Source organism: Planctomonas deserti (assembly GCF_003067705.1).
Classification (GTDB): domain Bacteria; phylum Actinomycetota; class Actinomycetes; order Actinomycetales; family Microbacteriaceae; genus Planctomonas; species Planctomonas deserti.
Map to the genome: position 1 here is coordinate 57,308 of NZ_QANL01000002.1, position 113,149 is coordinate 170,456.

Annotated in this window: 100 protein-coding genes and 1 tRNA gene (1 of these 101 only partly in view); 49 read left to right on the forward strand and 52 right to left on the reverse strand. The window is 71.8% G+C overall.

Features of this window, described 5'->3' with window-relative positions:
• Both DAI20_RS06660 and DAI20_RS06665 read right to left on the reverse strand, forming a co-directional pair.
• Nucleotides 1-284, reverse strand: the beginning of a protein-coding gene (locus DAI20_RS06660; RefSeq protein ID WP_108249831.1) for an IclR family transcriptional regulator. Its footprint begins 535 nt before the window's first position; 284 of the gene's 819 nt are visible here — the first part of the coding sequence; it begins with the start codon at nt 282-284; its stop codon lies beyond the left edge, outside the window.
• 11 nt (nt 285-295) lie between these two features.
• The gene (locus DAI20_RS06665; protein ID WP_108249832.1) at nt 296-1,813 is read right to left on the reverse strand and encodes an APC family permease; all 1,518 of its coding nucleotides are present in this window, start codon (nt 1,811-1,813) and stop codon (nt 296-298) included.
• 236 nt (nt 1,814-2,049) lie between these two features.
• On the opposite strand from DAI20_RS06665, the gene DAI20_RS06670 reads away from it, so the two are divergent.
• From DAI20_RS06670 to DAI20_RS06680, 3 genes are all read left to right on the forward strand, one after another.
• Nucleotides 2,050-3,531, forward strand: coding sequence for an APC family permease (locus DAI20_RS06670; RefSeq protein WP_108249833.1), 1,482 nt, complete (start codon nt 2,050-2,052; stop codon nt 3,529-3,531).
• Nucleotides 3,532-3,622: 91 nt separating this feature from the next.
• On the forward strand, nt 3,623-5,686 hold the full coding sequence (locus tag DAI20_RS06675; RefSeq protein WP_108249834.1) for a primary-amine oxidase: 2,064 nt from the start codon (nt 3,623-3,625) through the stop codon (nt 5,684-5,686).
• A 14-nt stretch (nt 5,687-5,700) separates the two neighbouring features.
• The gene (locus DAI20_RS06680) at nt 5,701-6,330 is read left to right on the forward strand and encodes a hypothetical protein (RefSeq protein ID WP_108249835.1); all 630 of its coding nucleotides are present in this window, start codon (nt 5,701-5,703) and stop codon (nt 6,328-6,330) included.
• A gap of 442 nt (nt 6,331-6,772) precedes the next feature.
• Here DAI20_RS06680 and DAI20_RS06685 read toward each other — a convergent pair whose 3' ends face one another.
• Together DAI20_RS06685 and DAI20_RS06690 are read right to left on the reverse strand one after the other, a co-directional pair.
• Entirely contained in the window at nt 6,773-7,030 is a 258-nt protein-coding gene (locus DAI20_RS06685) for an acyl-CoA carboxylase epsilon subunit (protein ID WP_240605948.1), read from the reverse strand.
• On the reverse strand, nt 7,027-8,598 hold the full coding sequence (locus tag DAI20_RS06690) for an acyl-CoA carboxylase subunit beta (RefSeq protein ID WP_108249836.1): 1,572 nt from the start codon (nt 8,596-8,598) through the stop codon (nt 7,027-7,029). The genes DAI20_RS06685 and DAI20_RS06690 overlap by 4 nt, the downstream gene beginning before the upstream one ends.
• 115 nt (nt 8,599-8,713) lie before the next feature.
• Here DAI20_RS06690 and DAI20_RS06695 point away from each other — a divergent pair, with 115 nt between their 5' ends.
• The 3 genes from DAI20_RS06695 to DAI20_RS06705 are packed head-to-tail and all read left to right on the forward strand — an operon-like array spanning nt 8,714 to nt 11,474.
• The gene (locus DAI20_RS06695) at nt 8,714-9,505 is read left to right on the forward strand and encodes a biotin--[acetyl-CoA-carboxylase] ligase (protein WP_108249837.1); all 792 of its coding nucleotides are present in this window, start codon (nt 8,714-8,716) and stop codon (nt 9,503-9,505) included.
• Nucleotides 9,506-9,515: 10 nt separating this feature from the next.
• Nucleotides 9,516-10,118, forward strand: a complete 603-nt coding sequence (locus DAI20_RS06700; protein WP_240605949.1) for a PH domain-containing protein — start codon at nt 9,516-9,518, stop codon at nt 10,116-10,118.
• A gap of 33 nt (nt 10,119-10,151) precedes the next feature.
• On the forward strand, nt 10,152-11,474 hold the full coding sequence (locus DAI20_RS06705; protein WP_108250537.1) for a UDP-glucose dehydrogenase family protein: 1,323 nt from the start codon (nt 10,152-10,154) through the stop codon (nt 11,472-11,474).
• A 126-nt stretch (nt 11,475-11,600) separates the two neighbouring features.
• Here the strand turns inward: DAI20_RS06705 and DAI20_RS06710 are convergent, their stop codons facing one another.
• On the reverse strand, nt 11,601-12,146 hold the full coding sequence (locus DAI20_RS06710) for a GtrA family protein (protein WP_240605950.1): 546 nt from the start codon (nt 12,144-12,146) through the stop codon (nt 11,601-11,603).
• A 100-nt stretch (nt 12,147-12,246) separates the two neighbouring features.
• On the opposite strand from DAI20_RS06710, the gene DAI20_RS06715 reads away from it, so the two are divergent.
• From DAI20_RS06715 to DAI20_RS06730, 4 genes are read left to right on the forward strand one after another with little or no spacing between them, the layout of a single operon-like run.
• Nucleotides 12,247-13,377, forward strand: coding sequence for a 5-(carboxyamino)imidazole ribonucleotide synthase (locus DAI20_RS06715; RefSeq protein ID WP_108250539.1), 1,131 nt, complete (start codon nt 12,247-12,249; stop codon nt 13,375-13,377).
• A gap of 17 nt (nt 13,378-13,394) precedes the next feature.
• The gene (gene purE, locus DAI20_RS06720) at nt 13,395-13,946 is read left to right on the forward strand and encodes a 5-(carboxyamino)imidazole ribonucleotide mutase (RefSeq protein ID WP_108250540.1); all 552 of its coding nucleotides are present in this window, start codon (nt 13,395-13,397) and stop codon (nt 13,944-13,946) included.
• A 10-nt stretch (nt 13,947-13,956) separates the two neighbouring features.
• Nucleotides 13,957-15,324: an LCP family protein gene (locus DAI20_RS06725; protein ID WP_108249838.1), complete on the forward strand. Its 1,368-nt coding sequence runs from the start codon at nt 13,957-13,959 to the stop codon at nt 15,322-15,324.
• Between the two features lie 42 nt (nt 15,325-15,366).
• Nucleotides 15,367-15,867, forward strand: a complete 501-nt coding sequence (locus tag DAI20_RS06730) for a tetratricopeptide repeat protein (RefSeq protein ID WP_240605951.1) — start codon at nt 15,367-15,369, stop codon at nt 15,865-15,867.
• Nucleotides 15,868-15,942: 75 nt separating this feature from the next.
• Here the strand turns inward: DAI20_RS06730 and DAI20_RS06735 are convergent, their stop codons facing one another.
• From DAI20_RS06735 to rfbB, 3 genes are all read right to left on the reverse strand, one after another.
• A complete protein-coding gene (locus DAI20_RS06735; protein ID WP_240605952.1) occupies nt 15,943-17,076 on the reverse strand; it encodes a glycosyltransferase family 4 protein in 1,134 nt (377 codons plus the stop codon).
• 223 nt (nt 17,077-17,299) lie between these two features.
• Complete coding sequence (rfbD, locus tag DAI20_RS06740) at nt 17,300-18,145, reverse strand: dTDP-4-dehydrorhamnose reductase (protein WP_108250543.1); 846 nt, start codon at nt 18,143-18,145, stop codon at nt 17,300-17,302.
• Between the two features lie 14 nt (nt 18,146-18,159).
• Nucleotides 18,160-19,149, reverse strand: coding sequence for a dTDP-glucose 4,6-dehydratase (gene rfbB, locus DAI20_RS06745; protein WP_108249839.1), 990 nt, complete (start codon nt 19,147-19,149; stop codon nt 18,160-18,162).
• A gap of 128 nt (nt 19,150-19,277) precedes the next feature.
• Between rfbB and DAI20_RS06750 the strand changes: the two genes are divergently transcribed.
• Together DAI20_RS06750 and rfbA are read left to right on the forward strand one after the other, a co-directional pair.
• Nucleotides 19,278-19,892, forward strand: a complete 615-nt coding sequence (locus DAI20_RS06750; RefSeq protein ID WP_108249840.1) for a dTDP-4-dehydrorhamnose 3,5-epimerase family protein — start codon at nt 19,278-19,280, stop codon at nt 19,890-19,892.
• Nucleotides 19,892-20,752: a glucose-1-phosphate thymidylyltransferase RfbA gene (gene rfbA, locus DAI20_RS06755; RefSeq protein WP_108249841.1), complete on the forward strand. Its 861-nt coding sequence runs from the start codon at nt 19,892-19,894 to the stop codon at nt 20,750-20,752. The genes DAI20_RS06750 and rfbA overlap by 1 nt, the downstream gene beginning before the upstream one ends.
• Before the next feature lie 385 nt (nt 20,753-21,137).
• Here rfbA and DAI20_RS06760 read toward each other — a convergent pair whose 3' ends face one another.
• From DAI20_RS06760 to DAI20_RS06785, 6 genes are all read right to left on the reverse strand, one after another.
• Nucleotides 21,138-22,094, reverse strand: coding sequence for an NAD-dependent epimerase/dehydratase family protein (locus DAI20_RS06760; RefSeq protein ID WP_108249842.1), 957 nt, complete (start codon nt 22,092-22,094; stop codon nt 21,138-21,140).
• Nucleotides 22,091-23,134: a glycosyltransferase gene (locus tag DAI20_RS06765; protein WP_108249843.1), complete on the reverse strand. Its 1,044-nt coding sequence runs from the start codon at nt 23,132-23,134 to the stop codon at nt 22,091-22,093. Before DAI20_RS06765 ends, DAI20_RS06760 begins: the two co-directional genes overlap by 4 nt.
• Nucleotides 23,131-23,988, reverse strand: coding sequence for a glycosyltransferase family 2 protein (locus DAI20_RS06770; RefSeq protein ID WP_108249844.1), 858 nt, complete (start codon nt 23,986-23,988; stop codon nt 23,131-23,133). Before DAI20_RS06770 ends, DAI20_RS06765 begins: the two co-directional genes overlap by 4 nt.
• Nucleotides 23,985-24,497, reverse strand: coding sequence for a GtrA family protein (locus DAI20_RS06775; RefSeq protein ID WP_240605953.1), 513 nt, complete (start codon nt 24,495-24,497; stop codon nt 23,985-23,987). Before DAI20_RS06775 ends, DAI20_RS06770 begins: the two co-directional genes overlap by 4 nt.
• A gap of 71 nt (nt 24,498-24,568) precedes the next feature.
• Entirely contained in the window at nt 24,569-25,324 is a 756-nt protein-coding gene (locus tag DAI20_RS06780) for an ABC transporter ATP-binding protein (RefSeq protein ID WP_108249845.1), read from the reverse strand.
• Nucleotides 25,308-26,180 carry an ABC transporter permease gene (locus DAI20_RS06785; protein WP_108249846.1) on the reverse strand — a complete coding sequence of 291 codons (873 nt, stop codon included), beginning with the start codon at nt 26,178-26,180 and terminating at the stop codon, nt 25,308-25,310. The genes DAI20_RS06780 and DAI20_RS06785 overlap by 17 nt, the downstream gene beginning before the upstream one ends.
• Before the next feature lie 165 nt (nt 26,181-26,345).
• Between DAI20_RS06785 and DAI20_RS06790 the strand changes: the two genes are divergently transcribed.
• The 3 genes from DAI20_RS06790 (at nt 26,346) to glf (ending at nt 29,447) form a co-directional block, all read left to right on the forward strand.
• Entirely contained in the window at nt 26,346-27,311 is a 966-nt protein-coding gene (locus DAI20_RS06790) for a glycosyltransferase (protein ID WP_108249847.1), read from the forward strand.
• Nucleotides 27,304-28,143, forward strand: a complete 840-nt coding sequence (locus DAI20_RS06795) for a glycosyltransferase (RefSeq protein WP_108249848.1) — start codon at nt 27,304-27,306, stop codon at nt 28,141-28,143. Before DAI20_RS06790 ends, DAI20_RS06795 begins: the two co-directional genes overlap by 8 nt.
• Before the next feature lie 146 nt (nt 28,144-28,289).
• Complete coding sequence (gene glf / locus DAI20_RS06800) at nt 28,290-29,447, forward strand: UDP-galactopyranose mutase (RefSeq protein ID WP_108249849.1); 1,158 nt, start codon at nt 28,290-28,292, stop codon at nt 29,445-29,447.
• A 113-nt stretch (nt 29,448-29,560) separates the two neighbouring features.
• Here the strand turns inward: glf and DAI20_RS06805 are convergent, their stop codons facing one another.
• The 6 genes from DAI20_RS06805 to DAI20_RS06830 all read right to left on the reverse strand — a co-directional run bounded on the left by DAI20_RS06805 (nt 29,561) and on the right by DAI20_RS06830 (nt 39,606).
• Nucleotides 29,561-31,942: a glycosyltransferase family protein gene (locus tag DAI20_RS06805; RefSeq protein ID WP_108249850.1), complete on the reverse strand. Its 2,382-nt coding sequence runs from the start codon at nt 31,940-31,942 to the stop codon at nt 29,561-29,563.
• On the reverse strand, nt 31,942-33,717 hold the full coding sequence (locus DAI20_RS06810; RefSeq protein ID WP_108249851.1) for a glycosyltransferase: 1,776 nt from the start codon (nt 33,715-33,717) through the stop codon (nt 31,942-31,944). Before DAI20_RS06810 ends, DAI20_RS06805 begins: the two co-directional genes overlap by 1 nt.
• A 4-nt stretch (nt 33,718-33,721) precedes the next feature.
• Complete coding sequence (locus DAI20_RS06815; protein ID WP_108249852.1) at nt 33,722-35,584, reverse strand: glycosyltransferase; 1,863 nt, start codon at nt 35,582-35,584, stop codon at nt 33,722-33,724.
• Nucleotides 35,585-35,685: 101 nt separating this feature from the next.
• The gene (locus DAI20_RS06820) at nt 35,686-36,996 is read right to left on the reverse strand and encodes an O-antigen ligase family protein (RefSeq protein WP_240605954.1); all 1,311 of its coding nucleotides are present in this window, start codon (nt 36,994-36,996) and stop codon (nt 35,686-35,688) included.
• 10 nt (nt 36,997-37,006) lie between these two features.
• A complete protein-coding gene (locus DAI20_RS06825) occupies nt 37,007-38,347 on the reverse strand; it encodes an O-antigen ligase family protein (protein ID WP_108249853.1) in 1,341 nt (446 codons plus the stop codon).
• 80 nt (nt 38,348-38,427) lie between these two features.
• Nucleotides 38,428-39,606 carry an acyl-CoA dehydrogenase family protein gene (locus DAI20_RS06830; RefSeq protein ID WP_108249854.1) on the reverse strand — a complete coding sequence of 393 codons (1,179 nt, stop codon included), beginning with the start codon at nt 39,604-39,606 and terminating at the stop codon, nt 38,428-38,430.
• 226 nt (nt 39,607-39,832) lie between these two features.
• Here DAI20_RS06830 and manA point away from each other — a divergent pair, with 226 nt between their 5' ends.
• From manA to DAI20_RS06845, 3 genes are all read left to right on the forward strand, one after another.
• Nucleotides 39,833-41,101 (forward strand): mannose-6-phosphate isomerase, class I, encoded by a 1,269-nt coding sequence (gene manA / locus DAI20_RS06835; protein WP_108249855.1) that lies wholly within the window; start codon nt 39,833-39,835, stop codon nt 41,099-41,101.
• 23 nt (nt 41,102-41,124) lie between these two features.
• On the forward strand, nt 41,125-43,107 hold the full coding sequence (locus DAI20_RS06840; protein WP_108249856.1) for a hypothetical protein: 1,983 nt from the start codon (nt 41,125-41,127) through the stop codon (nt 43,105-43,107).
• A gap of 163 nt (nt 43,108-43,270) precedes the next feature.
• A complete protein-coding gene (locus DAI20_RS06845) occupies nt 43,271-45,559 on the forward strand; it encodes a LasA N-terminal domain-containing protein (protein ID WP_108249857.1) in 2,289 nt (762 codons plus the stop codon).
• Between the two features lie 135 nt (nt 45,560-45,694).
• On the opposite strand, the gene DAI20_RS06850 is transcribed toward DAI20_RS06845, so the two are convergent.
• The gene (locus DAI20_RS06850) at nt 45,695-46,648 is read right to left on the reverse strand and encodes a GlxA family transcriptional regulator (RefSeq protein WP_108249858.1); all 954 of its coding nucleotides are present in this window, start codon (nt 46,646-46,648) and stop codon (nt 45,695-45,697) included.
• A 114-nt stretch (nt 46,649-46,762) separates the two neighbouring features.
• Between DAI20_RS06850 and DAI20_RS18445 the strand changes: the two genes are divergently transcribed.
• The 5 genes from DAI20_RS18445 (at nt 46,763) to DAI20_RS06870 (ending at nt 53,094) form a co-directional block, all read left to right on the forward strand.
• Complete coding sequence (locus tag DAI20_RS18445) at nt 46,763-46,915, forward strand: hypothetical protein (RefSeq protein ID WP_159084951.1); 153 nt, start codon at nt 46,763-46,765, stop codon at nt 46,913-46,915.
• Nucleotides 46,916-46,924: 9 nt separating this feature from the next.
• Complete coding sequence (gene galE, locus DAI20_RS06855) at nt 46,925-47,887, forward strand: UDP-glucose 4-epimerase GalE (protein ID WP_108249859.1); 963 nt, start codon at nt 46,925-46,927, stop codon at nt 47,885-47,887.
• Nucleotides 47,888-48,109: 222 nt separating this feature from the next.
• Nucleotides 48,110-48,433: a WhiB family transcriptional regulator gene (locus DAI20_RS06860; protein ID WP_108249860.1), complete on the forward strand. Its 324-nt coding sequence runs from the start codon at nt 48,110-48,112 to the stop codon at nt 48,431-48,433.
• A gap of 103 nt (nt 48,434-48,536) precedes the next feature.
• Nucleotides 48,537-51,572, forward strand: coding sequence for a glycosyltransferase family 2 protein (locus tag DAI20_RS06865; RefSeq protein WP_108249861.1), 3,036 nt, complete (start codon nt 48,537-48,539; stop codon nt 51,570-51,572).
• On the forward strand, nt 51,565-53,094 hold the full coding sequence (locus DAI20_RS06870; RefSeq protein ID WP_108249862.1) for a DUF5719 family protein: 1,530 nt from the start codon (nt 51,565-51,567) through the stop codon (nt 53,092-53,094). The genes DAI20_RS06865 and DAI20_RS06870 overlap by 8 nt, the downstream gene beginning before the upstream one ends.
• A gap of 122 nt (nt 53,095-53,216) precedes the next feature.
• On the opposite strand, the gene DAI20_RS06875 is transcribed toward DAI20_RS06870, so the two are convergent.
• Complete coding sequence (locus DAI20_RS06875; protein WP_108249863.1) at nt 53,217-53,666, reverse strand: metallopeptidase family protein; 450 nt, start codon at nt 53,664-53,666, stop codon at nt 53,217-53,219.
• A gap of 144 nt (nt 53,667-53,810) precedes the next feature.
• Here DAI20_RS06875 and DAI20_RS06880 point away from each other — a divergent pair, with 144 nt between their 5' ends.
• The 4 genes from DAI20_RS06880 to ahcY all read left to right on the forward strand — a co-directional run bounded on the left by DAI20_RS06880 (nt 53,811) and on the right by ahcY (nt 59,102).
• Complete coding sequence (locus tag DAI20_RS06880) at nt 53,811-54,032, forward strand: DUF3499 family protein (protein WP_108249864.1); 222 nt, start codon at nt 53,811-53,813, stop codon at nt 54,030-54,032.
• Nucleotides 54,029-55,453, forward strand: a complete 1,425-nt coding sequence (locus DAI20_RS06885; protein ID WP_108249865.1) for a phosphomannomutase/phosphoglucomutase — start codon at nt 54,029-54,031, stop codon at nt 55,451-55,453. Before DAI20_RS06880 ends, DAI20_RS06885 begins: the two co-directional genes overlap by 4 nt.
• 188 nt (nt 55,454-55,641) lie before the next feature.
• Nucleotides 55,642-57,102 (forward strand): HNH endonuclease signature motif containing protein, encoded by a 1,461-nt coding sequence (locus tag DAI20_RS06890; protein ID WP_159084952.1) that lies wholly within the window; start codon nt 55,642-55,644, stop codon nt 57,100-57,102.
• Between the two features lie 515 nt (nt 57,103-57,617).
• Nucleotides 57,618-59,102, forward strand: a complete 1,485-nt coding sequence (ahcY, locus tag DAI20_RS06895) for an adenosylhomocysteinase (RefSeq protein WP_108249867.1) — start codon at nt 57,618-57,620, stop codon at nt 59,100-59,102.
• Nucleotides 59,103-59,182: 80 nt separating this feature from the next.
• Here the strand turns inward: ahcY and DAI20_RS06900 are convergent, their stop codons facing one another.
• Complete coding sequence (locus tag DAI20_RS06900; protein WP_108249868.1) at nt 59,183-60,037, reverse strand: RDD family protein; 855 nt, start codon at nt 60,035-60,037, stop codon at nt 59,183-59,185.
• Between the two features lie 17 nt (nt 60,038-60,054).
• Between DAI20_RS06900 and DAI20_RS06905 the strand changes: the two genes are divergently transcribed.
• A complete protein-coding gene (locus DAI20_RS06905; protein ID WP_108249869.1) occupies nt 60,055-61,050 on the forward strand; it encodes a stage II sporulation protein M in 996 nt (331 codons plus the stop codon).
• 82 nt (nt 61,051-61,132) lie between these two features.
• On the opposite strand, the gene DAI20_RS06910 is transcribed toward DAI20_RS06905, so the two are convergent.
• From DAI20_RS06910 to DAI20_RS06930, 5 genes are all read right to left on the reverse strand, one after another.
• On the reverse strand, nt 61,133-62,440 hold the full coding sequence (locus DAI20_RS06910) for a DUF58 domain-containing protein (protein ID WP_108249870.1): 1,308 nt from the start codon (nt 62,438-62,440) through the stop codon (nt 61,133-61,135).
• Between the two features lie 74 nt (nt 62,441-62,514).
• Nucleotides 62,515-63,468 carry an AAA family ATPase gene (locus DAI20_RS06915; protein WP_108249871.1) on the reverse strand — a complete coding sequence of 318 codons (954 nt, stop codon included), beginning with the start codon at nt 63,466-63,468 and terminating at the stop codon, nt 62,515-62,517.
• On the reverse strand, nt 63,465-64,769 hold the full coding sequence (locus tag DAI20_RS06920; RefSeq protein WP_108249872.1) for a DUF4350 domain-containing protein: 1,305 nt from the start codon (nt 64,767-64,769) through the stop codon (nt 63,465-63,467). Before DAI20_RS06920 ends, DAI20_RS06915 begins: the two co-directional genes overlap by 4 nt.
• Nucleotides 64,766-65,431 (reverse strand): DUF4129 domain-containing protein, encoded by a 666-nt coding sequence (locus DAI20_RS06925; protein WP_108249873.1) that lies wholly within the window; start codon nt 65,429-65,431, stop codon nt 64,766-64,768. Before DAI20_RS06925 ends, DAI20_RS06920 begins: the two co-directional genes overlap by 4 nt.
• A complete protein-coding gene (locus tag DAI20_RS06930) occupies nt 65,428-66,720 on the reverse strand; it encodes a proline-rich domain-containing protein (protein WP_108249874.1) in 1,293 nt (430 codons plus the stop codon). The genes DAI20_RS06925 and DAI20_RS06930 overlap by 4 nt, the downstream gene beginning before the upstream one ends.
• 142 nt (nt 66,721-66,862) lie before the next feature.
• Here DAI20_RS06930 and mtrA point away from each other — a divergent pair, with 142 nt between their 5' ends.
• From mtrA to secA, 6 genes are all read left to right on the forward strand, one after another.
• On the forward strand, nt 66,863-67,543 hold the full coding sequence (gene mtrA / locus DAI20_RS06935) for an MtrAB system response regulator MtrA (RefSeq protein WP_108249875.1): 681 nt from the start codon (nt 66,863-66,865) through the stop codon (nt 67,541-67,543).
• Nucleotides 67,544-67,568: 25 nt separating this feature from the next.
• The gene (gene mtrB, locus DAI20_RS06940; protein ID WP_240605955.1) at nt 67,569-69,197 is read left to right on the forward strand and encodes an MtrAB system histidine kinase MtrB; all 1,629 of its coding nucleotides are present in this window, start codon (nt 67,569-67,571) and stop codon (nt 69,195-69,197) included.
• Nucleotides 69,187-70,902, forward strand: a complete 1,716-nt coding sequence (locus tag DAI20_RS06945; RefSeq protein WP_108249876.1) for an LpqB family beta-propeller domain-containing protein — start codon at nt 69,187-69,189, stop codon at nt 70,900-70,902. Before mtrB ends, DAI20_RS06945 begins: the two co-directional genes overlap by 11 nt.
• A gap of 135 nt (nt 70,903-71,037) precedes the next feature.
• Nucleotides 71,038-71,778, forward strand: a complete 741-nt coding sequence (locus DAI20_RS06950; RefSeq protein WP_240605956.1) for a ComF family protein — start codon at nt 71,038-71,040, stop codon at nt 71,776-71,778.
• Between the two features lie 153 nt (nt 71,779-71,931).
• A complete protein-coding gene (gene hpf / locus DAI20_RS06955) occupies nt 71,932-72,597 on the forward strand; it encodes a ribosome hibernation-promoting factor, HPF/YfiA family (protein ID WP_108249878.1) in 666 nt (221 codons plus the stop codon).
• Between the two features lie 251 nt (nt 72,598-72,848).
• Complete coding sequence (secA, locus tag DAI20_RS06960) at nt 72,849-75,689, forward strand: preprotein translocase subunit SecA (protein WP_108249879.1); 2,841 nt, start codon at nt 72,849-72,851, stop codon at nt 75,687-75,689.
• A 153-nt stretch (nt 75,690-75,842) separates the two neighbouring features.
• On the opposite strand, the gene DAI20_RS06965 is transcribed toward secA, so the two are convergent.
• Nucleotides 75,843-76,298 carry an Rv3235 family protein gene (locus DAI20_RS06965; RefSeq protein ID WP_240605957.1) on the reverse strand — a complete coding sequence of 152 codons (456 nt, stop codon included), beginning with the start codon at nt 76,296-76,298 and terminating at the stop codon, nt 75,843-75,845.
• A gap of 149 nt (nt 76,299-76,447) precedes the next feature.
• Here DAI20_RS06965 and DAI20_RS06970 point away from each other — a divergent pair, with 149 nt between their 5' ends.
• Nucleotides 76,448-77,053 carry a hypothetical protein gene (locus DAI20_RS06970; protein WP_108249880.1) on the forward strand — a complete coding sequence of 202 codons (606 nt, stop codon included), beginning with the start codon at nt 76,448-76,450 and terminating at the stop codon, nt 77,051-77,053.
• 10 nt (nt 77,054-77,063) lie between these two features.
• Here the strand turns inward: DAI20_RS06970 and DAI20_RS06975 are convergent, their stop codons facing one another.
• A complete protein-coding gene (locus DAI20_RS06975) occupies nt 77,064-77,342 on the reverse strand; it encodes a helix-turn-helix domain-containing protein (RefSeq protein WP_108249881.1) in 279 nt (92 codons plus the stop codon).
• Nucleotides 77,343-77,428: 86 nt separating this feature from the next.
• Between DAI20_RS06975 and DAI20_RS06980 the strand changes: the two genes are divergently transcribed.
• The 3 genes from DAI20_RS06980 to DAI20_RS06990 all read left to right on the forward strand — a co-directional run bounded on the left by DAI20_RS06980 (nt 77,429) and on the right by DAI20_RS06990 (nt 80,998).
• A complete protein-coding gene (locus DAI20_RS06980) occupies nt 77,429-78,163 on the forward strand; it encodes an SAF domain-containing protein (RefSeq protein ID WP_108249882.1) in 735 nt (244 codons plus the stop codon).
• A 1-nt stretch (nt 78,164) separates the two neighbouring features.
• A complete protein-coding gene (locus DAI20_RS06985; protein ID WP_108249883.1) occupies nt 78,165-79,430 on the forward strand; it encodes a CpaE/TadZ family protein in 1,266 nt (421 codons plus the stop codon).
• 74 nt (nt 79,431-79,504) lie between these two features.
• Entirely contained in the window at nt 79,505-80,998 is a 1,494-nt protein-coding gene (locus DAI20_RS06990; RefSeq protein WP_108249884.1) for a sensor histidine kinase, read from the forward strand.
• A gap of 138 nt (nt 80,999-81,136) precedes the next feature.
• Here DAI20_RS06990 and DAI20_RS06995 read toward each other — a convergent pair whose 3' ends face one another.
• A complete protein-coding gene (locus DAI20_RS06995; protein ID WP_108249885.1) occupies nt 81,137-81,385 on the reverse strand; it encodes a WhiB family transcriptional regulator in 249 nt (82 codons plus the stop codon).
• Nucleotides 81,386-81,565: 180 nt separating this feature from the next.
• Here DAI20_RS06995 and DAI20_RS07000 point away from each other — a divergent pair, with 180 nt between their 5' ends.
• On the forward strand, nt 81,566-82,003 hold the full coding sequence (locus tag DAI20_RS07000) for a hypothetical protein (protein WP_240605958.1): 438 nt from the start codon (nt 81,566-81,568) through the stop codon (nt 82,001-82,003).
• Between the two features lie 32 nt (nt 82,004-82,035).
• Here the strand turns inward: DAI20_RS07000 and bcp are convergent, their stop codons facing one another.
• Nucleotides 82,036-82,515: a thioredoxin-dependent thiol peroxidase gene (bcp, locus tag DAI20_RS07005; protein WP_108249886.1), complete on the reverse strand. Its 480-nt coding sequence runs from the start codon at nt 82,513-82,515 to the stop codon at nt 82,036-82,038.
• A gap of 216 nt (nt 82,516-82,731) precedes the next feature.
• Here bcp and DAI20_RS07010 point away from each other — a divergent pair.
• Nucleotides 82,732-82,804, forward strand: a tRNA-Lys gene (locus DAI20_RS07010).
• A gap of 57 nt (nt 82,805-82,861) precedes the next feature.
• Here the strand turns inward: DAI20_RS07010 and bla are convergent.
• The 5 genes from bla to DAI20_RS07035 form a co-directional block, all read right to left on the reverse strand.
• Nucleotides 82,862-83,845: a class A beta-lactamase gene (gene bla, locus DAI20_RS07015; protein ID WP_205781381.1), complete on the reverse strand. Its 984-nt coding sequence runs from the start codon at nt 83,843-83,845 to the stop codon at nt 82,862-82,864.
• The gene (locus DAI20_RS07020) at nt 83,842-84,825 is read right to left on the reverse strand and encodes a DUF1648 domain-containing protein (RefSeq protein WP_108249887.1); all 984 of its coding nucleotides are present in this window, start codon (nt 84,823-84,825) and stop codon (nt 83,842-83,844) included. The genes bla and DAI20_RS07020 overlap by 4 nt, the downstream gene beginning before the upstream one ends.
• Complete coding sequence (locus DAI20_RS07025) at nt 84,822-85,175, reverse strand: GntR family transcriptional regulator (RefSeq protein WP_108249888.1); 354 nt, start codon at nt 85,173-85,175, stop codon at nt 84,822-84,824. Before DAI20_RS07025 ends, DAI20_RS07020 begins: the two co-directional genes overlap by 4 nt.
• Nucleotides 85,176-85,221: 46 nt before the next feature.
• Nucleotides 85,222-85,944, reverse strand: a complete 723-nt coding sequence (locus DAI20_RS07030) for a hypothetical protein (protein WP_108249889.1) — start codon at nt 85,942-85,944, stop codon at nt 85,222-85,224.
• 72 nt (nt 85,945-86,016) lie between these two features.
• The gene (locus DAI20_RS07035) at nt 86,017-86,415 is read right to left on the reverse strand and encodes an ester cyclase (protein ID WP_159084953.1); all 399 of its coding nucleotides are present in this window, start codon (nt 86,413-86,415) and stop codon (nt 86,017-86,019) included.
• Between the two features lie 164 nt (nt 86,416-86,579).
• On the opposite strand from DAI20_RS07035, the gene DAI20_RS07040 reads away from it, so the two are divergent.
• Nucleotides 86,580-87,500 (forward strand): helix-turn-helix transcriptional regulator, encoded by a 921-nt coding sequence (locus tag DAI20_RS07040; RefSeq protein ID WP_108249891.1) that lies wholly within the window; start codon nt 86,580-86,582, stop codon nt 87,498-87,500.
• Between the two features lie 14 nt (nt 87,501-87,514).
• On the opposite strand, the gene DAI20_RS07045 is transcribed toward DAI20_RS07040, so the two are convergent.
• The gene (locus DAI20_RS07045; protein ID WP_108249892.1) at nt 87,515-88,372 is read right to left on the reverse strand and encodes an SMP-30/gluconolactonase/LRE family protein; all 858 of its coding nucleotides are present in this window, start codon (nt 88,370-88,372) and stop codon (nt 87,515-87,517) included.
• A 190-nt stretch (nt 88,373-88,562) separates the two neighbouring features.
• Between DAI20_RS07045 and DAI20_RS07050 the strand changes: the two genes are divergently transcribed.
• Nucleotides 88,563-90,200: a fucose isomerase gene (locus tag DAI20_RS07050; RefSeq protein ID WP_108249893.1), complete on the forward strand. Its 1,638-nt coding sequence runs from the start codon at nt 88,563-88,565 to the stop codon at nt 90,198-90,200.
• 91 nt (nt 90,201-90,291) lie between these two features.
• Here DAI20_RS07050 and DAI20_RS07055 read toward each other — a convergent pair whose 3' ends face one another.
• From DAI20_RS07055 to DAI20_RS07070, 4 genes are read right to left on the reverse strand one after another with little or no spacing between them, the layout of a single operon-like run.
• A complete protein-coding gene (locus tag DAI20_RS07055) occupies nt 90,292-91,398 on the reverse strand; it encodes a YihY/virulence factor BrkB family protein (protein ID WP_108249894.1) in 1,107 nt (368 codons plus the stop codon).
• On the reverse strand, nt 91,391-91,657 hold the full coding sequence (locus tag DAI20_RS07060; RefSeq protein WP_108249895.1) for a DUF3618 domain-containing protein: 267 nt from the start codon (nt 91,655-91,657) through the stop codon (nt 91,391-91,393). The genes DAI20_RS07055 and DAI20_RS07060 overlap by 8 nt, the downstream gene beginning before the upstream one ends.
• On the reverse strand, nt 91,654-92,223 hold the full coding sequence (locus DAI20_RS18905) for a phage holin family protein (protein ID WP_240605959.1): 570 nt from the start codon (nt 92,221-92,223) through the stop codon (nt 91,654-91,656). The genes DAI20_RS07060 and DAI20_RS18905 overlap by 4 nt, the downstream gene beginning before the upstream one ends.
• A 43-nt stretch (nt 92,224-92,266) precedes the next feature.
• Entirely contained in the window at nt 92,267-92,584 is a 318-nt protein-coding gene (locus DAI20_RS07070) for a hypothetical protein (protein WP_108249896.1), read from the reverse strand.
• Between the two features lie 237 nt (nt 92,585-92,821).
• Here DAI20_RS07070 and DAI20_RS07075 point away from each other — a divergent pair, with 237 nt between their 5' ends.
• The gene (locus DAI20_RS07075; protein ID WP_108249897.1) at nt 92,822-93,688 is read left to right on the forward strand and encodes a DUF2382 domain-containing protein; all 867 of its coding nucleotides are present in this window, start codon (nt 92,822-92,824) and stop codon (nt 93,686-93,688) included.
• A 14-nt stretch (nt 93,689-93,702) separates the two neighbouring features.
• Nucleotides 93,703-94,065, forward strand: a complete 363-nt coding sequence (locus DAI20_RS07080; protein WP_108249898.1) for a hypothetical protein — start codon at nt 93,703-93,705, stop codon at nt 94,063-94,065.
• A 97-nt stretch (nt 94,066-94,162) separates the two neighbouring features.
• On the opposite strand, the gene DAI20_RS07085 is transcribed toward DAI20_RS07080, so the two are convergent.
• The 3 genes from DAI20_RS07085 to DAI20_RS07095 form a co-directional block, all read right to left on the reverse strand.
• Complete coding sequence (locus tag DAI20_RS07085; RefSeq protein WP_108249899.1) at nt 94,163-94,921, reverse strand: SDR family NAD(P)-dependent oxidoreductase; 759 nt, start codon at nt 94,919-94,921, stop codon at nt 94,163-94,165.
• Complete coding sequence (locus tag DAI20_RS07090; RefSeq protein WP_108249900.1) at nt 94,918-96,207, reverse strand: MFS transporter; 1,290 nt, start codon at nt 96,205-96,207, stop codon at nt 94,918-94,920. Before DAI20_RS07090 ends, DAI20_RS07085 begins: the two co-directional genes overlap by 4 nt.
• Before the next feature lie 79 nt (nt 96,208-96,286).
• Nucleotides 96,287-98,065 (reverse strand): glycoside hydrolase family 15 protein, encoded by a 1,779-nt coding sequence (locus DAI20_RS07095; RefSeq protein WP_108249901.1) that lies wholly within the window; start codon nt 98,063-98,065, stop codon nt 96,287-96,289.
• Between the two features lie 35 nt (nt 98,066-98,100).
• On the opposite strand from DAI20_RS07095, the gene DAI20_RS07100 reads away from it, so the two are divergent.
• Entirely contained in the window at nt 98,101-99,483 is a 1,383-nt protein-coding gene (locus DAI20_RS07100) for a glucose-6-phosphate dehydrogenase (protein ID WP_108249902.1), read from the forward strand.
• An 81-nt stretch (nt 99,484-99,564) separates the two neighbouring features.
• Here DAI20_RS07100 and DAI20_RS07105 read toward each other — a convergent pair whose 3' ends face one another.
• Complete coding sequence (locus DAI20_RS07105) at nt 99,565-99,744, reverse strand: hypothetical protein (RefSeq protein ID WP_108249903.1); 180 nt, start codon at nt 99,742-99,744, stop codon at nt 99,565-99,567.
• A gap of 159 nt (nt 99,745-99,903) precedes the next feature.
• Between DAI20_RS07105 and DAI20_RS07110 the strand changes: the two genes are divergently transcribed.
• From DAI20_RS07110 to DAI20_RS07120, 3 genes are all read left to right on the forward strand, one after another.
• The gene (locus DAI20_RS07110) at nt 99,904-100,506 is read left to right on the forward strand and encodes a TetR/AcrR family transcriptional regulator (protein ID WP_108249904.1); all 603 of its coding nucleotides are present in this window, start codon (nt 99,904-99,906) and stop codon (nt 100,504-100,506) included.
• Nucleotides 100,507-100,570: 64 nt separating this feature from the next.
• Complete coding sequence (locus DAI20_RS07115) at nt 100,571-103,489, forward strand: MMPL family transporter (protein ID WP_108249905.1); 2,919 nt, start codon at nt 100,571-100,573, stop codon at nt 103,487-103,489.
• Nucleotides 103,490-103,539: 50 nt separating this feature from the next.
• Nucleotides 103,540-105,513: a YhgE/Pip family protein gene (locus tag DAI20_RS07120; RefSeq protein WP_108249906.1), complete on the forward strand. Its 1,974-nt coding sequence runs from the start codon at nt 103,540-103,542 to the stop codon at nt 105,511-105,513.
• Between the two features lie 177 nt (nt 105,514-105,690).
• Here the strand turns inward: DAI20_RS07120 and DAI20_RS07125 are convergent, their stop codons facing one another.
• From DAI20_RS07125 to DAI20_RS07145, 5 genes are all read right to left on the reverse strand, one after another.
• On the reverse strand, nt 105,691-106,851 hold the full coding sequence (locus tag DAI20_RS07125; protein ID WP_108249907.1) for a Gfo/Idh/MocA family protein: 1,161 nt from the start codon (nt 106,849-106,851) through the stop codon (nt 105,691-105,693).
• Nucleotides 106,848-107,639: a ThuA domain-containing protein gene (locus DAI20_RS07130; protein ID WP_205781382.1), complete on the reverse strand. Its 792-nt coding sequence runs from the start codon at nt 107,637-107,639 to the stop codon at nt 106,848-106,850. The genes DAI20_RS07125 and DAI20_RS07130 overlap by 4 nt, the downstream gene beginning before the upstream one ends.
• 41 nt (nt 107,640-107,680) lie before the next feature.
• On the reverse strand, nt 107,681-108,553 hold the full coding sequence (locus DAI20_RS07135; RefSeq protein WP_108249908.1) for a carbohydrate ABC transporter permease: 873 nt from the start codon (nt 108,551-108,553) through the stop codon (nt 107,681-107,683).
• Nucleotides 108,554-108,569: 16 nt separating this feature from the next.
• On the reverse strand, nt 108,570-109,535 hold the full coding sequence (locus DAI20_RS07140) for a carbohydrate ABC transporter permease (RefSeq protein ID WP_108249909.1): 966 nt from the start codon (nt 109,533-109,535) through the stop codon (nt 108,570-108,572).
• A gap of 106 nt (nt 109,536-109,641) precedes the next feature.
• Nucleotides 109,642-110,889: a sugar ABC transporter substrate-binding protein gene (locus DAI20_RS07145; protein WP_108250552.1), complete on the reverse strand. Its 1,248-nt coding sequence runs from the start codon at nt 110,887-110,889 to the stop codon at nt 109,642-109,644.
• Between the two features lie 353 nt (nt 110,890-111,242).
• Here DAI20_RS07145 and DAI20_RS07150 point away from each other — a divergent pair, with 353 nt between their 5' ends.
• Complete coding sequence (locus DAI20_RS07150; RefSeq protein WP_240605960.1) at nt 111,243-112,256, forward strand: LacI family DNA-binding transcriptional regulator; 1,014 nt, start codon at nt 111,243-111,245, stop codon at nt 112,254-112,256.
• A 21-nt stretch (nt 112,257-112,277) separates the two neighbouring features.
• Here the strand turns inward: DAI20_RS07150 and DAI20_RS07155 are convergent, their stop codons facing one another.
• Nucleotides 112,278-113,141 carry a sugar phosphate isomerase/epimerase family protein gene (locus DAI20_RS07155; RefSeq protein WP_108249910.1) on the reverse strand — a complete coding sequence of 288 codons (864 nt, stop codon included), beginning with the start codon at nt 113,139-113,141 and terminating at the stop codon, nt 112,278-112,280.
• Nucleotides 113,142-113,149: the final 8 nt, after the last annotated feature.

Sequence of the window (113,149 nt, forward strand, 5' to 3'; positions counted from 1 at the left end):
ATGCGCACCAGGTACTCGTCCTCGACCAGGAGCGCGATGAGCCGGTACGCGGTTGCCCGTGGCATGCCGAGGGCGACGGAGATCTCCTGGGCCGTCACGCCGGGCCCGCTGCGGGCGACCTCCTCGATGACGGACAGGGCGCTGTGGATCGCCTTGGGCTGTCGGCCGCGCAGCTCGATCGCCGCGGGCGGCGCGGTCGGTCCGGATGCGGGCGCCAGCTCGGCACGCCCGCCCGTGACTGGGCCCGGCAGACCCTGCCCCTCCCGCGGTCCCGGCCACGTCATGGCGACGCCGCTCATTCCCCACCCGGCGCGGCCGGAGCCGAACCGGCCCCGAGCACGTCCGCGGCGACCGGCTCGTCGTACACGCCGATGGTCGCGCGCAACCACGGACGCCTGCTGAGCGCGATCGCGTAGGAGATCCCGCCCGCGGCCATCCCGACGGCGAAGACGAGGACGCCGGCCCATCTCTCGCTCGTGACCTCGAGCGCGAGGTACGCGACCAGGGCCCCGCCGAGGAGGACCGCCGCGGAGACCGCGCGCAGCCCCACGGCGGCCGTGAGCTCCCCGATGCGGCGCAGGAGCACGGGCACCGCGACGCAGGCGAGCAGATACGCGGTGATGTAACCGGCAGCTGAGGCGACGAGCAGCACCCGCATGGCGTCCCAAAGGGCGACGCCGGCGAGCGCGGTGACGATGGGGACCGCGGCGACGACCGGGACGGATGCGGCGACCGCGACCAGCGGCGTGCGGAACCGGGGGTGGGTGCGCCCGAACGCGGCGGGCAGGACGCCCTCGCGTCCCATGGAGAACAACACGCGTGCGAGCGCCATCATCGAGGCGATGGCGCAGGCCAGGCAGGAGGCCGCGATGCCCACGTCGAGCATCAGACCGACTCCCTCGACCCCGTTCGCGGAGGCGAGGTCGTCGACCGGTGAGTCGCTCGACGTGATGTCGAGGCCGAGCGCCCGGAAGCCGACGAGCTGGCTGTAGCAGGCGAGGAGGTAGAAGCCGCCGGCCCCGAGCACGGTCCAGCGCACCGCGCGAGGGATCGCGGAGTACGGCCGGCGCGCCTCCACCCCGAGCGAGGTCGGCGTCTCGAAGCCGACGAACGCGGTGACGGCCAGCACGGCGCCGACCGCGAAGGCGGCGGGCGACGTGCCCTCGAGGCTCAGGACCCCGACGTCCACCGGGCCGACCGTGACCAGCAGGGCGACGACGAGGGCGAGGATGATGACGACCGACACGCTCTCGACGACGAGGGTCACGCGCGTGGACAGGCGCACCCCTCCGGCCACGACAAGGAACACGACGGCGGCGAGCACGGCGATCACGGCGGCGGGCAGCAGCGGCGAGGCGGGCGCGGCTGCGCTGGCGGGGGTGGCGCGACCGAGCAGCAGGGCGGCGGTGTGACCGGCCCCGGTCAGGGCGAACATCGAGATGAAGCCGTAGCCGAGCAGCAGCGCGGTTCCCGTCGCCATCCCGGCGCCCGCACCGAGGCTGCGCGCGACGTAGGTGTACAGGGAGCCCGCGGCGGCGATCCGGCGCGCGAACTCGTTGACCGAGCCGGCCACGAGCAGCGACAGCAGCAGGGCGGTCCCGAGCGCCAGCAACGTGCCACCCGGGCTGCCCACGACGCCGGCGACGAGCGCCGGCAGGAGCGTCGCGGCGGCCGACGGAGCCATCGCGGAGACCGACTGCGCGAGCACGTCGACGAAGCCGACGCTCCGGCGATCCAGCCCCTCGACGGGGGAGCGCCTGCCCAGCCCGGGGACGGGCGGCGGCGACGCGATCGCGCGTTCGAGAGCCGTCACGCTGGTCCTCCTCGGATGCCGCCCGGCGCGGGCGCCTGGACTGCACGGTAACCGTGCCGCGTTGCGGCGGCGCGACACCCGTGTTTCCAACTCGTGACCCCTGAATGAGACGGCCGGCCCGGCGCGTCCCATTCGCCGATCAGCACTCGTTACGCCTGCGGAATCGGGCGGCAACGTCGGCGCGGGACGCTACCCGAGCGTGCATCGGCGCAATCCCTCACCCCTACAGGAGCACCATGTCAGCTGTTACGAAAGATCCGGCGGCCTTCCCAGCCCTGGCGCAGCCCCGCACGCTGCGCGGCTCCCTCGGCGTCACCGCCATCGTCTTCATGGTGGTCGCGGCCGCGGCCCCGCTCACCGTTGTGGGTGGTGCCGCCCCGCTCGGCATCCTGCTCGGCAACGGCGTCGGCTTCCCCAGCCTCTACGCCATCTCCGCCGTCATCCTCCTCTTCTTCGCGGTCGGCCTCGCCGCGATGACCCGGCACGTGCCGAAGCCCGGCGCGTTCTTCACCTTCGTCGGCTACGGTCTCGGCCGCCCGGCGGGACTCGCCGCGGCGTTCCTCGCGCTGCTCACCTACACCGCCATCCAGGTCAGCGTGCACGGCTACATCGGCTACCTGCTCGGCGTGACCGTCGCAGGCCTCGGCGGCCCGGAGCTGCCCTGGTACCTCTACTCGCTCGCCGTCGTCGCGCTCGTGGGTGTGCTCGGCTACCGGCACATCGACCTCTCCTCGAAGGTGCTCGGCGTGCTGCTCGTCGGCGAGGTGGGCATCGTGCTCGCGCTGGTCGCCGCCGTCGTGCTGACCGGCGGCGGCGAGGGCCTCTCCCTCGCGCCGTTCGAGCCGGCCAACGTGGTCAGCGGGTCCCCGGGCGTCGGCCTCATGTTCGCGATCGCGGCGTTCATCGGCTTCGAGGCCACGGCCATCTTCCGCGACGAGGCCCGGGACCCCGTGCGCACCATCCCGCGGGCCACCTACGTCGCCGTCATCGGCATCGGCGTCTTCTACACGCTCGCCTCGTGGGGCCTCGTCATGGCGTGGGGCCCGAGCCAGGCGCTCGCCGTGGCGGCGGACGATCCGGGCGCGATGATCCTCGTCACGACGGCGAAGTACCTCGGCCCGGCCGGGGAGCTGATCATGAACGTGCTGCTCATCACGAGCATGTTCGCCTGCGTGCTCTCCTTCCACAACGTGATCACCCGCTACCAGCACTCCATGTCAAACGCGGGTCTGCTGCCCGGCCTGCTCGGCGGCGTGCACACCCGGCACTCGTCGCCGCACTCGTCCTCGCTCGTGCAGAGCGGAACCGCGGCCGTGCTCGTCGTGCTGTTCGCGGTGCTCGGCCTCGACCCCGTGCTGCAGGTGTTCACCTGGTTCGCCGGCGTGTCCACCCTCGCGATCGCGATCCTCATGGCCGTCACGAGCCTCGCCGTCATTGTCTACTTCGCCCGCACCAGAAAGGACCGGCGGGTCTGGAACACGGTGATCGCCCCCGCGCTCGGTCTCGTCGGGCTCGTCGGGTCGGCCGCCGTGATCACGGCCTACTTCCCGCTGCTCGTCGGCGACGTCGACGCCGAGGGCGCGCCCGCCTTCGGTGCGGTGAGCGCGGTGCTGCTGACGGTCATCGTCGCCTTCCCGGTGTTCGGCGTCGTGCAGGCGCTCGTCCTCCGGCGCGCCCGGCCGGCCGCCTACGCCACCATCACCGAGGCCATCGCCTGACGCCGACGGCGTCCGTCCCCGCCTCCCCCTTCCGCTTCTTCCCTCCGCGCCGCTCCCGGCGCACACGCACCACGACCCAAGGAGAACGACCATGACCATCGCCGACATCGAGATCCCCGCGACCGCCCAGCAGGGCGCGGGCGCCCCGCACCCGCTCGCGAGCCTCACGGCCACCGAGTTCGAGCGGATCCGGGACATCGTGACCGCCGCCCCGGACTTCACGGCGACGACGCGTTTCGCCTACGTCGGCCTCGAGGAGCCGCACAAGCGCGAGGTGCTCGCCTGGCAGGCGGGGGAGGGCGAGCTGCCCGACCGCCGCGCCCGGGTGATGCTGCTGGACGTCACGACCGGGCGCTCGACCGACAACGTCGTGTCCCTCGGCGCGGGCGACTTCGTGTCCACCGTCGTGCTCGACGGCTCGACCGGGCAGCTGCCCATCCTCATCGAGGAGTTCGACGCCATCGCCGGCATCGTCGCGGAGGACGCCGGCTGGGTGGCCGCGCTGGCCGCCCGCGGCCTCACCGTCGACACCGTCATCGTCGTGCCGCTGTCCGCCGGGTACTACGGCTACGAGGAGGAGGAGGGCCGCCGCATCGTGCGGGTGCTCGCGTTCCGCCAGGACTACCCCGAGGACCACCCCTGGGCGCACCCCGTGGACGGCCTCAGCGCATACGTCGACACGGCGGCGCGCAGCGTCACCCGGCTGATCGACGCCGGCCAGCTGCCGGTGCCCGCGGAGTCCGGGAACTTCGACGACCCCGCCGTGCAGGGCGCGCCGCTCACCACGCTGAAGCCCATCGTCATCACCCAGCCCGAGGGGCCGAGCTTCACCGTGGACGGGGAGTGGGTCTCCTGGGCGAACTGGCGATTCCAGGTGGGCTTCGACACCCGGGAGGGCCTCGTGCTGCGCCAGCTGTCGTTCGACGACCAGGGCGAGCAGCGGCCGGTCATCTACCGCGCCTCCATCAACGAGATGCTCGTGCCCTACGCCGACCCGTCTCCCGTGCGCTTCTGGCAGAACTACTTCGACACCGGCGAGTACCTGTTCGGCCGGTTCACGAACTCCCTCGCGCTCGGCTGCGACTGCGTCGGCGAGATCCACTACTTCGACGCCACCCTGGCCGACGAGCTCGGCAACCCGTTCACCATCGAGAACGGCATCTGCATGCACGAGGAGGACTTCGGCACGCTGTGGAAGCACAGCGACATGTTCACCGGGTCGAGCGAGGTGCGCCGGTCCCGCCGCCTCGTCATCTCGTTCTTCACCACCGTGGGCAACTACGACTACGGCTTCTACTGGTACCTCTATCTCGACGGCACCATCGAGTGCGAGGCGAAGCTCACCGGCATCCTGTTCACCTCGTCCTACCCGGGCACGGATGCGGACGGCGCGGACTACCCGTACGCGTCCGAGGTGGCGCCCGGCCTCGGCGGCCCGTTCCACCAGCACCTGTTCTCCGCCCGGCTGGACATGATGGTCGACGGACTGTCGAACGCGGTCGACGAGGTCGAGGCGGTGCGGGTGCCGGTCGGCCCCGGCAACCCGCACGGCAACGCGTTCACCAACCGCCGCACGCGCCTCTCCTCGGAGAGCGAGTCCGGGCGCGTAGCCGACGCCTCCGTCGCTCGGGCCTGGCACGTGGTCAACACGGAGAAGACGAACCGGATGGGGCGCCCGACCGGGTACGTGCTCTACCCGGAGGACGCGCCCGTGCTGCTGGCCGACGACTCGTCCTCCATCGCGAAGCGGGCGGAGTTCGCCACGAAGCACCTGTTCGTGACCCAGTACGACCCGGCCGAGCGGTACGCGGCGGGCGACTTCGTGCACCAGAACCCGGGCGGCGACGGCGTGACCAGGTACACGTCGGGCGACCGGGGCATCGACGGCGAGGACATCGTGCTGTGGCACACGTTCGGGCCGACGCACTTCCCGCGCCCCGAGGACTGGCCCGTCATGCCGACCGACTACGCGAAGTTCACGCTGAAGCCCTACGGCTTCTTCGGCAAGAACCCCGCCCTCAACGTGCCGCCGAGCACGGCGTCGGACCACTGCTCGATGGGGCACGGGTCCGTCGGGGCGCACGAGACCCACGCGGGCCAGGCCGGCCACCCGGGCCACGGCACGCACGAGGGCCACCCGGGACACACGCACTAGGGACCGGGACACCGATGGCCGAGATCCTCCACCTTGGCGCGCTGCTGCCCGCCGCCGTGAGCGCAAGCTGCACGGTCGGCGCGGCCCGGTCGCGCGGGGCGCTGGGAGTGATCTCGGCCATCGTCATGCTCGCCGCCATGCTCGACCTCACCGGGGGAGGCGTCCTGTCGCCCCTGCTCTGGAGCGCCCTGCTCGTCGCCTCGGCGGTGGGCGGGGCGCTCGCCGCCCGCGTCTCCCCGGTCGCGCTCCGGGACGGGATGCGGACGCATGGCGCCCTGGGGCTCGTCGTCATGGCGGGCCTCGTGGTGCTGATGGCGGGGGCGGGCTCGGCGGGGACGGTTCCCTCGGGGGCCGACCCGGCGGGGGTCCATGCCCCGCACGCCGCGCTTGCGGCGGGTCCGCTCGCCGGCACGGTGTGGGCCGGAACCGCCGCCTACCTCGCATTCAGCTGCGTGCTGCTTCGACGCCCGGGTGCGGCCACGGTGCACGCCGTGGCGATACCGGTACCGGCGGCGCGGGGCGGCGTGCGCCTTCGCCGCACGCGGCACCGCGGCGCCGTCCCGCGTGGCTGGCACCGCGACCGGATCGAGGTCGCCGGCATGGCGTCGTCGGTCGCGCTCATGGCTGGGGCCCTGCTGGCCTGAGCCGCCGACGCACGGCGGCGGAGCAGGGCGAGCCGTTAACGAAGGAAAGGGCCGGTCTTGGACCGGCCCTTTCCTAACCCCGAGTCAGAACGACAACCCGAATATCGCCCTGACTCGCCCCCAAAACATTCGCCCGCTTACCCTAGTCGGCGAATGTCAGGTGGTGTGACTCTTGGAGTAACACCTAGCGATACCTATCTTGGTGGCCCGGCAGAGGCGGGGAAAGTCGTCATTTATGAGGACAACCGGGGGACAATTTCTCGGGCCCGAATCGCGGAGCGGCCCGCAACCCCGGTGAGCGGCCCATCCGGCGGCTCGAATCCGGGGTACAGCGTGATCACGGAAGGATCACGGTGCTGAGGATGCCGATGTGCTCGGCACGGCGGCATCCGGGTCGAGGCTAGCGCATCCGCCCGGGGCACACCAGAGGGCGAAGCGGTGATCAGCCCGAGAAGCCCCGCCAGCGGCCCCGGCCGACCTCGATCGGGCTACGGATGCCCCGGCGGCTGCGGTCCCACGCGGACGGCGGGGGGACCACGGCCTCCTCGGCCGGGACCGAGCCGCGCTGCTCCGCGAGGGCGGCGAGCACCGCCGTCACCGCGGCGATCTCCTCCTCGGACGGGTTCCCCGCGGTGACCCGCACGTCGACCGCCGCCGGCTCCGCGGTCGCGTCGCCCCGGGTCGTGCCCTCGTCGCTCACAGCGGGATGTTCCCGTGCTTCTTGGGCGGCACGTTCGCGCGCTTGGTGCGCAGTGCCCGCATGGCCTTGATGACGGAGACACGGGTTGCGGCCGGCTCGATCACGCCGTCGAGCTCGCCGCGCTCCGCCGCGAGGAAGGGGCTGGCCACGTTGTAGGTGTACTCGTTGGCGAGCTTCGTGCGCACGGCGGCCACGTCCTCGCCCGCCTCCTCCGCACGCCTGATCTCGCCGCGGTAGAGGATGTTGACCGCGCCCTGACCGCCCATGACGGCGATCTCGGCGGTGGGCCACGCAAGGTTGATGTCGGCGCCGAGCTGCTTGGAGCCCATCACGATGTACGCGCCGCCGTAGGCCTTGCGCGTGATGATCGTCACGAGCGGCACCGTTGCCTCGGCGTAGGCGTACAGCAGCTTCGCGCCGCGCCGGATGACGCCCGTCCACTCCTGGTCCGTGCCCGGCAGGTAACCCGGCACGTCGACGAACGTGAGGATCGGGATCGAGAAGGCGTCGCAGAACCGCACGAAGCGGGCCGCCTTCTCGCCGGCCTCGATGTTGAGGGTGCCCGCCATCGCGTTCGGCTGGTTCGCCACGATGCCGACGGACCGGCCCTCGACCCGGGCGAAGCCGACGACGATGTTCGGCGCGAACAGGGGCTGCGTCTCCAGGAACTCGCCGTGGTCGACGACGTGCTCGATGACCGTGTGCACGTCGTACGGCTGGTTGGGGGAGTCCGGGATGAGGGTGTTCAGCTTGCGGTCGGCGTCGGTGATCTCGAGCTCGACCTCGTTCGCGTACACCGGCAGCTCGGAGAGGTTGTTGTCGGGGAGGTAGCCGATGAGGGTCCTGGCGTAGTCGAGCGCGTCGTTCTCGTCGCTCGCCAGGTAGTGCGAGACGCCGGAGACGCTGTTGTGCGTGTAGGCGCCGCCCAGCTCCTCGAAGCCGACGTCCTCGCCGGTGACCGTCTTGATGACGTCCGGCCCGGTGACGAACATGTGGCTCTTCTTGTCGACCATGATCACGAAGTCGGTGAGCGCGGGGGAGTAGACCGCGCCACCCGCCGCCGGGCCCATGATGATCGAGATCTGCGGGATGACCCCGGATGCCGCCGTGTTCAGGCGGAAGATCTCGCCGTACTTGCCGAGGGCGACCACGCCCTCCTGAATCCGGGCGCCGCCCGAGTCGAGGAGCCCGATGATGGGCACGCCCGTCTTGATGGCGAGCTCCATCACCTTGATGATCTTCTCGCCGGCGACCTCGCCGAGGGAGCCGCCGAAGATCGTGAAGTCCTGCGAGTAGACCGCCACCTGGCGGCCGTGGATGGTGCCGGTGCCGGTGACGACAGCGTCACCGTAGGGGCGCTTGCTCTCCATGCCGAAGGCGTGCGTGCGGTGGCGCACGAACTCGTCCAGCTCGACGAAGGAGCCGTGGTCGAGCAGGAGGGCGATGCGCTCCCGGGCGGTCATCTTGCCGCGCGCGTGCTGCTTCTCGATGGCGGCCTCGCCGCTCGCCGTGACCGCCTCGTGGTACCGGTTCTTGAGATCCGCGAGCTTGCCTGCGGTCGTGTGCATGTCTGGGCGGGAGTCGCTGGGGGTCACGCGGCCACTTTACCTGCGGGCCCGAGCCCGGCACGGCCGGCCGCGCGCGGGAGGCGGGAGAGCGGGGGCCGCGTCCTAGGCTTGCCGCATGCCGTTCCCGCGCGCCGCCGCCGTCAGCCCCCGGCTCGAGCATCTCGAGCACACCGGCTCCACGAACGACGACCTCGTCGCCCGGGCCACGGGTACCGACGCGGCGTCCTGGCCGTCGCTCTCCGTCGTCGTCACCACGGACCAGCGGTCCGGCCGGGGGCGGCTCGGCCGCTCGTGGGTCGCGCCTGCCGGCAGCTCCCTCGCCGCCTCCGTGCTGCTGCGCATCGAGGGCGTGCCGGTGGAGCGCTGGGGGTGGGTGCCGCTGCTCGCGGGCGCCGCGATGACCCGGGCCGTCCGCGCCGCGCTCGCGACCGTGCCCGAGCCTGCGCCGGAGGTGACGCTCAAGTGGCCGAACGACGTGCTGATCGACGGCGCGAAGGTGTGCGGCATCCTCTGCGAGCTGCTGCCCGCCGCGGTGGTCGTCGGCTCCGGGGTGAACGTCTCCCTGGGCGACGAGGACCTGCCGACGCTCACCTCGACATCACTCGCGCTCGCCGGGGTCGCCGAGCCCGACGCGGATGCGCTGCTCGCCGACTACCTCACCGAGCTCTCGCGGCTCATCGACCGGTTCACGGCTTCGGCGGGTGACGCCGAGGCCTCCGGTCTTCGCGCCGAGGTCCAGGGCCTCTGCGGCACCATCGGCACCGACGTGCGGGTGCACCTGCCGGACGGCTCGCTTCTCGAGGGGCGCGCCACCGGTCTCGACGGCCTCGGCCGGATCGTCGTCCGGTCGGCCGCCGATTCGTCGACGACGGCGATCGCGGCGGGCGATGTGACGCATCTGCGGTAGAACTGAGGGCATGGCCAGGAAGGTTTCCACGTTCCCCTCCTCCGGCCAGCAGACCCCGCAGGACGCCGAGCCGATGCGCCCGGACCCGCCCGAGCGCATCCTCGCCCGGCTCCGGCCGCACGGTCGCGTGCTCGTGCTGCCGAGCCTCCTGCTCGTCGCCATCGCGGGCGCCGCCGGCTACTTCGGCGGGGTGCTCGAGGAGCCGTGGCAGGTCACCGCCCTCTACGCGGCGGCCGCCGCCGCGGTCGTCCTGTTCTGCCTGGTGCCCCTGCTCTCCTGGCTGAGTCACCGTTACGTCGTCACGACGAAGCGGGTCGTGCTCCGGCGTGGCCTCGTCGTCCGGGTAAGGCAGGAGCTGCTGCACAGCCGCGGCTACGACGTCAGCGTCACCCGCCGCCCCCTGCAGAGCATGTTCCGCAGCGGAGACGTGCGCATCAACACGGGGCTCGAGGCGCCGGTCGTGCTCCGGGACGTGCCGAACGCGGATCTGGTGCTCAGCGCGCTCCAGGACCTGATGGAGGCGAACGGGAACCCGATGGCCTCGAGGCGTCAGCAGTACGAGTCGCGACCGGGCGCCGCACCCGACGAAACCCAGGCGTACGGTGGTCGGTAATTTCTGTTCCTCAGAATTGCCTAGGCTGTGCGCATGAAGATTTCCGTCATCGGCTGTGGCTACTTGGGAGCGGTGCACGCGGTGTGCATGGCCGAGCTGGGTCACGAGGTCGTGGGTGTGGACGTTGACCCCAACAAGATCGCGATGCTCAACCGCGGTGAGGCCCCGTTCTTCGAGCCCGGTCTCCCGGAGCTGCTCGAGAAGCTCGCCGACATCCGCGCCTCGGGGCGGCTGAGCTTCAGCACGGACATCTCCGCCGCTCGCGGCGCTCAGGTGCACTTCGTCGCGGTGGGCACGCCGCAGAAGAAGGGCAGCAACGCCGCGGACCTCACCTACGTGGACGCCGCCGTCGAGGCGCTCCTTCCCGTGCTGAGCGCCGGCGACATCGTGGTCGGCAAGTCCACCGTGCCGGTCGGCACCGCCGCCCGGCTCGCCCAGCGCGTCGTCGAGGGCGCGCCCGGCGCGATCCTCGCCTGGAACCCCGAGTTCCTGCGCGAGGGCTTCGCGCTCAAGGACACGCTCACGCCCGACCGCCTGGTCTACGGCGTCCCCGCCGGCAGCGACGGCGACGCCGCCGTGGCCGCGCTGGACTCCGTCTACTCCGTCGCGCTCGAGAACGACACGCCGCGCATCGTCACCGACTACGCCACGGCGGAGCTCGTGAAGGTCAGCGCCAACGCCTTCCTCGCGACCAAGATCTCGTTCATCAACGCCATGGCCGAGGTGTGCGAGGCGACGGGCGCCGACGTCACGCAGCTCGCTGACGCGATCGGCCACGATGTGCGCATCGGCCGCCGCTTCCTGAACGCCGGCCTCGGCTTCGGCGGCGGCTGCCTGCCGAAGGACATCCGGGCCTTCATGGCGCGCGCCGACGAGCTCGGCGTCGACCAGGCGCTCAGCTTCCTCAGCGACGTCGACGCGATCAACCTGCGCCGCCGCACCCGCATGGTCGAGCTCGCCCGCGAGGTCGTCGGCGGGGACCTGACCGGTAAGCGCATCGCCGTGCTCGGGCTCGCCTTCAAGCCGAACTCCGACGACGTGCGCGACTCGCCCGCCCTCTCCGTCGCCGCGGAGCTCGCGTCGAGCGGGGCGATCGTCGTCGCGACCGACCCGGAGGCCATCGAGACCTCCCGCGCGCGCAACCACGACCTCCACCTCGTGGAGACCGTCGAGGAGGCCGCCGCGGGCGCGGATGCGGTGCTCATCCTCACCGAGTGGCAGGAGTACCGCGACCTCGACCCGGAGACGCTCGGCGGCATCGTCGGCAACCGCGCCATCCTCGACGGCCGCAACTGCCTCGTTCCCAGCCAGTGGCGCGACGCCGGCTGGACCTACCGGGCGCTCGGCCGGCCGTAGCACCGGGACCCCGCGCCTCCGCGGGCGCCACCCCACCTCCTCCTGCCCAGGCAGCGGGATCCTGCCCAGCTTTTAGCTGCGCGAGATCCTCGTGCCTGGGCAGGAGTCGTATGTGCGGGCGCGGGATCAGCCGTTCGCGGGAGCGGCCAGCGCGTCGTGACCCGCGTCGGGAACGCCGAGGCGGCCGGCGCGACGCTTCTGCCGCCGCGGCGAGTACACCCAGTGCCGGTAGAGCGTGAAGCGGAACAGCGAGCCGAGCAGGAGCCCGATCACGTTGGACGAGATGTTGTCGGCGAGCACGGACGTGAACCCGAGCGCGTAGTGCGACACCCACAGGCAGCCGAGCCCGATGCCCATGCCGAGCAGGCTGACGACGAGGAACTCGACGGCCTCGCGGGCGGTGTTCGAGCTGCGGTGCGGGCCGAAGGTCCAGTAGCGGTTGCCGATCCAGTTGGCCAGGATGGCGACCGTCGTCGACACGACCTTCGCGACCAGCGGTCCCTCGTGCATCGCCTCGGGGCTCAGCACGGTGAGCCGCAGCGCGGTGAAGATGCCGACGTCCAGCACGAAGCCGATGCCCCCGACGAGCCCGAATTTCACGAGTTGCGACATGAGCCGCTGCTGCGCGCTGGTGGGGGCGTTCTGCATGCGGTCGCAATCCGTTTCGTCCATGGGCGAAAATAGGGGGCGGTAGGGAGTCTAATTCCCTCCATTCTGGATAATCCCCCGGCGAGGACCCACCCCCTTGTCGCACGGGCGGGCGAAGGGCATCATGACTCGGACAATCGGCGTTATCGGCGGCGGGCAGCTCGCCCGGATGATGATCCCCGCGGCCATCAACCTCGGGATCGACCTGCGCGTGCTCGCGGAGTCCGAGGGGATGGCGGCCTCCCTCGCGGCCACCCAGGTGGGCGACTACCGCGACCTGGACACGGTGCTGGCGTTCGCCGCCGGGGTCGATGCCATTACGTTCGACCACGAGCACGTGCCCCAGGACGTGCTGCGCGCCCTCGTCGAGTCGGGTGTGTCCGTGCAGCCGGGACCCGACGCGCTCCGCTACGCGCAGGACAAGCTGGTCATGCGCGAGCGCCTCATGGAGCTGGGCGTCCCCGTGCCCGAGTGGGCGGCGGTCCGCTCGGCCGCTGAGCTCGGCGCGTTCCTGCGGGCCAACGGCGGCGCCGCCGTGGTGAAGACCCCGCGGGGCGGCTACGACGGCAAGGGCGTGCGCGTCGTGCGGGACGAGCACGACGCGGACGACTGGTTCGCCGCGCTGCCGGACGGCGACTCCGCCCTCCTCGCCGAGGAGCTCGTGGACTTCCGGCGCGAGCTCGCGCAGTCCGTGGCCCGGCGCCCCTCCGGGGAGATCGTCGCGTGGCCCGTCGTGGAGTCCATCCAGCGCGACGGCGTCTGCGCCGAGGTGATCGCGCCGGCCCCCGGCGCCGCCCTCAGGGCGTCGGCCGTCGCCTCCGACATCGCGTACGCGGTCGCCGAGGGCGTCGGCGTCACCGGCGTGCTCGCCGTCGAGCTCTTCGAGACGCAGGACGACCGCCTGCTCGTGAACGAGCTCGCCATGCGCCCGCACAACACCGGCCACTGGTCCATGGACGGGTCGACGACGAGCCAGTTCGAGCAGCACCTGCGGGCGGTCCTCGACCTGCCGCTCGGGGCCACCGGGGTGCGCGAGCCGTGGTCCGTGATGGTGAACGTGCTCGGCGGGCCGACCGAGGGCGGTCTCGACGACCGCTACCCGCTCGTCTTCGCCGACCAGCCCGCCGTGAAGGTGCACAACTACGGCAAGGAGCCGCGCCCCGGGCGCAAGGTGGGGCACGTGACGGCCGTCGGCGCCGACCTCGACGAGGTCGTGTACCAGGCGCGCGCCGCAGCCGCCTTCTTCCAGGACTGAGACTTAGCATGGTCCGCATGCCCGAAACCCCGATTACGCATGCCCGGACGCAGGACGGAGCGGCCGCACCCGAGGCCGAGGCTCCCCAGGTCGGCGTCGTCATGGGCTCAGACTCCGACTGGAACGTCATGACCGACGCCGCGGCGGCCCTCGCCGAGTTCGGCGTTCCGTACGAGGTCGAGGTCGTCTCCGCCCACCGGACCCCTGACAAAATGATCGACTACGGACGCCGCGCCCACGAGCGAGGCATCCGCGTGATCATCGCGGGCGCCGGGGGAGCGGCCCACCTTCCCGGCATGCTTGCCTCCGTCACGACGCTGCCCGTCATCGGGGTGCCCGTGCCGCTCGCGCGGCTGGACGGCCTCGACTCCCTCCTCTCCATCGTGCAGATGCCCGCGGGGGTGCCCGTCGCGACCGTCTCCATCGGTGGCGCGCGCAACGCCGGCATCCTCGCGACGAAGATCCTGGCGACCGCCCGGCCCGAACTCACCCAGCGTCTCGCCGACCACGCGAGCGGCCTCGCCGAGCTCGTCGAGCAGAAGAACGCCGCCCTCAAGGCCAGGCTGTAGCCCTCTCCGTATGACCTCGACGACTCCCCTTCGCAACCCGGACACCCGATCCGCCGACCTGATGACCAGGCGCGGCTGGTGGCTGGTCGGCATGAACGTCCTCATCCCCGGCTCGGCGCAGGTGCTCGCCGGCAGCCGGCGGCTCGGCCGGTTCGGCCTCGGGGCGACCCTCTTGCTCTGGCTGTTCGCGGTCGCGGCCGTCGTCGCGTACTTCGTCGCCCCGCAGCTCCTCTTCTCCACCGTGACCATGGGCGTCCCGCTCGTCGTGCTCCAGGTGCTCCTGATCGCCTACGCGGCGCTCTGGATCGTGCTCACGGTCGACACCATCCGGCTCGCCCGGCTCGTGCGCACGAGACCGTCCGCGAGGCCCGTCATCGCCGGGCTCGCCGTCCTGCTCCTCGTCTTCACGGCCGGAACGGCGAGCTACGCGGCGTACCTGACCGGGGTGCAGGCGGGCTTCGTCGGCGGCATCTTCGGCAACGGCGCCAGCGCCGATGCTGTCGACGGCCGCTACAACATCCTGCTGCTCGGCGGCGACGCCGGCGTGGACCGCGAGGGCCTTCGACCGGACAGCATCACCGTGGTGAGCGTCGAGGCGGCGACCGGCAAGGCCACCATGATCGGCCTGCCCCGCAACCTCGAGGACGTGCCGTTCTCGGACGGGTCACCGATGCAGGCGCTCTACCCGGACGGGTACCGCCGCTGCGCCGTCGATGTCTGCCTGCTCAACTCCATCTACACGGAGGTCGAGCTGTACGGCACAGACCTCTACCCGGACGCCGTGGAGCAGCGCAGCGAGCCCGGCATCGAGGCCATGCGCGACGCGGCCGAGGGCGTCACCGGCCTCACGATCCAGTACTACGCGCTCATCGACATGCAGGGCTTCTCCGACCTCATCGACGCGCTCGGCGGGGTGACCATCGACGTGAAGCAGCGGCAGCCCATCGGCGGCCAGGAGGACGCGAACGGCAACCCGATCAACGTCGACGGCTGGGTGGAGCCCGGCCTGCAGACGCTCGACGGCTACCACGCGCTCTGGTACGCCCGCGCCCGCCACGGCTCGAACGACTACGACCGCATGGCCCGCCAGCGCGAGGTGCAGCAGGCGATCCTCAAGCAGTTCGAGCCGTTCAACGTGCTCACCAAGTTCCAGGCGGTCGCCGACGCGGGCACCCAGGTCGTCAAGACCGATATCCCGCAGTCCGCGCTCGGCTACTTCGCGCAGCTGGCGCTCAAGGCGCGCAGCGAGCCGATCACGGACCTCGAGATCGTGCCGCCGCTCATCGACCCCGCCGCGCCGGACTTCGACCTCATCCACACCACCATCGCCGACGCGACCGCGCCCGCGGGCCGGACGGGCTCCACCGCGAGCGACTGACCGGCGGTCGGGGAGCGCCCCGCGCTCTGCCAGGATTCTCGTATGGCTGCATCGTGGGAGGACCGCATCGCGTCGTTCTGGGAGTCCGCGGACGACCAGAGTCCCGACCTGATGCTGTCCGAGATGAAGGACCTGGTGGACGAGCGTCCCCAGGCCGATCCCATCGCGGTCTACGAGTGGGCCGCGGTGCACGACTTCCTGGGCCGCGAGGCGGCGGCCGTGCCGCTGTACCGCCTCGCGCTCGACGCCGGCCTGACCGGACCCCGGCGCCCGCAGGCCGTGATCCAGCTCGCGAGCTCACTCCGGAACATCGGCGAGCCGGCGGCGGCGGTCGACCTGCTCATCGAGCTGTTCGACGACGAGGACGCGGCCCTGACCGGCGCGGCGGCACACGCGTTCCTCGCCCTGGCGCTGCACGACCTCGGTCGCACGGACGAGGCGCTGCGCGTGGCGCTCAAGGCTCTGGCCCCCACCCTGCCGCTCTACGGGCGCTCGGTGTCCGCGTACGCCGACGACCTGGTCCGCCCCCGCACCGCCGACTGACGGCGGGTCCGGCGCGCACGGCGCCCGTGTGCCGCCGGCGGCGTGTGCCGCCCGCGCCGGGGATCCGGCTCGGGCTCAGAGGTCGGCGTGCAGCTGCCAGACCCGCTCGGCGGAGTCGCGCCAGCTGAACGCGCGGGCGCGGTCGGTTCCCGCGATGCTGAGCCGCTCGCGCAGGCCGCGGTCGTCGAGCACCCTGCCGATGGCCTCGGCGAGCCGATCGGGGTAGCCGGCGGCGTCCTCGCGCTCCACGACGACGCCGGCCGCGGCGGCCACCTCGACGAGGGCGGGCGCGTCCGAGTGCACGACCGCCGTGCCGAAGGAGAAGGCCTCGATCATGGGGAGGCCGAAGCCCTCGGTCAGGGGCGGGTAGACGAACACGGTCGCCCGCATCAGCACGAGCGCGAGGTCGCTGTCGGACAGGAAGCCGAGGCTGCGGACGCGCTCCGGCGAGACCCCCGCCTCCGCTGCGACCCGCGCCAGGTCCTGGTCCCGCCAGCCCTGCGGCCCGATGACGAGCAGGGGAAGGTCGCGCGTCTCCGGCCGGGCGAGCGCCCGGATGAGCGGGGCGAGTCCCTCACTCGGCTGCAGGGTGCCCGACGTCAGGAGGAAGTAGGGCGGCAGGCCGAGCGCTGCGGCCCGGGCATCCGGGTCGGCGGGGGGCACGATCGCGGAGCCGACCGCCCCGCCGATCACCCGCAGGCGGTCGCCGAAGTCGAGGTACTCGGTGAGCTGCTCCGCGACGGCATGCGTCGGCACCACGACGGCGTCGGCGTGGCGCCGCGCGCGCTTCGCCATGGCCCGGTGCCAGCGCACGTCCTGCGGCCGCAGGGTGTCGGGATGGGTCCAGGGGGCGACGTCGTGGATGGTCGCGACGACCTGCATGCCGTCGTTCACCCGGTCGTGACCGCGCAGCGGCGCCAGCAGGCTGGGTGCGTGGATCATGCCGCCGACGGCCGTCAGGCCGAGCTGCCAGGCGCGGGAGAGCTCCCGGCGCGCGAGTGGCGCAACGTACAGTCCGCCGAGCCCGGGCAGCCGCCGTCGCAGGTCGTCCTGCACCGAAGGCGGCAACGCGGACACGATGCCCTCGACCTCGCAGTCCCGGGGTGCGGTCACGATCAGCTGCCGGGTGAGATCCTCCGTGTACCGGCCGACGACGCCCGGCACGGGGGCGACCATCTGGTCAACGATCACGCGGAGGGTCGTCGTCACGTAGCGCAACTCCTGGGTCGGCCGCCCCGGTGGGGGGAGGGAGGCACGATTCCCGGGCGCTGTCGCGCCCGCGAATCGGGGGCGCTCCCAGCGTAGACCGCGCCCCCCGCGAGGCTCAGGAGCCCCGCGGGCGCGGCGTCGCGAAAGGCGCAACCGCACGGCGGGGAGGCGGACGGCGGGGAGGCGGCCGAGCGGAAGAACCGTCGACTTGCCGGGAAGGCGCCTAGGCGAACACGCCGCTGCGCACCGCGTCCGCGAGGGCGTCCTTCCAGTCGCGCATCGGGGCGAGGCCCGCGCGCTCCCAGCCGGAGTGGCCGAGCACCGAGAAGGCGGGACGCGGCGCCGGGCGCTGGAAGGTGGAGCTGTCCGTCGGCTTCACCCGGTCGGGGTCGAGGCCGTTCGCGAGGAAGACGGCCTGCGCGAAGTCGAACCAGCTGGCCCGGCCGGAGTTCGTGCCGTGGTAGACGCCGGCGGGTGCGCCCGCGTCGAGCATCGCCACGATCTGCGCGGCGAGGTCCGCGGTCCAGGTCGGCTGGCCGTACTGGTCGTTCACGACGCTCACGACCTCGCGGTCCGCCGCGAGCCGGAGCATGGTGCGCGGGAAGTTCGGTCCGTTGGCGCCGTAGAGCCAGGCGGTGCGCACGATGTAGGTGCGGCCGGGGTTGTTCTGCAGGGCGAGACGCTCGCCCTCGGCCTTCGTGCGTCCGTACGCCGAGATCGGGTCGTGCTGCTCGTCCTCGGAGTACGGGCTCGTGGCCCGGCCGTTGAAGACGTAGTCCGTGGAGACCTGCACGAGCGCGGCACCGGTCTCCGCCGCTGCGGCGGCGAGCACGGCGGCGCCGGTCGCGTTCACCGCGTAGGCCTCGTCCTCGTGCGTCTCGGCGTCGTCGACCCTGGTGTACGCCGCGGCGTTGATGATCACGTCGTGACCCGCCACGGCCGCGCGCACGGCGTCGGCGTCCGTCACGTCGAGGTCGGCGCGGCCGAGGGCCGTCACCGGCCTCCCCGAGAGCACGGACTGCAGGTCGGCGCCGAGCATGCCGGTCGCGCCGGTGATGAGATACGTCATGGGGATGGCCGTGCTCACTGCGAGAGCGCGGCGCGCTCCTTCAGCGGCTTCCACCACTGCTCGTTGTCGCGGTACCACTGCACGACCTCGGCGAGACCGGTGGCGAACGGCACCTGCGGGGCGTAGCCGAGCTCGGCGCTGATCTTCGCGATGTCGACGGAGTAGCGGAGGTCGTGGCCCTTGCGGTCCTCTACCCGGTCGACGACGGACCAGTCTTGGCCGAACTCGTCGAGCAGCAGCTGGGTGATCTCGACGTTGGTCAGCTCGGTTCCCCCGCCGATGTTGTAGATCTCGCCGGCGAGGCCCTTGACCAGCACGAGGGCGATGCCACGGCAGTGGTCGTCGACGTGCAGCCAGTCGCGCACGTTCTCGCCCTTGCCGTACAGCGGCACGTGCTTGCCCTCGATGAGGTTCGTGACGAAGAGGGGGATGAGCTTCTCGGGGAAGTGGTACGGCCCGTAGTTGTTCGAGCAGCGCGTGATCGACACGTTGAGACCGTGCGTGCGGTGGTAGCTGCGGGCGAGGAGGTCGCTGCCGGCCTTCGAGGCCGAGTACGGGGAGTTCGGCTCGAGGATGTGCTCCTCGGTCCACGACCCCTCCGTGATGGAGCCGTACACCTCGTCCGTCGACACGTGCACGAAGCGCTCGACCCCGTTGCGCAGCGCGGCGTCCAGCAGCTTCTGGGTGCCGAGCACGTTGGTCTCCACGAAGATGCTGGCGTCGCGCACCGAGCGGTCGACGTGGCTCTCCGCCGCGAAGTGCACGACGGCGTCGACCGTCGGCATCAGCTCGTCGAGCACGCCCTCGTGGCGGATGTCGCCGTGCACGAAGCGGAAGCGCGGGGAGGAGGAGACCGGGGCGAGGTTCGCCGGGTTGCCGGAGTAGGTCAGGGCGTCGAGAACGACGACCTCCACGCCCTCCAGGCCGGGGTAGTCGTCGTTCAGTGCGTGCCGTACGAAGTTGGAGCCGATGAAGCCGGCGCCGCCGGTGACGAGAATTTTCACGAAAGACGATTCCTCTGGTATTCGCTGTGCCGGATCGAGAGACCATCCTAGGGTGTCGCCCGCCCGTGGCCCCGCCGCGCGGGGGCGGGCGTCGGTCCCGGGAGGAAGGGGATGGGTAGACTTCCCGGGTGCAGATCCGCGAACTGGCCATCCCCGACAGCTACGAGGTGACCCCCGTGCAGCGGGCGGACGATCGGGGACTCTTCCTCGAGTGGTACCGCTTCGATCTGCTCGAGGAGCGCATCGGGCACCCGCTGACCCTCCGCCAGGCGAACACCTCGGTGTCGAAGCGGGGTGTGGTGCGCGGCATCCACTTCGCCGACGTGCCGGTGGGCCAGGCGAAGTACGTCACCGTGACCCACGGCGCCGTGCTCGACTACATCGTCGACATCCGGGTCGGCTCGCCGACCTTCGGCCAGTGGGACAGCGTGCTGCTCGACGACGTCGACCGCCGCGCCGCCTACCTCTCCGAGGGCCTGGGCCACGCGTTCGTCGCGCTCACCGAGGACGCCACCGTGAGCTACCTGGTCAGCGACGTGTACCGCCCGCAGGCCGAGCACGGCATCACCCCGCTCGACCCCGCCGTCGGCCTGACCTTCCCGGCCGAGGCGGGAGAGCCGCTGCTCTCCCCGAAGGACCTGGAGGCGCCGACCCTCGAGGAGGCGGAGCGCCAGGGGCTGCTGCCCTCCTGGGAGGCCGTCCGCGCCTTCTACGCGTCGCTCGGCGAGAAGGTGTCCCGCTGATGCGCGGCATCATCCTGGCCGGGGGATCCGGCACGCGGCTCTGGCCGATCACGAAGGGCATCTCGAAGCAGCTGATGCCCATCTACGACAAGCCGATGATCTACTACCCCCTCTCGACGCTCATGATGGCGGGCATCCGCGAGGTGCTCATCATCACGACCCCCGAGTACAACTCGCAGTTCCAGGCGCTGCTGGGCGACGGATCCGACCTCGGCATGGTCATCGAGTACGCCGTGCAACCGTCCCCGGACGGCCTCGCGCAGGCCTTCATCATCGGCGAGGAGTTCATCGGCGACGAGTCGGTCGCCCTCGTGCTCGGCGACAACATCTTCCACGGGGCCGGCCTCGGCACCTCGCTGCGCTCGAACGCGGACATCGAGGGCGCGCGCATCTTCGCGTACCACGTCGCCGAGCCGCGGGCCTACGGGGTCGTCGAGTTCGACGACGACTTCACCGCGGTCTCCATCGAGGAGAAGCCGGAGCACCCGAAGAGCAACTACGCCGTACCCGGCCTCTACTTCTACGACAACACCGTCGTCGAGGTGGCGAAGTCGGTGAAGCCGAGCGCCCGCGGCGAGCTCGAGATCACCGCGGTCAACGACCACTACCTGTCGCAGGGCACGCTCAAGGTTCAGGTGCTCGACCGCGGCACCGCGTGGCTGGACACCGGCACGTTCGAGAGCATGATGCAGGCGTCCGAGTACGTGCGCGTCATCGAGGACCGCCAGGGCCACAAGATCGGCTGCATCGAGGAGATCGCGTTCCGCGCGGGCTGGATCGACAAGGAGCAGCTGCTTGCCCTGGCGAAGCCGCTGGTGAAGAGCGGCTACGGCACCTACCTCCTGCAGCTCGCGTCCTAGTCCCGCCCCTGCGGGGGGTGTGCGTGCGGCCAGCGACGCAATTCAGCAGAACGAACGCAATTCAGCAGAACACGACCGACACGCCGCCGCGGAGGCCCCGCAAGCGGCGTGTCGTCCTGATCCTGCTGAGTTGCGTCGCCGGGTCTGCTGAGTTGCGGCAGATCTGCTGAGTTGCGTTGAGCCCACCCGGCACCGGTGTCCTGCCGGCACCAGCACGGTCCCTGAGCTTGTCGAAGGGACGCTCGCAGCGCCGGTTCCGTCCCTTCGACGAGCTCAGGGACCGTGGGGCGCGTCCGTCGGCGGGTTAGCGGTTTCGGACCTCCGGCAGCCCTCAGGGACCGTATGCGCCGAGCGCTGCGCGGCGCCTACGGGCTCGCGGAGGGCCCTATAGGGCGCCCTCCTGCATCGCGGTGCGGAGGGCCGTCATGACGTTGTTGATGCCCGCGGGGAGGGGCAGCAGGTCTCGGTGGTCGAGGTCGGGCCAGACGACCGAGCGGAGCCGGAGGTCCACTGCCTGGTAATTGGCGACGGGGGAGGAGCCGAGCATCACGTTCGGGCGGGCCTTCGCGATCGCGCGGAGCAGCCCGAGCAGGGTCGCGATGGTCACCGGCTGGTGCGAGGCGAGGATCTTCACGACGGTCGTGCCGGGCGCGCAGTGCTCGAGCCGCTGCACCGCGTCGGCGATGAGGGCGGCGCAGTCGTCCGCGTAGATGTAGTCGCGCACGGTCTCGAGCGGCACGTAGATGGATGCGGGGTTGGGCGTCAGCTGCGCCTTGGCGAGGTGGCTGATGAGTCCCTGCGCCTTCTGCAGCGATTGCGCCGGACCGTAGATGTTCGCGATGCGGCCGATCAGGGCGCGCGCGCCCGTCTCCTCGGCGAAGCCCGTCACCAGCGCCTCCGCCCGCAGCTTCGCGTGCCCGTAGGGGGCGAGCGGCGACGGTGCGGTCTCCTCGGTGAAGGGCGGCGCGGCCGAGCCGGCGTAGACGCCGCCCGCGGAGGAGGCGTAGAAGATCGAGCCGACGGCGCGCCCGGCGGGGCCGTGCTCCCGGAGCACGCGGAGGACGGTCGCCAGCTGGCCGAGCTCCCGCTCGAGCTGCTCCTCGGTGCTCCCCGTGACGGCGGCGCCCGCGCACCAGGCGACGAGCCACTCCGCGCCGCGGTCCGTGCGCTCCCGGAGCGCGCTCGCCGCACGCCGGGCTGCGGCCTCGAACTCCTCCTGCTCGGCGGCCCACGGCAGCGGGTCGGCGGTCAGCAGGTCGTGGCCGGCGGATGCGGCGAACGCCCGGGAGACCGCGCGGCCGAGCTGGCCGCGCGCCCCGACCACCCACACCGCGACGGTCATGGGCGGTACGGCGGACGCCCGAGCGGTCCGTCGTGCGGGTCGCGCACGATGAGGTACGGCGGGCGGCCCTGCGCGGTGCTCACGGCCACCCCGATGTACTCGGCGATGATGCCGAGCGAGAAGAGGATCGCACCGGAGCTGACGAGCACGGCCACGATGGTCGACGCCCAGCCCTCGGGCACGTCGTTCTGCGTGAAGCGCCCGATGAAGATGATGACCGTCACGACGATCGCGAGCACGAAGAACAGCACGCCGATGGCGCTCACGACCCGCAGGCCGCGCGTGCCGCTGGAGAGCACCATGCGCCAGAAGTGCGAGAACAGCCGGCGGGCGGAGTAGCCGCTGGTGCGGTCGCCCTCGTCGCGCAGCCGCACGTCGCACTGGCTCGCGCCCTTCGCCACCCAGCCGAGGGCGAGGTCGAGGTAGACGCCGGATCCCGCGTACGCGGCGACGCTCCGCGCGACGCTGCCCAGCAGGAAGCGGTAGCTCTGGTACTGGCTCGCGTTGGCGGAGGAGAGCTGGTTGAGGATCCACTTCGCCCCGCGGGAGGCGGTGTTGCGCAGGAACCCGTGCGACGGCGCGTTCGTGGGCCTGGCGTAGACGATGGACGCCTGGTCGGCCATGGCGACGTCGAGCATGTCGCCGATGTAGGCCGGATCGTGCTGCCCGTCCTCGTCGAGGGTGACCACCCAGTCGCCACCGGTGGATGCCATGCCCGCGAGGGTCGCGGCGTGCTGGCCGAAGTTCTTGCTGAGCCAGATGGCGCGCACGAAGTCGTACTCGCCCTCGAGCCGGCGCAGCACGGATGCGGAGTCGTCCGGGCCGTTGTCGTGCACGAGCAGCACCTCGGTGACGGCGAAGCTGTGGCCGCCCGGGGTGAGCCTCGGGGTCGTGAGCGCCTCGATCTCCCGCATCAGCGCGGGCAGGGTCTTCTCGCCCTGGTAGACGGGAACGACGACGGAGACGCTGTGATCGGCGCGCTCGACGGAGGCGAGGGGCGCACCCTGGCGCCCGTCGTCCGCATTCCAGGGGCGGCTCACGCCGCGACCCCGCGCGACATGCGCTGCTTCAGGTAGATGTAGGCGAGCCTGCGGGCGGCGGCCATGGCCCGGGCGCGGGCGTTGCCGACGAGCACGTCGGCGCGGCTCACCACCTCCGGGTGGGTCTCGTGCATCCAGCGGTGGAAGCCGGCCGCGGCCTCGCTCTGCTGCTTGGCCAGGCGCACGCTCCACTGGCTGTCCGAGATGCGGAAGCCCGCGAGCGCCTTCGTCCCGACGCCCACGAACGAACCGCGCAGGGCGACGCGGGAGCTCGTGGTCTGGTCGATGAGGTAGGGCCAGCGGGAGTCCCACCAGCCCTCCGCCTCGAGGTCGGCGCGGCGCATCAGCACGCAACCGGGCTCGCCGAACAGGTTGGTGCCGGCGCGCACGCTGGCGCGGACGATCTCGGCGCCCAGGTGGGTGCCCACCTTGCCGCCGAGACCGCGGTCCTTGATGACCGGCCGGCTGTTCGCGTCGACGATGTCGCGGGGCGACGCCGCGATGGTGGCGTCCGGGTTGGCGTCGAGGGCCTCGACCTGGAGGCGCAGGATCTCCGGGTAGAGCAGATCATCGCCGCAGACGAGCTTCAGATAGGTGCCGCGCGCGGCCTGGCTCACCCGGTTCCAGTTGCGCAGCGCACCGCCGCCCGCCTCCGTGGTGAGCAGGGTGAAGCGCGGGTCGGACTCGTAGCGGCGCATCACCTCGGCCGTGCCGTCGGTCGACGAGTGGTCGGAGACGACCACCTCGAAGTCCGTGTATGTCTGGGCGAGCACGGAGTCGATGGTCTCCTGCAGATAGTCGGCGTTGTTGTATGCCGGTATCACTATGGAGACGCGGGGTACCGGGTCGGTCATGAGCCGGATCCTTTCGGGTCGGCGACGGTGTCCGCGGTGGCCGCGGCCGCCGGGCGGCGAAACGAGAAGCCCTTGTGCCCCACGAAGCTCATGAGCGCGGTCACGAACACGATGAGGGCCTGGGCGGGAATGACGGGGAGGCCGACGATCTCGACGAGCAGCGGCAGAAGGAGGAAGTTGACGCCGAGCGAGGCGAGGTAGACCAGCTCGAACCGGGCGAGGTCGCGGAAGAAGTGGCCCTGCACGCGGAAGACGAAGCGGCGGTAGAGGAAGAACGCGCACAGCACGGCGCAGACGTGCGCGCAGGCGAGCGTCGCGAAGTAGCCGAAGCGCACCCCGACGGTCAGCTCGAAGAACACGAAGAGCAGGAAGCCGATGGCGGTGTTGGCGCCGCCGACGAGCAGGAACGCAACCTTCTGGTTCTTGACGATGCGGAGCAGCGGCCCCGCCGCTCCGGTCATGCCCGCGGGCGGCGCCGGGATGCCGGTGGCGTCGTCGTCCGCTGTCATCTGTCCTGCATTCCTCGTCGCGCTTGCGCTGTCCGTCACGATACAGGCTGCGTCAGGCGCAGCCGGGACGGCTAGCGTGCGCGCATTCTCTCGACGGCCTCGGTGGCGTCGCCATCGAACGCGAGCGTGCCCTGGTCGACCAGGATGCCCCGGTCGCAGAGCCTCGCCACCATGTCGAGGTCGTGGCTGACCACCACGAGCGTCTTGCCCTGCTGGTGCAGCTCGCGGATGCGGTCGAGGCACTTGCGCTGGAACGGCTCGTCGCCCACCGACAGGATCTCGTCCACGAGCAGGATGTCGACCTCGGTGTGGATCGCGACCGAGAACGCGAGGCGCAGAAACATACCGGAGGAGTAGTGCTTTACCTCGGTGTCGATGAACTTCTCGATCTCGGAGAAGGCGACGATGTCGTCGAAGCGCTCGTCGATCTCGGACTTGCTCATGCCGAGGATGGCCGCGTTCAGGTAGATGTTCTCCCGGCCGGACAGGTCCGGGTGGAAGCCGGCGCCCACCTCGATGAGCCCGGCGACCCGGCCCCGGGTGCGGATGGCGCCCGCGTCGGGGCGGAGCACGCCGCTGATGAGCTTGAGCAGGGTCGACTTCCCCGACCCGTTGAAGCCGAGCAGGGCGACGGACTCCCCCTGCTGGATGGTGAAGCTCACGTCCTTCAGGGCATCGAAGGTTGAGGCGAGGGGCTTGCGGCGCACGGCCGCGATGACCGTCTCCTTGATGGAGTGCGTGTGCCGGAAGAGGAACGTCTTGCGGACGCCGTCCACGATGATGCTCGCGGAGTTCGACGTCGCGACGTCGTCAGAGGTCCTGGGCAAAGCGCCCCTCCAGTCTGCGGAAGACGAGCTGGCCGAGGGCGAGCGCGAGGAGGGAGACGACGAGGCCGATGACGCCGTAGAGGTAGAGGTTCTCCTGCAGCTCGCCGCGGCCGTCCGTCGTCGGGTACCAGAAGCCGGCGTGGAACAGGCCGACCGCCGCCGTGAGCGGGTTCAGCTGGTACAGCACGAGCGCCCAGTCGGGCACGACGTCGCGCACCTGCGAGATCTGGTAGAGCACGGGGGAGGCCCAGGTCGCCACCATGATGATCAGGTCGACGAAGTTCTGCGAGTCGCGGAACGACACGTTCGCGGCGCCGAACAACATGCCGAGCCCGGTCGCGAGGGTGAGCACGATGAGCGTCGCGAGGAAGATGCCGAGCACCTGCAGCGGCTGCGGCGACCACCCGAAGAAGAGGCACACCACGAACAGGATGACCACCTGGGGCAGGAAGTTGATCAGCGCGACGATCGACGACGAGACCGGGAACAGCTCGCGCGGCAGGTAGATCTTCTTGATCAGGGCGCCGTTGTCCACGAGGGAGCGGGTCGCGTTGCCGAACGCCTCCATGAAGACGTTGATGACGACGATGCCCGAGAAGAGGTAGATCGGGAAGTTGATGACGGCGTCGTTCAGCCGGAGGAAGACGCCGATCGCGAGGAAGAAGACGATGAACTGGGCGAGCGGCTTGACGTACGACCAGAGCCAGCCGAGCACGGAGCCGCGGTAGCGGACCTGCACCTCCTTGCGCACGAGCAGCGACAGAAGGTAGCGGCGGCGGAACACGTCGACCAGGCCGGCGCCGCGCCCTGGCTCGACGAAGCCGCGAAGGCTCGGGGAATCCGTGGTGCGTGACAAACGTGGTCCTTTTCTGTTCGCCCACGTGCGCGCTCGGCTGCGGGGTCCGTGACTGCAGTCGATTGTAGCTACTGCTGCACGAGCGCCGAGCGAGTGCCCGTCGCGCCCGGCGCCCTGTGCGGGGACAGGGGCCGCGGATGCCGCTCGCGTTAGGGTATGAGTCTCATGTCAGTGCTCCCTCCGCCGCCCCGTGTGGTCGCCGTGATCGTCGCGTACAACAGGAGGCAGCTTCTCGTCGAGGCCCTCGAGGCCGTGGTCGCCCAGACTCTTCCGCTCGCGGCCGTCGTCGTCGTCGACAACGCCTCGACCGACGGCTCCGCCGACGCGGCCCGTGCGGCACTGCCCACGGCGGACGTCGTGACGCTCGTCCGGAACACCGGGGGCGCCGGTGGCTTCGCCGCCGGGATGGCCCGGGCGCTGACGGAGCACGCGGCCGAGTGGATTTGGGTCATGGACGACGACACCATCCCGACGCCCACCGCGCTCGAGGAGCTCGTCCGGGCGGTCCGGTCCGGTCCGGGCGTCGCGCTCGCCGGCTCCCGCGTCGTGTGGACCGACGGCCGCGACCATCCCATGAACACCCCGCGCACCCGTCCGTTCGTGGGCTCGGCCGAGCGCGACGCGGCCGCGTCCTCCGGGTACGTGCCCGTGCGCAGCTCCTCCTTCGTCTCCATGCTCGTGGACGCGGACGCCGTGCGGCGCCTTGGCCTCCCCATCGCCGACTACTTCATCTGGAACGACGACTTCGAGTTCTCCACCCGGCTGCTCCGCGGGGCGCGCGGGCTGTTCGTGCCGCAGAGCGTCGTGGTGCACAAGACCGCGAAGCTCGGCTCGACCGACGTCGACCCGGGGGAGCGGTTCTACTACGAGGTGCGCAACAAGCTCTGGCTGCTGCTGCACTCGCGCGGACTGTCGCCGGCCGAGAAGCTGCTCTACGGCGGGGCGACGGTCGTGCGGAGCGCCAGGACGATCCTGCGCTCGCGGAACCGCGGCCTCCTCCTGCGGATGCTGGCCGCCGGGCTGAAGCGCGGGCTCACGGGGCGCCCGCAGTCGAACGCCCGCTCGCTCGCCGGGCTCGGACCCGTGACCGACGCGGTGGTCGCCATCGAGTCCGGGGCCGGCCGTGGCTAGCGAGAAGTTCTCCCTCCTCCTCCCCGTGTACTCCGGGGACAAGCCGGCGTACCTCGAGCGCGCCTTCCGCAGCTCCGTTCCCGAGCAGACGCAGCGCCCGGACGACGTGGTGATCGTGCAGGACGGCCCGGTGCCGTACGACCTGAGCCGCTGCATCGAGGCGATCGTCGAGTCCTCTCCCGTGCCGGTCCGGCTCGTGGTGCTTCGGGAGAACCGCGGCCTCGCCGTCGCGCTCGAGACCGGGCTCGACGCGTGCGAGCACGAGGTCGTCGCCCGGATGGACGCCGACGACATCTCGCTGCCGGAGCGGTTCGCCCGGCAGATGGTCGAGATGGAGGCCGGGCTCGACCTGATCGGCACGGGCATGTTCGAGTTCGCCGACGAGGTCGGCACCATCGTCGGCCGCCGGGTGCCGCCGACGGGCCAGTCGGCCATCGAGCACTACGCACGCTTCGCCGATCCCTTCAACCACCCCACCGTGGTGTACCGGAAGGCCGCCGTGCGGAAGGCGGGCGGCTACACCGACATCGGGCTCATGGAGGACTACTCGCTGTTCGCCCGGATGATCCACACCGGCGCGCGCGTGGAGAACATCCCCGACCCGCTGGTCATGTACCGGGTGAGCGACGGCGCCTACGCGCGCCGGGGCGGTCTCGCGCAGCTGCGCGCGGAGCTCCGCCTGCAGCGCGAGTTCCGCCGGCTGCGCTTCACGACCCCCTACGAGGCGGTGCGCAACGTCGCCGTGCGCGGCTCGTACCGGCTGGTGCCGGAGGGCGTGCGCCGCGCCGCCTACCGCCGGGTCATCGCGACCGGCCGCTTCGCCCGTCGCTGACCCGGTTCGCCCGACCGATCCGCGGCCCGGGCGGTGCACGACCGGCCGACCGGATCCGGCCGTGCCCCCGCGCGCGTGCAGGGGGCGCCGGGATTCGTTGGGTAGCCTAGGGGCGCCGTAATCGGAAGAAACGCGAAGGAACATTCATGAGCACAGACCTCTTAGTCGTCGGATCGGGGTTCTTCGGGCTCACCATCGCGGAGCGCGCGGCCACCGAGCTGGGTCTGAAGGTCACGGTCATCGACCGGCGCTCCCACATCGGCGGCAACGCCTACAGCGAGACCGACCCGGACACCGGCATCGAGGTGCACACCTACGGGGCGCACCTGTTCCACACGTCGAACGAGACCGTCTGGAACTACGTGAACCGCTTCACGGCGTTCACGAACTACACCCACCGCGTGTACACGAACCACAAGGGCGAGGTGTATCCGCTGCCGATCAACCTCGGCACGATCAACCAGTTCTTCCGCGCCGCGCACTCGCCGTCCTCGGCCCGCGACCTGATCGCCGAGCTCGCCTCGGAGTTCTCCGCCGACAAGGCGCGCAACCTCGAGGAGAAGGGCATCTCCCTCATCGGGCGCCCGCTCTACGAGGCGTTCATCCGCGACTACACCGCAAAGCAGTGGCAGACCCCCGCGACCGAGCTGCCCGCCGAGGTCATCAGCCGCCTGCCCGTGCGCTACAACTACGACAACCGCTACTTCAACGACACCCACGAGGGCCTGCCCGTCGACGGCTACACCGCGTGGCTCGAGCGCATGGCGGACCACCCGAACATCGAGGTGCGGCTCGACACCGACTTCTTCGACGAGAGCCAGGAGTTCAGCAAGTCCGCGACCGTCGGCCGGCTCCCCATCGTCTACACGGGCGCCATCGACCGGTACTTCGACTATGTGCAGGGGGCCCTCTCCTGGCGCACGCTGGACTTCGAGAAGGAGGTCCTGAACATTGGGGACTTCCAGGGCACCACCGTCATGAACTACGCGGATGCCGACGTGCCCTACACGCGCATCCACGAGTTCCGGCACTTCCACCCGGAGCGGGACTACCCGACGGACCGGACCGTCATCATGCGGGAGTACTCGCGCTTCGCCGAGCGCAGCGACGAGCCCTACTACCCGGTGAACACGCCCGCGGACCGCGAGGGACTGCTCGGCTACCGCGAGCTCGCCAAGGGCGAGCGGGACGTCTTCTTCGGCGGCCGCCTCGGCACCTATCAGTACCTCGACATGCACATGGCCATCGGCGCCGCGCTCTCGATGTTCGAGAACAAGGTCAAGCCGGTCCTCGTTCGGTCCTAGACCGGCCGGGCGGCCCGACCGCCCTCGGCCACGAACGCGAATGCCGCCCTCCCCATCGGGGAGGGCGGCATTCGTCGTTGCGGGGCGCGTTCGGCCCGCTCGACCCGGCGCGCTTACCGGGCGCCGGCCGCCACGCCGTCGGACCGGCTCTCGGCGGCGTCCTCGGCGCGCGCGCCGGGCTCGTTGCGGTCGCGCCTGCGCCGGAGGCGCCGCGCGAGCGGGGCGAGTGCGAGGCCGACGGTGAGCAGAAGCGCGAGCACCATGGAGGACACGATGAGGGTCCACGCGGGCGGGAGGAAGCGCACGGTCACCGTGTCGCCGATGGACGCCTCGTCGAGGTTCACCGTCAGCAGGTAGCCACGGAGGGGGTCGCCGAGCGTGCCGCCGTCGACGGTGTAGCCGGGCCAGGAGAGGCGGCTGAGGGCGACCTCGCCGCCGCCCGCGGGCACCGCGTCGACGCGGACCCGCAGGGTCTCGTCGTCCGAGCTGAGCTGGGTGACCTGCGTCCCCTCCGACTGCCAGACCACGCCGCCGGCCGGCTCCGGCTCGTCCTCGCGCACCCAGAGCACGGCGTCGTCGTCGACGTCCACCTGCTGCCAGCCCGAGGGCACGGGGCGCGACGCAAGCTCCTGCTCCGTCTCCTCGGGCTCGCGCAGGATCTGCACGGTGTCGATGGAGAGGAGGTCGACGACGCGCTCGCCGGTCTCCTCGTCCGTCGAGAAGAGCTTGTCGACGGAGTCGGCGCAGGACACGCCGGTGTGGTTCATGCAGAGGTCGAGCGCGTAGCTCAGGTACTGGACCGGCGTGTACAGGTTGTGCACCGGGGTGGGGTTCAGGTACCAGCTGTTCGAGAGCAGGGTCTCCTCGAGCACATCGTCGCCGAGGCCGTACGGCGAGCCGACGACGAAGGCCTCGCCCTTCGCGCCGTCGAGCTGGGTCGTGTACTCGGCGCTCTCGTCGGGGGAGAGCAGACCGGAGCGCAGGTTGGGCGCGAAGGCCCGCGCCTGCACGACGACCACGACGAGCGTGATCGCCGCGATCGCCACCGCGGCCGTCGCGGTGCGGCGGGAGAAGAGGGCCGGAAGCATGCGCTTCACCCGTCCCGTGCCGTGGGCGAGGATCAGCCAGACCAGGAGCACGCCCGCCGCGGCGATGAGGGTCGAGAGCGCGTGCGCGCGCCACCACGCGGGGACCTGACTGTTCGCCAGCCAGCCGCCGGCCACCACGAGGGAGAGGGCCACCGCGAGCCGCGTGCGGCTGAGCGGCGTGGCAGGGGCCCGGCTGAGCAGGACCGCGAGCACCACGATGCTGAGCAGCGCGACCCAGGGCACGACCCGGGCGGGGAACTGCAGCGGCCCGAGGCGGCCGGGTCCCACCACGAACGCGAGGGCGAGCGCGAACATCACGAAGAGGCTCGTCGTGCGGGTCCGGAGCGCGCGGAAGCGGCCGTAGTCGACGAAGGCGAACAGGGGCAGGAACCAGGCGATGTAGAGCAGCGGCTCGGCGCTGAAGCGACCCCACCACCCGGACAGGTCCACCCGGCCGCTGGCGACGGCGGAGGACGCCAGGCCGGTGAGCGTGGCGACCATGAAGCCGTCGTTGTCGATGCCGCTCGCACGGGCCGTGACGCCCGCGGTGAGCACGCCGGGCAGGTACACGGCGAGGGCGACGAGACCGAGGATCACGCCCGTGACCAGCACGGTGACGAGGGACCGCCAGCGGCGGTGCACGACGACCTCGACGATCAGGGCGATGAACAGCAGCACCAGCAGGATCGTGCCGTGCACGTAGCCGATCGTCACGAGGAAGAAGCCGAAGACCACGGGCACGAGCGGGCTCCCGCCGGCCCAGATCATGCGGCGCAGGCCCCACGCGACCCAGGGGAAGAAGGCCCAGACGAAGAGGTTGGTCACCCAGGAGGGCGCGTCCATGTAGAACGTGAAGCCGCCGAGCGGCGCCGCGATGGCGGCCACGAAGGCGAGCGGCTGGTTCGCGCCGTAGCCCCGGGCCATGAGGTAGGTGCCGCCCGCGGCGAAGCCCAGGAACGCGATCTTGATCGCGCTCACGATCACGAGCGCGTTCGGCGTGAGGTAGACGAGCACGCTGATCAAGAGGATGAGCGGGTTCCACAGCCCCCACTGCCCCTCCGCGGCGTGGTTGCCCGCCATCCAGCTGTCGGCGCTGAAGAGCGGCCACTGGCCGGCGAGCACGGACCGGCCGATCTCCCACCAGATGCCGTAGGCGCCGTCCTGCGTGTCGGCGAAGAAGTAGAAGCGGTCGTTGAAGACCAGGGGCACGAGCGACGCGACGAGCACGAAGGCGACCGCGGCGATGGCCCACCAGGGGTTCGACGTGCGTGCGGCGACGGCCGGCTCGGCTGATGCCGTCATGAGGATCTCCTGCGGGGTCTGCTGGGTCGACGGGTTCTTCGGGGTCTTCGGGGTCTGCTGAGGCGCCGGGGCTGAAGCGCCCGCGCCAGGGTACACGGTGGCCATCAAGACCTTTCTCGGGGTGCGGCGGCCGCGAATCGCGCGGCCCAGCGCTCCTCGGTGGACGCCTCGGGCAGTGCGCGCCGGTAGCGGGCGGCGAGCCGGGACCACGACACCGCCAGCCGGGCGTGCGAGGAGAGGGAACGAAGGAGCAGCGCCCGCGCCCGGCGGGGGTCGCGGCGGAGCAGGACGGCGGTACCCGTGCTCGGGTCGCCGACGAGGGCGGCGTCGAGGCCGAGCGTCGCCCGCCAGGAGAATGCGTCCACCCGCACGGTCGGCGCCGCCGGGTTCAGCGGCCGCAGGAGGCCGAGCACGGCGCTCAGCACGGCCCTCGGCAGCGGAAGTGGTGCCGCGGCGCGCGCCGTGTGCCCGGTGGTCGCGGGTTCCACCGCGCCCAGCCGCTCCGACGCCGCGGCGCGCTTCGCGAGCAGGCCTTCGGCACGCTTCGCGAGCAGGCCTTCGGCACGCGCGCGGATGGTCGACGGATCGCCGAGCAGCCAGCCGGGGCCGCCGAGCGCGTCGGTGATCCCCAGCTCCCAGAGCTCCGCGACGTCGTACTGCAGGCTGAGCGCGTGCTTCACCTGGTGCACGAGGCTGTCGAGCAGGATCCCGCGGCCGGCGCCGTGCGCGAGGGCGGTGGCCACGCGGTTGCGGTGCAGGGGCGCCATCGACCAGTGCGCCGCACCGTCGGAGCGCCACGCGGGGTGCACCGCGCTGATGCCGGGGACGACGGTGGGAAGGACGCCGCGCGAGTGCGCGCGCAACCCGTACTCCGCGTCGTCCCACTTGAGGAAGTAGGGCGCCGGGTAGCCGATCGTCCGAGCCGCTCGCGGCGGCAGGGCGGCGCACCACCAGCCGACGTAGTCCGCGGCAGTGCCGCGGTCCCAGGCCCACTCCGGGGCGTCGGTTCCCCCTGCGGCGGCTCTGGCGGCCTCCGCCGGGCGGGCCGCGCCCCACTGGAACCGGCGCCGGTCGACGACCTCGGCCGTGGCGACGGGGGCGTCCGGCTGCTCCGGGGCGAACAGGGCCGTGCCGATCAGACGTGGCTCCCGCGCCAGGCTGGAGAGCACGATCATGCGGCGGAGGGTCTCGGAATGCACCGCGGCGTCGTCGTCGAGGAAGACGACCGGGCCGTCGTGGTCCCGCGCGTGCCACAGCCCGCGGGCGTAGCCGCCGGAACCGCCGAGGTTGTCCTGCTCGACGAGCGTGACGCGATCCCAGTCCAGGCCCTCCGGCAGGGAGTCCGCGAAGGTGCGCGCCTGGTCGACGACGACGATGCTCGCGACCTCGGCCGCGGTCGTGCCCGCGAGGATGCGCTCGACCTGCTCCCGGCAGGCGTCCTCGCGCCCGAACGTGGGGATCACGACGACGGCGCTCGCCGCGCGGCCCGAGGCGACGGACCAGCGGTAGCCGCGCAGGTCGTCGACACCGGATGCGCCCGGCAGCTCGACCCAGCACCAGCGGTGGGACAGCGCGGCGAGGTCGACCGCGAGCGTGAGGGGCCCCGGCCCGTCGTGCTCGGCCAGTACGACCGTCCCGGACTCGTCGCCGTTCAGCACCCGGACGGGGCCCGTGGCGTCGACGACGAGCTCCACCGGCACGTCGCCGAGGATCTCGCGCCACGCACCGACGGGGGCGGAGTTGAACCAGCTGCGCACGGACGCGCCGCGTCCGCCGGGCGGCGTGGAGTCGTACAGCGCGGGGGACGCGGCCGGCGCATCGAGCGCCGGCCGCATCAGGCGGAGCAGGTCGACGGACGTCCGGAACGACGTGTCCGCCACCGGATCAGTCCAGGCCGTAGATGCGGCGCCAGTTCTCCGCGCTCGTGAGCTCGCCGACGGCCTCGCGCCAGCGGCGGCGCGCATCGGCGCCCTCGCGGACGAGGCGCAGCACCATCTGCGCCGCCCGCTTGCTCTCGCCCGCGGAGACGTCGCCGTCGTGCCGGCGCACGCGGAAGCCGTTCTGGCTCGCATCCGTGATGAACACGGTCGAAAAGCGCGAGGCGTTCCACCAGGCGTTCGCGGAGGCGGGCAGCGTCGCGGCCGCGTTCGACCGGCCGAGCGCGCGGTAGACGAGGCGCTTGCCCATGACCAGCACGGGCTTGCTCGGCGTGCCGTGGCCGGTCAGGTCGGGCGTCGGCGGGAGGGCGCCCTCGCGGGTGATCTCCTCCGGCTTGCGGATGATCGTCTCGGGGTACTGATTGCGCAGCGCGCGGACGACGGCCGCGTCGGCCGCGCCGCCGTCGTGCAGCTGCTCGGGTCCGGCGAGGTAGTCCTCGATGGCCCGAGTCAGCGTGGCGGCCATGCCGTACTGCATGCTCAGGATGTACCGCGCGTAGGCCTTCGCCTGGGTCGCCGCGATCTGCTTCGCCGGGACCTCGGAGTGCAGGGCGGAGACGATCATCGAGTTGCGGTGGCTGAAGTAGCGCGACCAGTCGTCCCAGTCCTTGAGGGCGAAGTCCGCGTGCCACACCGCCGCGCCGGGCAGGGTGACGGTCGGGAAGCCGCGGCCCGCGGCGCGCAGGCCGTACTCGATGTCGTCCCACTGGAAGAAGACGGGCAGGGGGAAGCCGATGGTGCGCACAACCTCCGCCGGGATGAGGCAGCACCACCACGCGTTGTAGCCCGCGCTCGCCCAGCCGGTCGCCGCGTGCTTGCGCACGTCGACGTTGTGCCACTTGTCGACGACCGGGATGCCGGCGTTGAGGTTGGCGAGGTCCACCGTCTCCGCGTGCGTGTGCAGCACGGTGGGGTGGTAGAGGTTCAGCATCTGCCCGCCGATGAGGATGGGGCGGGTCGCGCGGGCGGACGTCGAGGTGAGGCGGACGACGGTGTCGGGCTCGAGCACGATGTCGTCGTCCATCAGGATGACGTCGGCGTCGTCGTTCTCCACGGCGATCGACTCGAAGAGCCCGCGGGTGAAGCCGCCGGCGCCACCGAGGTTGGGCTGGCGGATGTAGCGCAGCCGGCCGCCGAAGCGCGCCTCAACGTCGGCGAAGCCCGGCTGGTCCGCCACCGGGTCGGTGCCCTGGTCGACGACGTAGACGGTGCCGACGCGCGCGAACGCGTCCTCGTCGTCGACGAGGGCGGTGATGGTGGCGAGGCAGTCCGCAGCGCGGTTGAACGTGCAGATGACGACCTTGACCGGCCGCACGGCGACCTCGTCGTCGGCGACGAAGCGCGCGTCCGAGACGCTGAGCGACCCCTCGTCCGACTCGAACTCGGCCCAGAAGTGGCCGCCGTCGAGGTGGCGGGTGAGCGCGCCGCGCAGGCTGACGGTCTCGTCCGTCGCGCCGGTGACGACGACGGAGTCGACGATGCGCGGCCGCTCGCTGAGGTCGGTGTCGAGGAGCGTCAGCCGGCCCGAACCGCTCACGACGGCCTCGAGCGTGATGCCGACCACGGACGTCACCCGGCGCAGGTGGGCCGCGGGCAGGCGGCCGAAGTAGGTGTTCGTGCTGACCCGGGCGTGGTCGCCGAGACGGATCGAGAAGCGGTCGGCCGTGGCCTTGCCGCGGTGCACGTGGTAGTACAGCCCGTCGCCGACGATGCGGGTCGGCGGGGCGAAGAGGATGCGCTGGAGGGTGGCGGAGCCGGAGTCGTCCCTCTCCTCGGTGGAAGGAGCGGACGTGCTGGTCGGTATCGTCATGTAATCACTTCGTGTCGCTGGCGGTCGGTGCGGCGGGAAGGCCCCACGCGCCCGCGCCTGTTCCCGATGCGGGCATGGGCGGTCCCGCCCCCGCTAGTGTCTCAAATCCTAGATGAGGGAACCCCGCCGGACGTGGAGGCGAGCACGCCGCGCCAGCTCTTGTCCTGCGCCGCCTTGAGCGCGCACACGACGAGCAGCAGCCAGCCCCACTCCACGATCGTGATGCTCTCGGCCAGCGAGACGACTCCGAGCACGACGAGCACGAGCGGGGTCCACAGGTAGCTGACGCTGCGCTTGTCCGACGCGAGCAGCCACGACCGCACGAAGGCGAGGCCCGCGAACGTGAGGAAGATCACGAGCCCGACGACCCCGGTCTGGAAGTAGAGGTCGACGAACGAGCTGAGCGCGGAGTCCGTGCTGACGGTGCCGCGGTCGGTGAGGAACACGTAGGGCACGATGTCCGTGCGCCACCAGCCGAGCCACCCCCAGCCCTCGAACTGGTTGAGCCCGCCGAGCCGCAGCAGCTCTCGCCAGAGCTGGGCCCGCAGCTGGAACTCGCTCTGCGCGTTGAGCGCGACGATCAGCTGACCGCGCAGCGCGACGACGATCCCCGCGCCGACGAGCCCGAGCGCGAGGAGCGCCACCTGCCACGTCCGCCTGCTCTCCAGGTGGGTCCGGCGCAGCCCGACGAGGGCGACCGCCGCGGCCGCGAGCACGAGGAACGTGCCGCCGATCACGGGGGAGCGGGTGAGCAGGACGACGATGGCGGCGGCCACGAAGGAGCCCAGCGCGAGGCCGCGCCGCACCGAGCGCGTGTAGTACTCGACCGCGAACGTGATCGCGGCGATCAGCGCGACGGCGCCGAGCGCGTTCCGGCCCCCGAGCAGGCCCTGGATCGGTCCGCCGACGTCGAGGTTGCCCTGGATGCCGAGGAAGCGCAGCGGGGTGTCGATGAGCAGACCGGAGAGCACCTCGAGCGAGATGGACACGACGAGCACGAGCCGCAGCACGTCGCCCGATGCCCGGACGATCTGAATGAGGTCTCGCGCGATCGCGACGTAGACCCCGAGGAACATCACGGTCAGCTGGTAGAGCACGCCGGCGACGGTGATCCACTGGTACCTGCTCCACAGAACCGTGAGCGCGCACCAGCCGACGAAGACGAGGAGCGAGATCGGCAGGAGGCCGCGCCACTCGTAGTCCCCCCGCTTGGCCACGAGGGACAGGGCCGAGAACACGACGAGGGTCGCGAGCGCCGAGATGAGTCCCGGCCAGCCGACGAGCGCGCGGGCGGGCCCGGCCAGCAGCACCGTGCCGAGGATCGCCTGCGTCAGCGCGGCCGAGAAGCGGGCGGACCCGAGGAAGTCGGCGATCGTGTCGGGCAGGCGGGAGCCCGGCGGGATTCGCGTCACGACCCGCGGCTCAATCCACCAGGGCCGGCGAGTACGGGCGCCCGGACGAGGACACGGACTCGGACCGCGCTGTGCCGACCTTCGTCGCGACGGCCATGGTCACGAGGAGCACCCAGCCGCCCTCGATCAGGAGCCGGCTCTCCGTGATGCTCTGGGCCACGAGGGCGGCCATCACGAGCAGCGGGAGCAGGTCGAGCGCGGAGTAGGGGAGGGGCCGGCCGGGCCTGCGCTGCGGCCGGTCGATCGCGGCCCACCATGCCCGCGCGACGGTGGAGACGACAAGGCAGACGAAGAGGGCGGCGCCGACGATGCCGAGCTGGAACCACACGTCGAGGTAGGCGTTGTGCGCCTGCAGGTACTCCACGCCGTTGCGCACCGCGAGGCCGGAGAAGGGCTCGACCCAGGGCGCCCAGTAGCTGGACCAGCCCCAGCCGAGCACCGGGCGCTGCACCGCGAGGTCGATGACGCCGGCCCAGATGTCCGTGCGGCCCGTGAGGTCGCAGCCCTTCCCGAACACCACGAGCACGCGGGGCGCGAAGGACGCCAGGGCGGCGCCGGACACGAGGGCGGACACGGCGATGCCGGCGAGCAGGCCGACGCGGCCGCGCGGGGTCAGCCGCCGGGCGACGAGGGCGAGGACGAGCACGACGGCGGTCACGGCCGTCGCGACGAGCACCGTCGAGGACTTGGTGAGCGCGAGGGTCGCCACCGCGACGAGCATCCAGCCCCAGTCCCGCCGGCGCCGGTGCTCCGTGGCGGCGAGCCGCACGCCGAAGACGATGAGCCCGAGCAGCGCGACCATCCCGAGGAGGTTCGCGTTGCCCACGATGCCCTGGATGCGCCCGCCCTCGAACAGCAGGTTGCGCGACCAGTAGAACGCCTTCGGGATGTCGCGGTCGCCGTAGTCGGTGAAGAACGGCAGCAGGGGCTGACGCACGAACACCGAGACGGCGAGCTCGAAGACGAGGGACAGACCGAGGATGACGCGGATCGCGCGGTGCAGCGCGTCCACGAACTCCCGCCAGGTGAGGGCGAGCGCAAGGAACAGCGCCCCGGCGGTGGTCGCCCACTGCAGGCCGACGCCGAGGGCCGTGACGCCCTGGTACTGGGACCAGGCGAGCGAGGCCGTGGCGAAGAGCAGGAATCCGATCAGCGGAACGGGGAGCTTCCAGAAGCGCACCCGCGGCCGCGATCGCACGAGCAGGACGACGGACCAGACGAGCAGGCCCGCCGCCACGACGCCGAATCCGTACCAGCTGAGGGTGTTGCGCCAGAAGTCTCCGGCCAGCACCGTGAAGAGAACGAGGGTCGCGCAGACGGCGGCCGCCGCACGCTCCCTGCTCCCCGTCATATGTCAAGGGTAAGTGGCGGCAGAGCGTCCCGCCGACCGCCCCGCGGCGGCGGAGCCGGCGGGACGGCTCGGCCGGGGCGTCAGACGAAGGCCGCCTTGCCCGTGATGCTCCGTCCGACGATCAGCGTGTTCATCTCGCGAGTGCCCTCGTACGAGTACATGGCCTCGCCGTCCGCGAAGAAGCGGGCGACGTCGTAGTCGGTCACGATGCCGTTGCCGCCGAGGATCTCGCGCGCGTAGGCGACGGTCTCCCGCATGCGCGCCGTCGTGTACGCCTTCGCCAGCGACGAGTGCTCGTCGTGCTGGATGCCCTCGTCGAGCATTTGGGACACGCGCACGACCATGCCGATCGAGGCGGTGATATTGCCGATGCACTTGACGAGCAGGTCCTGCACGAGCTGGTGACTCGCGATGGGCTTGCCGAACTGCACCCGCTCGCCCGCGTAGGCGAGCGCGGCCTCGTAGGCGCCGATGGAGTTGCCGACCGCGGCCCAGGCCACCTCGGCCCGGGTGAGGCGGAGCACGGCGGCGGTGTCGCGGAAGGAGTTCGCGCGCTGCAGGCGCAGCGAGTCCGGCACGACGACGTTCTCGAGGGTGACGTCCGCGTTCTGCACCGTGCGCAGGCTCATCTTGTTCTCGATCTTCGTCGCGCAGTAGCCCGCGGTGCGGGTCGGGACGAGGAAGCCCTTGACCTGCCCGTCCTCCAGGCTCTTCGCCCAGACGATGGTGACGTCGCTGAACGTGGCGTTGCCGATCCAGCGCTTGGCTCCGTTGAGGATCCAGTTGTCGCCGTCGCGGACGGCGGTCGTGCGCAGGCCCTGCGCCGAGTCCGACCCGGAGAGCGGCTCGGTGAGGGCGAAGGCGCCGATCGTCTCACCCGAAGCGAGCTTCGGCAGCCACTCCGCGCGCTGCTCGGGCGACCCGCAGAGGCCGATCGATCCCATCGCGAGCCCGTTCTGCACGCCGACGAAGGTGGCGACGGACGCGTCAACGCGGGCGAGCTCGAGCGCCACCCAGCCCCGGAAGACCGCGGAGTTCTCGAAGGGCCGTGTCTCCTCCCACGGCATTCCGAACAGGTGGAGGTCCGCGAGCGGCTTCACGATGTGATGCGGGAACTCCCCGCGGTTCCAGTGCTCGTTCACGATGGGTCGTACCTCGGCGTCGAGGTACGACCGCAGGTCGGTGAGCACGGCCTTCTCCCTGTCGCTGAGAAGGTTCTCGTACCCGTAGAAGTCACTGGGGATGGGTTCGAAGGACATGCGCGTGCTCCATTGCGTCGGGGAAGTGCGGGTGCCGTGCGGCGGCGTCGACGTCGACGTCGAGGATACGGTCGCGATCAGGTTAGGTCGGTCGGGCGGCGGGGCCAACGCGCTTGGTACTTTGATCAGGTCGGCACGTTTCCGCGCCGAAGGAGATTTGTAGATTGCGGCCAACGCACCGGTTCCGGCCGCCGTTTTGGTAGCTACCGGCTAGGGACTCACCGACTTGTTTGTAGGCATCACCAACACGCCCCGCGACTACGCCTGGGGTTCGAGCAGCGCCATCGCCGAGCTCCTGGGCACCGAGCCGAGCGGCGGACCGGAGGCGGAGCTGTGGCTCGGCGCGCACGCGGGAAGCCCCAGCCGCATCCTCGACCCCTCCTCGGTGGGGGGAGCGCGGACGCTGGCCGACTGGATCGCCGCTGACCCGGCGACCGCGCTCGGCCCGCTCGCGAGCGGGTTCCGTGAGGGCGACGGTCCGTACCTGCCGTTCCTCCTGAAGGTCCTCGCCGCCGCCTCGCCGCTCTCCCTGCAGGCGCATCCCACGATCGAGCGGGCGCGCAGCGGATTCGCCCGCGAGGACGAGGACGGCGTGCCGGGCGACGCCCCGCACCGCAACTACAAGGACGCGCTGCACAAGCCCGAGCTCATCTACGCGCTCAGCGACCGGTTCGACGCCCTGTGCGGCTTCCGCGACGTCGACGAGGTGCGCTCGGTCGTCACGGCGCTCGCGGAGAGCGACGAGCGCGCGGGGGACGGGCGGCGCGACCTCTTCGACCGCGTCCTGGCCGAGCTCGCGCCGGGCGGTGAGGGCGGGGCCGGGCTGCGGGCGGTGTTCGAGTGGCTGTCCGCCGGCGGGGACGACGTGTCCGCGCTCGTCGAACGGGTGGTCCGCGCCGCGCGGGACGTCGCCGCGAGCGGCCGGTTCGAGCGCGAGCTCGGCGTCGTCTCCCGGCTCGCCGAGACCTACCCCGGCGACCCCGGCGTCGTCACGTCGCTCCTGCTCAACAGCGTGTCGCTCCGCCGGGGCGAGGCCCTGTACCTGCCCGCGGGGAACATCCACGCCTACCTCGAGGGCCTCGGCGTCGAGCTCATGGCGGCGTCGGACAACGTGCTGCGCGGTGGTCTGACGCCCAAGCACGTCGACGTCGCCGAGCTCCTCGAGGTGCTCGAGTTCACGCCCCTGCCCGTTCCCTACCTCGCGCCCGAGTCCCCGGCGCCCGGGGTCGAGGTCTTCCGCCCGGACGTGCCGGACTTCCTCCTCGTGCGGGTCTCGCTGGACGCCGCCACCGGCGCCGCCGACGTCGACCTCGCCGGGCCCGCCATCGCCATCTGCACGGCCGGCGAGGTGACGATGACCGGGGAGGCGTCCGCGTCCTCCGTCGTGCGCGGCGAGTCGGTGTACGTGACGCCCGACGAGGGCCGGCTGGCCTTCTCCGGGCAGGGCGAGCTGTTCCTCGCGACCGTGGGCGGCATCCCCGCCGCGGGGAGGTAGACGCCTCCCCGTACGATTACCGGGTGACCGCGCCCAGCCAGCCCTCCGTCGATCGCCGGCGGCACCGCCAGACCGGCAGCGGCACCGGGACGCGGACACGGACACGGACGCGGGCAGAGGGGGCGCTCGCCGTGCTGGCCGTGCTCGTCGCCATGGCGACCCACCTCGGGGCCCAGGTGTCCATGCTGGTCACCCAGCCCGGCTGGTCGGTGGACCGCTTCCGCGACTACTTCCCGCTCGACCAGCTCGCCTACATGAGCATGGTGAAGAACGCGTCCCAGGGCGAGCTGGCCAACGTCGAGCCGTTCACGGAGACCGGGGTCAACCAGTACCCGCACCTCTACTACACGGTGCTCGGCCTGATCTCCCGGGCGTTCGGCCTGCACCCCGTGGCCGCCTGGCAGATCGTCGGGGTCCTGGTGCAGCTCCTGCTCGTCGCCGTGCTCGGCGCCGTGCTGATCCGGGTCTCCGGGCGCTGGTGGAGCGCGCTCCTCGCCCCGCTGCCGTTCGTGCTCGGTACGTACTCGTGGCTGCGGGGCGACGGCTGGTTCACGCCGCTCGAGTCGCACGCCGTGGTGTGGGGACCGTTCGGGGTGCTGTTCACCCTGAACGGCGAATCGGTGTCGCTGTGCCTCGCGAGCGTTGCGCTGCTCGGCCTGATCGTCGTCTGGTTCCGGCCGGCGTCGCCCCGCACGAGGGTGCTCGTGACGGCGGGCGCCTCCCTGCTCATCGGGGTGCTGGCCAACGTGCAGACCTACTCGTTCCTCGCGGCCGTCTACGTCGTCGTCTACGTGCTCGCGGTCTGGGCCATCCTGCGCCGCCGGTCGGTCGTCCTCGCGGTGGTCACGGCGGTGCTCGTGCCGGTGACGTTCCTGCTCGGGCCCGGGATCGCGGCGAGCGCCGGTCAGCTGCCGACGCTCGTGTTCGGCATGCTCCCCGCTGTGCCGGGTCTTCTCGCCGTCACGTTCTCGACCCGCGGCCGTGTGCTCGGCTACGTCGCGCTCGCGGTGCTCGGCGCCTCGCCGCAGGTCGTCCTCACCGTGGTCGGCGTGGTGACGGGGGATCCGTTCCTCAGCTACCGGACCGCCTCGAACCGGGACCTCGGGGTCGAGCCCCTCGTGGGCTGGACGAGCGCCTTGCCCCTGCTGCTGCCGCTCGCGGTGCTCCTCTGGGCGGCGCTGCGCGCCCGGCGGGCGCCGGTCGTCGCCTACGTGCTCGGCATGTCGGCCGCCTGGCTCGTCCTCGCCTCGAACGACCTCTGGGGCGCGAACGCGGAGCCGTACCGGCTCTGGATCAACCTCTTCTTCTACGTGGGCGTCACGATCCTTCCCGTCGGGGCCCTCGTCCTCCGCTCCCCGGTTCCCGCGCCGGGGCACGCGGTGCCCGGGACGGCCGGCGGGACGCCCGACGCGGATGATGCGGCGGACGCGGACGCGAACGGGGTTGATGCGGATGCGGATGCGGACGCAGCGGAGGCGGAGGACGCGGCACCGCGACGGCGACGGTCCATCCCGATCGCCGTCGCCACCGTGGTCGCCGTGGTCGTCGCGCTCGGCTCGACGGTGGACTGGGTGCGCTTCTCCGGTGACTCCGCCTTCCACCAGGTCCTCGCGTTCGACACCCCGAGGGACGATGCGCTGACCGAGGTGGTGGCCGAGCGGCCCGACCCCGAGCTCCTCCTCGGCATGGACCCCTGCATCGACGCGCAGCAGCTGAAGATCCTCACGGGAGCCCCGCTCGCGCATTACCACGTGGGCATGGCGTGGCCGACGGCGTACCAGCCGCTGGCCCGGTACATGGAGTCGAGGATCGCCGGGGCCCTCGACGCCGACGCGCTCGCGGAGGCCGACGGCGGATACGTGCTGACCGACTCCGCGTGCGGCGCGGACTGGCCCACCCGCTACGCCGACCTGCTCGTCCCGGTCGCCCAGGAGGGGTACGAGACCGCCGACGGGAAGGACGCGACGGTGGCTCTCTGGGCGATCGTGCCCCCGATCGGGGGCTGACCGGAGACTCGACCCCTTCCCGAGACTCATCTAGGGTGTTCCGAGGGTGCGGCGGGGGTCGCCCACCCGGGTGAGCGCCGTCGATGACGTGGCGCGTTTTGTGAGGGGCGGACACATGCTGGGGAAATCTCTGCGCTCGATTGCGGGAAGGGGCGCGAAAGCGATGGCGGCGACGGCCGCCGTCCTCGCGCTGGCGGCGGCGCTTCTCGTGGCCTCGCCGGCGACGGAGAGCGCGCAGGCGGCGAACGGGGCGGACTTCCGGCCGGGGAACATCATCTCCGACGCGGTCTTCTACGACGGCGACAGCATGTCGACGAGTGCCATCCAGAGCTTCCTGAACGCCAGGCGGCCGTCCTGCGACACCGGCTACACCTGCCTCAAGTCGTACAGCGAGGCGTTCTCCTCGCGCTCCGCGGACTCCCGCTGCGGAGCGATCCAGGGTCAGACCATGAGCGCGGCGGGCATCCTGCAGGCCGTCGGCCGCGCCTGCGGCATCAACCCGCAGGTGCTCCTCGTGCTGCTCGAGAAGGAGCAGGGGCTCGTCACCGACGCCTCGCCCTCGGCGCGCCAGTACCGCAGCGCCACCGGCTTCGCCTGCCCGGACACGGCACCGTGCGACGCGCAGTACTACGGCTTCTTCAACCAGGTCTACAGCGCCGCCCGGCAGTACCGGGTCTACCAGGCGACCGCGTCCCAGTGGCGCTACCAGGCGGGCCGCACCAACACGATCCTCTACAACCCGGACTCCTCGTGCGGGTCGTCGCCGGTGTACATCGAGAACCAGGCCACGGCCGGCCTCTACATCTACACGCCCTACCAGCCGAACAGCGCGGCGCTCGGCAACATGTACGGGGTCGGCGACCGCTGCTCCGCCTATGGCAACCGCAACTTCTGGCGCCTGTTCACCGACTGGTTCGGCAGCACGCAGGGCGGCGGCGGTGGCGACTTCGTCCGCACCGCGACGGACGAGCGCCTCTGGCTGATCTCGGGCACCACCCGGTACTACGTGCCGAACGGCGAGGTGTTCGCGGCCCTGTCGAAGCTCGGCGGTCACCGCGTGGTCAGCGCCGATTACCTCGCCGGTTTCACGGTCGGCCCGAACGCGTCCGAGCTCGTGCGCGACCCCGCCTCGGGCGAGATCTCGCTCGTGCAGGAGGGTGCGCGGCACCGGTTCGCCTCGTGCGACCTCGTGGCGTTCTACGGGTTCAGCTGCGACAGGGCCATGGCGCTCACCCCGGGCCAGCTGGCCAAGTTCCCCCGTGGCGGCGAGATGACCCGTTACTTCCGGCTGCCCGGCGCGCCGGACGTTTACACGGTGCGGTCCGACGGGTCGAAGGCCGCGTTCACGACGGGTGACGCCCTCGTCGCCTACGCGGGCGGCTGGCCGTCCTACATGGCCGTCATGCGCGCGTCCGTCGCGGAGCGGTTCCGCACGAGCCACCCGCTGATGGAGCCGGCGACCCTGGTCAAGTCTCCGTCGAGGCCGCAGATCTACCTCGTCGACGGCTGGGACCGCAAGGTCCCCGTGAACAGCTTCGCGACGGCGGGGGAGCTCGGCATCTCCGGCTACACCGTGGAGCCGGCGGAGGTGATCGACGACTACCAGACGGCGAGCGAGTCGCTCAGCATGGGCATCCGCTGCGACGGCCAGACCTTCCTGGCCGCGAGCGGGCGCCGCATGGCGATCGCTAACCCGGCCGAGTACTCGCTCCGCGTCTCCGCGCTGTCCGGCGACACCTGCGCCCGGGTGCCCGCGGGTCAGACGATCCCCGGCTCGGTCTTCCTGAAGGCCGCGGACTCCCCGACGGTGTACGCGCTCCGCTACGGCGAGCTGCGGCGACTCGTCTCGCTCGACGCGCTGCTCTGGCTCACCGACGGCCGGTCGCCGGTCATCGCGCAGGTGTCGGGCGCGACGATCTCGGGGATCGCCAAGGGGACGGACATCCTTCCGCCGGCGACCCTGGTGCGCACGGTCTCCGACCCCCGCGTCTACCTGGTCGACGGGATGGACCGGAAGATCCCGATCTCGAACTTCGCGACCCCGGCCGAGTTCGGCGTCCGCGGGTACTCCACGGTGGAGAACTCGGCGCTCGCCGGCTACGCCACCGTCGCGGAGTCCGCATCCGCGGTGTGGTCCTGCCCCGGCGCCGGCCGGTACTTCGGTGCGGGCGGCGCCCTGTACCGCCTCTCCTCGGGAGCGGATCTCGGGCTGCGCGAGACGGCCCTGCGCGCCGACACCTGCGGCCGGCTGACGGTCGCCTCGACGTCGCCGCTCTCGCGGGTGTTCGTCAAGGCCGAGGGGCAGCCCACCGTGTACGTCATCGAGGGCGGGAAGCGCCGTGCGGCGAGCTCCTGGTCCGCGCTCGTGTCCCGCAACGGCGGCTCGGCACCGACGATCCTCACTATGTCGCGCGACGGCCTGGCCACCATCCCGGCCGGACAGGGGTTCTAGGGCCACCGACGCTCGAGCAACGGGCGGAGAACGGGGCGGTCGGCACGGTGTGCCGGCCGCCCCGTTCGCGTCCCGGTGCCGTCGGTCCGGTGCTATCCGGTCCGATGTGGTGCGGTTCGGTTCGGTGCGCTGCGGTCAGCCCGCGTCGCGGGCGCCGAAGGTGCGACGGTAGGTGGCGGGCGTCGTCTGCAGCACCTTGAGGAAGTGGTGCCGCATGACGGCCGCGGTGCCGAAGCCGGCCTTCGCCGCCACCGTCTCGAGGCCCTCGTCGCCCTGCTCGAGCAGCTGCTGGGCGCGGATGATGCGTTGGCGGTTCAGCCAGGCCGCCGGGGTCGTGCCCATGTCGGCGCGGAAGCGCCTGGCGAAGGTGCGGGACGACATGAGGGCTTTGCGGGCCAGCTGGTCGACCGTGAGGTCCTGATCGAGGTTCTCGAGCATCCAGTCGGTCACCCTGGCGAACGAGTCGCTTCGCACCGAGGGCACCGGGAACTCGATGTACTGGGACTGGCCGCCGTCGCGCTGGGGCGGCACGACCATCCGCCGGGCGATGACGTTGGTCGCGGCGGCGCCGAGCTCCTTGCGGACAATGTGCAGGGCCGCATCGATGCCGGCCGCGGTGCCGGCGCCCGTGACAACCTTCCGGTCCTCGACGAACAGCACGTCCGGATCCACGTCGGTCAGCGGGTACTCCCGGGCCAGTCGGTCGGTGTACATCCAGTGGGTGGTGCTGCGGCGGCCGTTCAGCACCCCGGCCTCGGCAAGCACGAAGGCGCCGCTGCAGACGCTGAGGATCCACGCGCCGCGCTGCTCCGCCTCGCGCACGACGCGGAGGATCTCGGGGTGCACCTCCTGGTCCAGGAACGCGGGCACCGCGATGAGGTCGGCGTCCTCGGCCGCCTCCAGCCCCTCGTGCACGACGATGTCGAAGCCGAGCTTCATCGGGATGGGCCCCGGCTCCGCCGCCACGATGTGGAAGTCGAACTGCGGTCCGCCCTGGTCGCTGCGGTCGATCCCGAAGACCTCGCAGAGCACGCCGAACTCGAACGGTGCCATGCCGGGGAGGGTGAGGCAGACGACCTTGCGCAGCATGCAGGCCTTCTTTCTATGGAGTGAGGACGGGAGGAACGCGCTGGCAGGAATATGCCGATGACTGACGAGTCTGCCACTCGTGGCAGACAGACACAAGATCATAGCGTTCCTGCCATGATGATTCTGCTCTCGATCGCCGCGCTGCTCGCGGTGATCATCGTCGTCCTCACGGTCGCGCAGGTCCTGCGAGACGGCTACGGCCACCCGAGCACCATCCCCGCCGATCGCCGCGTCCTGACCGAGGAGAGGGGTCCGCTGCTCCGATAGCCTTCCCTCATGGCTTGGTTGGTCACCGGCGGCGCCGGCTACATCGGTTCACACGTCGTCGAGGCGTTCCTCGACGCCGGACTCGAGGCGGTCGTGCTCGACGATCTGTCCAGCGGCCGCGAGGAGTTCGTGCCCGAGGGGGTGCCCTTCGTGCGCGGCACGCTGCTGGACCGCGACGTCGTGCGCGGCGCCTTCGAGCAGCACGAGATCTCCGGTGTGGTGCACATCGCCGGCTTCAAGTACGCGGGCGTGTCGGTCACGAAGCCGCTGCACACCTACCAGCAGAACGTGACCGCCATGGTGCTCCTGCTCGAGGAGATGCAGCGCGCCGGCGTCGACGCCGCCGTGTTCTCCTCGAGCGCCGCCGTGTACGGCACGCCGGACACGGACCTCGTGACCGAGGACACGCCGAAGAACCCGCAGTCGCCCTACGGCGAGTCCAAGCTCATCGGGGAGTGGCTGCTGCGCGACCAGGCGGTCGCCGCCGGCCTGCGCCACACGAGCCTGCGCTACTTCAACGTCGTCGGGTCCGGCTCCAGCCGGCTCTACGACGTGAGCCCGCACAACCTGTTCCCGCTCGTCTTCGAGGCGCTGCTCGGCGGTGGCGTCCCACGCATCAACGGCACGGACTACCCGACGCCCGACGGCACGTGCGTGCGCGACTACATCCACGTCGCGGACCTCGCGATCTCCCACGTCGCGGCGGCCCGCAGGCTGGACGCCCGGGAGCCGGTCGAGCCGGTCTACAACCTCGGCAGCGGTTCTGGCGTGTCCGTGGGCGAGATCATGACGGCCGTCGCCGAGGTGACCGGCATCGACTTCGAGCCCGAGGTCGGCCCGCGCCGCGCGGGGGACCCGGCGCGCATCGTGGCGTCCGGGGAGCTCGCGGCGCGCGACCTCGACTGGCGCATGCGGCACAGCCTCACCGACATGGTGCGCAGCGCGTGGGAGGCCAGGCGGAGCGCCGGCTGACCCGCTCCCAGCGCGATCGGGGCTTCCAGGGCGACGCCGTCGGCCGGCGGGCCGGCCGGATAACACCCGCATTGCAATTCCGACACGCCCGGCCTGTCTTGAACCCTCGATAACCACCTCAAGGTTTACGATGTGCGACTTGACGCGGGGGTAGTTACACCGATGTAATTATGGGGATGAACGCGGGCAAGTCGCTGGCCCGCGTCGTGGGGAGTTCGTGGTATGGCTGGTTCGGAATTCCGCTCGGGTGTCCCTGACGACTGGTTCGTCGACCCCGTCGATCTCGGCGTTCCCGGCGTCCGTCGCCCGGTTGCCGAGGACGACAACCCCCTGGCCTGGCAGGCGGACTCGCTCTGCGCCCAGACGGACCCCGAGGCCTTCTTCCCGGAGAAGGGCGGATCGACCCGCGACGCCAAGAAGATCTGCCAGTCCTGCGAGGTCCGGTCCCAGTGCCTCGAGTACGCGCTGGCGAACGACGAGCGCTTCGGCATCTGGGGCGGACTGTCCGAGCGGGAGCGCCGCAAGCTCCGCAAGCGCGCGGTCTGACCCGGGCGGGCCCCGCACGCGAAGCCGCCCGGCCCCGCGCCCGTTGTGAACTCGCCGGGTCGCCTGGGAGCCACGCAGGCAGCCCCGTCTAAAGTCGAAGCCGATGCGTCCCAGAGTCACTGCAATCCTCGTCGCTCGCGACGCGGCCTCGCACCTACCCCGAACCCTTGAGGCCCTCGCGGCGCAGACCCGCCCCGTCGACCGGCTCATCGCCGTCGACCTCGACTCCAGCGACTCGTCCGCCGACCTCATGGCGGCCTTCCCCTCCGTGCAGGTGCTATCCGCGCCGGGGACCCTGTCCTTCGGTCAGGCGATCGAGGCGGCCATCCGCGTTGCCGGTCAGCCCGAGTCGGATGACGAGTGGCTGTGGCTGCTTGCAGCCGACAACGCGCCGGACCCGGACGCGCTCGCCGCGCTCCTCGGGGCCGTCGAGGTCGCGCCATCCGTCGCCGTCGCCGGACCGAAGCAGATGTCCTGGGACGACCCGGCCTACATCCACGAGTTCGGCGAGACCATCACCACGCTCGGCGCCTCCGTGCCGATCATCGACGGCGAGCTCGATCAGGCCCAGCACGACAACCTGAGCGACGTGCTCGCCGTCGCGGCGGGCGGCATGCTCGTCCGGCACCGCCTGTGGCGACAGCTCGGCGGGTTCGACCCGGGCCTGCCCGCGGTGGACGACGCCCTCGACTTCTGCGTGCGGGTCCGGCTCGCCGGTCACCGCGTGCAGCTCGTGCCGTCCGCGCGCATCGCCTCGGCCGGGGAGCGCGCGCCCGGCACCGCGCACCTCGGCGCCCACACGCCGCGCCGCAGGCGGGTCCGCCTCGCCCGCACGGCCCAGCTGCACCGCAGGCTGGCATATGCCCCGGCGGTCATGGTCGTCGTCCACTGGCTCTCCCTGCTGCCGCTCGGGGTGCTCCGCGCCCTGCTGCAGATGGTGCGCAAGCACCCGACCGCCGCACCCGGGGAGGTCCGGGCGGCGCTCGCCGTCGCGTTCTCCGGCCGCAGCGTGCCCGCCGCCCGCCGCCGGATCGCGGACCACAAGACCGTCGGCTGGTCCGCCATCGCCCCCCTGCGGCAGCCCCTCACCGCGGGCAGGCGGCGCCGCATGCTGGCTCGCGAGCAGTACCGCGCCGCGCACGCCGTCCGCACGCACGGCATCGCGTTCTTCTCCACCGGCGGCGCCTGGGTCGTGCTCGGCGCGATCGTGCTCGCCGCCGTGCTCTTCGCCCCCCTTCTCGGCGCGACCGCGGTGCGGGGCGGTCCGTTGCTCCCGCTGAGCCCGACGGTGGGGGAGCTGTGGTCCCACGTGGGCTACGGCTACCGCGACACCGCCATCGGGCTCGTCGGTCCCGCCGATCCCTTCGCCGCCCTCCTCGCCGTGCTCGGCACGCTCACCTTCTGGGAGCCGTCGAGCAGCATCGTGTACCTCTTCCTCGCCGCCCTGCCGCTCGCCGCCCTCGGCGCCTGGTTCGCCGCGACCCGCCTCACCGCGCGTCCCTGGCTGCGCGCCCTGGCCGCCTTGCTGTGGGTGCTCGCGCCCTCCTTCCTCGTCGCGCTGCAGACCGGTCGGCTTTCCGCCGTGCTCGCCCACCTGATGCTGCCGTGGCTGTTCTTCGCCGGGCTGGCCGCCGCCCGCTCCTGGAGCGCTTCCGCCGCGACCGCTCTGCTGTTCGCCGCGATCGGCGCGGCCGCCCCCTCCCTCATCCCGCCGCTGCTCGTCGTCTGGCTGCTCGCCCTGGCCACCGGTGGCCGCCGGCTCCTGCACATCCTCGCCGTCCCCGTGCCGCTGGCCGCGCTGTTCGCTCCGCTCGTGTGGTTCCAGGCGAGCCGGGGCGACTGGCTCGCGCTGCTCGCCGATCCCGGCGTCCCCGTGGCGTTCCGGCCGGGCAGCAGCTGGTCGCTCGCCATCGGCTACCCCGCGGGCACGCCGGCTCACCTCGCCGACCTGCTCGCGGGCGTTGGCCTGGCCGGCGCGGACGGCGCCGCGCTCGGCACCGTGCTCATCGCGCCGCTCGTGCTGGTCGCCCTCGCCACCCTCCTGCTGCCCGGCGCCGCTCGCGGGATCGTTGGCCTGGTCATCGCCGTGCTCGGCTTCGCGACGGCCGTGCTCGTCAGCCGCGTCTTCGTGGCCTTCACCGGCTCCGACGCCGTCGCCGTGTGGCCGGGGTCCGCGCTCAGCCTCGCCTGGCTGGGTCTCGTCGGCGCCGCCATCGTCTCGCTCGGCGCCGTGCGCCGGGGCGCGATCGCGCCCGCTCTCGCCGCGGCTGTCGGCGCGCTCGTGCTCGTGCTGCCGGTCCTGCTCGCGCCCGTGCTCGGCACGTCCGTCGTCCGGGCGAGCGACGGCCGCACCCTTCCCGCCTTCGTCACCGCCGAGGCGGTCGCCCGGCCGGGCATCGGCACCCTCGTCCTCCGGCCGACTCGCGACGGTGGTCTCGCGGCCGAGCTGCAACGCGGATCCGGTGACACCCTCGACGAGCAGACGACCCTGACCTACACGGCCACGGAGGAGGGGCCCGGCGACCGGCGCCTCGGCCTGCTCGCCGTCAACCTCGGCTCGCGCAGCGGCCTGGACGCCTCCCCGGAGCTCGACGACCTCCGGGTGGGCTTCGTGCTGCTCGAGCCCGCCTCCTTCCTCGGCCGCTCCGACCCCCGCGCGGCCGACCAGGTCGAGGCTCGCGTCTCGGCCGCCCTCGACGAGAACCCGCTCCTCACCCGCGTCGGCGACACGTCCTCCGGGGTCCTCTGGCGATACCCCGCCGCGGACGAGCTGCCGGGGACCTGGCCGGAGGAGCCGGGCAACACCGACACCCCGATCGGCCTCGGCGTGCTCACGATGCAGGCGCTCGTGTTCGGGCTCACCCTGCTGCTCGCCATCCCGACCGGCGGCCTCGTGACCAGCGGGCGCCCGCTGCCCGAGGTGCGGCGGCGCACCGTCGACGCGGACACCCGCGCCGACGACGACGCGCCGCGGGCGGACGACGACAGCGTGCTCGACGTGTACGTCGACGAGCCGACCGGGCAGGCGCTCGAGCCGGAGGAGATCGGCGACATCCCGCAGGTCGACGACGTGCCGCCCGTTCTCGGGGTCCACCGGCCCGAGGTGACGAGCGGAACCGGGAGGGGGAACGATGACTGAGCACCCACGCCTGCGCCGCGGCGCCCGCATCGGCGGGGGCGTGCTGGGCCTCGCCGTGCTCGGCGGCGTCGTGGCCGCCGGGACGATCCTTCCCCTGCCCGCCGTCGACCGGACCCCGCCGTCCTCCCTCATCACGCCCGAGGCGACGGGTCAGCAGCGTCTCTGCCCGGGCGGCCTGATCGGCATCGGCGCCGGCGGCAGCGCCACCGCGACGTCCTTCCTCGCGTCCCCGAGCGCCACCGCGGGCACCTCCACGGGGGAGGGCCCCGGGGTGAACCGCATCGCCGTGCCGGACGTCGCCTCCGAGGGCGGCCCCGACGGCTCGCCCTTCGTGCTCACCGCGCCCGGCACCGCCGAGGGCGATCCTCTGCTCCTCGCCGGCGGGCAGTCCCAGGTCGTGAACGCCGGTGAGAGCGTGGGCTTCTCGGCGACCGCCTGCGCCGAGGCCAGCAGCGACGGCTGGCTGGCCGCGGGCTCCACGGTCGTCGGCCGCACGAGCATCCTGCTCCTCAGCAACCCGTCGGCCGTCACGGCGACCGTCGACCTCACCATCTTCGGCGAGGAGGGGCCCGTCAGCGCGCCGGGTTCCGCGGGCATCTCCATCGTCGCCGGGGCGCAGCGCATCATCCCGCTCGCCGGCCTCGCCCCCGACATCGCGTCGCCCGTCGTGCGCGTGCAGAGCACGGGGGGACAGGTCGTCGCGGCGCTCCAGTCCAGCGTCGTCCGCGGCCTCGAGCCCGGTGGCGTCGAGCTCACGGGCCTCACGGCGGGACCCGGCCTCACCCAGGTGCTGCCCGGGCTGCGGGTGTCCGCGGCGGCCGGGGACGCGGCGGTCGACCCGGCTGCCCCGCCTGCTCCGCCCGAGGCCGGCGGCGACGCCGCCGCCGGGGGAACGCCGCCCGCGCCGGCCGAGGAGAGCGACGGATCGGACACCGAGACCGCGCTGCGGGTGTTCGTGCCCGGGAACGAGGACGCGGTGCTCACGATCGGCGTGCGCGCCGAGGCGGGGTCCGCGGGTGCGGGCCTGTCCTTCCCGTTCGAAGCGCCGGCCGGCCGCGTGACCGACATCCCCTTCACCGAGGACCTGGCCGAGGGCCTGTACACCGTGACCGTCGAGTCGACGGTGCCCGTCGTCGCGAGCGCGCGGTCGAGCACCGGCGGCGGCGCAAGCGCGGTGGACCTCGCCTGGTTCGTCGCGCCGTCCGGGCCCGTCTCCGGCGAGACCCTGGTGGCCGTACCGCAGGGCCCCGACCCCCGCGTGCACCTCCTCAACCTCGGGGACGCGCCTGTCCAGGCCGTTCTCACCCCCGCGACGCCCGCGGCGGAGGGTGCGGCGGAGATCGTCGTGGACGTGCCCGCGGGCGCGCCCGTGAGCGCCCCGGTGGTCGCGGGCACCGTGTACCGGCTGTCCTCGCCGGAGCCGCTGTTCGGATCCGTGACGTTCCTCGGCGACGGTCAGCTGTCGGCCTTCCCGATCAACCCCGGCAACCCCTCGGCCAGCCCGCTCCGCGTCTACCCGTAGGGGGGGCGCTCCCGTGCGCGTGTGCGCATGTGGGTGCGGGTGCGGGTGCGGCGAGCCTGCGATCCGCGGCGATCCTGCGATCCGCACATCGGCCGGGCGCCGGCGGACCGGTGAGGCGACGGCTAGAAGTGGCGGAACCGGTCCGGGGCGATGTCCCACGGGTCCTTGCCGAGCAGTTCGGCCACGGCCCGGAGCACGCAGCTCTCGATGAGCATGCGCAGGTGGATCTCGTCGTGGCGGTGCAGGCGCGCCAGCCGCTCGATGGGCAGGCGGTACAGCACGATCCGGCGCTGCTCGTGCGAGACGCTCCACCGGTCGATGCCGTCCGAGCCGCGCAGCGCGATGGGGAGCGCGCCGACCTCGAAGCGCACGTCGGCGAGCTCGTCCGGCCAGGCGCCGCGGAGGTACTCGGCGGTGGCCGCGACGGTCATCTCGAACAGGTCGATGCGGCTGCGCAGCATCGGCAGGTGGGGACCGGCGACGGAGGAGCGCATGCCGCGACCGTGCCGGTCGCGGAACGCTCCGCGGACGGGAGGGACGGCAGCGGTGACGCTGCGCCGGGGTCGGGCCATGACTCCATGGTAGGCGCGGCGGACGACACCGGCGTGCTCGGCGGTCCCGTCGGTGGGGCCGGGCGACCGCGGGAAGCACGGATGCGGGGGCGCCCCGCACGCCTTCCCGGGCGCGGGCGCATCCGTGGGTATGGTGGGGGAGAAATGATCAATCGGCCGTGCTCCCGCGTCGCCTGCGCCCACTACGCGACGACAACCCTCACCTACGTCTACGCCGATTCGATGGCCGTGCTCGGTCCGCTGAGCACCAAGGCCGAGCCGCACAGCTACGACCTGTGCGACAAGCACGCCGAGCGGCTGTCCGCGCCTCAGGGCTGGCAGATCGTGCGGCACGTCGTGATGGGTGATGTAGGTTTCGGAGCATGAAATCGGACCCCGTCGCGGACCTGAACGCCATCGTCAAGACCTATGACGTTCGGGGCCTCGTGGGGAAGACGCTCACCGAGGACATCGTCGAGGCGCTCGGCGCCGGCTTCGCCGACGAGCTGGGTGCCGCGGGCGCCGAGATCGTCGTGGGCCACGACATGCGCGACTCCTCGCCGGAGTTCTCCGCCGCGTTCTCGCGCGGCATCCGGGCGCGTGGCGCATCCGTCGTCGCCATCGGCCTCTGCTCGACGGACGAGACGTACTTCGCCTCGGGCCACCTCACCGCTCCCGCCGCCATGTTCACGGCGAGCCACAACCCCGCGACCTACAACGGCATCAAGTTCTCCCGCGCGGGCGCCCAGGGCATCAGCCTCGAGACCGGCCTCGCCGCGATTCGGGACCGGGCCGCGGCGTTCCTGACGGACGGCATCCCGACCGCTGAGACGCCGGGCACCGAGCGCCGGCTCGACGTGCTGGGCGACTACGCCGCGTACCTGCGCTCGCTCGTCGACCTGTCCGGCATCCGGCCCATCCGCGTGGTCGTGGATGCCGGCAACGGCATGGGCGGCCTCACCGTCCCGGCGGTGCTCGGCACAGAGGCCGGCCTGCCCGCGCTGCCCATCGAGATCGTGCCGATGTACTTCGAGCTCGACGGGACGTTCCCGAACCACGAGGCGAACCCGCTCGAGCCGAAGAACCTCGTCGACCTGCAGCGCGCGGTCGTCGAGCACGGCGCCGACCTCGGCCTCGCGTTCGACGGCGACGCGGACCGCTGCTTCGTCGTGGACGAGCGCGGCGAGGCGGTGACGCCGTCCGCGGTGGCCGCGATCGTCGCCCTGCGCGAGATCCAGCGCGAGCGGGCCAGCCACCCGGACGCCGAGATCACCGTGCTGCACAATCTCATCACCTCGAACATCGTCCCCGAGACGATCGAGGCCGCCGGGGCCACCGCGGTCCGCACGCGCGTGGGCCATTCACTCATCAAGGACCAGATGGCCGCGACCGGTGCCATCTTCGGCGGCGAGCACTCGGCCCACTACTACTTCCGCGACTTCTGGGGAGCGGACAACGGCATGCTCGCCGCGATGCACCTGCTGGCCGAGTTCGGCTCGCAGCCGGCGCCGCTGTCCCAGCTGTCCGCCCGCTTTACCCCGTACGCGCTGTCCGGCGAGATCAACTCGACCGTCGCGGACGTGCCGCAGGCCTACTCGCGCATCGTCGACGCCTACACCGGCATCGCGGAGTTCGACGAGTTCGACGGCCTCACCGTGACCGGCATCGTGCACGGGGACGAGCCGTTCTGGTGGTTCAGTGTCCGCCCCTCGAACACCGAGCCCCTGCTCCGGCTGAACGTCGAGGCGGGCTCGCGCGAGCAGATGGAGCGCGTCCGCGACGGCGTGCTCGCCCTCATCCGCGCCTGACCCGCGGCGGGTACGCCGGGGCGCACGCGTTGCGGTCCCGGTGACGCGAACGCGGCCCGCACTGTCCCCCAGCTTCTCGGCGGGACGCACGGTGCTGTCGCATGGGGCTCGATGAGTCGCGCGTGGAAGTTCTCCACAGGGCCAAAGTTCTTCATCGAAGAAACTTTCGATGTGGTAGAATGTGTGCTATGGGAACCCCGGCAGCCACGCTTCTCCGCACAGCGGACACCGTCGCGCGCCTGGGCGACTCGCCCGCCGCTTTCGCTCCGCTTCCCAAACAGGATCTGTTGGACGCGCTGCACGCTATCGCGGACCTGCGACAGTGCTGCGACACCTTCTCGGCCTGGATCGCCGGCGAGCTCAACCGCCGCTCGAGCACGGACCTAGGCTCGGCCGGGTTGGCTCAGCAGGAGGGCTACCGCACACCACAAGCCATGGTCGAGGCGATCACCGGGACCACGAAGGGTGGCGCGGTGTCGATCGTCGAGGTGGGCAAGATGCTCGCCGAGACAGACGCCGTGGAAACGCTGAAGCGTGAGCACCCAGAATTGCCGGCCCCGCCGACCCCCTGGCACGCGCCTATTGCGCACGCGGTCACCGACGGCAAGGTTTCCATCGCGCAGGCGGACGCCATCCGCGCCGGGCTGGGGCTGCCGACGGACGCGGTGCCAGCCGAGGCACTGTCCGAGGCCGCGGTCGAACTGGTCGAGGACGCCGCCACCCTCACGGCGGCGCAACTACACCGCCGCGCGCGACAGCTCCGCGACGACCTAGACGACACCGAGCTCGCGGACCGGGAGAAGGCCCAGCTGGAACAGCAGCACCTCAAGGCGTGGAAGCGACCGGACGGGATGGTGGAGGGCAAGTTCCTCTACGCACCCGAACCGGGCGCCTTCCTCCTCTCCGTCCTTGACGAGCTCACCAACCCTCGCCGCGGCGGGCCGCGGTTCGTGAAGGAAGAGGACCGAGAGCGGATCGACGCGATCCTTAACGACCCTCGGCCGACCGAGCGGCTCGCGGCCGACGGGTTCCTCGAACTGCTGCGCATCGGCGCGGACGCCGACCCAGGACAGGTGTACGGGTCCAGGCGACCCGCGGTCCGGGTGATCGTGACGAAGGAGAGCCTCGACTCCGGCGAAGGCCACGGCTCGATCCAGGACACCGGCGAGGCCGTGAGCATCGGCACCATCCGCCGCGAGGTCTGCTCCACTGGAACGGTCGCGGTAGTCCTCGATGACAACGGCCAGTGCGTGAACGTCGGTCGCGAGCAGCGCCTCTTCACCTCACGCCAGCGCATCGGGCTCGCGGTGAGGGATGGCGGGTGCATGTGGCCGGGCTGCGACCGACCACCGTCGTGGTGCGAGGCCCACCACATCAACCAATGGAAACGCGACCACGGCAAGACGGACATCGCCGACGGCGTGCTCCTGTGCAAGCACCACCACCTGCTCCTGCACAACAACGGCTGGGACATCCGCCGAACCGGCGGGCAGTACACACTGCTCCCGCCGAGGTCGGTCAGCCCGACCCGCGAACCCCGGCACCTGGCGACGAAGAGCAGAGCGGTCCAGGACTGGAACGCCCGCCGACACCGCCTCCGGGACCGAACCTTGGCGCGCCCTTCTGATTCGGCGTCACCGGGCGACTGACCATGCTTCGACCTGGACATGTCGCAGAGAAGCCGGCCCGGCGGTCCCTGAGCCTGTCGAAGGGACGCGAGGCACCTCAGGTCGCTTCGACAGCCTCAGCGACCGCATGCGGAACGTCAGCCCGCTTCGGTGGCCGCACCATCCGCATTCCATCGCTGCTCGCGAAGCTCTCAGGGAACGGCCATCGCAGACCCATGAGACCACCCCGGTCCCTGAGCTTGTCGAAGGGACGCGAGGCGCGTTACGTCGCTTCGACAGGCTCAGCGACCGTATGCGAGATGCCCGCGCACCTCGATGACCGCTGCATCCGTGTTCCGTCGCTGCTCGCGAAGCTCTCGGGAACTACCAGCGCAGATACGGCGGAACCCTCACGGTCCCTGAGCCTGTCGAAGGGACGCGACGTCCGTTACGTCGCTTCGACAAGCTCAGCGACCGTGTTCACCACCAGGCCGCGGACCGAAGGCGCCGTCGCCGGTACCACGGAGTACCCATCGGTGAGGTGGAAGAATAGCGGGATGAGCATCGCATCCGCCCCCTCCGCCACCGCGCCGCAGTTCCGCGTCGCCGACCTCTCCCTCGCGGAGGCCGGTCGCCACCAGATCCGCCTCGCCGAGAACGAGATGCCCGGACTGATGGCCCTGCGCGAGGAGTTCGGCGCGTCGCAGCCGCTCGCCGGCGCGCGCATCGCGGGCTCCATCCACATGACCGTGCAGACGGCCGTGCTGATCGAGACGCTCGTCGCGCTCGGCGCCCGCGTGCGCTGGGCGAGCTGCAACATCTTCTCCACCCAGGACGAGGCCGCGGCCGCCGTCGTCGTCGGCACGGGCACGCCCGAGCAGCCCGCCGGCGTGCCGGTGTTCGCCTGGAAGGGCGAGACGCTCGAGGAGTACTGGGAGTGCGCCGACCGCATCTTCGACTGGAGCGCGGAGGCGGCGGAGGCCGGCGAGGACTGGGCCGGCCCCAACATGATCCTCGACGACGGCGGGGACGCCACCCTGCTCGTGCACCGCGGGCGCGAGTACGAGCTCGCCGGCGCCGTGCCGGAGACCCCGGCCGACGCCAGCGCCGAGTTCGCCGTCGTGCTCGACACCCTGCGCCGCTCTCTCGCCGCCAGCGGCGACCGCTGGACCCGCATCGCGGAGGAGCTGCGCGGCGTGACCGAGGAGACCACGACGGGCGTGCACCGCCTGTACGAGCTCGCCAACGAGAACGCGCTGCTCTTCCCCGCCATCAACGTGAACGACTCCGTCACCAAGTCGAAGTTCGACAACCGCTACGGCATCCGGCACTCCCTGCCGGACGGCCTCAACCGTGCGACCGACACGCTCATCGGCGGCAAGGTCGCGTTCGTCGTCGGCTACGGCGACGTGGGCAAGGGCGCGGCGGAGGCGCTCCGCGGCCAGGGCGCCCGCGTCATCGTGAGCGAGATCGACCCGATCAACGCCCTGCAGGCCGCCATGGACGGCTACCAGGTCGCGCGGATCGAGTCCGTCGTGGAGACGGTCGACATCTTCGTCACGGGCACTGGCAACTACCACGTCATCACCGTCGACCACATCCAGGCGATGAAGCACCTCGCGATCATCGCCAACGTCGGCCACTTCGACAACGAGATCGACATGGCGGGCCTCGAGAAGCTCGCCGGCGCGGAGAAGGTGGAGATCAAGCCGCAGGTGCACGAGTGGCGCCTGCCCACCGGGCGCTCGGTGCTCGTGCTCTCCGAGGGCCGCCTGATGAACCTCGGTAACGCCACCGGCCACCCGAGCTTCGTCATGAGCACGTCGTTCACCAACCAGGTGCTCGCGCAGATCGAGCTGTGGGGATCGCCGGAGAAGTACCCGACGGGCGTCTACGTGCTGCCGAAGAACCTCGACGAGAAGGTGGCGCGCCTGCACCTCGGCGCGCTCGGCGTCGAGCTCACCGAACTCACGGCGGAGCAGGCGAAGTACATCGGCGTCGAGGCGACCGGCCCCTACAAGGTGGAGCACTACCGCTACTAGCGGCTCAGCTCAACGGCGTCAGCGGCCTGGCCGCGCGGCTCAGCGAAGCTGCGACACGGCGCCGCCACGGCCTCCCCGGCTCAGCGGTCGGGGAAGCCGTGCGGCAGCCCCGTGAGCAGGGGAGTGAGGTGCTCGAGGCGCTCGCGCTCCAGCATCAGGGCGCGGTAGTCGCGCTCCCGGCGCACCGCGGCGACGGCGGCGAGGAACAGCTCAGGCTCCGCATCGGGCAGGGGAGACACCCACGGCGCGGCCTCGGAGGCGAGCTCGCTCGCGAGCCGCGCGCGCGTCTCTGGCGTGAGCCGGTCCGCCTGGCGGAGGAACGCGGCGATGCGCCGCGACAGGGCGTCCGGCAGCCGGGCCACGTCCGCGATCGCGGCCCAGGCGACGAGCGGGGTCGGCACGCCGTGCACCGGCTCGACCACCTTCGGCACGCGCTCGTGCTGGCTGTAGGTGCCGGCGAGCAGGTCCCCGAGCCGCTTCGCGCGGCCGCTCAGCAGTCCGACGAACGCGGCGATGCCACCGAAGCTGAGGAACAGCTCGAGCACACCGGTCAGGGCTCGGATGAACGCGTGCCGCGGCCCGATCGCCCCGCCGTCGTCGCGCACGATGCGGACGCCGACCGCGAACCGGCCGAGCGAGCGGCCGGCCGTCGCGACCTCCACGACCATGGGCACGATCACGATGGCGAACACCACGCACGCGATGCCGAGGGCGGCGCCCAGCGCGGAGTCGAAGGGCGACCACGCAAACAGGGCACCGAGGCCGAGGAGCATCAGCAGCAGGAGGGCGACGTAGGCGAGGACGTCGATGATCGCGCCCGCCGCGCGGAGCACGAAGCTCGCCGCGCGAACGTCGAGGGCGACCGCTTCGCCGATGACGAGCTCGTCGCCGCGCTCGTCGACCAGCTCGGCGGTGGGCTGGCGTCGCGAGGACATGAATAGTATTCAAGCAGATGGACCTCGACGCATACTCCGCCGCCCACCGCGATGAGTGGGACCGGCTTGCCCGCCTGGGCCGCAAGCGGCGCTTCTCCGGGGCCGAGGCCGACGAGCTCATCGAGCGGTACCAGTCCGGCGCCACGCAGCTCTCCGCCATCAAGACGTCCGCGGGTTCGACCGTGCAGGGCGACCGCCTGTCCGTGACGCTCTCTCGCGCCCGGATGCGCTTCACCGGCGCGGGCGCGAACGTGCTCAGCCAGATCCCGCGCTTCTTCGTGCTCGAGCTGCCGGCCGCGCTCTACCGCATCCGCTGGCTCACGCTCGCCGTCGCGCTCGCGACCATCCTCATCGCCACCTGCTACGCGGTCTGGGTGAGCTCGGACCCGCGGGTGCTCGCGAGCTTCGGCTCCGACGAGGACCTGCGGAAGTACGCGAACGACGAGTTCGTCGACTACTACCGGGAGAACCCGGCGGCGTCCTTCGCCGGCCAGGTGTGGACGAACAACGCGTGGATCGCGGCCCAGTGCATCGCGTTCGGCATCACGGGGGTCTGGGTGCCCAACGTCATCTTCCAGAACGCGCAGGGCGTCGGCGTCGCGGCCGGCGTGCTCTTCTCCTACGGCGAGGGCGACACGTTCTTCCTCTACATCCTCCCGCACGGGATGCTCGAGCTGACCGCCGTGTTCGTCGCCGCGGCGGGCGGGCTGCGCATCTTCTGGGCGTGGATCGCGCCGGGCCCCCGCACGAGGGCGCAGGCTCTCGCGGAGGACGCCCGCGCGCTGTTCACCGTCGCGATCGGCCTCGTGATCGTGCTCTTCGTCTCCGGGCTCATCGAGGGCTTCATCACCCGGCAGCCCTGGCACCCGGCCATCAAGATCGGCATCGGCGCGATCGCCCTCGCCGCGTTCCTCGCCTACATGCTCGTGCTGGGCAGGCGCGCTGTCCGCGCGGGGGAGACGGGCGACCTCGTGGAGTTCGAGGCGGGCGCGCGCCGACTCGTCGCGGGCTGACGGCCGTCGGGCACGAGCGCGGAGCGACGGCCGACGAAGCAACCGCCGATCACCGAGCGCCACCGACCGCCGACCGTGACGGCTAGAGCCGGCCCGCGGCCTTCAGGGCGAGGTACTTGTCGGCGAGCGCGGGCGGCAGGTCCGCGGGCGCGGCGGTGACCACCTCGGCGCCGAGGCGCCGGATCGCGGCCGACACCCGTGCCGTGTCGAGCAGGGCGCGCTCTGCCGCGGCCGCGCGGTAGATGCTCTCCCGGTCGTGGGCGGAGCGGGCGGTGGCCTGCACATCCGGATCCGTGACGGAGGCGACGACGACCATGTGCCGCTTGGTCAGCTGTGGCAGCACGGAGAGCAGCGCACGCGAGCTGCCCGCGGCGTCGATCGAGGTGAGCAGCACGACGAGCGACCGGGCGCTCGTGACCGACCGGACGAGGCCGGGTGCCGCCGTCCAGTCCATCTCGAGAAGCTCCGGGTCCACCGGCGCGAGCGCGTCGACCAGCCGGGAGAGCAGCTCGGGGCCGGTCGCCCCCTGCACCCGCGCGCGCAGCCTGCGGTCGTAGGCGAGCAGGTCGACGCGGTCCCCGGCCCGGGTGGCGAGGGCCGCCAGCAGCAGGGAGGCCTCGAAGGCCGTGTCGATGCGCGGCTCGTTGTCGACGCGGGCGGCGGACGTGCGGCCGGTGTCGAGAAGCAGCACGACGCGTCGGTCCCGCTCCGGCCGCCATGTGCGCACCATCACGTCGCTGCGCCGGGCGGTGGCCCGCCAGTCGATGGAGCGCACGTCGTCGCCCGGCACGTACTCGCGCAGGCTGTCGAACTCGGTGCCCTGGCCGCGGATCATCACGCTGGTGCGCCCGTCGAGCTCGCGCAGCCGGGTGAGGCGCGAGGGCAGGTGCTTGCGGGAGGTGAACGGCGGCAGGACCCGCAGCACGCCGGGCGCGTTCAGGGTGGCCTGGCGGGCCCACAGCCCCAGCGGCCCGATGGAGCGGATGGTCACGTGCTCCGTCCGGCGCTCGCCCCGGCGGAACGGGGTCAGTGCCTGCTCGAGAACCCGCCGCTCGCCGGGCGGGATCCGGACGGCGGCCCGCGTCGACGGCGCCCCGGCGGACGGCGACCAGCCGTCGCGCACGCGGCCGCGCAGCGTGCGCCGGCCGCGGTTCGTGAGGAAGAGCAGCGACGCGGCGGTCTCGCCCAGCCTCAGCCGACCGGGCAGCTCGCGCTCGATGGCGACGGCCCGCGGGGATGCGGCGAGGCAGAGGTCGAGCACACCGAGCAGCACGCAGCCGGCCACCCACGCGGCGAGCACGGTCGCACCGGCCGCGGCGTCGGCGCCGAACAGCACGACGGGGAGCGCGCCGAGCGCGAGCAGGGCGACGAAGCGACCGGTCACGGCCATGGGCGGCTCCTTTCGATTGAGGGACGACGGTTGCGGGTGGATCGTCGGCGGGGCCGACGACCGGGTGCGCCAGGCTAGAGGGGGACGCGCACCTGGGAGAGGATCGAGCGCAGCACCGCGTCCACGGAGACGCCCTCGAGCTCGGCCTCGGGCCGCAGCTGGATGCGGTGCCGCAGCACGGGCAGCGCCATCTCCTGCACGTGGTCGGGGGTGATCGCGTCGAACCCGCTCAGCCAGGCCCACGACTTCGCCGCGGCGAGCAGGGCCGTCGAGCCGCGCGGGGAGACGCCGAGGCGCACGGAGGGCGACACCCGGGTCGCGCGGGCGAGGTCGACCGCGTAGGCGAGCACGTCCGGGCTGGCACCGACGCCGGCGGCCGCCTGCTGGGCGCGGGCGAGGTCCTCGGCGCCGAGCACGGCGCGCACGCCGGCCGCGTGCAGGTCGCGCGGCGAGAACCCGGCGGCGTGCCGGCGCAGCACCTCGACCTCGGCGTCCCGCTCGGGAAGGTCGAGCACGAGCTTCAGCAGGAAGCGGTCGAGTTGCGCCTCGGGCAGCGTGTAGGTGCCCTCGTACTCGATGGGGTTCTGCGTCGCCGCGACGACGAACGGCTCGGGCAGCGGCAGGCTACGGCCGTCGACGGACACCTGGCGCTCCTCCATCGCCTCGAGCAGCGCGGACTGGGTCTTCGGCGGGGTCCGGTTGATCTCGTCCGCGAGCAGGATGTTCGTGAAGACGGGGCCGTTGCGGAACGAGAACTCGCCGCTCTTCGCGTCGTAGACGAGCGACCCGGTCACGTCGCCCGGCATCAGGTCCGGCGTGAACTGCACGCGCTTGGTGTCGAGGCTGAGGGCCGCGCTGAGGCTGCGCACGAGCAGGGTCTTCGCGACGCCCGGCACCCCCTCGAGCAGCACGTGCCCGCGAGCGAGCAGCGCGATGATCAGTCCGGTCACGGCGCCGTCCTGCCCCACGACGGCCTTGCCCACCTCGGTGCGCACATCGAGGAGTTTCTGGCGGAGTTCGTCTGTCATGTGGTTCTTCCTCCTGTGGGGTCTACGGCGTCGGTCACATCGGCCTCGAGGGCGCGCAGCCGGTCGGTCAGGGTCACGAGTTCCCGGTCGGTGGCCGGCAGGGCACCCAGCACGACGGCGTGCACGTCGCCGGGGTCCCGGCCGGTCGCGGCGGCGGCCGCCGCGATCACGTCCTGCACGGACGCGGCGCGGCCCAGGCCGAGCGCGGTCGCCATGCGGGACACGGCCCCGACGCGCAGGGCATCGAGCGCGCGGCCGCGGGCGGATGCCCGCTGGTACAACCGGGCGCGGCCCTCCATCGTCTCGCTCGCGCGGACGGTGACGGGCAGGTCCTCGACCACGAGCGGGCCGAAGCGGCGTCCGCGCCAGAGCGCGGCGGCGAGCGCGACGATGCCGAGCAGCAGCGCGAGCGGCGTGACCCAGCCGGGCGTGAGCTCGGCGAGCGACGGCGGCCCGGTGACCTCGACGTCGCCGAGGCCGGGCGTGTACCAGACGAGGGTGGGCCGCGAGCCGAGCGCGGCGAGCGCGACGGCGGCGTTCCCGCTCCTGGCCACCTGGTCGTTCGTGAAGAGGGGGTCGGCGTCCACCACGACGGTCTCCCGGTCGCCGTCCACGAGCCGCACGAGCGCGACGGCGCCGTCCCCCGCCGGGAAGCACTCCGCGGCTTGCGCCCCCGCGGGCAGGGTGGCGTCGTCCACCCGGTAGGCGTCGAGGTCGTCGGCGCGGATGCTCGCCCCGCCCGTCGCCGCCGGGTCGGAGCAGCGAGCGGTCAGTGGGCGGTCGTCGCCGCTCGACCCGGCGAGCAGGACCCCGGGTGCGAGGGCCTGGAGCACCGAGAACTCGGGGGAGGCGAGGACGAGGCGGTCCGCGATGCCGCCGACGCGCTGCAGCTGCTCGTCGGTGAGCAGCGCGTCGCGGTCGTGGAGCAGGAGCGTCGTCTCACCGGGGCCGGCGGCGGCGGCATCCTCGGCCTCGTCGAGGGTGTCGACGGGCAGCACGTCGACACCGCGCTGCTCGAGCACCTCGGCTACCGCCATCCCGCCGCGCGGGGCCGGGTTGTCCGCGTCGAGGGGGCCACCCGTCGCGCCGGTCACGCCGTTCACGAGGGCGGCGATCACGACGACCACGAGCGCGAAGCCCGCGGCCCCGAACCAGAACGCCCCGCGGCGCAGCCAGGCCCGGACCGTGAGGGAGGCCGCGACGGCGGTGCCGGTGCCGGGAGGGGCGTCATCGGCGGCGGACGCCTCGGCACGCGGGCCGGCGTCCGGGCGGGGGACGATCGCGGCGTCGGGCGGCGTCACGCTCCACTGCCCGTCGCGGCGCCGACGGCCTCGAGGGCGGCCGGCCGCTCCTCGCGCACGGCGCGCTCCAGCTCGGCGAGGCGCTCGTACTGCTCGCGGGTGCCCGCCCGCCCGAGGTAGCGCACGGCGTCGAACGCCGTGGCGCCGTCGTGCAGCGCGTCCGCGTGCGCGGGGAACGCCTCACCCGCCCGCCGGGCGAAGTCCCGCGCGGTGGTGCCCGGGGAGGTGCGCACGACGGTCCGTTCGGCGAGCCCGCGGGCCATCGAGCGGTAGAGGTCCTCGATGGCGAGGGTGAAGTCGCCGCGGGCGGCGGCGGCGCGGGCCGACTCCCGCAGCACGTCGGCGGTCCGCGGGTCGTCGTCCCCGAAGAGCTCGCCGAGCGGTGCACCGCGCCGGTTGAGCCGGGGGAGACCGAAGAGCAGGAACGCGGCGACGAGTACCGCGATCAGCACGAGGGTGACGAGCACGGGCACGATGTTCGGCACCCGGCCGTCGGCGCTCGCGAACAGCTCGACGAACCAGTCCCGGATCGCCTGCGCGACCGTGTCGAACAGGGTGGGGCGGGCCGCCTGGTACGGCGGCTTCGACAGCTCGCCGAGGAGCCAGTCGCGCGCCTCCTCCGCATCCGGCTCGAGCGGGACGAACGCGAGCGGAACGGTCATGCCACCTGCCCGCCCGCACCGGGTCCGGGGCTCGCGGCGGATCCTGCCGGAACGGCGAGGTAGGGGTCGGGGGCGCCGTCGTCGCCGGCGGGGGAGCCGGGCGTGCGCACGCGGCGGGTCTCGACGAAGCGCGCGAGCTCGATGTCCAGGCCCTCCTTGCGCATCCGCAGGTCGATGTACACGAGGGCCGAGCTCGCCGACTGGGCGACCGCGCCGATCGCGGCGAACACGAGGGAGACGAGAAGGGTGATCCCGTACAGGCCGATCAGGGGCAGGAACGACTCGACCGACCCGTCCTCGGGCACCGTGCCGTTCGGGAACATCAGCCCCATCACGATGCCGAAGAGAATGCCGATCGGGGTGGTCACCACCTGAGTCGCCACCTGGACGATGACGAGCACGAGCGCCTGCACGCCGAAGGTGCGCCAGAAGTACCCGTTGGTGAGCCGCCAGGACCTGGCCATGGCCGCGAACACGCCGCGACGCTCGAGCACGATGACGCTCGGGGTGAGCGACAGCTTCGTGAAGAGCCAGACGAAGGCCACGGTGAGCCCCAGGCCGGCGAGGAGGCCGAACAGCACGCCGACCGCGATGAGGGCGTCCCCCTGGCTGACGAGCAGCACGACGACGAGCACCACGACGCCGACGGCGAGGAGCACCGCCGCCGAGTACAGCAGCGCCCAGAGAACGAGCGGCCACAGCCTCCGCCAGGCCAGGCGCCAGAGCGAGCCCAGGGTGAGCTTCTCGCCCAGGGTGCCGCGGGCGACCTCCAGCACGATGATGCCCTGCAGGAGGGCGGTCGCCGCGACCGACAGGAGCACCGTTGCGAGCGCGGACACGATGATGGCCGCGATGCCGCCGACCAGCACGGCGTCCTGCTCCTCGGGAGCGGCGCTCTCGATGCGCGACAGGGCGAAGAAGGTGACCGCTCCGACGACGATCAGGGTCACGACGGTGATCAGGCCCTGGGTGAGCAGCGCGCTGCCGAAGGAGGCCTTCGGGTTGCGGCGCAGCACCTGGAACGACGCGCCGAGTAGCGTGCCGAACGCGAGCGGCCGCAGCGGCACGAGTCCGGGCTTCGGCGGCGGCGCCCAGCCCGCCGGCCCGCCCTGCGGAGCCTGGCCGCCGTACGGGGGCCAGGCCTGCTGGCCGGGGCCCTGCTGTCCAGAAGCGTGCTGGCCGGGGGCCTGCTGTCCGGGCGCCTGCAGGGGAGCGGGCGGCGGGAAGGCGGGCGCGTCCTGCCCCGTCGGCTGCGAGCCCGGGCGCTGCCAGGGCGAATTGTCCGTCACGGTAACCAACCTTTCCATAGGAGGGCTGCGTGTGACCAAGGGGGCGCGAGCAATGGGGGCGGCGCGCCGGGATACCGCCCTCGGCCCGCGGTGACGGCCGTCGGATACCCTGTCCGGAAGGACCCCGAGCACCCCGAAGGCTATGACGACTCGAATACTGGTAGTTGACGACGACACCGCGCTCGCCGAGATGATCGGCATCGTTCTGCGGAGTGAGGGCCTGGAGCCCACCTTCTGCGCGGACGGCACCGGCGCGCTCGCCGCGTTCCGCGCGTCCAAGCCGGATCTGGTGCTCCTCGACCTAATGCTCCCGGGCATGGACGGCATCCAGGTGTGCAGCCTGATCCGGGCCGAGTCCGGCACGCCCATCATCATGCTGACCGCCAAGTCCGACACCGCGGACGTCGTCGCCGGCCTCGAGTCCGGAGCGGACGACTACATCGTCAAGCCGTTCAACCCGAAGGAGCTCGTCGCCCGCATCCGCACGCGGCTGCGCCCGCCGGCGGCGCAGAGCGCCGACCGCCTGCAGATCGGTGACCTCGAGGTCGACGTGATCGGCCACGAGGTGCGCCGCGGCGACCGCCGGATCAACCTGACCCCGCTCGAGTTCGACCTCCTGCTCGCCCTCGCCTCGAAGCCGCAGCAGGTGTTCACCCGCGAGATGCTGCTCGAGCAGGTGTGGGGCTACCACTACAAGGCGGACACCCGCCTGGTGAACGTGCACGTGCAGCGGCTGCGGGCGAAGATCGAGGACGATCCGGACAACCCGCGCATCGTGATGACCGTCCGCGGCGTCGGCTACCGCGCGGGGGCCGCGTCCTAGGGGGCACCATGAGGGAGTCTCGGCGGTGAACCTGCTGCTTCGGCTGCGCCGGTGGCTGCAGCCGGTGCTGGACTGGCGCAGATGGCCGGCCCGCATCGCCCACCTCTGGCGCGTCTCCCTCCAGTTCCGCACCGTCCTGCTCACGGTCGGGCTGTCCAGCGTCACGATCGTGCTCATCGGCGGCTTCATCTCGTCGAGCATCGCCAACGACCTGTTCCAGTCGCGCCTGTCCACGGTCCTGCTGCAGTCCGAGCGCGCCATGACCCAGGCGCAGACCCAGTTCGACTCCGCGGACGCGTCCGATGAGGTGGAGCTGAACCAGGTGCGCGGCCAGGCGCTCGCCGCCATCAGCCAGATCACCACAGGCCAGGCCGACTTCGCCCTTCTCGGCTTCCCCGGCAGCAACGGGCTGCTGCAGAACACCACGAGCCGCGACTTCGTCGCCGACGTCATCAGCCCGGAGCTGCGCGAGCAGGTGCGCCGCGACCGGGACGAGCTGCACTACCAGTCCGTCGCCCTGGAGCGCGAGGACGGCGACGACCCCGGCATCGTCGTGGGCGGCGCCGTCACCGTGCCGGCCTCCGGGGACTACGAGCTGTACCTCGTCTACAACATCGGCGACGTGCAGCAGACCCTCGGCTTCGTGCAGGGCACCATCGCCGTCGGCGGCATCGCATTGATCGCGCTGATCGGGGCCGTCTCCTGGCTCGTCGTGCGGCTCGTCGTCGCGCCGATCCGCATCGCGGCCGAGACGAGCCAGAAGCTGGCCGCGGGCCAGCTCGAGGAGCGCATCCCGGAGCACGGCGACGACGTCATCACGACGCTCGCCCGCTCCTTCAACGCCATGGCCGACAGCATGCAGAAGCAGATCACCCAGCTCGCGGACCTCTCGCGGCTGCAGCAGCGCTTCGTCTCCGACGTCTCGCACGAGCTGCGGACGCCGCTGACCACCATCCGCCTCGCCGGCGGCGTGCTCTACGACCAGCGGGACTCCTTCCCGCCCGCGACGGCGCGCACCGCGGAGCTGCTGCACACCCAGGCCCAGCGCTTCGAGATGCTGCTCGCCGACCTGCTCGAGATCAGCAGGTACGACGCGGGCGCGGTGCAGATCGTCACCGAGCCCACCAACCTCGTGCGCCTGGCCGCCGACGCCATGGACGAGCTGACGTCGCTCGCGGCGCAGAAGGGGTCGGAGCTGCAACTCGCCGCCCCCGGAGGTTACTTCGAGGCCGACATCGACGCGCGCCGCATCCGCCGGGTCATCGTGAACCTCCTCGGCAACGCCATCGACCACGGCGAGGGGCGGCCCATCGTGGTCACCGTGGACAGCAACGAGCAGGCCGTCGCGCTCAGCGTGCGGGATTACGGTGTCGGCATGGCGCCGGAGGAGGTCGATCGCGTGTTCGACCGCTTCTGGCGCGCGGACCCGTCCCGGCAGCGCACGACCGGCGGAACGGGGCTCGGCCTCGCCATCGCCCGCGAGGACGTGACGCTGCACGGCGGCTGGCTCGAGGTCTGGTCGTCGCCGGGGGTGGGGTCCTGCTTCCGCATGACCCTGCCGCGCGTGCACGGCGGCACCCTGTCGGTCTCGCCGCTGCCGCTGACCCCGGACGACGAGGAGAGCGAGCGCGAGGGGGTGCAGCATGGCGCGTGATGCCGGGCGGGGTGCCGCCGGCCGGCGGCTGTCCCGGGCGCGCGTCGGCGTGGCCGCGCTGCTCGCCGCCGTGACCCTGGTCCTGTCCGGCTGCATCGCGATCCCGACGTCGGGCAGCGTCGCCGGTGCGGGCGAGGTCGGCGGCGGCGAGGCGCCCGAGCTGGTCTTCCAGCCGAACGGCCCCGTCGAGGGCGGGACGCCGGAGCAGATCATCACCGGCTTCGTGCAGGCGGCCATCGGCCCGCAGGGCTCCTACGCCGTGGCCCGCCAGTTCCTCTCCACCGGCTTCGCGGACGAGTGGGACCCCAACGCGGGCGTGCTGGTCCGATCCGGACAGCAGTCGACGAGGCAGCTCGACGAGAACTCCTTCGAGCTGAACTTCACGGCGACGGCGTCCGTCGATGCGAGCGGGCAGTACACGTCCCTCGCCTCGCCGCAGTCCGCGACGGTGTCCTTCGAGATGGTGCAGCAGGGCGGCGAGTGGCGCATCGCCGAGACGCCGGACGGCATCGTGCTCACCGAGCAGTACTTCGACGACATCTTCGAGGCGTACCCGCTGTACTTCTTCGCCCCCGGGTTCCAGAACCTCGTGCCCGACCTGCGCTGGTTCCCGAATCTCTCGACCACCAGCTCCCGCCTGGTGCGCGGGCTGCTGGCCGGGCCGAGCGAGTGGATGCAGCCGCCTGCCGTGGTCACGGCCTTCCCCGAGGGCACGGAGGCGCTCCTCGTGAACGTCGAGAACGGCAGGGCGATCGTCGACCTCTCCGCGGAGGCCCGTGCGGACACGGTGGCGCTGCAGCGCATGAAGCTGCAGCTGACCTCCACGCTGTCGAGCGTGCTCAGCATCCAGAGCGTCGAGGTGCGCATCGAGCGCACGCCCACCACCATTCCGGACCTCGGCGGAGCGGGGCCCGACACCGACCCGCAGGTTGATGGCTCCCCGCTCGTGCTCGCGGGTGGCACCTTCGGCTTCCTCACCAACGGCCAGGCGCAGCCGCTGCCCGTCGTGGGCGAGACCATCGCCGCGCTGAAGCCCACCTCGGTGACGCTCGGCGCCGACGAGGTCTCCGCCGCGGTGCTGAACGGCGCGGGCGCATGGTTGGTGCGCCGCGACGAGGAGCCGCTGCTCGTCGACGAGCGTGTCGGGCTCATTCCTCCGTCGCTCGACTCCGAGGGCATCCTGTGGAGCGTGCCCGCGGCCGATCCGACCGCCATCCTCGCCTTCCCGCCGAGCGGCGAGGGTAGTGCGGTCGGCACGTCGTGGGGCGAGGGGGCCCGGATCGTGTCCATCGACGTGTCCCGCGACGGCGCGCGCCTGCTCGCGCTGCTCGACTCCGGCCAGGGCGCCCGGCTCGCGGTCGCGTCGATCGTGCGCGACGAGAACGGAACCCCGCTCCGGCTCACGAGCCCGGTGCTCGAGCTGGACGCGGACGCGGGCTCGCCTATCGACGCGACCTGGGTGGACAACGTCACCGTGGCGACGCTCACCCGGCCGGGGGAGACGGAGGATCCGGTCGTCACCATGCAGCAGGTGAGCGGCCGGGTCGTCGACCTGGGCAAGGTGCCGGGCGCGGTGTCCATCGTCGGCGGCAACGGCCGGTCGAACCTCCGCGTGCTGACCGCCGACGGACTGCTGCAGGTGCCACGCGGCAACGGCTGGCAGCGCGCCGGGTCCGGCGTCGCCGTGCTCGCCACCCAGCGCTGACCCCTCGGCTGACCTCTCGGCGGATCACTCGGCGCGGATCCCGGTCTCTTCGCTCCCAGGGGCTCGTGCGGTGGCGTTCCGCCCGCCCTCGCGGAGATGCCCCTCCGCCGGGGAGCGGGCGGGCAGGATGCGCGGGTGATCGCAGAGCCCGACCCGCCGAAGGAACCACCGGGCAACCCGCCGGCGGATTTCGCCGATTCCCCCGTCGCCCTGGCCCGCGTCGCCCTCGCCGACGCGCTCGCGCTGCTCCTCCCGATCGAGTGCGGCGGCTGCGGCGCGCCCGACCGGGCGGTGTGCGGGCGGTGCCGCTCCCGTCTCGCGGCGTCGCCGGCTGCCGTACCGCTGCCACGCGCTCCGGGCGCGTCTCCGGCGGGCCCGCCGATCCCGGTGTGGGCCGCGCTCGAGTACGACGGCGTCGTGCCCCGGCTGCTCTCGGCGCTGAAGGAGCGGGGCCGCACCGACGTCGCCCGCGCGCTCGCCGACCCGCTGGGGGAGGCGGCGAGGGCGGCGATCGCGGCCCAGGCCGGCGACGTCGCCCTGCTGCCCGTGCCGTCGTCGCGGAGGGCGATGCGGGCGCGTGGCTACGACCCGGTCCGGCTCCTGCTCCGCCGCGCGGGTGCGGGCGTCCCGGTTGTTGCCGGGCTCCGCGTCGTCCGCAGGACCCGGGACCAGGCCGGCCTGGGGGCCGCCGACCGCGAGCGGAACCTGAGCGGCGCACTCCGCGGCCGGCGCTCCCTCCGGGGGCGGCGCGTGCTGATCGTGGACGACGTGCTCACCACGGGCGCGACCCTGCGGGAGGCGGCGAGGGCGGCGGAGGCGGCCGGGGGAGTCGTGCTGGGGGCGGTGGTGCTGGCCCGCGTGCCGCGGCGGCGATGATCGCGCGCCCGGAAAAGGGAACCAGTCCGATTCCCAGTGGCCGCCGGTCGCACGACGCCGGGCGTTGCCCTACGGTTGGGACGAAAGGCGTAACAGATCGCCCTTCCGATACTCGCCAGGGCGGTCCGCCGACATGACAACTGGGAGGTCGACATGGACATCAACATCACCGGACGCAACGCGGAGATCACGGATCGGTTCCGCACCTACGCTTCGGAGAAGGCGGAGAAGGTCGCCCAGCTCGCCGACCGTGCCATCTCGCTCGACATCAAGGTGACCAGGCACGCGGAGAAGTCCGGTGGCTCGAACAGCGACGACCGCGTCGAGCTCACCCTGATCGGACCCGGCCCCGTCGTCCGCGCCGAGTCCAGCGCCGCGGACAAGTTCGCGGCCTTCGACCTCGCGATCGGACGCATGCTCGAACGGGTGCGCCGAGCGAAGGATCGGAAGAAGATTCATCGCGGCCAGCATCGGCCGGTGTCACTGCAGGAGGCGGCGACCGGGGGCTTCGCCGTCATCGACCTCGAGCCCGCCCCGGCCGAGCTGCTCGAGCGGGTGAACGGACCGAGCGTCGCGCCCGCCGACCAGGAGTCCGAGCAGGAGGAGGAGTACTCGCCGGTCGTCGTGCGGCAGAAGGTGTTCCCCTCGCAGTCCATGACGACGCACGAGGCCCTCGACCACATGGAGTTGGTCGGCCACGCCTTCTTCCTCTTCATCGACGCGGAGACCGACCGGCCGAGCGTCGTCTACCGCAGGCAGGGCTGGGATTACGGCGTCATCAGCCTCGACTCCGAGGTGCAGCAGCCCGCACGGTCGTAGCTGTCGCCCGGATCACGACCGGAGCCCCCGCGCCTCTCCCGGCGCGGGGGCTCCGCCGCGTCCGGTCCCCGCGAAGAGGCTTCCGTCGTGCTCGGATCCGGCCGAACGGGGGGTGGGACATAAGGTAACGGCCAGGTCACAGCCGCTAGCATGTTAAGGCCTGTCGGCCGTGTGCCGACGCGCGCGCGTGCCGTTCCCGGCACCCCACGACATGGGCGCTTTCCCGCCCGAACCGGCATTGGAGATCATCGGTGGCCTCAGTACTCGAACGAGTCCTCCGCGTAGGCGAGGGCCGCATCCTCCGCCGACTGGAGAACTACGCCAAGGCGGTCAACCAGCTCGAGGAAGACTTCACGCACCTCACCGACGAGGAGCTGAAGAACGAGACGGTCGAGCTGCGCGAGCGGTACGCGAACGGCGAGTCGCTCGACGACCTGCTGCCCGAGGCGTTCGCGGCGGTGCGCGAGGCGTCGCGCCGCACCCTCGGACTGCGTCACTTCGACGTGCAGATCATGGGTGGCGCGGCCCTGCACCTCGGCAACATCGCGGAGATGAAGACCGGTGAGGGCAAGACCCTCGTCGCGACCCTCCCCGCGTACCTCAACGCGATCGCGTCCCAGGGCGTGCACGTCGTCACCGTGAACGACTACCTCGCGAGCTACCAGTCCGAGCTCATGGGGCGCGTCTTCCGTGCGCTCGGCATGACGACGGGCGTCATCCTCGCCGGGCAGACGCCGGAGCAGCGCCGCGAGCAGTACGCCGCGGACATCACCTACGGCACAAACAACGAGTTCGGCTTCGACTACCTGCGCGACAACATGGCGTGGCAGGCGGTCGACATGGTTCAGCGCGGCCACTTCTACGCGATCGTCGACGAGGTCGACTCGATCCTCATCGACGAAGCGCGCACGCCGCTCATCATCTCCGGCCCCGCCGCGGGCGACGCGAACCGCTGGTTCACCGAGTTCGCCGCCATCGCCAAGCGGCTCAAGCCGGGCGAGGACTACGAGGTCGACGAGAAGAAGCGCACCGTCGGCGTGCTCGAGTCCGGCATCGAGAAGGTCGAGGACCACCTCGGCATCGACAACCTGTACGAGTCGGCGAACACGCCGCTCATCTCCTTCCTGAACAACTCGATCAAGGCGCGCGCGCTGTTCAAGAAGGACAAGGACTACGTCGTGATGAACGGCGAGGTGCTCATCGTCGACGAGCACACCGGCCGCATTCTGATGGGCCGCCGCTACAACGAGGGCATCCACCAGGCCATCGAGGCGAAGGAGGGCGTCGCCGTCAAGGCGGAGAACCAGACCCTCGCCACGGTGACGCTGCAGAACTACTTCCGCCTCTACAAGAAGCTCTCCGGCATGACCGGTACGGCCGAGACCGAGGCCGCCGAGTTCATGAGCACCTACAAGCTGGGCGTCGTCGCCATCCCGACGAACCGGCCCATGCAGCGCAAGGACCAGCCGGACCTCATCTACAAGAACGAGAAGGCGAAGTTCGAGCAGGTCGTCGAGGACATCGTCGAGCGCCACGCGACCGGCCAGCCGGTGCTGGTCGGCACGACGAGCGTCGAGAAGAGCGAGTACCTCTCGAAGATGCTCGCCAAGAAGGGCGTGCGCCACGAGGTCCTGAACGCGAAGAACCACGCGCGAGAGGCCGCGATCGTCGCCCAGGCAGGGCGTCTCGGCTCGGTCACCGTCGCCACCAACATGGCCGGCCGCGGCACGGACATCATGCTCGGCGGCAACGCGGAGTTCCTCGCGGTCGCCGAGATGAACTCGCGTGGGCTCAGCCCCGTCGAGACGCCGGACGAGTACGAGGCCGAGTGGGACGCCGTGTTCGAGCGGGTCAAGGCCGACGTCGAGACCGAGGCCCAGAAGGTCGTCGAGGCCGGCGGCCTCTACGTGCTCGGCACGGAGCGCCACGAGTCCCGCCGCATCGACAACCAGCTCCGCGGCCGCAGCGGTCGCCAGGGCGACCCGGGCGAGAGCCGCTTCTACCTCTCCCTCACCGACGACCTGATGCGCCTGTTCAACAACGGTGCCGCCGCGAGCCTCATGGGCCGCGATAGCGTGCCGGACGACGTGGCCATCGAGTCGAAGGTCGTGAGCCGCGCGATCCGCAGCGCCCAGGGCCAGGTCGAGGCGCGCAACGCCGAGATCCGCAAGAACGTGCTCAAGTACGACGACGTCCTCAACCGCCAGCGCGAGGCCATCTACAGCGACCGCAGGCACATCCTCGAGGGCGACGACCTGCACGAGCGCGTGCAGAAGTTCCTCGAGGACGTCATCAACGACGTGCTCGACTCGCACGTCGGCGAGGGCAACGGCGACGACTGGGACTTCGACGCGCTCTGGACCGAGCTGAAGACGCTCTACCCGATCTCCATCACGGTCGACGAGCTCATCGCCGAGGCCGGCAGTGCGGGCCGCATCACGCGCGCCTTCATCGGCCGCGAGATCCTCTCCGACGCGAAGCTGGCCTACCAGCGGCGCGAGGAGCAGCTCGGCGAGTCCGCCATGCGCGAGCTCGAGCGCCGCGTCGTGCTGTCGGTCATCGACCGCCGCTGGCGCGAGCACCTCTACGAGATGGACTACCTGAAGGACGGCATCGGCCTGCGCGCCATGGCGCAGCGCGACCCGCTGGTCGAGTACCAGCGCGAGGGCTTCGCGCTGTTCCAGCAGATGATGGGCTCCATCCGCGAGGAGACCGTCGGCTTCCTGTTCAACCTCGAGGTCGACGTGCAGCAGCCCGCCGTCGCCGGCAACGCCGCCCCGCGCATCTCGGCCAAGGGCCTCGCGGCCAACCAGGCCGTCGCGGAGAAGCTGCGCTACACGGCGCCGAGCGACTCCGGCGGCGTCGAGGTGCGCAACCAGCGCGGCCAGGTGGAGCGCGCGGCGACGGCCAAGGCCCAGCAGGCGGCCGACCAGCAGGACGCGGCACTCACCCCTGGCGCCGACGCGTCGCCGGAGACCGCCCAGCAGGGCAGGCAGCCGGTCGGCCGAGGCGCCTTCGGCCAGAGCACCGGCGGCCCCGCCGCCGCGCCCGTCAACAGGGCCGAGCGCCGCGCCGCCGACAAGAAAAAGTAGTGAAGAAGAAGTAGCGAGGAAGACGTAGCGCCTCTCCGCGCAGGATGACGACGGCGCCCGTTCCCCCTTAGGGGGAGCGGGCGCCGTCGCGTGAGCCGCGACACTCACGGCCGCGGCGCCGATCGACGCGCCGCGGTCCGCCCGCCCGTCCGCTCAGAGCACGTGGATCGCCGTCGCACGCCAGCGCCGGTCCAGCCCCTCGAGCCGCACCGCGACCGCGCGGGAGCGCGCCCTGCTGTGCACGACGACGACGGCCTCGACCACGCCGTCGCGCGGCCGGCACAGGCTCACCGGCCCCATGCTGAACGACGGCCGCGTCGGCTGCCTGCCCTTCACCCGGCGCGCCCGGGCCGAGAGCACGACGCGCTTCAGCAGGTGCCGGTAGACGTCGTCGCTGACCCAGCGGGCGATCTGGTCGAGGTCGCGCGCCCCGGCGAGCACCTCGATGACGCAGCGGGTGAGGTTCTCGATCAGCGGCTCGGGCGGCGGCAGCTCCGCAGAACGCGAGGGCTGGTGGCCGAAGAAGTCATCGACGTCGAAGCGACCGGCCGTCGCGGCTCTGTCCGCGCGCGGTGGCAGCTCGTCGTGCGGAAGCGGTTGTGTCACCATCGAAACCCCCACTCGTCCGCCGCGCCCCCAGGTGGGGGCGGCGTCCAGGGCAATCAGATTGGCACCGGCCGCGCGGGCTGTAAATCCCTAATTCTGGCGCTGTGGATAACTGCGCCGGGGCCGCTTCGGCCGCCGTTAACGTGTGCCGCATGCGCTGGGACGACCTCTTCGACGACCTCGAGAGTCAGCTCGAACAGGGGCGCAGCGCCGAGGAGGAGGAGCTCCTCGCGGAGGAGGAGCGGCTGCGACTCGGCCGGCTCTCGCTGCGGGATCGGCTGGCGGCCATCGCGCGGACGGATCCGGGCGAGGAACCGGCGCCCGTCCGGGTCCTCCTCAGCACCGGCCTCGTGATCGACCTGCGCCCGCGCACCTTCGGCCGGGACTGGGTGGCGGGAGACCTCGACCCCGGCCGGGAGTCCGGTGCCGCGCCCCGGGGGCAGTGCATCCTGCCCGTGCGGGCCATCTCGTCGCTGCTGCTCGACCGGGGGCAGGTGCGCCGGAGTCTCCGGGAACCCGGTCCCGCCCGCGGCATCACCGACCGCCTCGGGCTGCCCTTCGTGCTGCGCGACCTCTGCCGCCGACGATCACCGCTCGAGCTGCACCTGCCCGACGGGGTGCTGCACGGCACCATCGACAGGGTAGGGCGGGATCACTGCGACCTCGCCCTGCACGAACCCGGCTCGCCGCGTCGGGAGAGCGCGGTGACGGCCTATCGGGTCGTCGCCATCGAACGCGTCGCGCTCGTGCGCGTGTGATCGGTTTCGCTCAGTCGAGGATGCGGCCGTCGGAGAGCTCGGGGATCCCGCCGTAGTCCGACTGCTTCCACAGGCTGAGCCGCCTGCTCTCCTCGTACTTCGCCTCGATGTAGGACTCCAGCACGCGGCGCTCGATACGCCACTGCCCGCGACCACCGACCTTGATGGCGGGCAGCTCACCGGACCGCACGAGCGCGTACGCCTGCCGCGTCGACACGTTCAGCACCTCGGCGACGTCGGCGAGGGTCAGGAAGCGGCCGAGGGCATCGCGCGGGGTGGGGTCGCTCATGGCTCGATTATGGGGCGGTGGCGCCCGGCGCAACGGGGCTGTGGATAAGTCGCGCGGGCCCCGCCGGGCGCGCTCAGCATGGCTGCATGGCATCGCTTCCCCGGCTTCGTCTCCCGCAGGGTCGCGGGCGCTTCTGGTTCGACCCGCGCTTCGCCGTCGGCCTCGTGCTCGTGATCGCCTCCCTGCTCGGCGTCACCCTGCTCGTCTCCGCAGCCGAGCGCACCCGGCCGGTCTACGCCGCGACGCAGACCCTCGCTGCGGGCGAGACCGTGACCGAGGGAGATCTCGCGGTCGCCCAGGTGCGACTCGGCAGGGCCGAGCGGAGCTATCTCTCTCCCGGCGACCTTCCCGCGGGCGGCGTCGTGCTGACCCGCACGGTCCAGGACGGTGAGCTGCTGCCGGCGGGCGCCGTCGCCGACCAGGCGTCGGTGGACACGTCCTCGGTCGTCGTGCAGAGCACCGGGCGCCTGCCGCGCAGCGTGGCTGCGGGTCGCCTCGTGGACGTCTGGGCGGCACGCGAGGGGGAGGGAGGCGTGTTCGGTCCGCCCGGCGTGCTCGTCCCCGCCGCCACGGTCGTGCAGGTGCTCGAGGACGACGGGCTGGTGGGCGACGGCGCCGCGGAGTCCGTGGAGATCCTCGTGCCGCGGGAGCGGGTCGCCCGCGTCCTGGAGAGCATTGCCAACGGGGACGCCGTATCGCTCGTACCCGCGGCACCGGCGCCGGTACCGGCACCGGCACCGGCACCGACGGTGCCGGCACCGGCGCCGGTACCGGCACCGGCACCGACGGCTCCCGCTCCCGCTCCCGGCGAGGGGGAGTGACATGCCGGGCATCCTGCTCGCGCTCGACCCTGCGACCGAGGACCGGCTGCTCCGCGACATCGTGGCCGGCGGTCACGACGTGCTCGGGCGGGTCGCGGACGCGGAGGACGTGATCGCCGCCGTCGATGCCGCGCCGCCCGACGTCGTGCTCGTGAACGCGGCGCCGCGCTGCCTCACCGCCGACGTGCTGCAGACCTGCGACCGGCGCGGCGTGCGGGTCATCGCCCTGGCAGGGACGGAGCGGGACCGGCGCAACGCCGTCGCCATCGGGCTGCACGAGGTCATCGACGCCGACGCGCCCTGGTCGGACATCGAGCCGCTGCTCAGCGCCGCGCCGCTCCCTGCCCGGGCGACGGGAACAGGGAGCGAGGGGGACGGGGGTCCCGAGAGCGGCGAGCGGGGATCCCGGGTTCTCACCGTCTGGGGACCGGCGGGGGCACCCGGCCGAAGCACCATCGCCATCACGCTCGCCGCCGAGATCGCGGCGGCGGGCCGCACCGTAGCGCTGCTCGACGCGGACCCGTACGGCGGGGCGATCGCGCCCGCGCTCGGGCTGCTGGACGAGGCGCCCGGGTTCGCGGCCGCGTGCCGGCTGGCCGGGTCGGACAGCCTCACCAGTGCGGAGCTCGATCGGGTGGCGCAGAACTACGGCGGGTCGCGCGGCTTCCGCGTGCTGACCGGCATCGCCCGCCCGAGCCGCTGGCCGGAGCTGTCCGAGGAGCGGGTCCGCCGCACGCTCACCGCGTGCCGGGCCTGGGCGGAGTACGTCGTCGTCGACACCGGCTTCAGCATTGAGCGGGACGAGGAGATCTCGAGCGACCTGTTCGCCCCGCGCCGCAACGCCGCCACCATCGCCGCGCTGCAGGGCGCGGACCACGTCGTTGCGGTGGCGTCCGCGGACCCGGTGGGCCTCGCCCGCTTCCTGCGGGCGCACGCCGACCTGATCGAGCTGCTCGACGGGCAGCGGCTGACGGTGCTCGCCAACCGCGTGCGGGCCGGCGTCGTCGGCTTGAACCCCGGTGGCCAGGTGGCGCAGACCCTGCTGCGCTTCGGCGGGATCGAGCGCCCGATTCTCGTGCCGCACGACGGGGCCGGGACCGATGCGGCGCTCCTCGCCGGGGCGACGCTGCGGGAGGTGGCGCCACGATCACCCGCGCTCGCCGCGGTCGCGCGTTTCGTTCGGGACGAGGTGCTTCCGGCACCGGCGCCCGCCCTCCGTCGGCGGCTGGGCCGGCGTCGCGGCCGGATCGCTCCCGCCGTCGGCTGAGCGCCACTGCGCGTCCGCTGAGCGCCGATACCGGCTGGACGGCGGGGCTCGCGGCGCCGCCTAGGCTATATGCCGTGTCGACGCTCAGTGACCTCATCCACGCCCAGGGGCGCTCGTCCGAAGCCGACGTGCAGTGGCTCCACCTGCTCGTCGGGGACTGGCAGCTGCTCGCCGACCTCGCGTTCGCCGACATCGTGCTCTGGGTCCCCTCGGCCAACGACAGCTTCGTCGCCGTGGCGCACGCCCGCCCCTCCAGCTCGGCGACCCTGTTCTACCGGGACTTCGTGGGCCAGGCCATCAAGGCGGAGTGGCGCAAGCAGGTCACCGACGCGTTCGAGACCGGCGAGATCATCGACTCGTCCGCCGCGGACTGGTACGAGGAGACCCCGACCCGCGTGCGTGCGGTCCCCGTGAAGCGGCGGCTGAACCCGGGCAGCGCCGAGGTCACCGACACCCCGATCGCCGTCCTGACCCGGCACACCAACCTGAGCGAGACACGCACGCCGAGCCGCCAGGAGCTCACGTTCAACGAGTGCGCGAACGACCTCTTCAACATGATCGCGGAGGGCGACTTCCCGGACCTCAGCGCGGGCACCGGACCGCGCCGCGGCGCGCCCCGCGCCTCGGACGGCCTGCTCCGCCTCGACGTCGACGGCACCACGACGTTCGCCAGCCCGAACGCCCTCAGCGCGTTCAACCGCATGGGCTTCGGCGAGGAGCTCGAGGGCGAGTCGCTCGCCGAGGTGACCTCGAGCCTGCTCACCGGCCGGCTCAGCGTCGACGAGTCCCTTCCCCTGGTCGTGACGGGACGCGCGCCCTGGCGCACCGACGTCGAGGCCCGCGGGGTCACGGTCTCGCTGCGCGCGATCCCCATCCGCGCACGGGGCGAGCGGATGGGCGCGATCGTCCTCTGCCGCGACGTGACCGAGCTGCGTCACCAGGAGCGGGAGCTCATCACGAAGGACGCGACGATCCGCGAGATCCACCACCGGGTCAAGAACAATCTGCAGACGGTCGCGTCCCTGCTGCGCATCCAGGCGCGCCGCTCGCACAGCGACGAGGCGCGCGAGTCCCTCAATCAGGCGCAGCGCCGCGTCGCCGCCATCGCGGTCGTGCACGACACGCTCAGCGAGGGGCTCAGCCAGAGCGTCGACTTCGACGCGGTGTTCGACCGCGTGCTCCTGCTCATCGCCGAGGTGGCCTCGACCCACAACACGAAGGTGCACCCGAAGTCGTCGGGCAGCTTCGGCGTGCTGCCGAGCGAGTACGCGACACCGCTCGCCCTCGCTCTCACCGAGCTCGTGACCAACGCCGTCGAGCACGGCCTCGCCGGCCGGGAGGGCGAGGTGTCGATCGACACCCGCCGGTCCGTCGACGAGCTCGAGGTGCGGGTGCGCGACAACGGCACGGGCATGCCGGAGGGCAAGGTCGGCAGCGGCCTCGGCACCCAGATCGTGCGCACCCTGATCCAGGGGGAGCTCGGCGGCACCATCGACTGGCACACCCTCATGGGGCAGGGCACCGAGGTGACGATCAACGTGCCGTTCCGCTGGCTGCGGAAGCGCTGACGACGGGCGGGCGACCCGCACCGACGGGATCCGTGTGATCGGGATCCCGCTCCCCGCGATCTGGATCCTGCCGGACAACGAGAAGGGGGACCGGGCCTCAGGCCCGATCCCCCTCTTCGTCGTTCGTGTTCGCTGCGGTCAGCTCGCGCGACGGGCGCGTGCCGCGCGGCGCTTGAGCGCGCGTCGCTCGTCCTCGCTGAGGCCACCCCACACGCCGTAGTCCTGGCCGTTCTCCAGTGCATACTGGAGGCACATCTCGGTGACGGGGCAGCGTCCGCATACGGACTTCGCCTTCTCGATCTGGTCGACCGCGGGGCCAGTGTTCCCGACGGGGAAGAAAAGCTCGGGGTCGGCAGTCAGGCAGGCAGCTTTGTCACGCCAATCCATATGGTGGAACTCCTTAATTGCTTACAGTTCGGCTCGTTCGCCGCGGTGGGTCAGTCGATGTCCGGCTGCCGTATAAGCTGAGATCCGGACGCGCCCACGACCCTGTAAGCGTCACAATCGACCTCAGATATGGTCGCATAGTCATAACGATCAATCAATAGTTTTGTATTGGATCTTGCTGTGAGCGAAACCTCGGGGACACCCGACGGTAACCTGCCGGAAACCCCCAGGTGGCAGGGCGGGCGCCCGCCGGCGCTCCTCGCACTGGCCGCGATTGTGGCCCTCGAGGCGGCCGCGATGGCCGCCATCGCCGTCTGGCTCATCGTCGAACTGCTGGTCGAGACCCCGCGTTCGCTGGCGAGCGCGCTCGCCCTCGTCGTGATGGCGGCCGGAGCATCCGCGTTCCTCGTCGCCGTCGTGATCGGCGCGCTGCGCCGGGCCGGCTGGATCCGGGGCGCGATCGTCACCTGGCAGATCGTGCAGATCGCCGTGGCGATCGGCGCGCTCCAGGGCACGTTCGCGCGGCCCGACATCGGCTGGCTGATCCTCGCCCCGTCCATCGCGGCGATCCTGCTCACGGTGTCCCCGACGGTGTCCCGGGCGCTCGCCCGGGACTGACCCGGCGCGGCCCGGGCGTCGAGCGGGAGCGCTCAGGCGTCGAGCTTCAACTTCTTCCGCAGCGACGCGACGTGGCCGGTCGCCTTCACGTTGTACAGCGGCAGCGCGACCTTCCCCTCGGGATCCACGACGACGGTCGAGCGCAGCACCCCCGTCACCTTCTTGCCGTACAGCGATTTCTCGCCGTAGGCGCCGTAGGCGTTGTGAACAGCGAGGTCCTCGTCGGAGAGCAGCGGGAAGTTGAGCCCCTGCTCGTCCCGGAACCTGCGCAGGTCCTCCGCGCGGTCCTTCGAGACGCCGAGCACCTGGTAGCCGGCCGAGCGCAGCGAGTTGATGTTGTCGCGGAAGTCGCAGGCCTCCGTCGTGCAGCCCGGCGTGCTCGCGGCGGGGTAGAAGTAGACGATCACGTTCTGGCCGGCGAAGTCGCCGAGCGACACGGGCGTGCCGTCCTGGTCGGGCAGCGTGAAGGCGGGGGCGGCGTCGCCCTTCTCGAGTCGGGAGCTGTCGGTCATCGGTCTCGCCTTTCGCGGGGGAGGGGTGGGTCCTTTTACTATGCCGCACCGGTCGCCGCCGCTGCTGGGCGGAGGCGTGAGGCGAGGGGCCGAGCCGCCTGATCGGGCCCGCGCTTCCTCGGCCGCGCCCGCCGGTGGGCCGATTGGCGGCGAGGCCCCCTTCGGTGCTATCGTTGACACTCGGTTCGGAAGGGGTGAAAACCCCTGAGGAACCGCGCACCTCTAGCTCAATTGGCAGAGCAACTGACTCTTAATCAGTGGGTTCCGGGTTCAAGTCCCGGGGGGTGTACCGTTTCTTCCTTCGTATCGCCGCCACGATCGCGGCGCTCCGCCGTGCATTTGTACCTCAGGCCAGCGCGTCGAGCACGACGGCCGCGGTCTCGGCGACCAGCCGGTCCTCGTACGCCGCGCCCTCGTCCGTCTTCTCCGTGAAGACGGTGACCAGGATCGGATCGCGGCCGGGCGGCGTCACCAGGGCGACGTCGTTGCGGATCCCACCCGCACCGCCGGACTTGTCCGCTACCGCCCAGCCCTCCGGTGCTCCCGCCCGGACAAGGGCGTCGCCCGTGGCGTTCCCGCTCATCCACTCCGTCAGGAGTTGCCGGTCGGCCGGAGCCAGGGCGTCGCCCAGCAGCAGGGTCCGCAGATTCGCCGTGAAGGCGAGCGGCGTCGACGTGTCCGCGACTGCGCCGGGCGAGACGCGGTTGAGGGCGGGCTCGTCGTGGACCACCTCCGAGGTGGTGTCGCCGAGCTCCTCGAGCCCGGCGTCCAGGCTGGCGGGACCGCCGAGTCGGTCGAGGAGGAGGTTCGTGGCCGCGTTGTCGCTCGAGCGCACGGCAGCCTCAGCGAGCGCCGCGAGGGGAAGGCCCTCGGCGACGCGGGCGCCGGTCACGGGGGAGTAGCCCGCGTCGTCCACGTCGCCCCGCGTCCAGGTGACCATGGCGTCCCGTTCGGCCGCGGGCACCCGCCGCAGGAACTCCGCCGCCACGAACACCTTGAGCGTCGACGCGTAGGCGAACCGCTCCCCGGCCCGGAACGCGACCTCCCGGCCGGTGCCCGTGTCCATCGCGCTCACGCCGACCCGGGCGGAGTACCGCGCCTCCAGCGCGGTGAGTTCGGCCGACACGTCGACGGCGACGGGAGTCGGGGCGGGACCCGACGGTGGGGCCGGCTCCGCCGCGGGAGCCGGCTCCGCCGTCGGGACCGGTGGAGGCGGTGCCGGTGCGGCCCCGGTGGCGCATCCGGCGAACGCGGTGCCGGCGATGGCGGCGAGCAGCGCGACGCGGACCACGCGGAGACCGTCCGCTTTCGCGCTCCGCGCCGCGCTCACGCCCCGTTCCGCCCGGCGATCGCCTCGACGATCCCGGCCGCCCGTCCCGCATCGTGCGTGGTGATGGTGACCGTGTGGCCGTCGCGCCTGCTCACCCGCAGGGCCTCGCCGCCGCGCAGGATCACGCCCACCTCGCCCGGGAGCCAGCGCAGCCCCCATCCGCCGAAGTCGGCGACGGGCGACACGGTGACGACGCTCGCGCCCTGAATGCGCCCGGCAGGCACAGTGATGCGCGGGAAGCCGAGGACGCTGCGGGCGACGACACCTCGATGGTCGATCCGCAGCCGCCAGGTGAGGGTCGACAGCACGAGCGCAAGCACCACGGGGGCGAGATAGAAAGGCCAGGCCGCGGCGCCGAGCTCGAAGGTGAGCACGATGGCCTGGACGAGCAGCGCCACTCCGAACAGGGCGATCACGGCGGCCAGCTTCGGGGAGGCGGTCGCGGTCGCGGTCCACATGACCCGGGCGTCCTCGCCGAGGGACAGGCGCTCCACGGTCGGCGTGTCGCTCTCGCCCGCGGGCGGCACGGGCGCGAGGAACCAGGCCAGCGCTCCGACCGCCAACCCGAGGAGGGCTCCGGTGATCAGCGGGGCGGCGGGGGACTGCGCGGATCGCGGATCGGCGAGATCGAGCTGCGACACGAGCGAGCCGACCAGCCCGACGGTCAGGGTGGTCGAGAGCCAGGATGCGGTGGCGACGAGGATCCGCGCGTTGCGCACGCGAGGCCCGTGCGCGGCGGCGAGGGACACGACCGTCACGGCGGAGAATCCCGCCACGATGAGCAGGAGCATGCCGGGCACGATCCACGGCGGGGCGAACCCGTCCGGTGCGCCGCCGGCGGCCCAGTGAATGGCCACCTCGGCGGGGAGACGGCCGAGCCAGGCGATGGCGAGGATCGACCCGGCCAGGGCGATCGCCAGGGGCAGCGCGGCCCCGACGAGGAGCAGCGTCCGGAGGTAGCGGCGGCGTTCGTCGGTCATCGGGCGTACTCCTCTTTGATCAGGGCGGAGAGCGCGGCCGGGCCGATGCCGGCCGCCTTGGCTCGGGCGACGAGCAGGGGCACCTCCTGGGCCACCTCGCCGAGCACCGAGGCCTGGGCCGTGAGCAGGGCGCCGCGCCCCCGGCGAAGGTCGAGCAGGCCCTCGTCCCGCAGGGTCTGGTAGGCCTTGAGAACCGTGTGCAGATTCAGCTGCAGGGACTCGGCCAGCTCCTTCGCGGACGGGAGCCGGGACCCCTCGCGCAGGCCGCCGCGGATCACCTCGGCGCGCACGCCGTCGGCGATCTGCTGGAACAGCGGGGCCGGGGAGCCGGGGTCGACGACGAGGAGCATACCGTCATCCTATTGTTCTAGTTCGACTAGAACAAGCCTGACTATCTCACCAGGCCTCGTACGGATGCAGCACCCGGTCGATGACGTTCTTGCGTGGCTCCCACGAACCGGGCCCGGCCCGCCGCATCAGCTCGACGGAGGCGATGTAGTCGCCCCGCTTCAGTCCCGAGACGTCAAGCGCCGCGGTGAAGTAGGTGAAGCCGGTGGCGCCGTCGGGCAGGGTGGCGGCGGCGACGATCTCGGACCGATAGGTGAACGCGCCTCCGTGCGGAGACGGCGGGAAGGACGCGGAGAACGCCGGGGGGTTCGGGTTGCCCTCCGGCGTCCGGTCCGGGTGCTCATGCGCGCCGCTCCGGGTGGTGCTCCTCGCGACCGCGAAAGGCTCGTGCAGGCCGTACTCCGGCATCCCCCGCACGACGACGCGCAGCAGTCGCTGGTCCGGCGCCATCCACGTGCGGTCCCGCAGTTGCACCTCGAAGATCAGGTGCGTCCCGGTGGCGAGGTGGGCCACGATCATCCGCGACCGGAGCCTGCCGTTCTCGGACTCGGCGGCGTGGACCCCCTCCGCCCCGGGCAGGGGCGCCGGCGTCGATCCGGCGACCGCGTCGCTGACCGCCGTGCTGATGCCGCTGAGCAGGAGCGCGACCACACCGGCCGTGAGAACGGCCGAGGACCACGGGTGGCCCGCGGCCTGCGGCGTCGGTACCGCGGCCCCGATCCGGTTCCCGCCGTGCCGATGGCGGAGCCCGGCGCCGTGCTGGGGCATCATCGCCCCTCCCTCTCCGGCCCGTGGGTGACCCGGGGCCCGCGGGCCACCGGCCCTGCGCACCGGTCTGTGTCGCTACGACGCGGCGGAGACCGTCTGCTGTGCCTGGATCTGGTCGACGAGCCCGCGGACGGACAGGTACAGCCGCAGCCCGGTGATCCCGTCGTCCGTGACGTCGTAGAAGACCGTGTACGGCAGCCGCACCGCCACGCCTGTGGGCTGCAGCCCCGCGAACTCCTGGGTGTGCGTGCCCGCGAACACGAGCTCCGCCGCCGCGACGCCATCACCCACCGCCAGGTTGACGAGCTCGGGGTGGGCGTCGAACATCCTCGTGTGGAAGGCCACGATGAAGTCGCGGGCGGCCTCCCGCCCGGTGATGGCGGCCCCGTCCTCCATGGTCGTCAGCACGATGTCCGGGGCGAAGTGGCGGGCGAACTCCCCTCTGCTCTGCAACGCCTCCAGGAAGGCGCTCATCGTGCGTTCCGTTGCATCCCGTGACATCGGTGGACCTTTCCGCGCCGTGCGATTCCCGGTCCCTCCGGGCCCTCGTCGGACTGCTCCTGCACACGGTAGGGACGGGCGGAAAAACGGGATATACGCAATTGTGCGTAGGGTCCGCGCGGGCGTACGGTGAGCGCGTGTCAACGGTCGACACGCGTGTCGCCCTCTGGGTCGACATCGCCGCGGAGATGCTCTCGGCCCCCCTCACCGAGTTCCCGGTCGAGGTGATCGGTCGCGGGCTGATCGACTCCTTCGAGGCCGATTACGCGGCGATCAGCTGGCGGCACGTCGACGGCAGGAGCGGCCTGCGCTCCGTCACCCGCCCGGGCGCGGCCCACGGCGGGCACAGCGCCCCCGATGCCACCGCGCTCGCCGTGACGGCGGTCACGTCGCCGCTCCTCGACCACCACCCCCTCGTGCGCTGGTTCATCGCCACGGACAGCGGGGCGCCGCAGTCGATGCGACGCGTGCCGGAGGCGGTGCGGTCGGACAGGTCGGCCGATGCGATCGACCTCCTGCACCTCATCGGCTCCGACCAGGAGCTCTCGATCCCGCTGCACCTCCAGGGGGTGTCCCACCACGTCGTCGTCGTCGGCCGGGCGGGCAGCGCGGACTTCTCGAACGACGACATGGCGGTGGCCAGGCGGCTGCAGCCGCTGCTGCTTGCCGTGCACCGTCAGGTCCACGTCCTCGGACTGGCCCTGCCCGGCGTGCGACCGCCCGGGTCCGCTCTCCTCGGTGCCGGTGCCGGTGCCGGTGCCGGTGCCGGTGCCGCCGCCGGTCTGCCGGAGAGCCGGCCGTCCGACCTCGGGCTATCCGGCCGCGAGCTCGCCGTGCTGCAGCTCCTGGCCTCGGGCCGCACGGCCGGTGCGATCGGCTGGGCCCTCGGCTGCTCGGGCCGCACCGTGCAGAAGCACCTCGAGCACGTCTACCGCAAGCTCGGCGTGCGCGATCGCGTCAACGCCGTGCGCGTCGGGCGGGAGGCCGGGCTCATCCGCATGTCCGCACCGCCGTCTGGCCCTGAGGCGAGCGGACCCCGCGCCCTGCTGCGCCCGTAGCGGGGCGGCGCGGCTCAGCCCGCGAAGTCGTGGACCGTGCCGCCCGCGACCCCGACCTCGGCGCGGAACACCGCGCCCGCCGTCGGCTCCTCGCCGGTGTCGATGCCCTCCTGTGACGTCGTGATGAACAGGGTGCGGCCGTCCTGCCCGCCGAACGCGCACGCCGTCACGTGGGAGGCGGGCAGCCGCAGCTCCTCGGTGAGCACGCCGCCCGCGTCGTACCGGCGGACGGCGGAGCCGCCGAACAGGGCGACCCACACGCCGCCCTCCGCGTCGATGGCCATGCCGTCCGGCGCCCCGTCGTCCGGGTCGATGACCGCGAAGGGCCGTCGATGGCTGAAGGCGCCGGTGTCCCCGTCGAAGTCGAAGGCGTCCACGCGGCCCGTCTCGGTGTCGTTGTAGTAGACGGTGCCGCCGTCGGCGCTCCACTGGATACCGTTGGACACCGTCACGCCCGAGAGGACGGTCCGCACGCTCCGGTCGGGGTCGAGGCGGTACAGGGAGCCCGCGCCCGGCGTGCCCTCGTAGGCCATCGACCCGCAGTAAAAGCGGCCCTGCGGATCGCAGCCGCCCTCGTTCATGCGCACGGCGTCGTCCGAGAACACCGGGGGGAGCGTCTCCGTCACGGCGAGGGAGTCGTCGGTGAGCGCGAAGCCCCGCTCGACCCCCACGACGAAGCCGCCGTCGCGGCGGGCGCGCACGACGGCCGCCACATCGCCCACGACGGAGCGGGTGAGCCCACCATCGGGCGACAGCGCAACGACCGCCCCGGCGAGCATGTCGACGAAGAGCAGCCGGCCGCCCCGCCAATCCCAGTACGGACCCTCCCCGTGGAAGGTGCACGGGTCCGTCAGTTGCTCCACCGCTGCCATCGTCCGCTCCTCCGTCGACGGGACGCCGTCGCGACCCTTCGGCAACGCTATTCCGGTGTGGCGTCCGCCGTCGGCGCCCGGCTCGCCGCGGGGCTCGTCGCGGGCTCTCGGACGGCAGCGGGGGCGCCCGATGCTTGCCCATGAAATCGATTTCTGCGACGCTGTGTCCACACGATGCGAAGGAGCATGCATGAGCACGACGTACACGCTGCCGGAGGCGCCCTCCCGGCCGACGTCCGCCGAGAAGACCGCCTACCTGATCGCGAGCGGCGACCTCCGGGAGTCCGCGAACACGGCCGGCTGGCCCACCCAGGAGGCGATGGAGGCCGCTATCACCAGCGCGTTCGAGGACCTCGGCTGGCGCGTCCAGCGGGCGAACCCCGTCGACCCCGAGCTCGGTCACGGGTTCATCCGTAGCCAGCGGATGGGGCTCGAGGTATTCAAGTCGATCCCGCCGGACGCGCCGCTCATCGTCGCAGAGGCGGTCTGGCAGTACAGCCACCACGTCCTGGCCGGCCTGCGCACCCACCGCGGCCCCATCCTCACCGTGGCGAACTTCGCGGGGGACTGGCCCGGCCTTGTCGGCCTGCTCGGCCTGAACGCGGGGCTCACCAAGATGGACAAGGAGTACTCGACCATCTGGAGCGTCGACTTCACGGACGACTGGTTCCGGGACGGACTCCGGAGCTGGGTGGAGACCGGGCGCATCGAGCACGACGACTCGCACGTGCGCCCGCTGCCCGAACTCCCCGACAGCCCCGAGAAGCAGCTGGGCGTCGCTCTCGCCGAGCAGCTCCTGGCGGACAAGGCGCTCATCGGCGTGTTCGACGAGGGCTGCATGGGCATGTACAACGCGATCTTCGACGACGAGCTGCTGAACGGGCTCGGCATCTATAAGGAGCGCCTGTCGCAATCGGCGCTCTACGCGGAGATGCTCACCGTCGGCGACGACGAGGCGGCGGCCGTGGGGGAGTGGCTGCGGGACCGCGGCATGACGTTCCGCCTGGGCACCGACGAGTCGACGGAGCTCACCGAGGCCCAGCTCACCTGGCAGTACAAGATGTACATCGCCGCCCTGCGCATCGCGGACGACTTCGGCCTCGATGCGGTCGGCATCCAGTACCAGCAGGGCCTGAAGGACCTGGTGCCGGCGAGCGACCTGGCGGAGGGGCTGCTGAACAGCACCGACCGTCCGCCCGTGCGCAGCCGCGACGGCGGCCGCGTGCTGCACGAGGGGCGGGCGTTCCCGCACTTCAACGAGGCGGACGAGGGGGTCGCGGTCGACGCCCTGATCACGGACCGCGTCTGGCGGGCGATGGGCCTCGTTCCCGACAACACGCTGCACGACGTGCGCTGGGGCGAGGACTTCGAGGGCCGCTTCGTCTGGGTCTACGAGATCTCGGGGTCGGTGCCCGCGTCGCACCTCGGTGGCTACGAGCACGCCGAGGGGTGGCGGCAGCACCCGGTCTTCTTCCCCGCGGGCGGCAGCACGATCAACGGCGTCTCGAAGCCCGGCGAGGTTGTGCTCAGCAGGGTCTTCATCGCGGACGGCGTGCTCAACGTCGACCTCTTCCGCGGCACCGTCGTCGAGCTCCCGGAGGAGGAGACGACGCGGCGCAAGGAGGCGACCAACCCCGAGTGGCCCATCGCGCACGTCGTGCTGCACGACGTGACGCGCGACCAGTTCATGGCTCGGCACAAGGCGAACCACGCGCAGCTCGTCTACGCGCCGGACGCGGAGACCGCGGACCGGGCCCTGCTCGCCAAGGCGGCCATGTTCGAGGCGCTCGGCGTGCGGGTGCACCTCGTCGGGGCGGTGAACGTCTAGCCGTCGCAGAACGTCAAGGGGCCCGGGATCGAATCGATCCCGGGCCCCTTGTCGTCCTCGCCGCGCCGAGCGCGGTAGGAGGACTACCGCGTCAGCGCTTGTTCTTGTCCTTGTCCTTGTCCTTGTCGTCGTCGACCGTGGTCTTGCCATCGGTCTTGCCGTTCGACTGGCGCAGGCGACGGCCGATCAGCACGTCCTCCGCCACCTTGTCGGCGAGCTTGTCGCTCTGCTTGGTGTCGCGCGGCGGGAGCTGGATGTTCTCCTCCGCCTCGATGCCCGCCTGCAGCTCGCGCACGCGCTCGATCTCGGCGTCGAACTCGGCGCCGAAGAGCAGCGCGATGTTCGTGATCCACACCCAGAGCAGGAAGACGATCATCGTGCCGAGGGCGCCGTAGGTGGCGTTGTAGCTGCCGAAGTTCGAGACGTAGAACGCGAAGCCGATGGACGCGATGACCCACACGACGAGCGCCAGCAGCGCACCCATGCTCATCCAACGGAACTTCGGCTGCTTCACGTTGGGCGTCGCGTAGTAGAGAATCGCGACCAGCAGCACCATGATGCCCGCGAGAACAGGCCACTTGACGATGTTCCAGACCGTGACGGCGAAGTCGCCGAGGCCGATGGCCGCGCCGACGCGCTCCGCGATGGGTCCGCTCAGCACGAGCAGCAGCCCGGCGATCACGAGCAGGAGCACCGTGATGATCGTGATGACGAACATCGTCGGGCGCAGCTTGTAGAACGGACGCCCCTCCTGGATGGAGTAGATGCGGTTCATCGCCCGGGCGAAGGCGCCGACGTAGCCGGACGCCGACCACAGGGCGCCGAGGAGACCGGTGACGAAGGCGAAGCCCGCCGCGGGGGTCTCGACGAGGCTCGTGATGGGCTCGCGCAGCCCCTCGATCATGCTCGGCGAGACGAAGCTGGCCATGATGTCGAGCACCGCGTTCGTCGTCGCGCCGGCCTGGCCGAACAGGCCGAGGAGCGACACGATCGCCAGGAGCGCGGGGAACAGCGCCAGGGTGGCGTAGTAGGTCAGCGCGGCAGCGAGGTCCGTGCACTGGTCGGTCGTGAACTCGCGCATGGTCTTGCGCAGCACGTACTTCCAGCTCGGCTTGGTGACGTCATCCGGCGAGTCAGGCTTGCGCTCGTCGTCGGGGTGCGGCGCATTCTTCTCTCGAGTCGATGCCTTCTCAGCCACGACCCCTCCTCACGATAAGAACGATGGACGTCACGAGCGTCGCCGCCGTGAGCCCAGCGGTTGCCAGAATGGGACCGGGATCCTCCCGGTACTGGCGCTTGATGGTGCGCCAGGTGTGCTTGGCCTTGGCCGGCACGTTGAGTTTGCGTTCGAGCGCGTCGAGCGTCTCGGCGAGCTCGTCGCGGGCGACGGCCACCTCGAGCTTGAGCTCGTTCATGCTGAGCCCGCTCTTCGGCTCGTCCTTCGATGAGTCGCTCATCGTGCGTCCTTCCCTGTGACGACGGACACGTCCGTCTTCACGCTCTCGATGGACTCCTCCGGAACGGGAGGTACGCCCTTCTTCAGCTTCTTGATGCCCAGGAGGGCGAGCACGGCAGCGAGGATCAGGAAGATCGCGGCCACGATGAGCGCCGCAGCCCAGCCGGGCAGCACCTCGGCGAGCCCCATGACCGCCGCGCTCACGAGCACGGCGAAGAACACGAGCGCGAAGAACGCGGCGGCCACCAGGAGCCCCGCGCCGATGCCGGCCGCCTTGAGCTTCGTGGTGAGTTCGAGCTTCGCGAGCTGGAGCTCGCTCTTGACGAGCCGGGTGACCCTGTCCGGCAGGTCCTTCACCAGGTTGCCGAGCGAGGGTCCGTCATCCTTCTGCCAGGACGAGTCCCGCGAGCCGGAGCCCGACGACTTCGAGCCCGGGAACCTCGCGCCGGCGAACCGGGAGCCCTTGGACCCGGAGCCGTCCGGCTTCGAGCTCGTGGACGACGAGCCGTCCGGCTTCGAGCCCGTGGACGACGGATCGACCGGAACTGCTCTCGACGGTGTGGTCACGGGAGCTCCTTCCTCAGTGGGGGCCAGCGGCGGCTGCGAGCCGTCAGGCTCCGCTGCCACTCTCGGTCGTCGTCGGGATCTCGTACGTCGTGCCGTCGGTGGACGAGGACGAGCCCGTCGATCCACCCTTGCCCGTGACCTTGCCGACGGCGCCCTTGGCGGTCTCCGTCACCTTCTGCTGCACGACGGGTGCCTTCTCCTTGACGAACGACTGCGCGTCGCTGACCGTCTTCTGCACCTTCTCGTCGTTCCAGAGCGCGGATGCGCGGGCGGCGATCTTCTCGTAGCTCCGGCGTCCCGCGCGTGCCCCGAGCACGTAACCGATGGCTGCGCCGGTCGCGAATACAAGCTTGCCTCTCATGGCATCTCCCGTTCGGTGAGTGTGTCGATGATGTGGGTGGAGCCCTACCGGATGACGGAAGGGCTCGATGTCAACGTACCCCGATCGGGGGGGACGTGTGTTCCGGGCGGCGGCTGCGCGCGGGGCGGACGATGGCACTGGCGCACCCCGATGTCAACCACCTAGGCGCGGCACCTAGCCAGTGCTTGCGTTGATCCGTACGTGTTCCACCACGCCCATATGACTGGAGAAGACACAATGGCGCTAACGCAGAACAACCTGAATGACATCCTGAACAACAAGGGGACGGTGCTCAGCAGCTCGGGCGACAAGATCGGCTCGGTCGACCAGTTCTATGTAGACGACGCGAGCGGACGCATCGCGTGGGTCTCCGTCCACACCGGACTCTTCGGCACCTCCGAGTCCTACATCCCCCTCGACGACGCAACGGTGCAGGGCAACGACGTCGTCGTGCCTTACACCAAGGACCAGGTCAAGGACGCCCCCAAGGTCAACACCGACGGCGGAGCGCTCGAAGAGGACGACCAGGACGTGCTCTACCGTCACTACGGCATCGGCAGCACCGGCTTCGCTGACACCGGCGCGACCGGCGGCTACACCGACACCACCACCACCACCACGACGGACGCCAACTACACCGGCGCCGGCGTCGGAACGGGCCTCGGCACCGACGCGGGTCACGACACCTCCGGCCCCAACACGGACGAGGCCATGACCCGCTCCGAGGAGCGCGTCAACGTCGGCACCCGCCAGACCGAGACCGGTCGTGCGCGTCTGCGCAAGTTCATCGTGACCGAGAACGTCACCACCACGGTGCCGGTCAGCCACGAAGAGGTGCGCATCGAGCGCGAGCCCATCACCGAGGGCAACGTCGGCGCAGCGCTGAGCGGCGGCGACCTGACCGAGGAGGAGCACGAGGTCATCCTGCACGCCGAGCGCCCCGTGGTCGAGAAGGAGACGGTCCCCGTCGAGCGCGTGCGTCTCGACAAGGACGTCGTCACCGAGACCGAGACGGTGTCGAGCGACGTCCGCAAGGAAGAGATCGACTTCGACGTCGACGGCAACGCCCGTCCCGGCGACGGCATCCCCGGCAACGGCCGCTAGAGCCGGTTCCTCCCGTGAAGGTCAAGAAGGTCGCGCCGACGAGCGGACCCCTTGACAAGCGGAATCTTCTCCTGGCCGCTGTCGCCTGGGTCGCGGGCCGAATAGGCTCCGGCTCGGGCGGCACGGCGGGGAAGTCCGCCGTCAAGAGCGGGCGCCGCGCCGCCGCCGGTGGCAAGAAGGTCGCCGCGTCACGGACCAGGTCGACCCGCACGCCCTCGGGCTCGGCGACCGGATCCGCTGTCGACAAGAAGACGCTCAAGGCGGAGAAGGCCAAGCGGAAGGCGCGCGCCAAGAGCGCCGCCGTGCCGCCAAAGATCGTCGCCAAGCAGTCGCGCAAGGCCGCGAAGCTCACGAAGAAGAGCAGGGCACGCACGTAGCCCGCCGCGAGAACGCCCCGACCACCCGGTCGGGGCGTTCTCGCGTGTACGGGCTCTGTCTCCCGCCTATCGCAGTGCAGGACCCGATGGGTCGCGGTCAGAGGCCGCCGGACACCGTGATCACGGCGCCGGACATGTAGGAAGCGCGCTCGGACAGCGCGTGCGCCACCGTCGGGGCGATGTCCTCGGGCAGACCGGCGCGTCGGAGCGGGATACCGGGGACGGCGCGGTCGACGCGACCCGCGTCGCCGGCGTCGGCGTGGATGGTCGTGCGCACGATGCCCGGGGAGACGGCGTTCACCCGCACGCCCTCCGGGCCGAGCTCCACGGCGAGGCCGCGAGTGAGGGTCTCGACCCCGGCCTTCGCCGCCGCGTAGTGCACGTAGGTGTGCGGCGACCCGGTCGCGGCCGCCAGAGACGTGATGTTGACGATGGCACCGCCCCGGCCCCCGCGGGACCTGCTCATCGTGCGCGCCGCAAGTCGGCAGCACAGCACGGTGCCGACGAGGTTCAGCTCGATCACCCGGCGGATGACGGCCACCGGCGTGTCCGCGAGGTCGCCGATGAAGGACGTGGCGCCGGCGTTGTTCACGAGCCCGGTGACCGGTCCGAGCGTCGCCGCCCGGGCGAACAGCTCCTCCACCTGCTCCTCGTCCGTCACGTCGGCGCGCACCGGCAGGCAGCGGCCGCCGAGGGCCTCGATCCTGCCCGCCAGTTCGACGGCGGCCGCCTCGTCGGAGGCGAAGTTCAGGACGACGTCGTGCCCCTCGCGGGCGAGCTCGAGGGAGATGGCGGCGCCGATGCCGCGGGACCCGCCGGTGACGATCGTGACGGGTCGGGAGGGCGCGTCGATCATCCCGACACCGTACCGCCGGAGCCCGCGGCGCCGTCGTGCGTCACGACCAGTCGGGGGCGCGCGTCGCGCCGGACGCGCACGCGCAGGTGCTGGTAGCGCACCAGCCAGAACACGGCGAGCAGGGCCGCGAGCAGCCCGGACCCCGCGCCGACGCCCATGGCCCACCTCGGCCCGAAGGCGTTGGCGACCCAGCCGACCACCGGCGCACCGAGCGGCGTACCGCCGACGAAGATGGCCATGTACAGGGCCATGACCCGGCCGCGCATGGCCGGCTCCGTCGTGAGCTGCACGGTGCTGTTCGCCGCGGTCATCAGCGTCTGCGAGACGACGCCGACGAGGGTGAGGGCGGCGGCGAAAAACCAGTACGAGGGGGCGACGGCGGCAAGGAGCACGGTGATGCCGAAGAGGGCGGCGCCGAGGAACACCGATCGCATCCGCGGCCGCTCCCGGCGAGCGGAGACCAGGGCGCCCGCCACCGAGCCGAGGGCCAGGAAGCTCGACAGCAGCCCGAACGCCTCGGCGCCCGCGGAGAACTCCACCGTTGCCATGGTCGAGGTGAAGATGGGGAAGTTGTAGCCGAACGTGCCCACGAGGAACACGATCACGAGGATGATCACGATGTCGCCGCGACCCGCGACGTAACGCATGCCCTCCCGCAGCCTTCCCCTGCCGCGCGCGGCGGGCGGCGCCGGGCGGAGCGCGTCGACGCGCATGCGGTGCAGGGAGGCGAGCACGGCGAGGAAGCTCACCGCGTTGAGGAGGAAGACCCAGCCCGTGCCGATCAGGGCGATGAGCACGCCCGCCACGGCGGGGCCGACCATGCGCGCAGCGCTGAAGGACGCGGAGTTGAGCGCGACCGCGTTGGCGAGGTTGGAGTCCGAGACGATCTCGGACACGAACGCCTGCCTCGCCGGGGCGTCGAGCGCGGCGACGATGCCGAGCAGGAGCGCGAACCCGTACACGTGCCAGAGGTGCGCAACCCCGGTGAGCACGAGCAGGCCGAGCGCCAGGCCGAGCAGCCCCATGACGGCCTGGGTGACCATCAGCAGCTTCCGCTTGTCGTACCGGTCGGCGAGCACCCCGGCGTACGGGGAGAGCACGAGCATCGGCCCGAACTGCAGGGCCATGACGATGACGACGGCCGCAGCGTCGTGGTCCGTGAGCTCGGTGAGCACGATCCAGTCCTGCGCGGTGCGCTGCATCCAGGTGCCGACGTTCGACACGAGGGCGCCCGTGAACCACAGGCGGTAGTTGGGCACCGCGAGGCTGCGGAACATGCTGCTCACGAGGACGGGCCCCGGCGAATCGCGCCTGGGCGGGTCACGCGCGGGCGGGCCGCGGGCGAGAGGGACGGGCGCGAGCGTCTCACGCGCGCTCGTGCGCCGCGAGGGCGTCTGCCGCCCGCACGAGCGCGAGGTGGGACAGTGCCTGCGGCGTGTTGCCGACCTGCCGGCCGGTGCCGACGTCGTACTCCTCGGAGATCAGCCCGAGGTCGGTCGCGAAGGACACCAGCCGATCCATCAGGGCGTGCGCGTCGCCCAGCCTGCCGGTGTGTGCGTACTGCTCCACCAGCCAGAACGAGCACGCGAGGAAGGGGTGCTCGCCCGGCGGCAGGCCGTCGACGCCCTGCTCGGTGTTGTAGCGCAGGAGCAGCCCGTCGCGCACGAGCGTGCGCTCCATGTGCGCGACCGTCGCCAGCATCCGGGGATCGTCGTGGCGGCAGAAGCCGACCTGGGGAAGGACGAGGAGCGAGGCATCCGTCTCGAGCGAGCCGTAGTGCTGCACGAAGCCGCCGTGCTCGGGGTGCACGCCCTTCTCGTCGATCTCCTCCCGGATGCGGTCGCGCAGCTCCACCCACGCGTCTCGCGGGCCCGGGAGTCCGTGGTTGTCGATGCCCATGATGCCGCGGTCCAGGGCGGCCCAGAGCATCACCCGCGAGTGGGTGAAGTGCTGCGGCACGGCGCGGATCTCCCAGATCCCCTGGTCCTTGCGCCGCCAGTTCCGCTGGATGAACTTGAGGAGCGCGCGCTGCAGGCTCCAGCTGTACTCGGTCTCCGTCACGCCCGCCTCGCGGGCGCGCTGGAGCGCGACCATGACCTCGCCGATCACGTCGGCCTGGTACTGGTCGACGGCGCCGTTGCCCACGCGCACGGGGGCGGACCCCTCGTAGCCCGGCAGCTGCGGGAGCACGCGCTCGGGGAGGTACCGCTCACCGCTCAGGCCGTACATGATCTGCACGTCGTTCGGGTCGCCGGCGATCGCGCGCAGCAGCCAGCCGCGCCAGTTCATGGCCTCGACGTCGAAGCCGTGGTCGAGCAGCACCTCGAGGGTGAGGGACGCGTCGCGCAGCCAGACGTAGCGGTAGTCCCAGTTGCGGGTGCCGCCGAACTCCTCCGGCAGGGACGTCGTCGCCGCGGCGACGATGCCGCCGGTGTCCTCGTGGGTGAGGGCGCGCAGCACGAGCAGCGAGCGCAGCACCTGCTCGTAGTGGGGGCCGTCGTAGCTGATGGTGGAGGCCCAGGTCTCCCACCAGACCGTGGTCTCCGCGAGCTCGTCGTCGATGTTCACGGGCGGCGGCGCCTGCCGGTGCGACGGATACCAGGTGAGCGAGACGTCGACCGTCTCGCCGGCCGAGACGTCGAACTCGCCGCGGTGCAGCATGTCGGACGGCGCCATGCGCGGTCCGCGCAGCACGATCGAGTCCGGCCCGGCGACCGCGATGAGCCGCGGGTCGTCCTCGTCGCGCACCTGTCGGATCCACGGCGTCGCGGTCGCGTAGCCGAACCGGATGCTCACCTCCTGGGCCATGGTGACCGTGCCGCGGATGCCGCGGATCCGGCGCACGACGTCGGCCCTGCGATTGCCCTGGCTCATGAACTCGGTGATCTCGACCTCGCCGGTCGGCGTGGTCCAGGTCGACCAGAGGATGAAGGTGTGCCCGAGGTACTCGCGATGGGTGAGCGTCGCCTCTCCCGCGGGCGCGAGCAGCCAGCGCCCGTGCTGGTTCGTGCCGAGCAGCGCAGCGAAGGCGGAGTCGGAGTCGTAGCGGGGGAGGCACAGCCAGTCGATGCTGCCGTCCTTGCCCACGAGCGCGGCCGTGTGGCAGTCGCTGAGCAGGGCGTAGTCCTCGATGCGCTGAGCCATGCTGCCAATCCTTCCACGGGCTACTCTTGCCAAACATGGACCAGCGTGCGGCGACCCTTCTCATCCTCGGCGCGAGCGGCGACCTGTCGTCCCGATTGCTGATGCCCGGTCTCGGCCAGCTGCTCGCCGCGGATCCCTCCCTCGACCTGCAGCTCCTCGGCGCGGGCGTCGAGGAGTACACGGTGGAGGAGTGGCAGGCGCGGGTGACCGAGGCGTTCTCCGGCGCGGAGGACACGGACGGGAACCTGGCCCGGGCGATCGAGAAGACGCGCTACCTCACCGCCGACGTGACGACCACGGCCGACATGCAGCGCCTGCTCGACGCCTGCGACAACCCGCCCGCCATCTACTTCGCCCTCCCGCCCGCCGTGACCGTCCGGTCCTGCGAGGCGCTGCGCGCCCTCGACCTGCCGAAGGGCACCTCCCTCGCTCTGGAGAAGCCGTTCGGCACGAACGAGGAGAGCGCACACTCGCTGAACGAGCTCCTGCGCGGGCTCGTTCCCGAGGACCGGGTGCAGCGGGTTGACCACTTCCTGGGTCGCTCGACCGTGCTGAACCTCATGGGCCTGCGCTTCGCCAACCGCATCTTCGAGCCGCTGTGGAACAACCAGCACGTGCAGAGCGTGGAGATCGTGTACGACGAGCAGCTGGCGCTCGAGAACCGGGCCCGCTACTACGACCAGGCGGGCGCGCTCATCGACATGATCCAGAGCCACCTGCTGCAGGTGCTCGCGGTGTTCGCCATGGAGCCGCCGACGACGCTGCACGCCGAGGACGTGCGCGACGCGAAGGGCATCCTGCTGCGCTCGACCCGGATCTGGGGCGACGACCCGAAGACCGCGGGCCGGCGCGCCCGGTACACGGCTGGCGAGTTCGAGGGGCGCTCGCTGCCCTCCTATGCGGACGAGGAGGGCGTGGACCCCGCGCGCAAGACGGAGACCCTCGCCGAGCTCACGGTCGAGGTGCAGAACTGGCGTTGGGCCGGCGTGCCGTTCCTGCTGCGGTCGGGTAAGGCGCTCGGCGCGAGGCGGCGCGAGATCCTCGTCACGTTCAAGCCGGCCCCGCACATCCCCGACGGCCTGCAGGGCACGGCGCTGCCGGACCGCATGCGCATCTCCCTCAGCCCGGACGAGCTCGCTCTCGAGATCAACGTGAACGGGCCGGGCGACCCGGACTACATCGACCGCGTCTCCCTCGACGTCGCGTTCCAGCCGGGCACGCTCCCGGCCTACGGCGAGGTGCTGCAGGGCATCGTGAAGGGCGACCCGACGCTCGCCGTGCGCGGCGACACGGCCGAGCAGTGCTGGCACATCCTCGAGCCGGTGCTCGCCGCCTGGCGGGCGGACGAGGTGCCGCTCGACGAGTACCCGGTCGGCTCGACCGGCCCGGAGAGCTGGTCGGGCCTACCCGGGATCTAGCACAGCCCGGCGTCCGGCAGAACGTGAACGGCCGACCGGCGAGCGCCGGTCGGCCATTTCGCTGTCGGCTCGTGCGAGCTGTCAGTCGTTGTTCTTGTAGTCCTCGTGGACCGAGCCGATCGCGACGGCGAGCGTGATGGCCCAGCTGAGCCACATCAGGACGAGGCGCCAGTCGTGCGGACCGGAGCGGGTCGCCTTGACGGTGCTCCAGCCGCCGAGCACCGCGCTCAGGATGCTGCCGTTCAGGATGTACTTGCGCATGTGACCTCCAGTAGGGGATTCCACGCTACTGCAGACGATCGAGGCACGCCGGGGGCGGTGACCCCGCCCCGAGGGGCGGGCATGGCGCCGCAGTAGGGCCGAAACGCCCTCAGCGCAATCCCCAGGTTGCTGACCGATCGGTCAGTGTAGGCTCACCGGGTGCAGACCAGCCCCCTCCCCGACGCCCCAGCCCGGCAGACCGCCCGCGAGGAGCTGAAGACCATCGCGCTGCGGCAGTTCGCCTCCGTCGGCTTCGCGGGCACGTCGCTGCAGCAGATCGCGGATGCCGCCGGCTACTCCAAGTCGAGCGTGCTCTACCACTTCGCCTCCAAGGAGGCGCTGCTCGAGGCGACGCTGACCCCGGCGATGGACACCCTCGGGGAGATCCTCGACCGGTTCGTCGCCCGCGCGCCGTCCCGGTCCTCCCAGGACGCGTTCGTCGTGGAGTTCATCGACTTCCTGCTCGCGAACCGGCTGCAGGTGCACATGTTCGTGAACCAGGGGCAGTCGTTGCAGGGCATGGCCGTCATCCAGCGCGCCAACGGCCTCATCGAGACGCTCGCGCAGTCCCTCTGCGGCGAGATGCGCACCGCCGAGGAGCGCGTGCGCTTCTCGGTCGCCCTCGGCGGCGCCGCCTACATGCTCTCGGCGGCCGAGATGTGGTCGACCACCCCGCTGTCCGACGACGAGACCAGGGCTGCTCTCGTCACGGTCGTGTCCGAGCTGCTCGCCCCGATGCAGCTGCGCCCCGTCGCGTCCTGACCCGCGCCGCCACCCGCCGCCACCCCGCCCCGACCGACCCCGCCACCCGAGGAGCCCGCAGCCCATGGCAACCCTGCTCTACAGAATCGGCACCTTCGCCTACCGCCGCGCCTGGCCGGTGGTCATCGCGTGGGTGCTCGTGCTCGCCGCCGTCGTCGGCGGCGGCCTCGCGCTCGGCGGCACGACCGAGGAGTCGTTCAAGATCCCGGGCACGGAATCGCAGGAGGCGATCGACCGCCTCTCCGCCGTGTTCCCGCAGGCCGCGGGCGCGAGCGCCCAGATGATCTTCGTCGCCCCGGAGGGCGAGAGCATCAGCGCGGAGGAGTACCGCCAGCCCATCGAGGACGCGGTGGCCGAGGCCGGCGAGGTCGATGGCGTCGAGCAGTCGCTCTCGCCCTTCTCCGAGTACGCGACGGACGCCGTCTCGGACAACGACCGTGCCGCCATCGGCACCGTGCAGTTCACCGGCCAGTCCGACGAGGTGACGGACGAGTCGCTCGACGCCATCCGCGAGGCCGCGGCCCCGGCCGAGGACGCGGGCCTCACCGTGCAGTTCGGCGGCCAGGTGTTCCAGGACCTGGAGTACGGCCTGACGCCGACCGAGGCGCTCGGCGTGCTCTTCGCCGCGATCGTGCTGTTCGTCACGTTCGGCTCCCTGCTGGCCGCGGGGATGCCGCTGCTCACCGCGCTGGTCGGCGTCGGCGTCGTCATGGGCGGCGTCATCGCGGTCTCGGCCTTCATGCCGGTCTCCAGCGCGTCGCCGCTGCTCGCCGTCATGATCGGCCTCGCGGTCGGCATCGACTATGCCCTGTTCATCCTCATCCGGCACCGGAACCAGCTCGCCGTCGGCATGCCCGCCGCCGAGTCCGCGGCCACCGCCGTCGCCACCGCGGGCAGCGCCGTCGTGTTCGCGGGCGTGACGGTGATCATCGCCCTGCTCGGGCTCCTCGTCGTCGGCATCCCCTTCCTCAGCGTGATGGGCGTCGCCGCCGCGCTCGCCGTGCTGCTCGCCATGCTCTCCGCGCTCACGCTCCTGCCCGCGCTCCTCGGCCTCGCCGGCGAGCGCCTCGCCCCGAAGCCCGGCTCGCGCGCCTACCGGCGGGCGCATCCGGTCGGCACGGGCGCCCGCTCCTTCGGCGAGCGCTGGGTGCGGATCGTGCTGAAGGCGCCGATCGTATTCGTGCTCCTCGTCGTCGGCATCGCCGGCGCGATGCTCGTGCCCGCGCTGCAGCTGCAGCTCGCCCTGCCGAGCGGCGGCACCGAGCCCGAGGGCTCCACCGCCCGGGTCGCCTACGACACGGTCTCCGACAACTTCGGTCCCGGCCGCAACGGCCCGCTCGTCCTGCTCGTCGACATCACGCAGACGAACGACCCGATCGGCGACCTCGAGAGCATCGCGGACGAGCTCCGCCCGCTCGAGGACGTCGCGTCCGTCGGCGCGGGCACGCCCAACCCGTCGCTCGACACCGCCATCCTCCAGGTCATCCCGGAGAGCGCACCGGACTCCCCGGAGACCACCCAGCTCGTGCAGGCCATCCGCGATCTCGCGCCCGACATCGAGGAGCGCTACGACACCGACATCGCGGTCACCGGCACGACGGCGGTGCAGACGGACATCTCGAGCAGGCTGAACAACGCGCTCGTGCCGTTCGGCATCGTGGTCGTCGGCCTGTCGATCCTGCTGCTGATGGTCGTGTTCCGCTCGGTGTTCGTGCCGGTGAAGGCCGCGGTCGGCTTCCTGCTCTCCGTGATCGTGTCCTTCGGCGTCGTCGTCGCGATCTTCCAGCAGGGCGTCTTCGCCGACGCGCTGCACGTGTCGCCCGGCCCCATCCTCAGCTTCATGCCGATCCTGCTCATGGCGATCCTGTTCGGGCTCGCGATGGACTACGAGGTCTTCCTCGTGTCCGGGATGCGCGAGAACTTCGTGCACACCGGGGACGCGCGCGGCGCCATCGTGCACGGCTTCTCCGGCGCGGCCCGGGTCGTCACGGCGGCGGCGCTCATCATGTTCTTCGTCTTCGCCGCGTTCGTGCCGGAGGGCGCGGGCGTCATCAAGACCATCGCCCTCGGGCTCGCGGTCGGCATCTTTTTCGACGCGTTCCTCGTGCGCATGACCCTCGTGCCCGCGGCCATGGCGCTCGTCGGCCGCGGCGCGTGGTGGCTGCCGCGCTGGCTGAGTCGCCTGCTGCCGAACGTGGACATCGAGGGCGAGAGCCTGCGCGACCACCGCGACGCCACGACCTGGGCCGAGGCCCGGGACGGCGAGGCGGTCACGGCCGACGACCTCGTCCTCGGCTCCGCGGGTCGGCGCGTCGGGCCGCTCGCCTTCTCGGTGCGCACCGGCGAGACCGCGGTCGTCACGGGCGAGGAGCTCGACCGGCGCCTGCTCGCCGCCGCGCTCGCCGGCCGGCTCGCCCCGGTGTCCGGGCGCGCGCAGGTCGCGGGCCACCCGCTGCCCAGCGAGTCCGGGCGGGTCCTTCGCCTCGTCGCCCTCGGCGACACGACGAGGCTCGACGAGGCGGACGAGCGGCTCACCCTCGCCGACCTGTTCGCCGAGCGACTGAGCCTCCGCGGTCCCGCCTGGCGCTCCCTCCGGCAGGGCGGCCGCGTGGCCGCCGAGATCGAGCGGGTCAACGTCGCAATCGACGAGGCGTGGAACCAGCTGCCCATGGAGGCGGGAGACGCCCGTCCCGTCGCGGCGAGCAGCACCCTCGCCGAGCTGCCGCGCCTCCAGCGCGCCGTCGCCCTCGCGGCGCTCGCCGCGGTGGAGCGGACTCCCGTGCTCGTGCTCGAGACGGGCGACGGCTTCCCGAGCTCCGACGAGGAGCGCGCCTTCGTCGCCGCGGTGCGCGCGCTCGTGCACGTCGGCACCGCCGTGCTCCTGCTCGGCGCGGATCCCCTCGAGGAGCGCGACGGCCCCGGCCCGCGCATCGTCCTCGCCGCCTCCGACGCCCCGCGCGTCGCCGACCTCTCCCTCGCGTGATGGCACGCGCGGCAAACGCAACAGCACCCGTTCGTTCGGAAAGGAACACCATGAGCCGCTGGAGGAAGCGCTCGATCCTCGTCCTCATCTCGGGCGTCCCGCTCGTGGTCGCCGGCCTGTTCGTCGGCGCCCTGTCCCAGGCGGACACCGGCATCGAGCGCGTGCCCGCGGCGATCGTCAACCAGGACGAGATGGTGCAGCAAACCCTGCCGGACGGCACCCAGCAGCCCGTGCTCGCGGGACGCCTGCTCGTGACCGAGCTCACGAGCGACGACGCCCAGGCGTTCGACTGGACCATCACCAACGAGGAGCAGGCGGAGGACATGCTGAGCCGCGGCGAGGTCTACGCCGTGCTCACCGTGCCGGAGAACTTCTCCGCCTCCATCACCTCGCTGTCCCAGCCCACGCCCGAGCGCGCCGAGCTGACCGTCGAGACGGACGACGCGCACGGCTACCTCACCGGCGCGGCGACGCAGGCCGTCGGCACCGGGATGGTCGCGGTGTTCGGCAACGACATCACGGCGCAGTACGTGAACGGCGTGTTCACGGGCTTCGGCAGCATCAGCGGCGCGTTCACCCAGGCGGCGGGCGGCGCCGACCAGCTGTCAGCTGGCGCGACCAGCCTCGGCACGGGACTCGACGAGCTGACCGGGGGAGTGGTCGCGTCGCAGCAGGGCGCCGAGGCGCTCGCGGACGGCGTCGCGCAGTACACGCACGGCGTGGACGAGCTGAGCTCCGGGCTGGACCAGCTGAGCGCGGGTGCGGGGCAGCTCGACCAGCTGTCCGGCGGCATCGAGCAGTACACCGGAGGCGTGAGCCAGTTGAGTGCCAATCTCGCGCAGGTGCTGCAGATTCCGGCGTTCATCCCGAATCCGGCCGCGCCCGCCGCCTCGCCCGCGACCCCGGTCCCGGCCCAGCCGGACCCGCGTCAGGCGCCCGCCGATCCCGCGGCCCCCGTCGTACCGCCGGTCGCCCCGGTCGCTCCGGTCGCCCCGGTTGCACCTGCCCCGCCGGCCCTTGTGCCGAACCCCGCTCGGGAGGGGGCGCTGCAGCAGATCGCGGCAGGGCTCGCCGAGCTCGCGTCGGGCGGCGAGCAGTTGAACGCCGGCGCCGCCGGCATCGACCAGCTCCAGTCGGGCATCGCGGCCAGCGCATCCGGGGCCGCCCAGCTCTCCGCCGGGTCCGAGGGCCTGCGTGACGGCGCGTCCGCGCTCGGCGACGGTCTCGGCCGGCTCGCCGAGGGCGCGTCGGCCACGGTAGGCGGCGCCACCGGCCTCGCGACCGGCGCCACCGAGCTCGCCGACGGCCTCGAGCAGGGCGCGGAGTCGATCCCCAGCTACACGGACGACGAGGCGGAAGACGCGGCGGGCGTCGTCGCGGATCCGATCACCCTCACGGTCGAGCGGGACAACGAGGTGACCGACGTCGCGTCCGGCGTCTCCTCGCTCGTCGTGCCGCTCGGCCTGTGGCTCGGCGCGCTCGCGATCTTCCTCGCGCTGCGTCCGCTCGCGCGCCGCGCCCTCGCGTCGCCCGCGCCCACGGGGCGCCTGCTCCGGCGCTCGCTCGGCGCGGCGCTCGGCATCGCGGCCGTGCAGGCGGTTCTCCTGGTGGCGCTGCTTCACACGGCCGTCGGCATCGACTGGGCGCTGCTGCCGGTGACGCTGGTGTTCTCGCTGCTGATGGCGGGTGCGTTCACGGCGTTCCACTACCTGCTCACCGCGGCGTTCGGCCGGGTCGGGCTGATCGTCTCGCTGCTGCTGCTCGCCATCCAGCTGACCGCCACGGGCGGGCTCTACCCGATCCAGCTCGTGGCGTCGCCGTTCCAGGCCATCAGCCCGTTCCTGCCGCTCACCTACGGCGTGCAGGGGATGCAGGCGATCGTCGCTGGCGGGTCGGCCGGCACGGTGATCACGGCGATGATCGTGCTCGCGCTGTTCGGCGTCGTCTGCGTGCTGCTGTCCTACCTCGCGGTGCGCCGCTCGCGCCGGGCCAGCGCCCTCGGCCTGGTGCCCGCGACGGCCTGACCCGCCCGCCGCGGCGTCGAGCGACGGCACGCCAAGCGCGACGGCACGCACCACGCACCGCACGCCGAGACGCCCCTGCCCAGGCAGAGGCATCGTGCCCAGGTTGAAACTGGGCAGGATGCTCCTGCCTGGGCAGGGGCGCTTCGATGAGAGGCGCGCGGTGGGCGAGGCGGGGTGCTAGAGGGAGGGGAGCGGGGTGCTCCAGCCCGCGAGCACCGGGGCCAGGGCATTGATGCGCTCGTCGCGCACCGCCGCCGCGTGCGCCTCCGCCAGCACGTCGGCGATCTGCACGCGCTGACCCGTCTCGGCCGAGCGGACCGCGGCCTCCACCATCGCGAGGCTCAGCACGTTGCTGTGCACCTCGCCGGACGGCACGTCTCCGGTGCGTAGCACCGACACGAACTCGGCGAGCGAGCCCGCGATCTCCTCGGGCACCTCCGGCCCCAGGTCGACGGGGACGGGCCCGGATGCGGATGCGCCGGTTGCGCCGGCATCGGACCCGGGCGTCGCGTCCGCGGCCCACTGCACCAGTGGGGTGCCCTGGCCGTCCCAGGTGGCCGTTCCCCGAGCCGCGCTCACCCGCCAGTCGCCGTTCCACGACGTCTCCTGCCCGTCGCTGCACCAGCTGCCCGTGTAGACGTACCGCGCGCCGCCCGCGAACTCGAAGACGGCGGTCGCGGCGGCGTCACCGGCGTACCAGCTCCAGCTCGGGTTGAACTCCTCGCAGTACACGGACACGGGGTCGGCGTCGAGAAGGTAGCGCGACGCGTCGAACGCGTGGATCGCCATGTCGACGAGGAGCACGTGGTCCATCTCCTCCCGGAAGCCGCCGAAGTGCGGCGCCTTGAAGAAGTTCGTCGTCACGACGCCGACGTCGCCGAGCTCCGCGACCTGGCGCTTCAGGGCCGCGAGGGCGCGGTAGTAGCGCCGCGACTGGCTGATCATGAGCAGCCGGCCGCTCGCCTCGGCGGCCGCGACGAGCGACAGCGCCTGACTCACGGTCGGCGCCACGGGCTTCTCGCAGAGCACGGGGAGCCCGGCGAACAGGGCCTCGACGTTGACGGGGTGGTGCGCGGCCGGGATCGTGACGTTGACCACGGCCTGCGCGCCCGTCGCGGACGCGATCTCGGTGAGGCTCCTGGCGACGGGCAGGCCGGTCAGGCCGACGTCCTCGAGCGCCGCGGCGGCGCCCTCGAGGTTCAGGTCGACGAGCCCGACGAGCTCGACGTCCGGCGACGCGCTCAGGGTGCGCAACCACTGCTTGCCCATGCCGCCGGCGCCGACGAGCACGACCCGGACCGGCGCGGACGCGTCGGGAAGCGGCGGATAGGTGCTCACTGGGCCTTCAGCGCTCCCTGGTAGCCCTGGCCGTTGTAGAAGTCCTCGGTCTCGTAGCGCAGGAGCACCGGGCTGGTGCGCTCGGGCCGGTAGGTCTTCGCCCAGACGACGCCGTTCGCGATCACCCGGCGCACGTCCTTGTGGAAGTAGACGGGGTAGTCCTGGTCGCCCGGGCTGAAGAAGAAGATCTTGCCGAACCCGCGGCGGAACGTGCAGCCGCTGCGGAAGACCTCGCCGCCGGAGAACGTGCTGAGGAAGATCAGCTCGTCGGGGGCGGGGATGTCGAAGAACTCCCCGTACATCTCCTGCTCCGGGATGATGAACGGGTGCGGCACGCCCTGCGCGATGGGGTGCGTGGGGTCGACCGTCCAGACGATCTCCCGGTCCCGCTCGGAGCGCCAGCGGAGGGTGCACGTCGTGCCCATGAGCTTGCCGAAGATCTTCGACCAGTGGCCGGAGTGCAGCACGAGCAGGCCCATGCCCGCCAGGACGTGCCGGTGCACGCGGTCGACCACCTCGTCGGACACCTCGCCGTGGGCGGCGTGGCCCCACCACACGAGCACGTCCGTGTTCTCGAGCACCTCCTCGGTGAGGCCGTGCTCGGGGTCGTCGAGCGTCACGGTGCTCACCACGGCGCCCTGGCCGAGGTTCTCCTCGATGCCCTGCCGGATCGCGTTGTGCATCCCCTCCGGGTAGATCTCCGCCACCTCCGGCTCCAGCTGCTCGTGGCGGTTCTCGCCCCAGACGACCACCCGAACGGGGCCGTCAGCGGTTATGGGATTCGTCATATCGTTCCTTCTTGGTGGGAGTGGCACTCGGTCGGGGGAGGTCACTTGACGGCGCCGCCGACGGCGCCGGCCGCGATGAACCGCTGCGCGAGCACCAGCAGCAGGATCGCGGGGATGGACGAGAGCACGGCGGTCGCCATCACGGCGCTCCAGTTCGCCACCTGCGAGCCCAGGTACTGGTAGATGCCCAGGGTCACGGGGCGCACGCCCTCGGTCGTGGTGAGCGTCAGCGCGAAGAGGAAGTCGCTCCAGGAGAACAGGAACGAGAACAGCCCCGCGGTGATGATCGCGTTGCGGCTCACCGGCACGACGATGGACACGAACGCGCGCACGAGGCCCGCGCCGTCGACGCGCGCCGCCTCCACGATGGACGGCGGGATGCCGATCATCGACGCCCGCAGGATGAGGATCGCGAACGGGATGCAGTGCGTCGAGTCCGCGAGGATCAGGCCGGGGATCGAGTTGAGCAGCCCCAGGTCGTTGTACGCGGTGTAGAGCGCGTTCGCGATGACGATGCCGGGGATCATCTGGGAGATGAGGATGGCGAGCAGCGCGGCGTTGATCCAGCGGAACCGGAACTGCGCGAGCGCGTACGCGGCCGGCGCCGCGATCGCGAGGCTGAACACCACGGACCCGAGCGAGATGATGAGGCTCGTGACGAGGTTGGTGCCCTGGTCCGCGATCGCCCGCTCGTAGCCCGCGAAGCTCGGGTTCCAGGGGAAGAAGTCCGCCGTCAGCGTGTTGCCCGACGGCTGCAGGGACGCGTTCACCATCCAGTAGATGGGGAACAGCATGATGGCGAGGAAGATCACGCCGAGCACGGTGAAGATGCCGGAGTGCGTCGTGCGCCGAACGGGCTTGGGGTGCCGGCGGGACGCCGCCACCACGGGAGCCGTCGCGGTCGTTGTCGTCATGGCTTCTCTCCTCCTCTTACTCGTCGACGGCGCGTCGGTTCGCGCGCAGATAGATGACCGCGAACAGCAGCGAGATCACGATGAGGATGTTGCTGTAGGCCGCGCCGACGCCGAACTCGAAGTTCACGAACGACTCCTGGTACGAGCGCACCGACAGGGTCTGGGTCGCGTTGGCGGGCCCGCCGTTGGTGAGGCCGAGGATGATGTCGAGCACCTTGATCGTGTAGACGACGCCGAGCACGAGCACGACGCTGACGACCGGCCGCAGGTTCGGCAGGGTGATGTGCCAGAAGGCCTTCCACCCCGTCGCGCCGTCGAGCGCGCCCGCCTCGTACAGCTCCTCGGGGATGTCCTGCAGGCCGCCGTAGAGGATCGTCACGTTGAACGGGATGCCGATCCAGATGTTCACGAGCACGACGGCGAGCAGCGCGACGGACGGGCTCGTGAGCCAGGGGATGGGGGAGGAGATGATGCCGAGCGAGCCGAGCGTCTCGTTCAGGATGCCGCTGTCCCGGTCGAGGATCATGCGCCAGGTCGCGCTCGAGACGATGAGCGGAAGCAGCCACGGCAGCAGGAGCATCGACCGGAGGAACCCGCTCAGCGGGAACTTCCGCCGGAAGAACTCGGCGAGCGCGAGGCCGATCACGAACTGCCCGGCGATGGACCCGATGGTGAACAGGGCCGTGTTGATCAGCGCGGGCGAGAACAGCTGGCTGCTCAGCACCGTCGCGTAGTTGGCGAAGCCGACCCAGGGCGCCTCGCCGGTGAAGAACGTGCGGGTCGTGTACTCCTGCAGGCTCATCGTCACGTTCTTGACGACGGGGTAGCCGAAGAACGCCAGCAGGAACAGCCCGGCGGGAACCACGAACAGGATCCGCGTGACGTTCTCGAGGGTGAAGCGTCGCCTGTGGCGGGCCGGGGGTGCGGTGTCCCGACGAGGGGACGTGGGCACCTCGGTGGGAGGAACCGTCGTTACTGACATCTCGCGAACCTTTCCGTCGTCATCGTCGGAACACTCAGGCGAAGGGTGGTGCGGATCGGCCGCGAGGCCGGTGTCCCGGGCCTCACGGCCGATCCGCTACGGCCGGTCAGCCCTGGGCGGCCTGTTCGAACGCCTCGGCCGGGGTGGCCTGACCGGTCAGGGCCAGCTGGATCGCGGTGTAGATCTGCGTCGCGGCCTCGGGCCACTCCTCGCCGAGCTTGCCGGTGCGCGAGCGGGCGTTGGCGACCTGCTCGGTGAAGGCCTCCATGGTGGGAACCTTCTCGACGTACTCGTCCGCCAGCGCGGTCTTCGTGGGCACCGTGAAGCGGGCCTCGGCAAGCGCGAGCTGATTGTCGTCGCTCGCGATGCACTCCACGAACTCCGCCGCCTTCGCCTGCTTGGCGTCGTCACCCGTCACGGGCACGGTCCAGACCTCACCGCCGAGCGGGGCGACGGGCGTCTGCCCCTCCTCCTTGACGGGCACCTGCACGACGTCCCACTTGACGTCCGGGTTCTCGTTGAGGCTGGGGATCTGCCACGGGCCGTTGACCATCATCGCGGCCTTGCCCGCGACGAACTGGTCCTTGACGTCGGCCTGCGCCCAGTTGATGACGCTGTCGGACGCCGCGCCGCTGTCGACGAGGTCGACCCAGAGCTGAAGGGCCTCCTGCACCTGCGGGGTGTCGAGAGCGGTCTCGTCACCGCCGTTGGTCCACATGAAGGGCAGGAACTGCCAGCTGCCCTCGTACGTCGCGATGGCGGAGAACGCGATGCCGTACTGGTCACCCGAGGTGAGGGCGGTTGCGGCCGTCTTCAGCTCCTCCCAGGTCTTCGGCGGCGTGATGCCGGCCGCCTCGAGCAGCTCGGTGTTGTAGAAGAGGCCGAGGGTGTTCACCGTCGGCGCGAGCCCGTACACCTCGCCCTCGTAGGTGGCGGCCTCGAGGATGCCCTCCGCGAAGCCGGACGTGTCGACGTCGTACTCGCTGAGCGGCACGAGGCCGCCCGTCGCGGCGATCTCCTGCAGGTCGGGGTTGTCGAGCATGAGCACGTCGGGCAGCGTGCGGGAGGACGAGCGCTGCAGCACCTTCTGGATGAGGTCCTTGCCGGGCACGGTCTCGCGCTTGATGGTGACGCCCACCTGCTCTGCGCAGGAGTCGAGCGCGTCCTGCACGAGCGACTTGTCGGGCTCGTTGTTGTAGTAGTCGAGGATGGTGAGCTCGTCCGCTCCGCCGCCGGTGGCCCCTCCGCCACCGCCTCCTCCGGCACCCCCGCCGCCGCCGCCGCTGCACGCCGCGAGGGCGAGCGGGGCGATGGCGGCCATGGCCAGCAGGGCGGGGATTCTCTTGTTTCTCATGCTCATCGGCTCCTTTGCCTCGTGATTGCACAATCGGTACTGGCCGCGTCGCCCGCGCGTCGACGGAGACGGCGGGTGTTGCGGGAGAACGGCGGTCGCCGCTTTCGTTTCGCCGGGTGGCTCGCGCCGGGCCGGCCTGATCACGGCGGGAAGAACCGCGACCACATGCGTGGACGGCGCCGGTGAGGTGGTGACCCGCCGGGCCAGTGGCGGCGTCCCGGAGTGCTGTGGCACGAGTCTGCGCGTTCCTCAGGAGCCTTGTCAACAAAAAAGTTAACCGCTTTACTGGCCTCGGTCGCCGTCGCCCGATCGTCCGGCGTCGGCACGCGGTACGGTCGACGGATGGAGGGGCCATGGTGACCATGCGGGACGTGGCGAGGCGCGCGGACGTGTCGATCGCCACGGTCTCCTTCACGGTGAACAACAGCAAGACGGTGTCGCCCGCGACGCGGGCCCGGGTCGAGCAGGCGATGGAGGAGCTGGGCTTCCGCCGGAACATGGTGGCCCGCGCGCTGGCCAGCCGGCGCACCCGCGTGATCGCCCTGCTCTACCCGGCCCTGCAGCAGCGGCTGAGCGGCACGGCGGTCAAGTTCTTCACGAGCGCGGCCAAGACCGCGGGGGACCTGGGCTACACGCTCGTGCTCTGGCCGGTCAGCAACGACGCCGAGCAGGTCACCCAGCTCACCTCGGGCGGGCTCGTCGACGGCGTGCTCCTGATGCAGGTGCAGCTCGACGATCCCCGCGTCGACCGGCTGGTCGAGACGGGGACGCCGTTCGCCATGATCGGCAGGACCCGCGACCCGAGCGGCCTGACGTTCGTCGACATCGACTCGGAGAACACGACCGTCGCGGCGCTCGACTACCTCACCGGGCTCGGCCACCGCCGCATCGCCCTGCTCACGAGCGACGGGGACTCCGCGGTGCCGCACTTCGGTCCGACGGAGCGCACCCGCGCCACGTACCTGGTCGAGATGGGCAGGCGCGGCCTGGACCCCGTGATGCTGGAATGCGGCGAGACCCCCCAGGCCGGTCGGCTCGCCGCGGACGAGCTGTACGCGCGAGCCCCGGAGACGACCGCCGTCATGGTGCTGAACGAGAACGCCGCGTTCGGGCTGCTGAACGGACTGCGGCACCTCGGCGTCTCGGTGCCGGGGGACATGTCGATCCTGTCCGTCGGGTCCTCACCCGACATCGCCGCCATCGCGGATCCCGCCCTGACCCTGATGGTCTCCCCGGCGGACGAGCTCGGCAGGATGGGCGTCGAGGCCCTGGTCGACCGCCTCGAGGGTCGCGAGGAGAGGGGCAATCACACCCTCGTGATGTGCGCCTTCCACGAGGGCAGCTCGACGGCGCCGCCGCGCCGCTGACTCCCCGCGTCTGTGAGGCGGTCAGCGCTTCCCGGGGCGCAGGGCGGTGACGATGCGGCGGGAGCGGCTGGGCGTCGCCGCCTTCGGCTTGGACTCGAGGCGGGTGTGGCCGCGGGCGTAGTCCAGGGCCTGGCGCAGCATCACGAGGCGCTCGTCCTCGTTCTTCGCCTTGCGCGTGTTGATCTCGGCCACGACCGAGCCGTCCCAGTCCTCGCCGGCCAGGTAGAGCAGGGTCTCGGCGACGGGCTGGCTGCCGCGGCCGGGCAGGAGGTGCTCGTCGAACACCTTGCCCTCGTCCATCGAGCCCGAGCCGTCGCAGAGGTGCACGTGGCGCAGCCGGTCGCCCATGGCCATGGCCATCTGCAGAGAGTCGCGGCCGGAGAGCGCGCTGTGCGAGAAGTCCAGCGTCGTGGCGTCGCAGTCCATTTCGGTCGGGTCCCAGCCGGGCGCGTACGCCTTCATGCTGCGGCCCGCGACCTTCCACGGGAACATGTTCTCGACGGCGATCTCCACGCCGTAGCTGTGGCTCGTGTTCCGCACGATGGCGAGGAAGTTCTCGGCGTAGCCGGCTTGCCAGCGGAACGGCGGGTGCACGACGACGGTCGGCGCCCCGACGGATCGGGCGAGCTCCGCCGACTTCTCGAGCTTGACCTGCGGGTCACGGCCCCACACGAAGTGGGTGAGCAGAAGCACCGGCGCGTGGATCGACAGGATCGGCAGCTCGTAGCGCTCGGCCAGGGCGCGGAGGGCGCCGGCGTCCTGCGTGACGAGGTCGTTCGTGACCATGATCTCCATGCCGTCGTAGCCGGCGTTCTTCGCCATGATGAAGGCGTTCTCGACGGGTTGCGGGTACACGCAGGTGGTGCTCATGCCGACGCGGATCATGCGATCAA

What these genes read in the sequence shown, in the direction of transcription:
- DAI20_RS06770 (WP_108249844.1), bottom strand. Translation starts at nt 23,988, where the DNA reads ATGACCGACCCGGTACCCCGCGTCTCCATAGTGATACCGGCATACAAC.
- bcp (WP_108249886.1), bottom strand. Translation starts at nt 82,515, where the DNA reads ATGACCGACAGCTCCCGACTCGAGAAGGGCGACGCCGCCCCCGCCTTC.
- DAI20_RS06730 (WP_240605951.1), top strand. Translation starts at nt 15,367, where the DNA reads ATGGCTGCATCGTGGGAGGACCGCATCGCGTCGTTCTGGGAGTCCGCG.
- purE (WP_108250540.1), top strand. Translation starts at nt 13,395, where the DNA reads ATGCCCGAAACCCCGATTACGCATGCCCGGACGCAGGACGGAGCGGCC.
- glf (WP_108249849.1), top strand. Translation starts at nt 28,290, where the DNA reads ATGAGCACAGACCTCTTAGTCGTCGGATCGGGGTTCTTCGGGCTCACC.
- DAI20_RS07075 (WP_108249897.1), top strand. Translation starts at nt 92,822, where the DNA reads ATGGCGCTAACGCAGAACAACCTGAATGACATCCTGAACAACAAGGGG.
- DAI20_RS06680 (WP_108249835.1), top strand. Translation starts at nt 5,701, where the DNA reads ATGGCCGAGATCCTCCACCTTGGCGCGCTGCTGCCCGCCGCCGTGAGC.
- DAI20_RS06965 (WP_240605957.1), bottom strand. Translation starts at nt 76,298, where the DNA reads ATGGTGACACAACCGCTTCCGCACGACGAGCTGCCACCGCGCGCGGAC.
- DAI20_RS06880 (WP_108249864.1), top strand. Translation starts at nt 53,811, where the DNA reads ATGATCAATCGGCCGTGCTCCCGCGTCGCCTGCGCCCACTACGCGACG.
- DAI20_RS06980 (WP_108249882.1), top strand. Translation starts at nt 77,429, where the DNA reads ATGGCATCGCTTCCCCGGCTTCGTCTCCCGCAGGGTCGCGGGCGCTTC.
- DAI20_RS06705 (WP_108250537.1), top strand. Translation starts at nt 10,152, where the DNA reads ATGAAGATTTCCGTCATCGGCTGTGGCTACTTGGGAGCGGTGCACGCG.
- DAI20_RS06915 (WP_108249871.1), bottom strand. Translation starts at nt 63,468, where the DNA reads ATGACAGACGAACTCCGCCAGAAACTCCTCGATGTGCGCACCGAGGTG.
- DAI20_RS06805 (WP_108249850.1), bottom strand. Translation starts at nt 31,942, where the DNA reads ATGGCCACCGTGTACCCTGGCGCGGGCGCTTCAGCCCCGGCGCCTCAG.
- DAI20_RS06905 (WP_108249869.1), top strand. Translation starts at nt 60,055, where the DNA reads ATGGACCTCGACGCATACTCCGCCGCCCACCGCGATGAGTGGGACCGG.
- DAI20_RS06995 (WP_108249885.1), bottom strand. Translation starts at nt 81,385, where the DNA reads ATGGATTGGCGTGACAAAGCTGCCTGCCTGACTGCCGACCCCGAGCTT.
- DAI20_RS07100 (WP_108249902.1), top strand. Translation starts at nt 98,101, where the DNA reads ATGGACCAGCGTGCGGCGACCCTTCTCATCCTCGGCGCGAGCGGCGAC.
- mtrA (WP_108249875.1), top strand. Translation starts at nt 66,863, where the DNA reads ATGACGACTCGAATACTGGTAGTTGACGACGACACCGCGCTCGCCGAG.
- galE (WP_108249859.1), top strand. Translation starts at nt 46,925, where the DNA reads ATGGCTTGGTTGGTCACCGGCGGCGCCGGCTACATCGGTTCACACGTC.
- DAI20_RS07070 (WP_108249896.1), bottom strand. Translation starts at nt 92,584, where the DNA reads ATGAGAGGCAAGCTTGTATTCGCGACCGGCGCAGCCATCGGTTACGTG.
- DAI20_RS06725 (WP_108249838.1), top strand. Translation starts at nt 13,957, where the DNA reads ATGACCTCGACGACTCCCCTTCGCAACCCGGACACCCGATCCGCCGAC.
- DAI20_RS07135 (WP_108249908.1), bottom strand. Translation starts at nt 108,553, where the DNA reads ATGACGACAACGACCGCGACGGCTCCCGTGGTGGCGGCGTCCCGCCGG.
- DAI20_RS07085 (WP_108249899.1), bottom strand. Translation starts at nt 94,921, where the DNA reads ATGATCGACGCGCCCTCCCGACCCGTCACGATCGTCACCGGCGGGTCC.
- DAI20_RS06925 (WP_108249873.1), bottom strand. Translation starts at nt 65,431, where the DNA reads ATGACCGTTCCGCTCGCGTTCGTCCCGCTCGAGCCGGATGCGGAGGAG.
- DAI20_RS07120 (WP_108249906.1), top strand. Translation starts at nt 103,540, where the DNA reads ATGAGCCGCTGGAGGAAGCGCTCGATCCTCGTCCTCATCTCGGGCGTC.
- rfbA (WP_108249841.1), top strand. Translation starts at nt 19,892, where the DNA reads ATGCGCGGCATCATCCTGGCCGGGGGATCCGGCACGCGGCTCTGGCCG.
- DAI20_RS06850 (WP_108249858.1), bottom strand. Translation starts at nt 46,648, where the DNA reads ATGCTGCGCAAGGTCGTCTGCCTCACCCTCCCCGGCATGGCACCGTTC.
- DAI20_RS07155 (WP_108249910.1), bottom strand. Translation starts at nt 113,141, where the DNA reads ATGATCCGCGTCGGCATGAGCACCACCTGCGTGTACCCGCAACCCGTC.
- DAI20_RS06815 (WP_108249852.1), bottom strand. Translation starts at nt 35,584, where the DNA reads ATGACGATACCGACCAGCACGTCCGCTCCTTCCACCGAGGAGAGGGAC.
- DAI20_RS06715 (WP_108250539.1), top strand. Translation starts at nt 12,247, where the DNA reads ATGACTCGGACAATCGGCGTTATCGGCGGCGGGCAGCTCGCCCGGATG.
- DAI20_RS06845 (WP_108249857.1), top strand. Translation starts at nt 43,271, where the DNA reads ATGGCGGCGACGGCCGCCGTCCTCGCGCTGGCGGCGGCGCTTCTCGTG.
- DAI20_RS07020 (WP_108249887.1), bottom strand. Translation starts at nt 84,825, where the DNA reads ATGACCGACGAACGCCGCCGCTACCTCCGGACGCTGCTCCTCGTCGGG.
- DAI20_RS07145 (WP_108250552.1), bottom strand. Translation starts at nt 110,889, where the DNA reads ATGAGAAACAAGAGAATCCCCGCCCTGCTGGCCATGGCCGCCATCGCC.
- DAI20_RS07050 (WP_108249893.1), top strand. Translation starts at nt 88,563, where the DNA reads ATGAGCACGACGTACACGCTGCCGGAGGCGCCCTCCCGGCCGACGTCC.
- DAI20_RS06790 (WP_108249847.1), top strand. Translation starts at nt 26,346, where the DNA reads ATGTCAGTGCTCCCTCCGCCGCCCCGTGTGGTCGCCGTGATCGTCGCG.
- DAI20_RS06760 (WP_108249842.1), bottom strand. Translation starts at nt 22,094, where the DNA reads ATGACCGTCGCGGTGTGGGTGGTCGGGGCGCGCGGCCAGCTCGGCCGC.
- DAI20_RS06975 (WP_108249881.1), bottom strand. Translation starts at nt 77,342, where the DNA reads ATGAGCGACCCCACCCCGCGCGATGCCCTCGGCCGCTTCCTGACCCTC.
- DAI20_RS06910 (WP_108249870.1), bottom strand. Translation starts at nt 62,440, where the DNA reads ATGGCCGTGACCGGTCGCTTCGTCGCCCTGCTCGCGCTCGGCGCGCTC.
- DAI20_RS07130 (WP_205781382.1), bottom strand. Translation starts at nt 107,639, where the DNA reads ATGACGAATCCCATAACCGCTGACGGCCCCGTTCGGGTGGTCGTCTGG.
- DAI20_RS06690 (WP_108249836.1), bottom strand. Translation starts at nt 8,598, where the DNA reads ATGCACACGACCGCAGGCAAGCTCGCGGATCTCAAGAACCGGTACCAC.
- DAI20_RS06670 (WP_108249833.1), top strand. Translation starts at nt 2,050, where the DNA reads ATGTCAGCTGTTACGAAAGATCCGGCGGCCTTCCCAGCCCTGGCGCAG.
- DAI20_RS07115 (WP_108249905.1), top strand. Translation starts at nt 100,571, where the DNA reads ATGGCAACCCTGCTCTACAGAATCGGCACCTTCGCCTACCGCCGCGCC.
- DAI20_RS06695 (WP_108249837.1), top strand. Translation starts at nt 8,714, where the DNA reads ATGCCGTTCCCGCGCGCCGCCGCCGTCAGCCCCCGGCTCGAGCATCTC.
- DAI20_RS07140 (WP_108249909.1), bottom strand. Translation starts at nt 109,535, where the DNA reads ATGTCAGTAACGACGGTTCCTCCCACCGAGGTGCCCACGTCCCCTCGT.
- DAI20_RS06900 (WP_108249868.1), bottom strand. Translation starts at nt 60,037, where the DNA reads ATGTCCTCGCGACGCCAGCCCACCGCCGAGCTGGTCGACGAGCGCGGC.
- DAI20_RS06775 (WP_240605953.1), bottom strand. Translation starts at nt 24,497, where the DNA reads ATGACAGCGGACGACGACGCCACCGGCATCCCGGCGCCGCCCGCGGGC.
- DAI20_RS07035 (WP_159084953.1), bottom strand. Translation starts at nt 86,415, where the DNA reads ATGAGCGCCTTCCTGGAGGCGTTGCAGAGCAGAGGGGAGTTCGCCCGC.
- DAI20_RS06825 (WP_108249853.1), bottom strand. Translation starts at nt 38,347, where the DNA reads ATGACGGGGAGCAGGGAGCGTGCGGCGGCCGCCGTCTGCGCGACCCTC.
- DAI20_RS06860 (WP_108249860.1), top strand. Translation starts at nt 48,110, where the DNA reads ATGGCTGGTTCGGAATTCCGCTCGGGTGTCCCTGACGACTGGTTCGTC.
- DAI20_RS07105 (WP_108249903.1), bottom strand. Translation starts at nt 99,744, where the DNA reads ATGCGCAAGTACATCCTGAACGGCAGCATCCTGAGCGCGGTGCTCGGC.
- DAI20_RS06945 (WP_108249876.1), top strand. Translation starts at nt 69,187, where the DNA reads ATGGCGCGTGATGCCGGGCGGGGTGCCGCCGGCCGGCGGCTGTCCCGG.
- DAI20_RS06985 (WP_108249883.1), top strand. Translation starts at nt 78,165, where the DNA reads ATGCCGGGCATCCTGCTCGCGCTCGACCCTGCGACCGAGGACCGGCTG.
- DAI20_RS07030 (WP_108249889.1), bottom strand. Translation starts at nt 85,944, where the DNA reads ATGATGCCCCAGCACGGCGCCGGGCTCCGCCATCGGCACGGCGGGAAC.
- DAI20_RS06830 (WP_108249854.1), bottom strand. Translation starts at nt 39,606, where the DNA reads ATGTCCTTCGAACCCATCCCCAGTGACTTCTACGGGTACGAGAACCTT.
- DAI20_RS06865 (WP_108249861.1), top strand. Translation starts at nt 48,537, where the DNA reads ATGCGTCCCAGAGTCACTGCAATCCTCGTCGCTCGCGACGCGGCCTCG.
- DAI20_RS06870 (WP_108249862.1), top strand. Translation starts at nt 51,565, where the DNA reads ATGACTGAGCACCCACGCCTGCGCCGCGGCGCCCGCATCGGCGGGGGC.
- DAI20_RS07060 (WP_108249895.1), bottom strand. Translation starts at nt 91,657, where the DNA reads ATGAGCGACTCATCGAAGGACGAGCCGAAGAGCGGGCTCAGCATGAAC.
- DAI20_RS06970 (WP_108249880.1), top strand. Translation starts at nt 76,448, where the DNA reads ATGCGCTGGGACGACCTCTTCGACGACCTCGAGAGTCAGCTCGAACAG.
- DAI20_RS06890 (WP_159084952.1), top strand. Translation starts at nt 55,642, where the DNA reads ATGGGAACCCCGGCAGCCACGCTTCTCCGCACAGCGGACACCGTCGCG.
- DAI20_RS07095 (WP_108249901.1), bottom strand. Translation starts at nt 98,065, where the DNA reads ATGGCTCAGCGCATCGAGGACTACGCCCTGCTCAGCGACTGCCACACG.
- DAI20_RS06875 (WP_108249863.1), bottom strand. Translation starts at nt 53,666, where the DNA reads ATGGCCCGACCCCGGCGCAGCGTCACCGCTGCCGTCCCTCCCGTCCGC.
- DAI20_RS06700 (WP_240605949.1), top strand. Translation starts at nt 9,516, where the DNA reads ATGGCCAGGAAGGTTTCCACGTTCCCCTCCTCCGGCCAGCAGACCCCG.
- ahcY (WP_108249867.1), top strand. Translation starts at nt 57,618, where the DNA reads ATGAGCATCGCATCCGCCCCCTCCGCCACCGCGCCGCAGTTCCGCGTC.
- DAI20_RS07025 (WP_108249888.1), bottom strand. Translation starts at nt 85,175, where the DNA reads ATGCTCCTCGTCGTCGACCCCGGCTCCCCGGCCCCGCTGTTCCAGCAG.
- hpf (WP_108249878.1), top strand. Translation starts at nt 71,932, where the DNA reads ATGGACATCAACATCACCGGACGCAACGCGGAGATCACGGATCGGTTC.
- DAI20_RS06710 (WP_240605950.1), bottom strand. Translation starts at nt 12,146, where the DNA reads ATGGACGAAACGGATTGCGACCGCATGCAGAACGCCCCCACCAGCGCG.
- DAI20_RS06885 (WP_108249865.1), top strand. Translation starts at nt 54,029, where the DNA reads ATGAAATCGGACCCCGTCGCGGACCTGAACGCCATCGTCAAGACCTAT.
- DAI20_RS06675 (WP_108249834.1), top strand. Translation starts at nt 3,623, where the DNA reads ATGACCATCGCCGACATCGAGATCCCCGCGACCGCCCAGCAGGGCGCG.
- DAI20_RS07150 (WP_240605960.1), top strand. Translation starts at nt 111,243, where the DNA reads ATGGTGACCATGCGGGACGTGGCGAGGCGCGCGGACGTGTCGATCGCC.
- DAI20_RS18445 (WP_159084951.1), top strand. Translation starts at nt 46,763, where the DNA reads ATGATGATTCTGCTCTCGATCGCCGCGCTGCTCGCGGTGATCATCGTC.
- DAI20_RS07045 (WP_108249892.1), bottom strand. Translation starts at nt 88,372, where the DNA reads ATGGCAGCGGTGGAGCAACTGACGGACCCGTGCACCTTCCACGGGGAG.
- rfbD (WP_108250543.1), bottom strand. Translation starts at nt 18,145, where the DNA reads ATGACGTATCTCATCACCGGCGCGACCGGCATGCTCGGCGCCGACCTG.